This window comes from Streptomyces sp. NPDC029292 (assembly GCF_055569295.1).
In genome coordinates this window covers 1-113,220 of sequence record NZ_JBVHXR010000022.1, presented here as the reverse complement: position 1 = coordinate 113,220, position 113,220 = coordinate 1, and the positions used below count along the sequence as shown (strand labels likewise).

General features: G+C 71.1%; 99 protein-coding genes (1 of these 99 only partly in view). 56 read left to right on the top strand and 43 right to left on the bottom strand.

Annotated features, from left to right (window positions below; translation table 11 throughout):
* The 6 genes in view from ACZ4WS_RS37745 to ACZ4WS_RS37720 are tightly spaced (each overlapping or abutting the next) and all read right to left on the bottom strand, a layout consistent with a single transcriptional unit that may run on beyond the window.
* Nucleotides 1–444, bottom strand: the 5' end (the start) of a protein-coding gene (locus tag ACZ4WS_RS37745; RefSeq protein WP_467987490.1) for a cytochrome P450 family protein. Its footprint begins 786 nt before the window's first position; only the first 444 of its 1,230 coding nucleotides appear in the window; it begins with the start codon at nt 442–444; its stop codon lies beyond the left edge, outside the window.
* On the bottom strand, nt 441–1,664 hold the full coding sequence (locus ACZ4WS_RS37740; protein WP_467987489.1) for a cytochrome P450: 1,224 nt from the start codon (nt 1,662–1,664) through the stop codon (nt 441–443). The genes ACZ4WS_RS37745 and ACZ4WS_RS37740 overlap by 4 nt, the downstream gene beginning before the upstream one ends.
* Nucleotides 1,661–2,299 (bottom strand): GTP-binding protein, encoded by a 639-nt coding sequence (locus tag ACZ4WS_RS37735; RefSeq protein ID WP_467987488.1) that lies wholly within the window; start codon nt 2,297–2,299, stop codon nt 1,661–1,663. The genes ACZ4WS_RS37740 and ACZ4WS_RS37735 overlap by 4 nt, the downstream gene beginning before the upstream one ends.
* The gene (locus ACZ4WS_RS37730) at nt 2,280–2,627 is read right to left on the bottom strand and encodes a DUF742 domain-containing protein (protein WP_467987487.1); all 348 of its coding nucleotides are present in this window, start codon (nt 2,625–2,627) and stop codon (nt 2,280–2,282) included. The genes ACZ4WS_RS37735 and ACZ4WS_RS37730 overlap by 20 nt, the downstream gene beginning before the upstream one ends.
* Nucleotides 2,624–3,031 carry a roadblock/LC7 domain-containing protein gene (locus ACZ4WS_RS37725; RefSeq protein ID WP_467987486.1) on the bottom strand — a complete coding sequence of 136 codons (408 nt, stop codon included), beginning with the start codon at nt 3,029–3,031 and terminating at the stop codon, nt 2,624–2,626. The genes ACZ4WS_RS37730 and ACZ4WS_RS37725 overlap by 4 nt, the downstream gene beginning before the upstream one ends.
* Nucleotides 3,028–4,800: a sensor histidine kinase gene (locus tag ACZ4WS_RS37720; protein WP_467987485.1), complete on the bottom strand. Its 1,773-nt coding sequence runs from the start codon at nt 4,798–4,800 to the stop codon at nt 3,028–3,030. The genes ACZ4WS_RS37725 and ACZ4WS_RS37720 overlap by 4 nt, the downstream gene beginning before the upstream one ends.
* Nucleotides 4,801–5,035: 235 nt before the next feature.
* On the opposite strand from ACZ4WS_RS37720, the gene ACZ4WS_RS37715 reads away from it, so the two are divergent.
* The 4 genes from ACZ4WS_RS37715 (at nt 5,036) to ACZ4WS_RS37700 (ending at nt 11,473) form a co-directional block, all read left to right on the top strand.
* The gene (locus ACZ4WS_RS37715; RefSeq protein WP_467987484.1) at nt 5,036–8,266 is read left to right on the top strand and encodes an FAD-binding and (Fe-S)-binding domain-containing protein; all 3,231 of its coding nucleotides are present in this window, start codon (nt 5,036–5,038) and stop codon (nt 8,264–8,266) included.
* A gap of 168 nt (nt 8,267–8,434) precedes the next feature.
* Nucleotides 8,435–9,199, top strand: coding sequence for a metallophosphoesterase family protein (locus tag ACZ4WS_RS37710; RefSeq protein WP_467987583.1), 765 nt, complete (start codon nt 8,435–8,437; stop codon nt 9,197–9,199).
* A 38-nt stretch (nt 9,200–9,237) separates the two neighbouring features.
* The gene (locus ACZ4WS_RS37705) at nt 9,238–10,392 is read left to right on the top strand and encodes a lipid II:glycine glycyltransferase FemX (protein ID WP_467987482.1); all 1,155 of its coding nucleotides are present in this window, start codon (nt 9,238–9,240) and stop codon (nt 10,390–10,392) included.
* A gap of 127 nt (nt 10,393–10,519) precedes the next feature.
* The gene (locus tag ACZ4WS_RS37700; protein WP_467987481.1) at nt 10,520–11,473 is read left to right on the top strand and encodes an EamA family transporter; all 954 of its coding nucleotides are present in this window, start codon (nt 10,520–10,522) and stop codon (nt 11,471–11,473) included.
* Between the two features lie 85 nt (nt 11,474–11,558).
* Here ACZ4WS_RS37700 and ACZ4WS_RS37695 read toward each other — a convergent pair whose 3' ends face one another.
* A complete protein-coding gene (locus ACZ4WS_RS37695) occupies nt 11,559–12,191 on the bottom strand; it encodes a hypothetical protein (RefSeq protein ID WP_467987480.1) in 633 nt (210 codons plus the stop codon).
* 193 nt (nt 12,192–12,384) lie between these two features.
* The gene (locus ACZ4WS_RS37690; RefSeq protein WP_467987478.1) at nt 12,385–13,152 is read right to left on the bottom strand and encodes a class I SAM-dependent DNA methyltransferase; all 768 of its coding nucleotides are present in this window, start codon (nt 13,150–13,152) and stop codon (nt 12,385–12,387) included.
* 156 nt (nt 13,153–13,308) lie between these two features.
* On the opposite strand from ACZ4WS_RS37690, the gene ACZ4WS_RS37685 reads away from it, so the two are divergent.
* The 8 genes from ACZ4WS_RS37685 to ACZ4WS_RS37650 all read left to right on the top strand — a co-directional run bounded on the left by ACZ4WS_RS37685 (nt 13,309) and on the right by ACZ4WS_RS37650 (nt 23,537).
* Nucleotides 13,309–14,103 carry a TIGR03084 family metal-binding protein gene (locus ACZ4WS_RS37685; protein WP_467987476.1) on the top strand — a complete coding sequence of 265 codons (795 nt, stop codon included), beginning with the start codon at nt 13,309–13,311 and terminating at the stop codon, nt 14,101–14,103.
* A 2-nt stretch (nt 14,104–14,105) separates the two neighbouring features.
* Nucleotides 14,106–15,809: an acyclic terpene utilization AtuA family protein gene (locus ACZ4WS_RS37680; protein WP_467987581.1), complete on the top strand. Its 1,704-nt coding sequence runs from the start codon at nt 14,106–14,108 to the stop codon at nt 15,807–15,809.
* Nucleotides 15,806–17,404 carry an acyl-CoA carboxylase subunit beta gene (locus ACZ4WS_RS37675; RefSeq protein WP_467987475.1) on the top strand — a complete coding sequence of 533 codons (1,599 nt, stop codon included), beginning with the start codon at nt 15,806–15,808 and terminating at the stop codon, nt 17,402–17,404. The genes ACZ4WS_RS37680 and ACZ4WS_RS37675 overlap by 4 nt, the downstream gene beginning before the upstream one ends.
* Before the next feature lie 5 nt (nt 17,405–17,409).
* Entirely contained in the window at nt 17,410–19,278 is a 1,869-nt protein-coding gene (locus tag ACZ4WS_RS37670) for an acetyl/propionyl/methylcrotonyl-CoA carboxylase subunit alpha (protein WP_467987473.1), read from the top strand.
* Nucleotides 19,279–19,361: 83 nt separating this feature from the next.
* Nucleotides 19,362–20,558 carry an acyl-CoA dehydrogenase family protein gene (locus ACZ4WS_RS37665; protein WP_467987472.1) on the top strand — a complete coding sequence of 399 codons (1,197 nt, stop codon included), beginning with the start codon at nt 19,362–19,364 and terminating at the stop codon, nt 20,556–20,558.
* Between the two features lie 38 nt (nt 20,559–20,596).
* A complete protein-coding gene (locus ACZ4WS_RS37660; RefSeq protein ID WP_467987470.1) occupies nt 20,597–22,162 on the top strand; it encodes a 4-coumarate--CoA ligase family protein in 1,566 nt (521 codons plus the stop codon).
* The gene (locus ACZ4WS_RS37655) at nt 22,159–22,932 is read left to right on the top strand and encodes an enoyl-CoA hydratase family protein (protein ID WP_467987469.1); all 774 of its coding nucleotides are present in this window, start codon (nt 22,159–22,161) and stop codon (nt 22,930–22,932) included. Before ACZ4WS_RS37660 ends, ACZ4WS_RS37655 begins: the two co-directional genes overlap by 4 nt.
* Nucleotides 22,920–23,537, top strand: a complete 618-nt coding sequence (locus ACZ4WS_RS37650) for a TetR/AcrR family transcriptional regulator (protein WP_467987468.1) — start codon at nt 22,920–22,922, stop codon at nt 23,535–23,537. The genes ACZ4WS_RS37655 and ACZ4WS_RS37650 overlap by 13 nt, the downstream gene beginning before the upstream one ends.
* A 61-nt stretch (nt 23,538–23,598) precedes the next feature.
* On the opposite strand, the gene pdxH is transcribed toward ACZ4WS_RS37650, so the two are convergent.
* A complete protein-coding gene (pdxH, locus tag ACZ4WS_RS37645; RefSeq protein ID WP_467987580.1) occupies nt 23,599–24,237 on the bottom strand; it encodes a pyridoxamine 5'-phosphate oxidase in 639 nt (212 codons plus the stop codon).
* Nucleotides 24,238–24,701: 464 nt separating this feature from the next.
* Between pdxH and ACZ4WS_RS37640 the strand changes: the two genes are divergently transcribed.
* The 3 genes from ACZ4WS_RS37640 (at nt 24,702) to ACZ4WS_RS37630 (ending at nt 29,645) form a co-directional block, all read left to right on the top strand.
* A complete protein-coding gene (locus ACZ4WS_RS37640) occupies nt 24,702–25,802 on the top strand; it encodes a citrate synthase 2 (protein ID WP_467987467.1) in 1,101 nt (366 codons plus the stop codon).
* Nucleotides 25,803–26,043: 241 nt separating this feature from the next.
* The gene (locus ACZ4WS_RS37635) at nt 26,044–27,678 is read left to right on the top strand and encodes an IS200/IS605 family accessory protein TnpB-related protein (RefSeq protein WP_467987579.1); all 1,635 of its coding nucleotides are present in this window, start codon (nt 26,044–26,046) and stop codon (nt 27,676–27,678) included.
* A 533-nt stretch (nt 27,679–28,211) separates the two neighbouring features.
* A complete protein-coding gene (locus ACZ4WS_RS37630) occupies nt 28,212–29,645 on the top strand; it encodes a PAS domain-containing protein (protein ID WP_467987466.1) in 1,434 nt (477 codons plus the stop codon).
* 123 nt (nt 29,646–29,768) lie between these two features.
* On the opposite strand, the gene ACZ4WS_RS37625 is transcribed toward ACZ4WS_RS37630, so the two are convergent.
* Entirely contained in the window at nt 29,769–30,524 is a 756-nt protein-coding gene (locus ACZ4WS_RS37625) for an SIS domain-containing protein (protein WP_467987465.1), read from the bottom strand.
* A gap of 306 nt (nt 30,525–30,830) precedes the next feature.
* Between ACZ4WS_RS37625 and ACZ4WS_RS37620 the strand changes: the two genes are divergently transcribed.
* Nucleotides 30,831–31,523, top strand: a complete 693-nt coding sequence (locus ACZ4WS_RS37620) for a metal-dependent transcriptional regulator (RefSeq protein WP_467987463.1) — start codon at nt 30,831–30,833, stop codon at nt 31,521–31,523.
* Between the two features lie 891 nt (nt 31,524–32,414).
* A complete protein-coding gene (locus tag ACZ4WS_RS37615; RefSeq protein WP_467987462.1) occupies nt 32,415–33,335 on the top strand; it encodes an alpha/beta fold hydrolase in 921 nt (306 codons plus the stop codon).
* 7 nt (nt 33,336–33,342) lie between these two features.
* Here the strand turns inward: ACZ4WS_RS37615 and ACZ4WS_RS37610 are convergent, their stop codons facing one another.
* The 3 genes from ACZ4WS_RS37610 to ACZ4WS_RS37600 all read right to left on the bottom strand — a co-directional run bounded on the left by ACZ4WS_RS37610 (nt 33,343) and on the right by ACZ4WS_RS37600 (nt 36,511).
* Nucleotides 33,343–34,956: a transporter gene (locus ACZ4WS_RS37610; protein ID WP_467987461.1), complete on the bottom strand. Its 1,614-nt coding sequence runs from the start codon at nt 34,954–34,956 to the stop codon at nt 33,343–33,345.
* Nucleotides 34,953–35,744 carry an ABC transporter ATP-binding protein gene (locus tag ACZ4WS_RS37605; protein ID WP_467987460.1) on the bottom strand — a complete coding sequence of 264 codons (792 nt, stop codon included), beginning with the start codon at nt 35,742–35,744 and terminating at the stop codon, nt 34,953–34,955. Before ACZ4WS_RS37605 ends, ACZ4WS_RS37610 begins: the two co-directional genes overlap by 4 nt.
* Nucleotides 35,745–35,857: 113 nt before the next feature.
* Nucleotides 35,858–36,511 (bottom strand): bifunctional DNA primase/polymerase, encoded by a 654-nt coding sequence (locus ACZ4WS_RS37600; RefSeq protein ID WP_467987459.1) that lies wholly within the window; start codon nt 36,509–36,511, stop codon nt 35,858–35,860.
* 307 nt (nt 36,512–36,818) lie between these two features.
* Here ACZ4WS_RS37600 and ACZ4WS_RS37595 point away from each other — a divergent pair, with 307 nt between their 5' ends.
* Together ACZ4WS_RS37595 and ACZ4WS_RS37590 are read left to right on the top strand one after the other, a co-directional pair.
* Nucleotides 36,819–38,204, top strand: coding sequence for a transcriptional regulator (locus tag ACZ4WS_RS37595; protein ID WP_467987457.1), 1,386 nt, complete (start codon nt 36,819–36,821; stop codon nt 38,202–38,204).
* Between the two features lie 321 nt (nt 38,205–38,525).
* Nucleotides 38,526–40,361, top strand: a complete 1,836-nt coding sequence (locus tag ACZ4WS_RS37590; protein ID WP_467987456.1) for a hypothetical protein — start codon at nt 38,526–38,528, stop codon at nt 40,359–40,361.
* 49 nt (nt 40,362–40,410) lie between these two features.
* Here ACZ4WS_RS37590 and ACZ4WS_RS37585 read toward each other — a convergent pair whose 3' ends face one another.
* On the bottom strand, nt 40,411–41,709 hold the full coding sequence (locus ACZ4WS_RS37585) for an ABC transporter substrate-binding protein (RefSeq protein ID WP_467987454.1): 1,299 nt from the start codon (nt 41,707–41,709) through the stop codon (nt 40,411–40,413).
* 117 nt (nt 41,710–41,826) lie between these two features.
* On the opposite strand from ACZ4WS_RS37585, the gene ACZ4WS_RS37580 reads away from it, so the two are divergent.
* Nucleotides 41,827–42,327: an SCO4402 family protein gene (locus tag ACZ4WS_RS37580; protein WP_467987453.1), complete on the top strand. Its 501-nt coding sequence runs from the start codon at nt 41,827–41,829 to the stop codon at nt 42,325–42,327.
* 190 nt (nt 42,328–42,517) lie between these two features.
* Nucleotides 42,518–43,402, top strand: a complete 885-nt coding sequence (purU, locus tag ACZ4WS_RS37575; RefSeq protein ID WP_467987451.1) for a formyltetrahydrofolate deformylase — start codon at nt 42,518–42,520, stop codon at nt 43,400–43,402.
* Between the two features lie 131 nt (nt 43,403–43,533).
* Here purU and ACZ4WS_RS37570 read toward each other — a convergent pair whose 3' ends face one another.
* The gene (locus ACZ4WS_RS37570) at nt 43,534–44,931 is read right to left on the bottom strand and encodes a maleylpyruvate isomerase N-terminal domain-containing protein (RefSeq protein WP_467987578.1); all 1,398 of its coding nucleotides are present in this window, start codon (nt 44,929–44,931) and stop codon (nt 43,534–43,536) included.
* Between the two features lie 134 nt (nt 44,932–45,065).
* Complete coding sequence (locus ACZ4WS_RS37565; protein WP_467987450.1) at nt 45,066–45,647, bottom strand: sigma-70 family RNA polymerase sigma factor; 582 nt, start codon at nt 45,645–45,647, stop codon at nt 45,066–45,068.
* A gap of 366 nt (nt 45,648–46,013) precedes the next feature.
* On the opposite strand from ACZ4WS_RS37565, the gene ACZ4WS_RS37560 reads away from it, so the two are divergent.
* Together ACZ4WS_RS37560 and ACZ4WS_RS37555 are read left to right on the top strand one after the other, a co-directional pair.
* Complete coding sequence (locus ACZ4WS_RS37560) at nt 46,014–46,394, top strand: STAS domain-containing protein (RefSeq protein ID WP_467987449.1); 381 nt, start codon at nt 46,014–46,016, stop codon at nt 46,392–46,394.
* 313 nt (nt 46,395–46,707) lie between these two features.
* Nucleotides 46,708–47,220, top strand: a complete 513-nt coding sequence (locus ACZ4WS_RS37555) for an EF-hand domain-containing protein (protein WP_467987448.1) — start codon at nt 46,708–46,710, stop codon at nt 47,218–47,220.
* Between the two features lie 39 nt (nt 47,221–47,259).
* Here the strand turns inward: ACZ4WS_RS37555 and ACZ4WS_RS37550 are convergent, their stop codons facing one another.
* Nucleotides 47,260–48,777, bottom strand: coding sequence for a class I adenylate-forming enzyme family protein (locus tag ACZ4WS_RS37550; RefSeq protein WP_467987446.1), 1,518 nt, complete (start codon nt 48,775–48,777; stop codon nt 47,260–47,262).
* A 144-nt stretch (nt 48,778–48,921) separates the two neighbouring features.
* On the opposite strand from ACZ4WS_RS37550, the gene ACZ4WS_RS37545 reads away from it, so the two are divergent.
* From ACZ4WS_RS37545 to ACZ4WS_RS37530, 4 genes are all read left to right on the top strand, one after another.
* On the top strand, nt 48,922–50,109 hold the full coding sequence (locus tag ACZ4WS_RS37545; RefSeq protein ID WP_467987445.1) for an amidohydrolase family protein: 1,188 nt from the start codon (nt 48,922–48,924) through the stop codon (nt 50,107–50,109).
* Nucleotides 50,109–51,263 (top strand): acyl-CoA dehydrogenase family protein, encoded by a 1,155-nt coding sequence (locus ACZ4WS_RS37540; protein WP_467987443.1) that lies wholly within the window; start codon nt 50,109–50,111, stop codon nt 51,261–51,263. Before ACZ4WS_RS37545 ends, ACZ4WS_RS37540 begins: the two co-directional genes overlap by 1 nt.
* 10 nt (nt 51,264–51,273) lie before the next feature.
* The gene (locus ACZ4WS_RS37535) at nt 51,274–52,203 is read left to right on the top strand and encodes an acyl-CoA dehydrogenase family protein (RefSeq protein WP_467987442.1); all 930 of its coding nucleotides are present in this window, start codon (nt 51,274–51,276) and stop codon (nt 52,201–52,203) included.
* A 478-nt stretch (nt 52,204–52,681) separates the two neighbouring features.
* Nucleotides 52,682–53,143, top strand: a complete 462-nt coding sequence (locus ACZ4WS_RS37530; RefSeq protein ID WP_467987441.1) for an ATP-binding protein — start codon at nt 52,682–52,684, stop codon at nt 53,141–53,143.
* 454 nt (nt 53,144–53,597) lie between these two features.
* Here the strand turns inward: ACZ4WS_RS37530 and ACZ4WS_RS37525 are convergent, their stop codons facing one another.
* A complete protein-coding gene (locus ACZ4WS_RS37525; protein WP_467987439.1) occupies nt 53,598–54,524 on the bottom strand; it encodes a cyclase family protein in 927 nt (308 codons plus the stop codon).
* A gap of 96 nt (nt 54,525–54,620) precedes the next feature.
* On the opposite strand from ACZ4WS_RS37525, the gene ACZ4WS_RS37520 reads away from it, so the two are divergent.
* From ACZ4WS_RS37520 to ACZ4WS_RS37510, 3 genes are all read left to right on the top strand, one after another.
* Nucleotides 54,621–55,532 carry an SDR family oxidoreductase gene (locus ACZ4WS_RS37520; protein ID WP_467987438.1) on the top strand — a complete coding sequence of 304 codons (912 nt, stop codon included), beginning with the start codon at nt 54,621–54,623 and terminating at the stop codon, nt 55,530–55,532.
* A 181-nt stretch (nt 55,533–55,713) separates the two neighbouring features.
* Nucleotides 55,714–56,856, top strand: coding sequence for an acyl-CoA dehydrogenase family protein (locus ACZ4WS_RS37515; protein WP_467987437.1), 1,143 nt, complete (start codon nt 55,714–55,716; stop codon nt 56,854–56,856).
* A 26-nt stretch (nt 56,857–56,882) separates the two neighbouring features.
* On the top strand, nt 56,883–57,932 hold the full coding sequence (locus ACZ4WS_RS37510; RefSeq protein WP_467987436.1) for a Zn-dependent alcohol dehydrogenase: 1,050 nt from the start codon (nt 56,883–56,885) through the stop codon (nt 57,930–57,932).
* 165 nt (nt 57,933–58,097) lie between these two features.
* On the opposite strand, the gene ACZ4WS_RS37505 is transcribed toward ACZ4WS_RS37510, so the two are convergent.
* Complete coding sequence (locus ACZ4WS_RS37505; RefSeq protein ID WP_467987434.1) at nt 58,098–59,123, bottom strand: GlxA family transcriptional regulator; 1,026 nt, start codon at nt 59,121–59,123, stop codon at nt 58,098–58,100.
* 71 nt (nt 59,124–59,194) lie between these two features.
* On the opposite strand from ACZ4WS_RS37505, the gene ACZ4WS_RS37500 reads away from it, so the two are divergent.
* Nucleotides 59,195–60,502 (top strand): MFS transporter, encoded by a 1,308-nt coding sequence (locus tag ACZ4WS_RS37500; protein ID WP_467987433.1) that lies wholly within the window; start codon nt 59,195–59,197, stop codon nt 60,500–60,502.
* A gap of 22 nt (nt 60,503–60,524) precedes the next feature.
* On the opposite strand, the gene ACZ4WS_RS37495 is transcribed toward ACZ4WS_RS37500, so the two are convergent.
* A complete protein-coding gene (locus ACZ4WS_RS37495) occupies nt 60,525–61,160 on the bottom strand; it encodes a flavin reductase family protein (protein WP_467987432.1) in 636 nt (211 codons plus the stop codon).
* A gap of 151 nt (nt 61,161–61,311) precedes the next feature.
* Between ACZ4WS_RS37495 and ACZ4WS_RS37490 the strand changes: the two genes are divergently transcribed.
* Complete coding sequence (locus tag ACZ4WS_RS37490; RefSeq protein ID WP_467987431.1) at nt 61,312–62,274, top strand: hypothetical protein; 963 nt, start codon at nt 61,312–61,314, stop codon at nt 62,272–62,274.
* A gap of 113 nt (nt 62,275–62,387) precedes the next feature.
* On the opposite strand, the gene ACZ4WS_RS37485 is transcribed toward ACZ4WS_RS37490, so the two are convergent.
* From ACZ4WS_RS37485 to ACZ4WS_RS37475, 3 genes are all read right to left on the bottom strand, one after another.
* The gene (locus ACZ4WS_RS37485) at nt 62,388–63,230 is read right to left on the bottom strand and encodes an enoyl-CoA hydratase/isomerase family protein (RefSeq protein WP_467987430.1); all 843 of its coding nucleotides are present in this window, start codon (nt 63,228–63,230) and stop codon (nt 62,388–62,390) included.
* Nucleotides 63,231–63,309: 79 nt separating this feature from the next.
* Nucleotides 63,310–65,535: an acetate--CoA ligase family protein gene (locus ACZ4WS_RS37480; protein WP_467987429.1), complete on the bottom strand. Its 2,226-nt coding sequence runs from the start codon at nt 65,533–65,535 to the stop codon at nt 63,310–63,312.
* A gap of 171 nt (nt 65,536–65,706) precedes the next feature.
* Entirely contained in the window at nt 65,707–66,909 is a 1,203-nt protein-coding gene (locus ACZ4WS_RS37475; protein WP_467987428.1) for a flavin-containing monooxygenase, read from the bottom strand.
* Nucleotides 66,910–67,305: 396 nt separating this feature from the next.
* Between ACZ4WS_RS37475 and ACZ4WS_RS37470 the strand changes: the two genes are divergently transcribed.
* Nucleotides 67,306–67,713 (top strand): Zn-ribbon domain-containing OB-fold protein, encoded by a 408-nt coding sequence (locus tag ACZ4WS_RS37470; protein ID WP_467987427.1) that lies wholly within the window; start codon nt 67,306–67,308, stop codon nt 67,711–67,713.
* Nucleotides 67,714–67,744: 31 nt separating this feature from the next.
* Nucleotides 67,745–68,353, top strand: coding sequence for a GNAT family N-acetyltransferase (locus ACZ4WS_RS37465; protein ID WP_467987426.1), 609 nt, complete (start codon nt 67,745–67,747; stop codon nt 68,351–68,353).
* A 119-nt stretch (nt 68,354–68,472) separates the two neighbouring features.
* On the opposite strand, the gene ACZ4WS_RS37460 is transcribed toward ACZ4WS_RS37465, so the two are convergent.
* Together ACZ4WS_RS37460 and ACZ4WS_RS37455 are read right to left on the bottom strand one after the other, a co-directional pair.
* Nucleotides 68,473–69,132, bottom strand: a complete 660-nt coding sequence (locus ACZ4WS_RS37460) for a pyridoxine/pyridoxamine 5'-phosphate oxidase (protein WP_467987425.1) — start codon at nt 69,130–69,132, stop codon at nt 68,473–68,475.
* A 40-nt stretch (nt 69,133–69,172) separates the two neighbouring features.
* Nucleotides 69,173–70,186 (bottom strand): zinc-dependent alcohol dehydrogenase family protein, encoded by a 1,014-nt coding sequence (locus ACZ4WS_RS37455; protein ID WP_467987424.1) that lies wholly within the window; start codon nt 70,184–70,186, stop codon nt 69,173–69,175.
* A gap of 132 nt (nt 70,187–70,318) precedes the next feature.
* Between ACZ4WS_RS37455 and ACZ4WS_RS37450 the strand changes: the two genes are divergently transcribed.
* The gene (locus tag ACZ4WS_RS37450; protein ID WP_467987422.1) at nt 70,319–70,669 is read left to right on the top strand and encodes an ArsR/SmtB family transcription factor; all 351 of its coding nucleotides are present in this window, start codon (nt 70,319–70,321) and stop codon (nt 70,667–70,669) included.
* Here ACZ4WS_RS37450 and ACZ4WS_RS37445 read toward each other — a convergent pair.
* Nucleotides 70,640–71,818, bottom strand: coding sequence for a thiolase C-terminal domain-containing protein (locus ACZ4WS_RS37445; RefSeq protein WP_467987421.1), 1,179 nt, complete (start codon nt 71,816–71,818; stop codon nt 70,640–70,642). The genes ACZ4WS_RS37450 and ACZ4WS_RS37445 overlap by 30 nt on opposite strands.
* A gap of 133 nt (nt 71,819–71,951) precedes the next feature.
* Here ACZ4WS_RS37445 and ACZ4WS_RS37440 point away from each other — a divergent pair, with 133 nt between their 5' ends.
* Nucleotides 71,952–73,151: an acyl-CoA dehydrogenase family protein gene (locus ACZ4WS_RS37440; protein WP_467987419.1), complete on the top strand. Its 1,200-nt coding sequence runs from the start codon at nt 71,952–71,954 to the stop codon at nt 73,149–73,151.
* Nucleotides 73,151–73,657, top strand: coding sequence for a nitroreductase family deazaflavin-dependent oxidoreductase (locus ACZ4WS_RS37435; protein ID WP_467987418.1), 507 nt, complete (start codon nt 73,151–73,153; stop codon nt 73,655–73,657). Before ACZ4WS_RS37440 ends, ACZ4WS_RS37435 begins: the two co-directional genes overlap by 1 nt.
* Nucleotides 73,658–73,748: 91 nt before the next feature.
* Here ACZ4WS_RS37435 and ACZ4WS_RS37430 read toward each other — a convergent pair whose 3' ends face one another.
* Nucleotides 73,749–74,369 (bottom strand): LysE family translocator, encoded by a 621-nt coding sequence (locus ACZ4WS_RS37430; RefSeq protein ID WP_467987417.1) that lies wholly within the window; start codon nt 74,367–74,369, stop codon nt 73,749–73,751.
* Between the two features lie 82 nt (nt 74,370–74,451).
* On the opposite strand from ACZ4WS_RS37430, the gene ACZ4WS_RS37425 reads away from it, so the two are divergent.
* Nucleotides 74,452–74,904 carry an Lrp/AsnC family transcriptional regulator gene (locus ACZ4WS_RS37425; protein ID WP_467987416.1) on the top strand — a complete coding sequence of 151 codons (453 nt, stop codon included), beginning with the start codon at nt 74,452–74,454 and terminating at the stop codon, nt 74,902–74,904.
* 105 nt (nt 74,905–75,009) lie between these two features.
* On the opposite strand, the gene ACZ4WS_RS37420 is transcribed toward ACZ4WS_RS37425, so the two are convergent.
* Nucleotides 75,010–75,645, bottom strand: a complete 636-nt coding sequence (locus ACZ4WS_RS37420) for a TetR family transcriptional regulator (protein WP_467987577.1) — start codon at nt 75,643–75,645, stop codon at nt 75,010–75,012.
* 180 nt (nt 75,646–75,825) lie between these two features.
* Here ACZ4WS_RS37420 and kbpA point away from each other — a divergent pair, with 180 nt between their 5' ends.
* Both kbpA and ACZ4WS_RS37410 read left to right on the top strand, forming a co-directional pair.
* Nucleotides 75,826–76,545 (top strand): AfsK-binding protein KbpA, encoded by a 720-nt coding sequence (gene kbpA, locus ACZ4WS_RS37415; protein ID WP_467987414.1) that lies wholly within the window; start codon nt 75,826–75,828, stop codon nt 76,543–76,545.
* A gap of 170 nt (nt 76,546–76,715) precedes the next feature.
* Nucleotides 76,716–79,040 (top strand): outer membrane protein assembly factor BamB family protein, encoded by a 2,325-nt coding sequence (locus tag ACZ4WS_RS37410; protein WP_467987412.1) that lies wholly within the window; start codon nt 76,716–76,718, stop codon nt 79,038–79,040.
* Between the two features lie 359 nt (nt 79,041–79,399).
* On the opposite strand, the gene ACZ4WS_RS37405 is transcribed toward ACZ4WS_RS37410, so the two are convergent.
* Genes ACZ4WS_RS37405 through ACZ4WS_RS37395 form a run of 3 tightly spaced genes read right to left on the bottom strand, consistent with a single transcriptional unit; the run spans nt 79,400 to nt 81,791 of the window.
* Nucleotides 79,400–80,176 (bottom strand): enoyl-CoA hydratase/isomerase family protein, encoded by a 777-nt coding sequence (locus ACZ4WS_RS37405; RefSeq protein WP_467987410.1) that lies wholly within the window; start codon nt 80,174–80,176, stop codon nt 79,400–79,402.
* A complete protein-coding gene (locus ACZ4WS_RS37400) occupies nt 80,173–80,604 on the bottom strand; it encodes a Zn-ribbon domain-containing OB-fold protein (protein ID WP_467987575.1) in 432 nt (143 codons plus the stop codon). Before ACZ4WS_RS37400 ends, ACZ4WS_RS37405 begins: the two co-directional genes overlap by 4 nt.
* 29 nt (nt 80,605–80,633) lie before the next feature.
* Nucleotides 80,634–81,791, bottom strand: a complete 1,158-nt coding sequence (locus tag ACZ4WS_RS37395; RefSeq protein ID WP_467987409.1) for a lipid-transfer protein — start codon at nt 81,789–81,791, stop codon at nt 80,634–80,636.
* A gap of 168 nt (nt 81,792–81,959) precedes the next feature.
* Here ACZ4WS_RS37395 and ACZ4WS_RS37390 point away from each other — a divergent pair, with 168 nt between their 5' ends.
* Nucleotides 81,960–83,564: a FadD3 family acyl-CoA ligase gene (locus tag ACZ4WS_RS37390; protein WP_467987407.1), complete on the top strand. Its 1,605-nt coding sequence runs from the start codon at nt 81,960–81,962 to the stop codon at nt 83,562–83,564.
* A gap of 8 nt (nt 83,565–83,572) precedes the next feature.
* Here the strand turns inward: ACZ4WS_RS37390 and ACZ4WS_RS37385 are convergent, their stop codons facing one another.
* From ACZ4WS_RS37385 to ACZ4WS_RS37375, 3 genes are all read right to left on the bottom strand, one after another.
* Nucleotides 83,573–84,409 (bottom strand): hypothetical protein, encoded by an 837-nt coding sequence (locus ACZ4WS_RS37385; RefSeq protein ID WP_467987406.1) that lies wholly within the window; start codon nt 84,407–84,409, stop codon nt 83,573–83,575.
* A 230-nt stretch (nt 84,410–84,639) separates the two neighbouring features.
* On the bottom strand, nt 84,640–84,870 hold the full coding sequence (locus ACZ4WS_RS37380) for a DUF397 domain-containing protein (RefSeq protein WP_467987405.1): 231 nt from the start codon (nt 84,868–84,870) through the stop codon (nt 84,640–84,642).
* Nucleotides 84,836–85,702, bottom strand: coding sequence for a helix-turn-helix domain-containing protein (locus tag ACZ4WS_RS37375; RefSeq protein ID WP_467987404.1), 867 nt, complete (start codon nt 85,700–85,702; stop codon nt 84,836–84,838). The genes ACZ4WS_RS37380 and ACZ4WS_RS37375 overlap by 35 nt, the downstream gene beginning before the upstream one ends.
* A 151-nt stretch (nt 85,703–85,853) precedes the next feature.
* Here ACZ4WS_RS37375 and ACZ4WS_RS37370 point away from each other — a divergent pair, with 151 nt between their 5' ends.
* Entirely contained in the window at nt 85,854–86,081 is a 228-nt protein-coding gene (locus ACZ4WS_RS37370; RefSeq protein WP_467987403.1) for a hypothetical protein, read from the top strand.
* Entirely contained in the window at nt 86,078–86,452 is a 375-nt protein-coding gene (locus tag ACZ4WS_RS37365) for an ATP-binding protein (protein ID WP_467987402.1), read from the top strand. Before ACZ4WS_RS37370 ends, ACZ4WS_RS37365 begins: the two co-directional genes overlap by 4 nt.
* Before the next feature lie 494 nt (nt 86,453–86,946).
* Here ACZ4WS_RS37365 and ACZ4WS_RS37360 read toward each other — a convergent pair whose 3' ends face one another.
* Both ACZ4WS_RS37360 and afsR read right to left on the bottom strand, forming a co-directional pair.
* Nucleotides 86,947–87,120, bottom strand: coding sequence for a hypothetical protein (locus tag ACZ4WS_RS37360; RefSeq protein WP_467987400.1), 174 nt, complete (start codon nt 87,118–87,120; stop codon nt 86,947–86,949).
* Nucleotides 87,121–87,328: 208 nt separating this feature from the next.
* Nucleotides 87,329–90,280, bottom strand: a complete 2,952-nt coding sequence (gene afsR, locus ACZ4WS_RS37355; RefSeq protein ID WP_467987398.1) for an SARP-family global regulator AfsR — start codon at nt 90,278–90,280, stop codon at nt 87,329–87,331.
* 222 nt (nt 90,281–90,502) lie between these two features.
* Here afsR and ACZ4WS_RS37350 point away from each other — a divergent pair, with 222 nt between their 5' ends.
* The 6 genes from ACZ4WS_RS37350 to ACZ4WS_RS37325 all read left to right on the top strand — a co-directional run bounded on the left by ACZ4WS_RS37350 (nt 90,503) and on the right by ACZ4WS_RS37325 (nt 98,110).
* Nucleotides 90,503–91,768 (top strand): amidohydrolase family protein, encoded by a 1,266-nt coding sequence (locus ACZ4WS_RS37350; RefSeq protein WP_467987574.1) that lies wholly within the window; start codon nt 90,503–90,505, stop codon nt 91,766–91,768.
* Nucleotides 91,769–91,851: 83 nt separating this feature from the next.
* Nucleotides 91,852–92,793 (top strand): LLM class F420-dependent oxidoreductase, encoded by a 942-nt coding sequence (locus tag ACZ4WS_RS37345; RefSeq protein WP_467987397.1) that lies wholly within the window; start codon nt 91,852–91,854, stop codon nt 92,791–92,793.
* A gap of 8 nt (nt 92,794–92,801) precedes the next feature.
* Entirely contained in the window at nt 92,802–93,578 is a 777-nt protein-coding gene (locus ACZ4WS_RS37340; protein WP_467987396.1) for an SDR family NAD(P)-dependent oxidoreductase, read from the top strand.
* 98 nt (nt 93,579–93,676) lie between these two features.
* The gene (locus tag ACZ4WS_RS37335; protein ID WP_467987394.1) at nt 93,677–94,795 is read left to right on the top strand and encodes an LLM class flavin-dependent oxidoreductase; all 1,119 of its coding nucleotides are present in this window, start codon (nt 93,677–93,679) and stop codon (nt 94,793–94,795) included.
* 118 nt (nt 94,796–94,913) lie between these two features.
* On the top strand, nt 94,914–96,644 hold the full coding sequence (locus ACZ4WS_RS37330) for an N-acyl-D-amino-acid deacylase family protein (RefSeq protein ID WP_467987393.1): 1,731 nt from the start codon (nt 94,914–94,916) through the stop codon (nt 96,642–96,644).
* On the top strand, nt 96,641–98,110 hold the full coding sequence (locus ACZ4WS_RS37325; RefSeq protein WP_467987392.1) for an aldehyde dehydrogenase family protein: 1,470 nt from the start codon (nt 96,641–96,643) through the stop codon (nt 98,108–98,110). The genes ACZ4WS_RS37330 and ACZ4WS_RS37325 overlap by 4 nt, the downstream gene beginning before the upstream one ends.
* A gap of 90 nt (nt 98,111–98,200) precedes the next feature.
* On the opposite strand, the gene ACZ4WS_RS37320 is transcribed toward ACZ4WS_RS37325, so the two are convergent.
* Nucleotides 98,201–98,596, bottom strand: a complete 396-nt coding sequence (locus ACZ4WS_RS37320; RefSeq protein ID WP_467987390.1) for a nitroreductase/quinone reductase family protein — start codon at nt 98,594–98,596, stop codon at nt 98,201–98,203.
* Between the two features lie 167 nt (nt 98,597–98,763).
* Here ACZ4WS_RS37320 and ACZ4WS_RS37315 point away from each other — a divergent pair, with 167 nt between their 5' ends.
* Genes ACZ4WS_RS37315 through ACZ4WS_RS37305 form a run of 3 tightly spaced genes read left to right on the top strand, consistent with a single transcriptional unit; the run spans nt 98,764 to nt 101,246 of the window.
* Nucleotides 98,764–99,531, top strand: a complete 768-nt coding sequence (locus tag ACZ4WS_RS37315; RefSeq protein ID WP_467987389.1) for an SDR family oxidoreductase — start codon at nt 98,764–98,766, stop codon at nt 99,529–99,531.
* 33 nt (nt 99,532–99,564) lie between these two features.
* Nucleotides 99,565–100,473, top strand: coding sequence for an SDR family NAD(P)-dependent oxidoreductase (locus ACZ4WS_RS37310; RefSeq protein ID WP_467987387.1), 909 nt, complete (start codon nt 99,565–99,567; stop codon nt 100,471–100,473).
* A gap of 56 nt (nt 100,474–100,529) precedes the next feature.
* Nucleotides 100,530–101,246, top strand: coding sequence for a TetR/AcrR family transcriptional regulator (locus ACZ4WS_RS37305; protein ID WP_467987386.1), 717 nt, complete (start codon nt 100,530–100,532; stop codon nt 101,244–101,246).
* A 63-nt stretch (nt 101,247–101,309) separates the two neighbouring features.
* On the opposite strand, the gene ACZ4WS_RS37300 is transcribed toward ACZ4WS_RS37305, so the two are convergent.
* Entirely contained in the window at nt 101,310–102,443 is a 1,134-nt protein-coding gene (locus ACZ4WS_RS37300; protein WP_467987385.1) for a glutathione-independent formaldehyde dehydrogenase, read from the bottom strand.
* A 176-nt stretch (nt 102,444–102,619) separates the two neighbouring features.
* Between ACZ4WS_RS37300 and ACZ4WS_RS37295 the strand changes: the two genes are divergently transcribed.
* The gene (locus tag ACZ4WS_RS37295) at nt 102,620–102,811 is read left to right on the top strand and encodes a hypothetical protein (RefSeq protein ID WP_369247313.1); all 192 of its coding nucleotides are present in this window, start codon (nt 102,620–102,622) and stop codon (nt 102,809–102,811) included.
* Between the two features lie 184 nt (nt 102,812–102,995).
* Here the strand turns inward: ACZ4WS_RS37295 and ACZ4WS_RS37290 are convergent, their stop codons facing one another.
* Nucleotides 102,996–104,540, bottom strand: coding sequence for a CehA/McbA family metallohydrolase (locus ACZ4WS_RS37290; RefSeq protein WP_467987384.1), 1,545 nt, complete (start codon nt 104,538–104,540; stop codon nt 102,996–102,998).
* Nucleotides 104,541–104,837: 297 nt separating this feature from the next.
* Here ACZ4WS_RS37290 and ACZ4WS_RS37285 point away from each other — a divergent pair, with 297 nt between their 5' ends.
* Nucleotides 104,838–107,429 (top strand): bifunctional FO biosynthesis protein CofGH, encoded by a 2,592-nt coding sequence (locus tag ACZ4WS_RS37285; protein ID WP_467987383.1) that lies wholly within the window; start codon nt 104,838–104,840, stop codon nt 107,427–107,429.
* Nucleotides 107,430–107,632: 203 nt separating this feature from the next.
* Here the strand turns inward: ACZ4WS_RS37285 and ACZ4WS_RS37280 are convergent, their stop codons facing one another.
* Nucleotides 107,633–107,986, bottom strand: a complete 354-nt coding sequence (locus tag ACZ4WS_RS37280; RefSeq protein WP_467987382.1) for a hypothetical protein — start codon at nt 107,984–107,986, stop codon at nt 107,633–107,635.
* Nucleotides 107,983–108,444, bottom strand: a complete 462-nt coding sequence (locus tag ACZ4WS_RS37275; RefSeq protein ID WP_467987380.1) for a prevent-host-death family protein — start codon at nt 108,442–108,444, stop codon at nt 107,983–107,985. The genes ACZ4WS_RS37280 and ACZ4WS_RS37275 overlap by 4 nt, the downstream gene beginning before the upstream one ends.
* 108 nt (nt 108,445–108,552) lie before the next feature.
* On the opposite strand from ACZ4WS_RS37275, the gene ACZ4WS_RS37270 reads away from it, so the two are divergent.
* The gene (locus tag ACZ4WS_RS37270; protein WP_467987379.1) at nt 108,553–111,855 is read left to right on the top strand and encodes a tetratricopeptide repeat protein; all 3,303 of its coding nucleotides are present in this window, start codon (nt 108,553–108,555) and stop codon (nt 111,853–111,855) included.
* Here the strand turns inward: ACZ4WS_RS37270 and ACZ4WS_RS37265 are convergent.
* Together ACZ4WS_RS37265 and tnpA are read right to left on the bottom strand one after the other, a co-directional pair.
* Entirely contained in the window at nt 111,843–112,025 is a 183-nt protein-coding gene (locus tag ACZ4WS_RS37265) for a DUF397 domain-containing protein (RefSeq protein WP_467987377.1), read from the bottom strand. The genes ACZ4WS_RS37270 and ACZ4WS_RS37265 overlap by 13 nt on opposite strands.
* Before the next feature lie 129 nt (nt 112,026–112,154).
* A complete protein-coding gene (gene tnpA / locus ACZ4WS_RS37260) occupies nt 112,155–112,583 on the bottom strand; it encodes an IS200/IS605 family transposase (protein WP_467987376.1) in 429 nt (142 codons plus the stop codon).
* A gap of 50 nt (nt 112,584–112,633) precedes the next feature.
* On the opposite strand from tnpA, the gene ACZ4WS_RS37255 reads away from it, so the two are divergent.
* On the top strand, nt 112,634–113,220 hold a 587-nt coding region (locus tag ACZ4WS_RS37255; protein WP_467987374.1), incomplete at its 3' end, for an RNA-guided endonuclease InsQ/TnpB family protein.

The window sequence follows — 113,220 nt, the reverse complement described above, 5'->3', positions numbered from 1 at the left end:
GGCGAAGTCGGCCTTGAGGTCGACGACGTCGGCGTCCGTCGGCAGACCGTCGAGGAGCCCCTCCGTCAGCTTCGTGATCCGCTCCCGCATCTGCTCCACCCGCCGCGGAGTCAGCGCCTGCGCCACCAGCGTGCGCATCCGCCGGTGGTCCGCGCCGTCCACCGTGAGCATGGAACGGCCGGGGTTGGCGAGCCCGATCAGCGGCCAGTCCGGGGCTATCTCGCCGCGCTGCCAGGCACCCCAGACGTTGATGTCCTTCACCAGCCGGGGGTCGTTGAGCAGCGCACGCGCCTCGGCGTGGTGGGTGACCGCCCAGACCGGGACGCCGCCGGGCAGTTCCACGGCGGCGAGGGGGCCCGCCTCGCGCAGCCTGGCGCTCTCGCCCTCCAGATCGGTGACGAAGGGGTCCAGGGCGATACGGGTCTCTTCGGTGCCGGTCGTCATACGGTCGAGCCTCCAAGGGCCGGGGTGGGAGTGAAGCGCACGGGCAGTTCGGTCAGTCCCCGCAGCCAGGGGGACGGCCGCCGTGTCAGTGACTCGGCGGGTACGGCGAGGTCGATGTCCGGCAGCCGGTCCAGGACGACCTCGATGCCCGTCCGCGCGATGACCTCCGCGACCTCCTGGGCCGGGAACGGGCAGCGGTGCTCGCCGTGGCCGAAGGAGAAGTGGGCGTTGTTGCCGCCGGTGAGGGCGGAGCCGTCGGTGCGGACCTGGGGGTCGGAGTTGGCGCCCTGGAGGCCGAGCACCAGCAGGTCGCCGGTGCGGATGCGGCGGCCGCCGAGCTGGGTGTCGCGGGAGGCCCAGCGGCCGGCGATGTTCTGGGAGGGCGTGTCCTCCCACAGGACCTCGTTCATGGCCTCGGCGACGCTGTGCCGGCCGCCGAAGAGAGAGGCGGCGAAACGTTCGTCCGTGAGCATCAGGCGCAGCGAGTTGCCGATCCAGTCGGCGGTCGGCTGGTGGCCCGCGGCCATCATGACCATCAGGTCCTGGGAGATCTCCTCGTCCGTGAAGCCCGAGGTGTCGGCGAGCATCCGGCTGACCACGTCGTTCGCGGGCGCCGCCTTCCGGTCGGCGAGGAGCTGCGCCATGGACGTGGCGAGGTGCTGCTGGCCCGCCAGCGCCCCCTCCCGCCCGTTGATCATGTCGTTGAGGGCGGTGACCAGGCCCGGCCCCTGCTCCTCCGCGAAGCCGTAGAGCGTCGCGAGGACGCGGACGGGCAGCAGGGCCGCGTAGTCCGTGACGATGTCCGTCTCGCCCTTCGCGCACACCGCGTCGATCAGTTCGTCGGCGAACTTCTCGGCCTGGGTGCGCAGTTCGAAGGGGTCGACGGCTTCCAGCGCGTCGCTGATCATCGCGGCGCGCTCGCGGTGGCGTTCGCCGACGGTGTAGAGGATGGAGGGCTGCTTGCGGCCGATCATCGGCAGCAGCGGCCAGTCGTCGGGGATGCGGTCCCACTGGTTCCACAGGTCGGAGTCCCGGCTGAACAGCACGGGATCGCCGGTGACTTGGTGCAGTTCGCGGTAGCCGACCACCAGCCACGCCGGTATGTCGCCGTCGAGCACGATCGGCACCACGGCGCCGTGGTCGCGCCGCATCTCCCGGTACAGCTCGGCGGGTTCGGTCTGGAACCGGGGCCCGCTCAGGGGCACGGGGGCGGGGCTCACAGGGCCAACTCCTGGACAGAGGCGGGGGCTTGGGCGGCGTACCGGGTCTTGAGGTGCTCGACGAGCGTGATCAGCACCCGCTTGCTGGACTCCCTTGAGCGGGCGTCGCAGTCGAGCAGCGGGATGTTCGGGTCGAGGTCGAGGGCCTCGCGGATCTGGGCGGGGGTGTGGGTGGGCCCGCCGAAGTCGTTGCAGGCGACGATGAACGGCGTGCCGTGGTGCTCCAGCCGGTCGATGGCGTACCAGGAGTCGTCGATGCGGCGGGTGTCGACGAGGACGACCGCGCCGAGCGTGCCGGAGAAGAGGCGGTCCCACAGGAACCAGAAGCGTTCCTGGCCGGGTGCGCCGAACAGATACAGCACGTTGCGGGCGTCGAGCGTGATGCGGCCGAAGTCGAAGGCGACCGTGGTCGCGGACTTGCCGCGCACCTCGCTGATGTCGTCGATCGCCTCGCCGGCCCGGGTCATCGTCTCCTCGGTGTTGAGGGGACGGATCTCGCTCACGGAGCGGACCAGGGTCGTCTTGCCGACGCCGAATCCGCCCACGACGACGATCTTCAGGCCGTTGTCGGCGGTGGCCCCGAGGGGCGTACGGGCGCCTGCGTCGGCCCGGTCTTCAGAGGTTGCGGAGTCCAACGAGCACCTGCTCCAGGATGTCGGGATCGGGGAGAGCGGCGGCGTGCGGATGACGGGCGCTGACGCGGCCCGCGGCGAGCAGGTCGGAGAGCAGGATGCGGGTGATGGACACCGGCAGCTTCAGCTCGGCGGCGATCTCCACGACCGCCGTCGGCCGCTCGCACAGCCGCAGGATCGCGGCGTGCTCCGACTGCATGCCCACCACCGGATCGCACTCGGCGACCACGAGCGTCACCAGGTCGAAGGGGGTGTCGGGCCCGGACCGGCTTCGCCCTCCGGTGAGGGTGTACAGCCGGTCGGGCGCGTCGTCCCTGCCCGGACGGCTCATGACGTACGGGGCGGCGCGCTCAGGTGTTCGCCGAGTTGCTCCACGAGCTCGCTCATGTTGTGCCCGACCAGACCGGCGTCCGCGTCCTCGGAGGTGACCACGGCGAGGTGGGCGCCGTCGCCCGCCTCCACGATGAACAGGACCCCGCCGTAGAACTCGGCCATGGCGGACCGCACACCCCCGCTGCCGTCGCCGAACTCGACGGACGCCCCGTGGGACAGCGACTGGATGCCGGCGGCGATCGCGGCGAGCTGGTCGGCCTGGTCGACCGAGAGCTCCGGTGTACGGCACAGCTTCAGGCCGTCGCGGGAGAGCACGAGCGCGTGCCGGGCGCCCGGGGTGCGCTCAAGGAGGCCCTCGATGAGCCAGGAGAGCTTCTCGTCGGCGGTGGTGGTGCCGGTCATGGGGTGGTGTCGCCTTCCGGGTGCGCATGAGAGGTCGAGGGGGTGGCGGGGGCTGTGTCCCGTACGGCTTCTTCGTCTTCGTCTCGTACGGAGTCTTCGGGGGCGTACGACGTGCCGCGTACCGGGGATTCGGGCGTATACGACGTGCCGCGTACGGAGTCTTCGGGGCCCGGCGTCGTGCGGCGTACGGCGTCTTCCGGGCCCGGCGTAGTGCGGCGTACGGCGTCTTCGGAGCCCGGCGTCGTGCCGCGTACCGCCTGGCGGAAGCTGCCGAAGCGGGCGGCCCTGGCTTTGGAGTCCTCCGCGGTCCCGGTGGTACGGGGTTCCGGGTCGGCCGGGTTCGTGGCGTGCGTGCGGCTGCGCTCGGCGTGCGCGAGGGTGCGGCCGCGGCGGCGCTTGGGGAGGCCGCCGGTCGACGGGGAGTCGGGCTCGTGCCGGGGCGAGTCGTGGGTGGGGACCGGGTCCGGGTCGAGGTCGTCGGCGGCGCGGGCGGCGGCGTACGACACCTGGGGGCGCGGCGGTTCGACGTGCTCCTCGATGGCTGCCGGGGCGGGCTCGGGCTCGGCGGGCGCCGGGACCGAGGGGAGGCTGAGCAGGTCCTGCGGGATGAGGATCAGGACGCCCGTGCCGCCGCGCGCGGAGGGCCGGAACGACACCTTCAGGCCGTGCTTGCGGGCCAGCCGGCCGACCACCGCGAGACCGAGCCGGGTGCCGGTGAGGCCGCCCAGTTCGGCGATGTCCCCGGAGACCGCGCGCTCGGCGCGGCGCAGCTGGACGTCGCCCATGACCAGGCCGCTGTCCTCGACGGAGACGATGACGCCGGCCGGGACCTCCTCGACGTACACGTGGACCTCGGCGGTCGGCGGCGAGAAGTTCGCGGCGTTGTCGAGGAGTTCGGCGAGCGCGTGCATCACGCCCTCGGCGGCGTGTCCGGCGACGGCGGCCTCGCTGGCGGAGTGGACGCGGACGCGCTGGTAGCCGCCGATGCGCCCCATCGCGCCGCGCAGGATCGACTCCATGACGATGGGCCGGGCCCAGCGGCGCCCGGAGCGCGCGCCGGTGAGGACGGCCACGGAGTCGGCGAGGCGGCCCGCCTGTGCGGTGCGGTGGTCGAGGTGCAGCAGGTCGGCGAGGACCTCCTCGTCGGAGTGTCGTTCCTCCATGGCGCGCAGGTCGGCGAGCATGCCGGTGGCCAGCGCCTGCATGCGGCCCGCCGCGTTGGCGGTCGCGGAGATCGCGGCGGCCCGGTCACTGGAGGCCTGCCGGGCGCGCTCGGTCAGCCGGGCGTTCTCCTGGGTGAGACGGGCCCGCTCGTCGGTGAGGTGCTGCCGCTTGGCCGTGAACTCCTCGGTGAGGCGCGCGTGTTCCCGTTCCGCGGCCTCGGTGAGGCGTGCGCGCTCCTGCGCCGAGGCCTCGGCGAGCCGCGCCCGCTCGCGGGAGGCGTCGTCGGTCAGCCGGGTCCGCTCCTGGTTGAACTCCTCGGCCAGCCGGGCCCGTTCCTGAAGGAGCCGTCCGGCGTCCTGGGTCACGGAGTCGAGGCGGCGGCGTACCAGCTTCGACGCCTGTACGGCGCGGGCGGCCACCGCGACGGCCGCGCACAGCAGCACGGCGGCCGCGCTCCCGCCCCAGGCGAGGGGTGCGCGCACCGAGTCGGGTGCCAGCGCGACGGCGACGACGACCGCGAGCGTGGCCGGGACGGCGGTGATCAGGGGCGCGGGCGCGACGGCGCGGAGGGTGGGTCGTTCGCCGGAGGGGGTGGGGGCGGTCATGAATCGTGTCCTCGGTCGTGTCCGGGGCGAGGTTCTTGGGCGAGATTCCTGGGCGAGAAGCGACACCTGGTGCTTAACTCGGCGTCACTATATGAGAGTTCGTGATCGAATTGGGAAGGTTCTGGTTGCGGGCTTCACCCTCCGGCCCGATTCGCCCGCATCGGCGGTAGAAGGCGACTGATTTCCGTGCGGTGGCTGAGCCGTCACTGTCAGTGCTCGGGGGCATCCTGGGGGCATGACGGATCTGGGGCGGCAGGGCACGACCGATCAGGGGCGGCAGGGCGCGACTGATCTCGCGGGACTGCGCGCCGGACTGCGCGAGGCCGTGCGCGGCGAGGTCGCCTTCGACGCGACCGCGCGGGCGCTGACCACCATGGACGCCTCCAACTACCGGCGCGTCCCGCTCGGTGTGGTGGCCCCGCGCGACGCCGAGGACGTGGCGGCGGCCCTCGCCGTGTGCCGCGCGCACGGCGTGCCGGTCGTGGCACGCGGCGGCGGCACATCGATCGCCGGACAGGCGACGGGCAAGGGCATCGTCCTGGACTTCACCCGCCATATGAACCGGATCGTGTCGCTCGACGCGGACGCCCGTACGGCCGTGGTCCAGCCCGGTGTCGTACTGGACAGCCTCCAGGACGCGGCCGCCCCGCACGGCCTGCGCTTCGGCCCCGACCCCTCGACCCACAGCCGCTGCACCCTCGGCGGAATGATCGGCAACAACTCGTGCGGGTCGCACTCGGTGGCCTGGGGCACGACGGCGGACAGTGTGCGGGAGCTGTCGGTGGTCACCGGTCACGGGGTCGCCGCGCGGCTGGGGCAGGACTGGCAGGGCGCCCCCGACGGCCTCCGGGCCCTGGTCGAGGGCGAGCTGGCGCGCCTGCGGACCGGCTTCCCACAGCTCCCCCGCCGCATCTCCGGGTACGCGCTGGACGCCCTCCTGCCCGAGAAGGGCGCGGACGTCGCCCGGTCCTTCTGCGGTTCCGAGGGCACCTGGGGGGTGCTGACCGAGGCGGTCGTACGACTCGTCGAGGCGCCCCAAGCGCGGGCGCTGGCCGTGCTGGCGTACCCGGACGAGAGCGCGGCGGCGGAGGCGGCGGCGGGGCTGTTGCCGCACGGGCCGCTGACGGTGGAGGGGATGGCCGCGGATCTCGTACCGGCGGATGCGGGGCTGCCCCGGGGTGGCGCCTGGCTGTTCGTCGAGACGGGCGGCTCGGACGCGCGGGAGGCACGCGCGCGTGCCGAGGCGATCGTGCGGGCCGCCGACGTCCTGGACGCCCTCGTGGTCACCGACCCGGCCGGGCAGCGCGCCCTGTGGCGGCTGCGCGAGGACGCGAGCGGTAGGGCGAGTCGGATGCCGGACGATGGGGGCCCCTCCCGCTCGAGCGGAGCCGAGAGTGGGGGAGAGGCCTGGCCCGGCTGGGAGGACTGCGCGGTGCCGCCCGCCCGGCTCGGGGCGTATCTCCGCGACTTCCGGGGCCTGTTGACGTCCCACGGCCTGCGCGGCACGCCGTACGGGCACTTCGGCGACGGCTGCATCCACGTCCGCATCGACTTCGACCTGCTGACGACGGCGGGCGTGGGCCGCTTCAGGCGCTTCTCCGAGGAACTCGCGGAACTGGTCGTGTCCCACGGCGGCTCCCTCTCCGGCGAGCACGGGGACGGGCAGGCGCGGGCGGAGCTGCTGCCCAAGATGTACGGCCCCGAGATGGTGGGGCTCTTCGAGCGGGCCAAGGACATCTGGGACTCGGACGGCCTGCTCAACCCCGGGATGCTGGTGCGGCCCGACCGGCTCGACGAGAACCTGCGGTTCGCGGTGCTGCCCCGCGAGCCCGTGGACGTGGTGTTCGGGTATCCGTCGGACGGCGGGGACTTCTCGGCGGCAGTGCGCAGATGTGTGGGGGTCGCCAAGTGCCGTACGCCGGTGGCCGCCGACGCGGGTGTCATGTGCCCGTCGTTCCGGGCGACCGGCGAGGAGGAGCACTCCACGCGGGGCCGGGCGCGGCTGCTCCACGAGATGCTCGCGGGCGAGATCGTGACCGACGGCTGGCGGTCGACGGAGGTCCGGGACGCGCTGGACCTGTGCCTGTCCTGCAAGGGGTGCAAGTCCGACTGCCCGGTCGGCGTCGACATGGCCACGTACAAGGCGGAGTTCCTCCACCACCACTACGAGGGGCGGCGACGCCCGGCCGCGCACTACGCGATGGGATGGCTGCCGGTGTGGCTGGAGGCGGTGGCACGGACACGCGCGGCCCCGCTGGTCAACTCCCTCGCCTCCGTACGTCCGTTGGCGGCCCTGGCCAAGCGGCTGGGCGGGATCGCGCCCGAGCGGGAGATTCCGCGGGTGGCGACCGAGACGTTCAGCCGGTGGTGGTCACGGAGATTCCGGGACATGGCACGAGCGTTCGTACGGGACCTGAAGCGGGGCGGCGAGCCGGGTCCCTTCCCCGGCTTCGGCCCGGGCCAGGAGGTCGTCGTCCTGTGGCCGGACACCTTCACCGAGCACCTGTCGCCGTCCGTGGGGCGGGCTGCCGTGCGTGTCCTGGAGGCGGCGGGGGTGACGGTGCTGCTGCCGCCGAACAAGCGGATGAGGTTCTGGCCGAGGGGGGAGGAGCTCGCGGGGGCGATGGGGGAGGGGCTCGCGGAGGGGATGGGGGATGGGCCGTTTGAGGGGCGGGTCGGGGATGAGGGGTATGAGGGACGGGCCGGAAGTGACGGGCGGGTCGGGGATGAGGGGTCTGAAGGGCGGGTTGCCGAGGGGCTGCCGGAGAGGGCGATCGGGGACGGGGTCACGAAGGGGCCGGTCGGTCTCCGGATGTTGCTGCCGCGCCGCCGGCACCGTGTCTGCTGCGGTCTGACGTATGTCTCCACGGGCCAACTCGACCGCGCCCGCGCCGTGCTGCGCCGCACGCTGGACCTGATGGAGCCGTACCTGGAGATGGGCACCCCGGTCGTCGTCCTCGAACCGAGCTGCGCCGCCGCCCTCCGCTCGGACCTCCCGGAGCTGCTGCACGACGACCCCCGCGCCGCCCGTCTCGCCGCCGCGGTGGTCACCTTCGCGGAGGCCCTGGAGCGCCACGCCCCGCACTGGACCCCGCCCCGCGTCGACCGCCCGGCCGTCGGCCAGACCCACTGCCACCAGCACGCGGTCCTCGGCGACGCGGCCGACCGCCGGCTGCGCGAGGCCGCGGGTCTGACCGGCACCCTCGCGGGCGGCTGCTGCGGCCTCGCGGGCAACTTCGGCTTCGAGAAGGGGCACTACGAGGTGTCGACGGCCTGCGCGGAGGAGCAGCTGCTCCCGGCGGTACGCGCGGCGTCGGCCGACACGGTGATCCTGGCGGACGGCTTCTCGTGTCGTACGCAGCTGGAGCAGCTGGCGGGGCGGAGGGGGCGGCACTTGGCGGAGGTGCTGGAGGAGGCGCTGGAGGAGGTGCGGGAGGACGGGTTGAGCGGGCGCCGCGAGAAGTGACGTACGCGCCGGGCGACGAGACGTGGCGTACGCGCCGGGCGACGAGAAATGACGTACGTGCCGGGCGACGAGAAGTGACGTACGTGCCGGGCGACGAGAAGTGACGTCCGCGTCGGGCGAACACCCGGCCGCCCAGGCCGGGGATTCCCGAGAGTGAGGACCATGACGATGGTGAAGCGAGTCGCAGTCCTCTCCGACATCCACGGTGTCCTCCCGGCCCTCGAAGCGGTGCTCGCCGAGCCGGACGTGGCCGCCGCGGACCGCATCGTGCTCACCGGTGACACCGCGGCGGGCCCGCAGCCCGTCGAGGTGCTCGACCTGCTGGCGAAACAGGGCGACCGGGTGGTGTGGATCAGCGGCAACGCGGACCGTGAGCTTGTCGAGTACCGCCGGGGACAGCGCACCTCGATCCCGGACCCGATCGCTCCCTGGGCCGCGGACCGGCTGCGCGACGACCAGGTCGACTTCCTGGCCGGGCTCCCGAAGACCCGGACCCTCTCCGTCCAGGGGCTGGGCGAGGTGCTGTTCTGCCACGCGACCCCGCGGGACGACGAGGAGTTCGTGCTGGTCGACTCCCGCCTCGCGCGCTGGGCGGAGGTCTTCGCCGACCTCGACGACGCCGTCCGGACGGTGGTCTGCGGCCACACCCACATGCCGTTCGTCCGCCTCGCCCACGGGCGCGCGGTCGTCAACCCGGGCAGCGTCGGCATGCCGTACGGCCGTCCCGGCGCCCACTGGTCCCTCCTCGGGCCGGGCGTCACCCTGCGCACCACGCCCTTCGACATCCCGGCCGCGACGACCCGCCTCGTCCAGGAGTGCGGCTACCCGGACATCGCCGAGTGGGCGGACTACTACCTCAACGCCAGGGCCACGGACGCGGACGCGCTCGGCGCGTTCGGACCGCGGGACGGGCGGTCCGCGGGACTGCCGTAAGTACGCTGGCCGCACCACCGACCCGAGGAGCACCGCGCATGAGTCTCCGCCTCCAGGCGATCACCCGTGAAGAACATCTGGCGTTCATCAGGACGCGGCCGTCCGCCAGCCATATGCAGGTGCCGTCGTGGGGCGATGTGAAGCCGGACTGGCGGGCGGAGAGCGTGGGGTGGTTCGAAAAGGACGGGGACGGGGACAGGGACGGAGGCGGGGGCGGGCGGCTCGTCGGGGTGGGGCTGGTCCTGATGCGGCCGCTGCCGAAGGTGAAGCGGTATCTCGCGTATCTGCCCGAGGGGCCGGTCATCGACTGGCACGCGGCGGAGCTCGCCGAGCGCTGGCTGGAACCGATGCTGGCGTACCTCAAGGCGCGGGGCGCGTTCTCGGTGAAGATGGGGCCGCCCGTGGTCGTACGCCGGTGGAGCGCGGACGCGGTCAAGGCGGCGATCGCCGATCCGGCGGCGCGGCACCTGCGGGACGTGCCGGCGACCTCGTGCGAGCCGGGGGCCGTCGACATCGCCGAGCGGCTGCGGCGCATGGGCTGGCAGCAGACCGAGCCGGGCGGCGAGGACGGCTTCGCGGCCGGGCAGCCGCGGTACGTCTTCCAGGTCCCGTTCGCCGGGCGGTCGCTGGAGGAGGTCCAACGGGGCCTCAACCAGCAGTGGCGGCGCAACATCAAGAAGGCCGAGAAGGCGGGCGTGACGGTGGTGCGCGGCGGTTACGACGACCTGCCCGCCTTCTACGAGCTGTACGCGGAGACGGCCGGACGCGACCGTTTCATTCCGCGCCCCCTGCCCTATTTCCAGCGCATGTGGACGGCGCTGACGGCGGAGGACCCGGACCGCATGCGCCTCTACCTCGCCCACCACGACGGAGACGTCCTCGCCGCGGCCACGATGCTGACCGTCGGCTCCCACGTCTGGTACTCCTACGGCGCGTCCACCAGCCGCAAGCGCGAGGTCCAGCCCAACAACGCCATCCAGTGGCGCATGATGTCCGACGCGCACGCACTCGGCGCCACGGTCTACGACTTCCGCGGCATCACCGACACCCTGGACGAGACCAACCACCTCCTCGGCCTCCTCCGCTTCAAGGCCGGAGCGGGCGGCGAGGCGGCCGAGTACCTCGGCGAATGGGACTTCCCCCTCAACCGTCTGCTGCACAAGGCGCTGGACCTGTACATGTCGCGCCGCTGAATCGAGCGCCGCGAAGAAGCCCCGTAAGCTGCAAAGGAGGTTTACATGCCTGACCTGGTCCATTACGCTGCACTGAAAAGTGCATTACGATGAACAAACCCTGACTTGAGCTCTCTGGACGGCCCCCGTGAACCACTCCAGCGTTGACCGGTCTCCGTCGGTTGCCGCGGCCGCCACGGTGACGGCCCCCGAAGCGGCACCCGCAGCCGGCACCCGCGGATGGGGCGCGCTCGGGCCGGTGGGCCTGGTCCTCGCCGGTGGCATCTCCGTGCAGTTCGGCGGCGCGCTGGCGGTGACCCTCATGCCGCGCGCCGGTGCGCTCGGCGTAGTCACCCTGCGGCTCGTCGTGGCCGCGATCGTGCTGCTCGTCGTCTGCCGGCCCAAGCTGCGCGGGCACTCGCGCGCCGACTGGGGCACCGTCGTCGTCTTCGGCATCACGATGGCCGCGATGAACGGGCTCTTCTACCAGTCGGTCGCCCGCATCCCGCTGGGCCCCGCCGTCACCCTCGAGGTGCTCGGCCCGCTCGTGCTCTCCGTCCTCGCCTCCCGCCGCGCCGTGAACCTTCTCTGGGCGGGCCTCGCCCTCGGCGGCGTCTTCCTGCTCGGCGGCGGAGGCTTCAGCACCCTGGACCCGGTCGGTGTCGCCTTCGCGCTCTCGGCCGGCGCGATGTGGGCCGCGTACATCGTCTTCAGCGCCCGTACGGGGCGACGCTTCCCGCAGGCCGACGGGCTCGCGCTCGCCATGGTGGTCGCGGCGGTGCTGTTCCTGCCGCTGGGGATCGTGGAATCGGGGACGAAGCTGCTGAACCCCACGACGGTCGCGCTCGGCGCCGCCGTGGCCTGCCTCTCCTCCGTCCTCCCGTACACCCTCGAACTCCTCGCGCTGCGCCGCCTGCCCGCCTCCACCTTCGCGATCCTGATGAGCCTGGAACCGGCCGTCGCCGCGACCGCCGGTTTCCTCGTCCTGGACCAGGCCCTCTCCGCCACCGAGGCCGCCGCGATCGCCCTGGTCATCGCGGCGAGCATGGGCGCGGTACGGACGCAGGTGGGGCGGGGGCGGGCCAAGCGGCTGGACGGGTAGAGCGGGTAGGGCGGAGAGGGGTGGCTGTCCCCGCGGACGGGGCGCCGTGGCGCGCGGGCACGGGGTGGCGGCGCGTCGCGACCGCTCAGCTCGTGCGCTGCAACGCGCCCATATAGCCGTACGGCCGCTCGTGCTCGCCGAACCACAGGTGCGGCGCGCGGTCGTACGCGGCCGCGGCGAGTTCGCGCCCCCAGCGGCGGCTGGCGTACATCGGGATGCCGATGCGGTAGCGGTGGTCGGGCAGGCCGGGGCGCAGCGGCTGGTCCTGCGCCACGAGCCGCTTGAGCAGGGGATCGGCGGTGTCGACGTCGCCGTACGGGCACAGCTCAAGGCTCATGATCTTCTGGCCCGCCTTGGCGTTGCCCTTGTGGGCCCAGTACAGGCCGACCCCGGCCAGCGACTGCCACGGCACCACCGCGTGCCGCTCTCGGCTGTGTCGCCACCACACCCCGTACGCGTCGAAGGCGAGCAGCGTCCCGCGCCCCGCCCACAGGGCGTACGTCATCAGCAGCCCGAGCCCGCCCCAGAGCAGCAGCCACACCCCGGCGAACACCCACTGCCCGACGCCCGCCCCGCCCTTGCCCGCCGTGACGACCAGCGGGAGCGGCGCGAGGCAGAGCGCGATCAGGGTGCCCGGCAGGCCGGTCCGGAGCCGCCGCATGCCGAAGCGGAAGACGGCGGCGTCGGGTGCGGGGTGGGGCGGTGGAGAGGGGAACATGGCCGGAGAGCTTACTGAGGTGACCTGTGCATGGCGATGTTGTGTATGTGGGGGGGCGGCTCTTGGACGGCAAACGGAGTTGAGTCCGGGACGGAGTTGAGTCTGGGACGGAGATGAGCCTGGGACGGAGATGAGCCTGGGACGCAATTGAGCCTGGGACGCAATTGAGGCCGAGACCGAGTCGGGACCGTCGTCAGCCCACCGGCTTCTCCCACACCGAGACGTGCCGCTCGCTCTCACTCGTGAACGGCTCCCGAGTCCACCCGTCCCACCGCTCGCGCAGCCGCAGCCCGGCCAGCCGCGCCATCAGATCGAGCTCGGCGGGCCACACGTACCGGAACGGGACGGACCAGTAGGAGCCGCGGCCGTCGACGACCTCGACGTAGTTCGAACTCATCGCCTGGGTCGCCACGTCGTACACGTCGAACGACCACCGCGTCGGACTGGTGTGGAACGGCACGACGTTCTGCCCCGGCGGCAGCCTGCGCAGTCCGGGGACCCCGACCTCGACGACGAACGTCCCGCCGGGCTCCAGATGGTCGGCGACGTTGCGGAAGCAGGCCACCTGGGCGTCCTGCGTCGTCAGGTTGTTGATCGTGTTGAAGACCAGATACGCGACGGAGAAGGTGCCGTCCACCTTCGTCGTGGCGAAGTCGCCGATCGTCACGCCGATCGCGTCGCCGCCCGGCTTGGCCCGCAGCCGCTCCACCATCGCCCGCGACATGTCGATGCCGTGCACCGCGACCCCGCGCCGCGACAGCGGCAACGCGATACGGCCCGTCCCGATGCCCAGCTCAAGCGCCCGGCCGCCACCGGCCGGCCCGGCCAGCCCGGCCAGGACATCGACGGCCGGGTCCACGACACGGGACGCGAACATCCCCGCCGAAGACTCGTCATACCTCGCCGCGACGGTCTCTCCGAAGTAGCCGTCTTCGTCGTCGTAGCCGTCTTCATCGTCCACGAGGGAGACCGTACGGCGGAGGTCAGTCGCGGCGCGCGCCAATTTCCGATGCGCGCGCCCGACGGCGAGAATCAATCATGCAAGCATGCTTGCTTGTTTCTTTGGGCGCTGACATGCTCCGGGGCACACACCGTCGTGCCCCGAGGGGAGCGCATCGTGTCCGACCCGTCGTTCGTGATCGACGATCTGTACCGGGAGAGTGAGGAACTCGACCGGCTTGTCGGAGAGTTGGGGGAGGCTGCGTGGGTCCTTCCGACGCCCGCCGAGGGGTGGAGCATCGCCCACCAGATCGCGCATCTCGCCTGGACGGACCGGGCGGCGCTGCTGGCCGTCACGGACGCGGAGGCGTTCGCGCGGGAGGCCGAGAAGGCGCTGGCGGCGCCCGACTCGTTCGTGGACGAAGGGGCGGAGGAGGGGGCGCGCACGGCGCCCGCACGGTTGTTCGCGGAGTGGCGCGCGCGGCGCGCGGAGCTTGAGCGCGCGTTGCGCACGGCGCCCGCAGGGGCGCGCTTCCCCTGGTACGGGCCGCCCATGTCGGTCGCCTCCATGGCCACCGCGCGCCTCATGGAGACCTGGGCCCACGGCCAGGACGTGGCAGACGCGTTGGGTGTGATGCGAGCACCCACTGACCGGCTCCGGCATGTGGTGTGGATCGGGGTAAGGACGCGGGACTTCGCCTTCGGGGTGCGGGGGCTCACCGCACCGGGCGAGGAATTCCGCGTGGAACTGGTCAGTCCGTCGGGTGAGTTGTGGGCGTACGGCCCTGAAGGCGCCGCCCAGCGCGTCACCGGGCCCGCTCTCGACTTCTGCCTCCTTGTCACCCAGCGGGCACACCGCGCCGATCTGGCCCTCCAAGCGCACGGCCCCGACGCCGACCGCTGGCTGGACATCGCGCAGGCCTTCGCGGGGCCCCCGGGACCGGGGCGTGAGCCCAAGGGGGACGCCAAGTGACCGTGGCGCCCCTGCGCATAGGCAACGCCTCAGGCTTCTACGGCGACCGCTTCGACGCGATGCGCGAGATGCTCACCGGCGGCCCCCTGGACGTCCTCACTGGCGACTATCTCGCCGAGCTGACCATGCTCATCCTGGGCCGGGACCGGCTGAAGAACCCCGCCGGCGGATACGCGCGCACCTTCCTGCGGCAACTGGAGGAGTGTCTCGGCCTCGCGCACGACCGGGGTGTACGCATCGTCGCGAACGCCGGTGGTCTCCATCCCGCCGGACTCGCCGACGCCGTACGGGAGTTGGCTAACCGGCTCGGCATTCCGGCGCGCGTCGCCCATGTCGAGGGGGACGACCTCACACCTCGTCACCCGAAGAGCCTCGCCGCGCACGCCTACCTCGGAGGTGCCGGAATCGCCGCGTGTCTGAGCGCGGGCGCGGACATCGTCGTCACCGGGCGGGTCACGGACGCGGCGCTGGTCACCGGGCCCGCCGTCGCCCACTTCGGCTGGGCCCCGGACGCCTACGACCGGCTCGCGGGCGCCGTGGTCGCCGGGCACGTCCTGGAGTGCGGCACCCAGGCCACCGGCGGCAACTACGCCTTCTTCAGCGAACTCACCGAGCACGCCCCACACACGCTCCGCCACCCCGGCTTCCCGCTAGCCGAACTCCACGAGGACGGCACGAGCGTCATCACCAAACACGACGGCACCGGCGGCGTCGTCGACGTCGGCACGATCACCGCGCAACTTCTGTACGAGACACAGGGCGCCCGGTACGCCGGCCCCGACGTCACCGCCCGCCTCGACACGATCGGGCTCACCCAGGAGGGCCCCGACCGCGTACGCATCGACGGCGTGCGAGGCGAGGCCCCGCCCCCCACCCTCAAGGTCGGCCTCAACCGGCTCGGCGGCTTCCGCAACGAAGTCGTCTTCGTGCTGACCGGGCTTGAGATCGAGGCGAAGGCCGCGCTCGTACGGGACCAGATGGAAGCCGCGCTCGACGCGGCCAAGTCCCGCCCCGCCGAGGTCCGGTGGGACCTCTCCCGCACCGACCGCCCCGACGCCCCCACCGAGGAGACCGCGAGCGCGCTGCTCCGGCTCGTCGTACGCGACCCGGACCAGGACGCGGTGGGCCGGGCGCTCAGCGGAGCCGCCATCGAGCTGGCGCTGGCGAGCTACCCCGGATTCCATGTGATGGCACCACCTGGGACGGGCTCGCCCTATGGGGTCTTCGAGGATGTGTACGTCCCCCATGGAGCCGTGGACCATGTGGCGGTCCTCCACGACGGACGCCGTATCCCTGTGGCTCCGGCAGACGACACCCTCGTACTGGAGACCTTGGCCCCACCGTCTCTGCCCGAGCCCCTGCCAATCGGAATCCGGACCCGCCGGGCTCCCCTCGGCCTCATCGCCGGGGCCCGCAGCGGTGACAAGGGCGGCAACGCGAACGTCGGGGTGTGGGTGCGGACGGACGAGGCGTGGCGGTGGTTGGTTCATGAACTGACAGCTGACAGATTTCAGAGTCTGATAACTGAAAGTTGTCATCTGAAAGTTGTCCGTCACATTCTGCCCAACCTCCGCGCCCTCAACTTCGTCGTCGAAGGCATCCTCGGCGAAGGCGTCGCCTCCCAGGCCCGTTTCGACCCCCAGGCCAAGGCCCTCGGCGAATGGCTCCGCTCCCGCCACCTCGACATCCCGGAGGTACTCCTGTGACGGTCCTGGCGTCCGCTCTGGACACCGCCGCCCCCGACTACACCGCCCACCGCGAAGCCATGTTCGCCAAGCTCACCGAGCTGAACGCCGAACACGCCAAGGCGCTCGCGGGCGGCGGCGAGAAGTACGTCGCCCGGCACCGGAAGCGCGGCAAGCTGCTGGCCCGGGAACGCATCGAGCTGCTGCTGGACCCGGACACGCCGTTCCTGGAGCTGTCGCCGCTCGCCGCCTGGGGGAGCGACTACGCGGTCGGCGCCTCGCTCGTCACCGGGATCGGGGTCGTCGAGGGCGTGGAGTGCCTGATCACCGCGAACGACCCGACCGTGCGCGGCGGCGCCAGCAATCCCTGGAGCCTGAAGAAGGCCCTGCGGGCCAATGACATCGCCCTCGCCAACCGGCTGCCCTGCATCAGCCTCGTCGAGTCGGGCGGGGCCGATCTGCCGTCCCAGAAGGAGATCTTCATCCCCGGGGGTGCGATCTTCCGTGACATCACACGGCTGTCGGCGGCCGGAATCCCCACCGTGGCCGTCGTCTTCGGGAACTCCACCGCCGGAGGCGCGTACATCCCCGGTATGTCCGACCACGTGATCATGGTCAAGGAGCGGGCCAAGGTCTTCCTCGGCGGGCCGCCGCTGGTGAAGATGGCCACCGGCGAGGAGAGCGACGACGAGTCCCTGGGCGGCGCCGAGATGCACGCGCGCGTGTCGGGCCTCGCGGACTACTTCGCCGTCGACGAGCAGGACGCGATCCGGCAGGCGCGGCGCGTGGTCGCCCGCCTCAACCACCGCAAGGCGTACGGCGATCCGGGCCCGGCGGCCCCTCCCAAGTACGACGAGGACGAGCTCCTGGGGATCGTCCCCGGCGACCTGAAACACCCCTTCGACCCCCGCGAGGTCATCGCGCGCTTGGTCGACGGCTCCGACTTCGACGAGTTCAAGCCGCTCTACGGGACGAGCCTGACGACCGGCTGGGCGACGCTCCACGGCTACCCGGTCGGCATCCTCGCCAACGCACAGGGCGTGCTCTTCAGCGCGGAGTCCCAGAAGGCGGCCCAGTTCATCCAGCTGGCGAACCAGCGGGACATCCCCCTGCTCTTCCTGCACAACACCACCGGCTACATGGTCGGCAAGGAGTACGAGCAGGGCGGCATCATCAAGCACGGCGCGATGATGATCAACGCGGTGAGCAATTCGCGGGTCCCGCACCTCTCCGTGCTCATGGGGGCCTCGTACGGAGCCGGTCACTACGGCATGTGCGGGCGCGCGTACGACCCGCGCTTCCTCTTCGCCTGGCCCAGCGCCAAGTCCGCCGTCATGGGCCCCCAGCAGCTCGCGGGCGTCCTGTCGATCGTCGCCCGGCAGTCGGCGGCCGCGAAGGGGCAGCCGTACGACGAGGACGCCGACGCCGCACTGCGCGCCATGGTCGAGCAGCAGATCGAGTCCGAGTCCCTGCCGATGTTCCTGTCCGGGCGGCTGTACGACGACGGGGTCATCGACCCGCGCGACACCCGCACCGTCCTCGGCCTGTGCCTGTCCGCGATCCATACGGCTCCCTACGAGGGCGCGCGCGGCGGCTTCGGCGTCTTCCGGATGTGATGGCCATGACGGATATGAGGTCCTCCGAAGTGATTGCTTCCGTCCTCGTCGCCAACCGCGGCGAGATCGCCTGCCGGGTCTTCCGCACCTGCCGTGAGTTGGGAATCCGAACCGTCGCCGTGCACTCGGACGCCGACGAAAACGCCCTCCACGCGCGCGTGGCCGACGCGGCGGTACGGCTGCCGGGCGCGGCGCCCTCGGAGACGTATCTGCGCGGTGATCTGATCGTGAAGGCGGCCCTGAGCGCCGGCGCGAGCGCCGTGCACCCCGGGTACGGATTCCTCTCCGAGAACGCCGACTTCGCGCGTGCCGTCATCGACGCGGGCCTCACCTGGATCGGTCCGTCCCCCGAGGCGATCGAGGCGATGGCCTCCAAGACGCGCGCCAAGAAGCTGATGGGGCTCGAGCCCCTGTCGACCGTGACGGCTGACGACCTCCCCGTGCTGGTGAAGGCAGCCGCGGGCGGTGGCGGGCGCGGTATGCGCGTCGTGCGGGAACGCGGCGAGCTGGACGCCGAGTTGGCAGCCGCCCGCGCCGAAGCCCTCAGTGCCTTCGGTGACGGGGAGGTCTTCGTCGAGCCCTACGTGGAGGGCGGCCGGCACATCGAGGTGCAGATTCTCGCCGACGCGCACGGCACGGTGTGGGCGCTCGGCACGCGCGACTGCTCCCTCCAGCGACGCCACCAGAAGGTGATCGAGGAGGCACCGGCGCCCGGGCTCGCACCCCGGCTCGCGGAAGAGCTCCATGCGCTGGCCGTACGCGCCGCCCGCGCCGTCGACTACGTGGGCGCCGGGACGGTCGAGTTCCTGGTCGCGGACGGCAAGGCGCACTTCCTGGAGATGAACACCCGCCTCCAGGTCGAACACCCGGTGACGGAGGCGGTCTTCGGCATCGACCTCGTGGCGCTCCAGATCCGGGTCGCCGAGGGCGCGCCCCTCGAAACCGACCCTCCACGCGCGCGTGGCCACGCGATCGAGGCCCGCCTGTACGCGGAGGACCCGGCCAGTGCGTGGGCCCCCCAGACCGGCACCCTGCACCGCCTCGTCGTCCCGGACGGCATCCGCCTGGACACCGGCTACACCGACGGCGACCCCATCGGCATCCACTACGACCCGATGCTCGCCAAGGCCGTCGCCCACGCCCCCACCCGCGCGGAGGCCCTCCGCAAACTGTCGGGCGCCCTGGAGAGCGCGACGATCCACGGCCCGGCCACCAACAGGGACCTTCTCGTACGGTCGCTGCGGCACGAGGAGTTCACCACGGCCCGGATGGACACGGGCTTCTACGAGCGCCACCTCGCCGATCTCACGACACTCGCCCCGGACCCGTACGCCCCCTTGGCCGCCGCCCTCGCGGACGCGCACGGCCGCTCCCGGTTCGGCGGCTGGCGGAACCTGCCCTCGCAGCCGCAACTCAAGCGCTACCTCATGGCAGGGGAGGAACACGAGGTCCACTACCGGCACACCCGCGACGGCCTGACCGCCGACGGGGTGCGCGTGGTGCACGCCGACGCCCGTCTCGTCGTACTCGAAGTGGACGGCGTACGGAGGAAGTTCGAGGTGGCGCGGTACGGCGGCCAGGTGTTCGTGAACGCCGTGGCCCTCACGGCCCTGCCGCGCTTCCCCGACCCGGCCGCAGACCGCGCCCCCGGCTCACTGCTCGCACCGATGCCCGGCACGGTCGTCCGAGTGGCTGAAGGGCTGGCCGTAGGGGCCGCCGTACGGGCCGGAGAGCCCCTGCTGTGGCTGGAGGCGATGAAGATGGAGCACAAGGTCTCCGCGCCGGCCACGGGGACGCTCAGCGCCCTTCACGCCGCCCCCGGACAGCAGGTGGAGGTCGGCACGCTGCTCGCTGTCGTAGAAGCAACCTCGTGAGGAACGCGCCCCGACAGGGGCGCGCGGAACTGCGCGATCAGTCACGAACAAGCCGCACTGTCGAGACGCCCTCAGGAGCACCCATGAGCCCCGCCGCAGAGACCGAAGAACACAAAGCCCTCCGCTCCGCCGTGGCCGCCCTCGGAAGGCGCTACGGCCGCGAGTACCTCACCAAGATCGTCGCCGACGGGGGCCACCCCGACGAACTCTGGTCCGAGGCGGCCAAGCTCGGTTACCTCGGCGTCAACCTGCCGGAGGCATACGGCGGCGGGGGCGGCGGCATAGCCGAACTCTCCATCGTCCTGGAGGAGTTGGGTGCCGCGGGCTGCCCCCTGCTGATGATGGTCGTGTCGCCCGCGATCTGCGGAACGGTCATCGCCCGCTTCGGCACCGGCCAACAGAAACAGCAATGGCTGCCCGGCCTCGCCGACGGCACCCGCACCATGGCCTTCGGCATCACCGAACCCGACGCGGGTTCCAACTCGCACCGGATCACCACCACGGCCCGCCGGGACGATGGGGGCACCTCCCGCTCGAGCGGAGCCGAGAGTGGGGGAGGCTGGGTGCTCACCGGCCGCAAGGTGTTCATCTCCGGCGTCGACATCGCCGACGCGACGCTCGTCGTGGGACGCACGGAGGACGCGAGGACCGGCCGCCTCAAGCCCTGCCTGTTCATCGTCCCGCGCGACGCCGACGGCTTCGAGCGGCGGCAGATCGACATGGAACTGCACGGCGCGGAGAAGCAGTTCGAGCTGACCCTCGACGACGTACGGCTGCCCGCCGACGCGCTCGTCGGCGACGAGGACGCCGGGCTGCTCCAGCTCTTCGCCGGGCTCAACCCCGAGCGGGTGATGACGGCCGCGTTCGCGATCGGCATGGGCCGCTACGCGCTTTCCAGGGCCGTCGAGTACGCGCGCGAACGCACCGTCTGGAAGGAACCCATCGGCGCCCACCAGGCGATCGCGCACCCCCTGGCGCAGTCCCACATCGAGCTCGAACTGGCCCGTCTGATGATGCAGAAGGCGGCGTTCCTGTACGACTCCGGGGACGACGTCGCGGCCGGAGAGGCCGCCAACATGGCCAAATACGCGGCCGCCGAAGCCTGCGTGAAGGCCGTCGACCAGGCCGTGCACACCCTCGGCGGCAACGGCCTGACCCGCGAGTTCGGCCTCGCCTCCCTGATTACGGCGTCGCGCGTGTCTCGTATCGCACCGGTCAGCAGGGAGATGATTCTCAACTACGTCTCCCACCAGACCCTGGGCCTGCCCAAGTCGTACTAGGCAGTTCAAGGTTGTACAAGGCCGTACTAGGAGGAACCGTGTTCCGCAGCGAGTACGCAGATGTCCCGGCCGTCGAGGAACCCATCCACGAGGCCGTCCTCGGCAGCGCCGCCGAGCGCGGCGAGACACCCGCGCTCATCGACGGAGTCGACGGCACCACGCTCACCTACGGCCAACTCGACTTCTTCCACCGCCGGCTGGCCGCCGCGTTCGCCGACGCGGGCGTCCGCAAGGGTGACGTACTGGCCCTGCACAGCCCGAACACCATCGCCTTCCCGATGGCGTTCTACGCGGCCACGCGCGCGGGGGCATCGGTCACGACCGTGCACCCGCTCGCCACGCCCGAGGAGTTCGCCAAGCAGCTGCGCGACTGCGCCGCGAGCTGGATCGTGACCGTCTCGCCCCTCCTGGAGACGGCACGGCAGGCCGCCGAACTCGCCGGCGGCGTACGGGAGATCTTCGTCTGCGACCAGGCGTCCGGGCACCGCTCGCTGATCGACCTGCTCGGCTCCACCGCACCCGAACCGCACATCGACTTCGACCCCGTGGAGGACGTCGCCGCCCTCCCGTACTCCTCGGGCACCACCGGCATCCCCAAGGGTGTGATGCTCACCCACCGGTCCATCGCCACCAACCTCGCGCAGCTCGCGCCGTCCATGCCGACGGGCCCCGGCGACCGCATCCTCGCCGTGCTGCCCTTCTTCCACATCTACGGGCTCACGGCCCTCATGAACGCGCCCCTGAGGCAGGGCGCCACCGTCGTCGTCCTGCCCCGCTTCGACCTCGACACCTTCCTCGCGGCCATCCAGAAGCACCACATCACCTCCCTGTACGTGGCCCCGCCGATCGTCCTCGCCCTCGCCAAACACCCGGCCGTCACGCAGTACGACCTGTCGTCCCTGAAGCACATCATCTGCTCGGCCGCCCCCCTGGACGCCGCCTTGGCGGCCGCCTGTTCACGGCGACTCGGACTGCCGCCCGTCGGCCAGGCGTACGGCATGACGGAACTGTCGCCCGGCACGCACGTCGTCCCCCAGGGCGCCGAAAACCCGCCCCCGGGGACCGTCGGCAAGCTCATCGCCGGCACGGAGATGCGCATCGTGTCGCTGGACGACCCCACCAAGGACCTGGGCATCGGTGAAGCGGGCGAGATAGCCATCCGCGGCCCCCAGGTCATGAAGGGCTACCTGGGCCGCCCCGACGCCACCGCCGCGATGATCGACCAGGACGGCTGGCTGCACACCGGAGACGTCGGCCACGTGGACGCCGACGGCTGGCTGTTCGTCGTCGACCGCGTCAAGGAACTCATCAAGTACAAGGGCTTCCAGGTGGCCCCCGCCGAACTCGAAGCCCTGCTGCTCACCCACCCCGGCATCGCCGACGCCGCCGTGATCGGGGTCTACAACGACGACAACAACGAAGTCCCCCACGCGTACGTGGTGCGCCAGCCGTCCGCGACGGACCTCTCCGAAGGAGAGGTCATGATGTACGTCGCCGAACGCGTCGCCCCCTACAAGAGGGTCCGCGAGGTCACCTTCATCGAAGGCGTCCCCCGGGCGGCCTCCGGGAAGATCCTCCGCCGTCAACTGCGGGAGCTGTCGTGACGCCCCTCGTCCACACCGCCCACGACCGGGCCGTCACCACCCTCACCCTCGACTCGCCGGACAACCGCAACGCCCTGTCCGCCGCGCTCGTGGGCGAACTGACGGACGGGCTCACCCGGTGCGGCAAGGACGGCGACGTCCGCGCGATCGTCCTCACCCACACCGGGAACACGTTCTGCGCGGGCGCCGACCTGCGCGACCCTCCCCCACTCTCGGCTTCGCTCGAGCGGGGGGACCCCCATCCCCCGGACGCCCTCGTCGGGCTGCTGCGGCAGATCGTCGAACTGCGCAAACCCGTACTCGCCCGGGTGACCGGACATGTGCGGGCGGGCGGCCTCGGCCTGCTCGGCGCCTGCGACATCGCGGTGGCCGGCCGGGATGCGAGTTTCGCCTTCACGGAGGTACGCATCGGCGTCGCCCCCGCCGTCATCTCCCTGCCCCTGCTGCCCCGTACGGACCCCCGCGCCCTCGCCCGCTACTACCTCACCGGCGAACGCTTCGACGCGGCCGAGGCGGTGCGCACCGGGCTCCTCACGGCGGCGGGCGACGACGTCGACGCCGTACTGGCCCCTGTCCTCGACGGCCTGCGCCGCGCCTCCCCCCAGGGCCTCGCCGAGACGAAGGCGCTGCTCACGGCTAAGGTGCTGGAGGCCTTCGACCGGGACGCGGCCGACCTGACCGCGCTCTCGGCCCGGCTGTTCTCCTCCGTGCAGGCCCGCGAGGGAATGACGGCCTTCCTCGAACGACGGGACCCCGCATGGGTGGTGTGACCACGCCGCAGCACGCTCCGCGCCTTCCGCATGTCCCCAAGCAGGACCGCAGCCGGGCCACCCGGCAGCGGCTCCTCGCGGCCGCCGTGGCCTGCCTCGCCGAACACGGCTGGGCGGGCTCCACCGTGTCCGTCGTCGCCGAACGCGCCGGCGTCTCCAGGGGCGCCGCCCAGCACCACTTCCCCACCCGCGAGGACCTCTTCACCGCGGCGGTGGAGTACGTCGCCGAGGAACGCTCCACAGCCCTGCGCGCCCTCTTCCCGGAGGGCCCCGCCGACCGCCGCGCGGTAGTCGCCGCCCTCGTCGATCTCTACACCGGCCCCCTCTTCCGCGCCGCCCTCCACCTCTGGGTCGCCGCCTCCAGCGAAGAACAACTCCGCCCCCGCGTCACCGAACTCGAGGCCCACGTCGGCCGCGAGACCCACCGCATCGCGGTCGACCTCCTGGCCGCGGACGAGTCCCGACCGGGCGTACGCGAGACGGTCCAGGGCCTCCTGGACATGGCACGGGGCCTGGGCCTCGCCAACCTGCTCACGGACGACGGGGGGCGACGGGAGAGGGTGGTGGCGCAGTGGGGGGTGCTGCTGGAGGAGGCGTTGGGCTGAGTCCCGCCCGAGGCCAGGGAGTGAACCCCGCCCGAGGCCAGGGAGTGAACCCCGCCCGAGGTCAGGGACTGAGCCGCTCCACCCTCCAGCTGCCGTCCGGCTCCGCCACGTACCGCAGGCGGTCGTGGAGTCGGTTCTCGCGGCCCTGCCAGAACTCGACCGTCTGGGGGGCGATGCGGAAACCGCCCCAGTTCGGGGGCACCGGGACCTGCTCGCCCTCCGGGTAGCGGGCGCTCAACTCCGCGTACGAGGCGTCCAGTTCGGCGCGGGAGAAGATGACCGAGGACTGTGCGCTGGCCCAGGCGCCGAGCTGGGAGCCGTGCGGGCGGGTGCGGAAGTACGCGGCCGTCTCGTCCCGGCCGGTGCGCCGCGCCGTGCCCGTGACGATGACCTGGCGGGCCATCGGATGCCAGGGGAAGAGCAGCGAGATGTACGGGTTCTCGGCCAGCTCGCGGGCCTTGCGGGAGTCGTAGTTGGTGTAGAAGACGAAGCCCTGCTCGTCGTACTGCTTCAGCAGCACCGTGCGCGAGCTGGGCCGGCCCTCGGCGTCCGCGGTGGAGACGACCATCGCGTTCGGCTCGTGCACGAAGCCGTGCATCGCGGCCTGCGCGGCCTGCTTGAACCAGCGCGAGAACTGCTCCATGGGATGCGTGGCGAGGTCGTTCTCGTCGAGACCCTCGGCGCGATAGTGCGCGCGCATCGCGGCGGGATCGTCGGCGATTTCTTCGGCAGCGGCCTCGGCGGCGGCGGCCGCGCGCTGGATGAGGGGCTCGGCAGCGGATTCGTCCGGGAAACGGTCGTTCACGCGGTCATCTTGCCGTATCCGCGCCCGCACCTGGCGGGGTGCGCTTCATCACTGCGTGGCACTGAGTGCCGTGCGCTCTCCCCAAAGGTGGCACTCGGGGATATCGTGCTGCTGCCGTTCCGGTTGGGTGACCGCCAGCCGCACGGGGCATCACCGGGGTGACCGCTTCGGACCGCGAGCCGTAACAGGACGTGGCCGTGGAACCGGACCGGACACGATCACCCCCGTACGACCACGGTCGTCAGCACCTTCGCAGCAGTAGTCGTCAACACCCCCGCAAGAGTCGTCAACAACCCCGCACCACTCGGCAACCCCCACAAACCCATCTGTCTGTCGTACACATCATGAGGAGCCGCCTGATGTCCGACTTCGTACCCGGACTCGAGGGAGTCATCGCGTTCGAGACGGAGATCGCCGAACCGGATAAGGAGGGCGGCGCACTCCGGTACCGAGGCGTCGACATCGAGGATCTGGTCGGCCACGTCTCCTTCGGAAACGTCTGGGGACTCCTCGTCGACGGCGCCTTCAACCCCGGCCTGCCGCCCGCCGAGCCGTTCCCGATCCCCGTCCACTCCGGCGACATCCGCGTCGACGTCCAGTCCGCACTCGCCATGCTCGCCCCCGTCTGGGGCCTCAAACCCCTCCTCGACATCGACGAGCGTCGGGCCCGCGAGGACCTCGCCCGCGCCGCCGTCATGGCCCTCTCGTACGTCGCCCAGTCCGCCCGCGGCCAGGGGCTGCCCATGGTCCCGCAGAGCGAGATCGACAAGGCCCAGTCCGTCGTCGAACGGTTCATGATCCGCTGGCGCGGCGAGCCGGACCCCAAGCATGTCGCGGCGGTGGACGCGTACTGGACCTCCGCGGCCGAACACGGCATGAACGCGTCCACCTTCACGGCCCGCGTCATCGCCTCCACGGGCGCGGACGTGGCGGCGGCCCTCTCCGGAGCCGTCGGCGCCATGTCCGGCCCGCTGCACGGCGGCGCCCCCTCCCGCGTCCTCGGCATGATCGAGGAGATCGAGCGCACCGGAGACGCCGAGGCGTATGTGAAGCAGGCGCTGGACAAGGGCGAACGCCTCATGGGCTTCGGCCACCGGGTGTACCGCGCCGAGGACCCGCGCGCGCGAGTCCTGCGCCGCACGGCCCGCGACCTCGGCGCCCCCCGCTTCGAGATCGCCGAGGCCCTGGAGAAGGCCGCCCTGGCCGAACTCCACGCCCGCCGCCCCGACCGCGTCCTGGCCACCAACGTCGAGTTCTGGGCCGCCATCGTCCTCGACTTCGCCGAGGTCCCGGCGCACATGTTCACCTCGATGTTCACCTGCGCCCGCACCGCGGGCTGGTCCGCGCACATCCTGGAACAGAAGCGCACCGGACGGCTCGTACGGCCGTCCGCGCGCTACGTGGGCCCCGGTTCACGCAGCCCCCAGGAAATCGTCGGCTACGCGGACATCGCGCACTGAGATCCCGCGCGTACCGTCGATGCGCGGACCACCTGTGTGGCGGCACCCCATAGGCGTCGCCACACGTGCGCCACGCCGATACGAATTGCTTGTCTTGTTCGATAGGGGTCGCTTCCCCCGCTCACCGTGTGGGTCCCGGATCCTTTCCGAAAAGGGAACGGAAGTACTTGCGTCGAACGAGTGACTCTTGTGGTTGGTGCTCGTTGGGTTCGGTGTGGGGATCTTCGGGCCGAAGGGGGCGGTGGGCGGGGTGCGGAAGTTGGCGGCATCGTTCGTGGTGCCAGGCTCTGCGGGGGTTGCGATCCGCGACCGGCTAAGGGTGTCGGAGACGGACGCGGCCGTACTGACCGAGGTCGGCGCGTTTCTCGGCTCATTGGCATCCGGTGATCTCGCAGCCCGCTCCCGGCAAGGCCTGGAGCATGATGCTGCCTCCTGGGCGTTACGGAAGCGGGAGCTGACCGGTAAGTCGTCGGCACGCTGGGCCGGGAGCATCACCAAGGCCACGAATGATCAGTGGGCTCTGGCGAGGCGCAGCCAGGCCTCGCATCTGGCCTGGCTGCGGACGCAGGTCGCACAAATCGAGTCACGGATGGCGCGGCCGCTGGGAGCCAAAGCCAACAAATGCGAGGGCCTGGTTCGTGGCTATGCCTCGCGGGCCGAGTGGCATGCCAAGTCCCGTCGCCTGAATGTCCTGAAGGACCGGCTGACAGCAGCGGAGGCGGACTGGGCATCGGGGCGGGTGCACGTGGTGCGCGGCGGCCGCGCTCTCGCGCACATGCGTCACCACCTTGATGAGGCCGAGGTGAGCGAGCAGGCGTGGCGTGCGCGGTGGGAGGCGGCGCGGATGTTCCTGGCCGCCGACGGGGAGTCCGGTGTGCGGCATGGCAATCTGACCATCCGTGTCACCGACACCGGGCAGATCTCGATCAAACTCCCGGCCGCACTGGCCCATTTGGTCAATTCGCCGCATGGCCGATACGTCCTGGATGCGAGGGTGGCGTTCCGGCACCGGGACGAGGAGTGGCGGGACCGGATCGCGGGCAAGCGGGCTGTGGCCTACCGAATCCACCACGACGTGCTGCGGGGCCGCTGGTATGTGACGGCGTCCTGGCAGCGGGCCACCGTTCCCGTCCTGCCGCTGGAGGGGGCTCTCACCCAAGGTGTCGTCGGCGTGGACATGAACGACGATCACCTTGCCGTCTGGCGGCTTGATCAACACGGCAATCCAGTTGGGGACCCAGAGCGCTTCTTCTACGACCTCTCCGGTACCGCCGCGCACAGGGATGCTCAGATTCGTCACGCGTTGACCCGGCTGCTGCACTTCGCCCGCCGCTGCGGCGCGAAGGCGATCGCGATCGAGGATCTCGACTTCGCCGATGGCAGGAGCCGTGAGAAGCACGGCCGCAACAAGCGGTTCCGCCGGTTGCTCTCCCGTTTCCCCACTGCGAAGCTCCGAGCCCGGCTGGTGTCGATGGCCGCAGAACAGGGCGTGGCGGTCGTTACGGTCGACCCGGCCTACACCAGCAGGTGGGGCGCCCAGTACTGGCAGAAACCGCTGACCACCCCACGACGTAAGACGTCCCGACACGATGCAGCGAGCATCGCAATCGGGCGACGCGCCCTCGGGCATCCGATCCGGCGACGGACGGCACCGCCCCACCCTGACCAGAGTGATCATGGTGGGCATCGGACCGTCCAGGCCCGACCGGAAACCCGAATGCGCGAGGAAACCCGCCCTCACCAGCCCGGACCGCGCACCAGATGCGAGTCGCCGGTGGTGGAGCGAAAGCGGGGGACCAGCCTGCCCAACACCGTTCGGGGCAGCGCCACCGGGCAACGGCCCTGGCAACAGGACCCGCTCCCGCTCGGTGCATAGGAACGGTTGTAGAAGAAGGGTACGGAACGCCTCAGTCGATGAACGCCTCGGCGGTGGCGGTACACCGGAGAAGCTCGGGGTGCTTCCGTGCGGTGTGAATTTGGCTCCGGGAGGCGGCCCTCGGAACGCAGACGACCCGCGAGCTCTGGTCCCCTCCGCCTCACGGCGGGGGAGCCGGCCGGACGTACCGGCGAGCCCGCGGGTTGGGTGACTGCTGGAGATTGGGCCGGGTGCGCGCACATGTCACACGCTGGTCCGGCACCGCACTGGATGTGGTGACGGGCCGCTAGCCCGCAGCCACCTCGCGAGTCCGGGTTTCATACATGTACCCGATCACCTCCTTTCGGCGTGCGTCACACACTAGGAACCGATCGCGCACGGCTCAACCAGTTTTTTCGAAAGGTTCGCGAGGGTGCTGGAACCGGCCCGCGCTGGGTGGGGCGGACGGGGCGGGATTCCGGCGTACAACGATTTCGTCCAATCTTCCGGGAACATGGTGTGGGCTGGGTCACGTTCGAGTTGAATGAAGGTGCATGAGCGAACTGTCGCGCCGTACGTGCGGACGCAGCCTGCAGGGGGTCCAGGTGAGTGCTTCCCGGCGTAGTGGGACCACCGATGAGCTGGGGCCGGACGAGCCCGAGCGGGATGGTTCGGATCTGCTTGCCGCGCTGCTGGATGGGATGGACGCGGCGTTGTGCGCCTTTGACGCCGATGGGGTCGTCACCCATTGGAATCGTGAGGCCGAGCGGATTCTCGGGTGGACCGCGGCCGAGGCCGTGGGGCGGCACGGGTTCGCCGGGTGGGCCGTGCGGACCGCGGACGCCGAGGAGGTCGAGGAGCGGCTGTTGTCCGCCATGCAGGCCCCCGGGCGGCAGGTGCACGAGTTCGCCCTCGTGACCAAGGACGGCGGGCGAGTGCTCGTACGGACTCAGTCCGCCGCCGTGCGCGGGCCCGACGGGAAGCCCGCCGGGGTGTACTGCGCCTTCAGCGAGGTGCACGCGCAGATTGACCTCGAGCGGTCCATCGCGCTCAGCGAGGCGTTGTTCGAGGACGCCAGCTGGGGTGTGGTCCTGGTGGACGCGGATCTGCGGCCCGCCGTCGTCAACGCTCATGCGGCTCGGGCGCTGGGAATCGGGCGTACGGCTGTTCTTGGGCGGCCCCTCGGGGAGCTGCTCTCCCAGGGGGTCGAGGAGCTGGAAGGTGCTCTCACCCATGTGCTGGCCGAGGGCGCGCCGCCCGCGCCGGCCGAGATGTGGGTGAGCGTGCGGACGCCGGAGGGCGAGAAGCGGCGGTGCTGGAGGAGCGGGTTCCTGCGGCTCGCCTCGCCGCTCGCGGAGGAGCCCGTTCCGCTGGGCGTGGGCTGGCTCTTCCAGGACGTGACCGAGGCCAAGCACACTGAGCAGGAGGCGGCGCTGCTGCGCTTCCGGGCCAACCAGCTGCACCGGGCGGCACGGGCCGCGGCCGAGTGCGAGGACCCGGGCGAGGCCGCCACCGTCCACCTCGACTTCTCGCTCGCCGGATTCGCCGACCACGCGCTGATAGACCGCATGGCGGGTGGTTCGGTGGCCGACGGGGAAGGGCCGGTACGGCTCGTACGGGCCGCCGCCACGCCCTCCGGGGCCCCGGGCCCGAGCGTGCTCGCGGGGAAGGCGGGGCTGCCGGTGCGGTACGGCGACGGGCATCCGGCGTTGCAGTGCGTGGAGCGGGCCGGGTCCGTACGGGCCAGCGCGGGGGAGTCCACCCCCGAGCGGACCCGCGAGTGGGCCGTGGCGCGCCAGTGGCCGCCGGACTCGGTGCACGCGCTGTGCGCGGTGCTGCGCAGCCGGGGGCGGACGCTGGGTGTCGTGACGTTTCTTCGGGGGGCGGGGCGCAGTCAGTTCGAGCGCACGGACGCGACGTACGCGGAGGACGTGGCCGTACGGATTGCCATGGCGCTGGATTTGGAGGGGCTGGTGGGGGGTCCTTAGTCCCGTGGGTCCCGTGGGTCCCGTGGGTCTCTGGGGCTGCTGGGGGCCCTTCTGCCCCCTGGGCACTTGCCCCCTTGCCTCCTCCTAAGAGCGTCTCGCCCCAAGAGCGTCTCGGTGGCCGTTTCAGCGCCGGTAGAAGATCCGGTCTCCGTACTCCGTCATCACGCGGCCGTTCCACTCGTGGCCGCCGTCCACGTTGCCCGAGCGGAGGAGCGGGGGCTCGATGCCGCGGTCGGCGAGTGCGCCTGCCGCCGTGGCCATGACGGCCTGGAGGAGGGCCGTCGTGACGACCGTGGAGGCGGGGGCGAAGGGGGCCTCGATCGAGTCCACGGTGAGTTCCGCGTCGCCGACCGCGATCCTCGAGTCGAGGACGATGTCGCAGTGGTCCTTCAGGTACGTCCCCGAGACGTGCCGGGACTTCGTCTCCGACGCGTACGCGACCGAGGTCACGCCGATGACCTTGAGGCCGAGGGCGCGGGCGTTCATGGCCATCTCGACGGGGAGCGCGTTGCGGCCGGAGAGCGAGATGATCACGAGTACGTCGCCCGCGCGGACCGGGCTGCAATCCAGGACGGCGCTCGCGAGGCCGTCGACGCGTTCCAGGGCGGAGCCGAGCGTCGCGGGCATGACGTCGACACCGACGACGCCCGGGACGGCGAGCAGGTTCATCAGGGCGAGGCCGCCCGCGCGGTAGACGATGTCCTGTGCGGCGAGCGAGGAGTGGCCGGCGCCGAAGGCGAAGAGCCGTCCGCCGTCGGCGACGGTGTCGGCGATCAGGGTTCCGGCTGCCTCGATGTCCCCGGCGTCCTCGTCCCGCACCCGCTGCAGCAGGCCGATCGCGGCGTCGAAGAACTGCCCGGCCAGCTTGCTGTCGCTCATCGGCGAAGCCCCTTCGAAGTATCGTCAGCGTCGACGCGTCGCGGATCACGTTGCGGTCTGGACCAGTGCGCTGTCAATACGGCGCAGGCTCCTTGCTCCGCGAGCCCTGGGGATCCCGCTCCCTGAGCCGGCGTGAGTTTCCAGTCCGTCCGGACCCCAGGCCCGTACAGCCGCAGAGGCAGTTGTAACCGCGTGGTTTCAACGGCGAGGCACGCTTGTCAGTGGTATGCGTCAGAATTGAGTTCAGGGCCAGCGCACACGCCGGTGAGCCATCGAGTCTCCGGCAGAGCTAATCGAGGGGCACGTATGTCCGGACTGATCGACACCACGGAGATGTATCTCCGCACCATCCTCGAGCTGGAGGAGGAAGGCGTGGTCCCCATGCGCGCCCGGATCGCGGAGCGGCTCGACCAGAGCGGGCCGACGGTCAGCCAGACGGTGGCGCGGATGGAGCGCGACGGCCTGGTGGCGGTCGCCAGCGACCGGCATCTGGAGCTCACCGAGGAGGGGCGCCGTCTCGCCACCCGCGTGATGCGCAAGCACCGCCTCGCGGAGTGCCTGCTCGTCGACGTCATCGGTCTGGAGTGGGAGCAGGTGCACGCCGAGGCGTGTCGCTGGGAGCACGTGATGAGCGAGGCCGTGGAGCGGCGCGTGCTCGAGCTGCTCCGGCACCCGACGGAGTCGCCCTACGGCAACCCGATCCCGGGCCTGGAGGAGCTGGGCGAGAAGGACGGCGCCAACCCGTTCCTCGACGAGGGCATGGTATCGCTGGCCGAGCTCGACCCGGGGCTGGACGGCAAGACGGTGGTCGTACGGCGCATCGGCGAGCCGATCCAGACGGACGCGCAGCTGATGTACACGCTGCGGCGGGCGGGCGTGCAGCCCGGCTCCGTGGTGAGCGTGACGGAGTCCGCGGGCGGGGTGCTCGTGGGCAGCGGCGGCGAGGCCGCGGAGCTGGAGGCGGACGTCGCCTCCCACGTGTTCGTAGCCAAGCGCTGACGTACGCCCGGCGGGGTGCCGTCCGTCGGCATGCACCCGGTGTGCGCCGTCAGACACCGCACGGGATCGTGACGGCAGGTTCCGCACGGGATCGTGACGTCAGACACCGCCACAGGACCGTGACAGCAGGCTCCGCCACCGGAGCGTGTTGGCACGCGCCGGCGCGGGATTGTGACGGCCGGCTCCGCCACGGGATCGTGACCGCCGCCAGGGGTAACTCCCAGGTGCCGACCGCCGGTCCGGCAGTCGCGGACCCCGCGTCGGCCCCTGCGCTCGCCACGCCCCCCTCACGCGCGCGCCACCCCCTCACGTGCTCCCCTCCTCAAGCGTGTCAACTGCCGCGACCCCAGAGGTAGTTGTGATGTTTCCGCGACCTCACTGAAACCAAGATTCAGTGTGCGGAATCGCAGCGCCGGGACCATTTGCGTGCGAGGCTGTCGCGTGAGGCATATGACCTGAGGGCTCTTGACCGTGTCCGAGAGGGATGTCGCGCGGTCGGGGAGGGGGCGGGAGGATGTGCCGCAGTTGTGGAGAGGGCCCCGGCGCCGTGTGGCGCCGGGGCCTGTCCTCCCCTGTGCTGACCCGGAGCCCCGAGCTCTCAGGGTCATTCCCCTCGGACCGATTTCCCCGAGCGGTCCGCCTCCCGCTGAAGATCTCCCCTCGGCGACGGCGGTCAATCCTTGGGCGTGGTCACTCGAATGAGGGGTGTTGCAGCCAGGAAGGCCATTTTCGAATCCCCATTCGATAACGTGGCGGCGTAGCAGGGGGTACACGTAGAGCAGCACACCAGCAGGAGCAGCGGTACGGCAGCGGTAGGAAGCGGTACGAGTGGACCGGTTGGCTCGAGCGGGAGCGAGGCGGTCCGAGCGAGCTAGGGGGGTGCCATTACCGATGGTGCGGCGCATCGACGTGACGGGAGCGGGCGGCGTACGCCTCGCTGCCTGGGAGTTCGCCGATCCTCCCAAGACGGACCCCTCCAAGACGGACCCCTCCGGGGCGGATGCCTCCAAGGCGGATCTCTCCAGGACGGGTGAGAACTCTCAGCCCCCGGGCGTGCTGTTACTGCACGGCCTCATGGGCCGCGCCTCCCACTGGGCGTCCACCGCCCGCTGGCTCTCCGAGCGGCACCGCGCCGTCGCACTGGACCAGCGCGGCCACGGCCAGAGCGACAAGGCGCCGGAGGCCGAGTACACCCGCGAAGCATACGTCGAGGACGCCGAGGCCGCCCTGGAGCAGCTCGGCCTCGGCCCGGCCGTCCTCATCGGCCATGCCATGGGCGCCCTGACCGCCTGGCAGCTCGCCGCCAAGCGCCCCGATCTGGTCCGCGGCCTGATCATCTGCGACATGCGGGCCTCGGCGTTAGGGGCCGCGTCGCAGCGCGAGTGGGAGGACTGGTTCAAGGCCTGGCCCGTCCCCTTCGCCACGCTCGCCGACGTACGCAAGTGGTTCGGCGAGGACGACCCCTGGGTGGAGCGCCCCAATCCGTCCCGCGGCGAGTTCTACGCCGAGGTGATGCACGAGTCCGGCGACGGCTGGCGCCCCGTCTTCGAGCCCGAGCAGATGCTCAAGTCCCGCCAGACCTGGGTGTACGACGCCCACTGGGAGGAGCTCGCGCAGGTCCGCTGCCCCGCTCTGGTCGTACGCGGCCTCGACGGCGAGCTGGGCCGGGCCGAGTCCCAGGAGATGGTCCGCGTCCTGCCGCACGGCCAGTACGCGGAGGTGGCCGACGCCGGTCACCTCGTGCACTACGACCAGCCGGAGGCCTGGCGCACGGCCATCGAGCCGTTTCTCGACGGGGTGCTCACCAGCTGACCGGGGTTCACCCCTTGCTCACCGCCGCCAGAATCTCCGGCAGCCGCCGTGCGGTCCGCGGAGCGGCGAGACGCAGCCCGCCCACCGTGATCAGCGCGCCGTACGCGGCGCCCAGCGGCAGCAGCAGCCAGGTCCACTCGTCGCCGTCCGCCGTGACGTTCAGCCAGATCGTGAGGGCGATGACAGGGGCGGCGAGCAGGGCCGCCGAGACCATGCCGCCGAAGACCGCGATCCAGGCGAGCCCTGCCTGCCCGGGGGCCACGTTCTTGTAACCCTCCTGGGGGATCGAGTACGGGAAACGTGCCGACGACCACGCGCCGGTGGCGAGCATCGCGCCGAGCAGCGCGAAGGAGAGGCCGAGCACCTCGGGCAGCTTGGGCCAGTCGCCGAGCAGCGCGGTCGTCAGGACGGTCACGAGGGTCGCGTACGGCAGGGTGATCACCAGCAGCGCCAGCGCCCGCCCGCGCAGTTCGACGTACGCGTCGCGCGTGGACGAGATCGTCATCGCGACCATCCAGAACGCGGACGTGTCCTGCCCGAACTGGTTGTACATCTGGATGCCGAGCATCCCGGCCGCGAAGCACGCGAAGTAGATCGTGCCGGTGCCCTGCAGGGCGTTGAACACCGGCACGATCAGCCCGATGGCGAGCGACGTCACCCACGCGGCCTTGGTCTTCGGGTCGCGCCACACGTACCGCAGGCTGCGCTCCATGACCGTCCCGGTGCGGCCGGCCGGCAGCAGACGGCCGAGCCCCGACGAAGCCCGCTCCCGGGCCGCGGGCTCGGCAGCCTGCAACGTCGACCCGTCCGGCGAGGTCATCAGCCGGGTCAGGTGCCGGGACCACAGCGCCAGCAGCCCCACCAACGCGGCCGCGCTCAGCACCAGTTGGGCGACCCCGGTCCCGTACGACCCCGCACTCACCGAGTCCACCGCGCCGATCGCCGACGCGGGCGGCACCCACCGCAGTACGTCCGCCACCGGGTCGAGCTCCGAGAGGCCGCCCGCCGCACCGAGCCGCTGCGCCCCGAAGTTGACGAGCTGCGCGCCGACCGCGATCACCAGCCCGCTGAGCACTGCCAGATCGCGGCCCTTGCGGCTGGACAGCAGCCGGATGTTGGCGGCCGCGACGGCCCGTGCGAGGGCCACACAGACGAGCAGCCCCAGGGCCACGCCGACGACGGCGGTGACGTACGCCGCCGTGCCGTGCGCCACGGAGACGACGGATCCGATGAGCAGGCACAGGGTGAACACCGGCCCGATGCCCACCAGCGAGGCCGCGAGCAGCGCCCGGACGAGCGGACGCGGGCGCAGCGGCAGCATCACCAGGCGGGTCGGGTCGAGCGTCTCGTCGCCGCTGGGGAAGAACAGCGGCATCACGGCCCAGCCGAGCGCCAGGATCGCCACGAGCAGCACGGCGACGGCGGTGGCGTGCGCGTTGCCGCGCAGCGCGATCAGGCCGAGCAGCTGGAGGGCGGCGACGAGGAGCACGAGGACGACGGAGGTGACGTACGCGGCCCGCCGCCCGGCCGACTGACGCAGCCCGTTGCGCAGGAGCGCCAGCTTCAGTCGTACGACGACGGGGGTGATGGAGGCGGCGGAGGCACCGGCGTCGGTGCTCATCGCGCCCCGCCGCCCAGCCAGTCCAGGCTGGTCCCGGCGGCGCGCTCGTTCGCGCCGACCAGTTCGAGGAAGGCCTGCTGGAGCGAGGGCGCGCTGCCGCGTACGTCCGCGAGCGGGCCGTGAGCGCGGATGCGCCCCGCGGCCATCACGGCCACCCAGTCGCACAGCGACTCGACCAGCTCCATGACGTGGGAGGAGAAGACGACCGTGGCGCCCGATCCCGTGTACCGCTCCAGGACGCCGCGGATGGTCTGCGCGGAGACGGGGTCGACGCCCTCGAACGGCTCGTCGAGGAAGAGGACTTCGGGGTTGTGGAGGAGAGCGCAGGCCAGGCCGATCTTCTTGCGCATGCCCGTGGAGTAGTCGACGACGAGTTTGTGCTGGGCGCCCGCGAGGTCGAGGACGTCGAGGAGCTGGGTGGCCCGCTTGTCGACCTCGGCACCGGGCAGGCCGCGCAACCGGCCGGTGTACGCCAGGAGTTCGCGCCCGGAGAGCCGCTCGAAGAGCCTGAGCCCCTCGGGCAGGACGCCGATGCGGGCCTTCACGTCCACGGGGTCGCGCCACACGTCGTGGCCGACGACCTCGACGCTCCCGTGATCGGGCCTGAGCAGCCCGGTCACCATCGAGAGGGTGGTGGTCTTCCCGGCTCCGTTCGGCCCGACGAGCCCGATGAACTGGCCCGCGGGCACCTCCAGATCGATCCCGGCGACGGCGACCTGCTCCCCGAACCGCTTCCAGAGCCCTCGCACACGTACGGCGGGCACGTCGGCCCCTGCTCCCTCGGTCATGTGAGCACCCTACGGGGCAGCAGCGCCCCTATAGGGGTGCGGGGAACTGCGCGAGCAACCACCGCCGACCCGCAGCCGCCGAAGAACCGGACCAGGCAGGACGGAGGGGGCGGCTACCGCTCCCGCCCGCACGCATACGCCAGCGGCGAGATCAGCTCCTCCGCGTCCGGCAGCCACCGATTCGCGGGGGTGGGCCGGCAGGCCCACTGCACGGCACCCCGGGAACCGAACCGGGTCGGCGGGGCAGGGACGTACGCCCCCTCCCCGAGGGCGACCAAGTCAAGGGAGGCAGGCGGCCACCCCAGCTTCCGTACCAGGTCAGGGACCTTCATCGCGGCACCGGGCAGCACGAAGAAGTGCATGCGCCGGTTCGGTGTGCAGGTGACGGGCCCGAGGGTCAGCTCCATCCGCTCCATACGGGCGAGCGCGAGGAACCCGGCCGTCTCGGGCACATCGATCGCGTCGAACGTACGCCCCGTGGGCAGCAGGATCGACGCCGACGGCTGCTTCGACCACATGCGGCGCGCGACGGTCGCACTGCCCGTCGTCAGCGTCGCCCAGTCCTCGCGCGCCGGGTGCGCGCCGGGTAGGGCGCACGCGGGCTCGCCGCAGGAGCAGCGCTGCACCCCGTCGACGGCTTCCAGCCAGGTGCCGGGGAACACGTCCCAGTGGCGCTCCTCGGCATAGCGCACGGCGGTTTCCTGCAGCGATTCGCCGCGCTGCTTGGGGATCTGTGCGGTCACGGTGCCTGCGATGGTCTCTTCCACGCTGAACTCAACTCCCGGGCCCACCTCGGGTTACGGGGGGCACGCGCGCGGGGGGAGAGGCATCGATTCCTCATGTGGGGCGCATGGATGCACGTGTGGGGGCGCGCATGGGCAACGACAGCGGGGTGTGGGTAACCAGGGGTGGGGTTGGGCGACCGCCTTTACCCCGGCAATCCTCACATGTCTCGCATCTTCGGCATCTCCGCGGGGCATTGATCTTCATGGCCGACTTCTCTCGGTGCGGTCGGCCGTTGGAGACACGTCAACTCGGTGCGTGGGCAGGCACCGCAGCCACAGGGGGTACGCCATGGCCGCAAGGCCGCTCGTCGCCAGGCAGCCGAACGAACGGTTGCAGGCGCTCATTCAGGAAGCGGGCTGTTCCAACGCCGGGCTGGCCCGCCGGGTCAACATGTGCGGCGCGGAGCACGGTCTCGATCTGCGCTACGACAAGACGTCCGTGGCGCGCTGGCTGCGCGGACAGCAGCCACGCGGACGGGCACCTGCCATCATCGCCGAGGCACTCGGCCGCAAGCTGGGCCGTACGGTCACGATCGACGAGATCGGCATGGCCAACGGCAAGAACCTCGCGTCCGGCGTCGGTCTCCAGTTCTCGCCGACTGTACTGGGGGCCATCGAGCAGGTCTGCGAGCTGTGGCGCAGCGACGTGGGGCGCCGGGACTTCCTGGCCGGCTCGTCCGTCGCCTCCTCCGCGCTCGTCGAGCCGAGCCGCGACTGGCTGATCTCCGCGCCGGACTCGCAGGTGGCCCGTGCGGCGGGGCCGCGTGTCGGTCTGTCGGACGTGGCGGCGGTCCGCGCGATGACCCAGGCGCTCACCGACCTGGACCACCAGTACGGCAGCGGGCATGTCCGCCCGGTCGTCGTGCACTACCTCAACAGCGTGGTCTCCGGGCTGCTCGCGGGCTCCTACCGGGAGGCGGTCGGGCGCGAACTGTTCGCCGCCGTGTCCCGGTTGACGGAACTCGCCGGCTATATGGCCATCGACACCGGTCAACCAGGGCTCGCCCAGCGGTACTACATCCAGGCGCTGCGGCTCGCGCAGGCAGCCGGGGACCGCGGGTACGGCGGGTATGTACTCGCCGCGTCCATGAGTCACCTGGCGGCGCAGCTCGGCAACCCGCGCGAGATTGCGCAGCTGGCGCGCGCGGCGCAGGAGGGGGCGCGCGGGCGGGTGACACCGCGCGCGGAGGCGATGTTCTACGCCGCGGAGGCGCGCGGGCACGCGCTGATGGGCGACGCGCGCGCCGCCCAGACCGCGTCCGGGCGGGCGGTCACCGCCCTGGAGGGGGCCGACGCCGCCTCCGGGGACGACCCGGCGTGGATCGCGCACTTCGACGAGGCCTATCTGGCCGACGAGCTGGCGCACTGCCACCGGGACCTGGGGCAGGCGGAGGCCGCCGCGCGGTGCGCGGAGGAGTCCCTCGCCGGGCTCCCCGAGTCGCGGGCCCGCCGCCGGGCGATCGGCTATGTGCTGCTCGCCACCGCGCAGGTCCAGCAGCGCGAGGTGGAACAGGCCTGCCATACGGGCCTGCGCGCGGTGGAGCTGCTGGGCACCCTCCGTTCCAACCGCGGCGCCGAGTATCTCGACGACTTCCAGCAGCGGCTCGAGCCGTACCAGGACGAGCCGGTGGTACGGGAGTTCGGGGCGCGACTGGAGTTGCAGGCGGCGGCGTGAGCGTACGGACGTGAGCGCGGGCGTGAGTGTACGGACGCGAGAGCGCGTGTGAACGTACGGGCGCGGGCGTGAGCGCAAGGCGGGCGCGCCCCCCTGTAGCGCAGCGTGCGCGCTCGTGAACGTACGGCGTGCGCGGGCGTGAACACGAGGGAAACGTGGGCGCCGGGAGGGTGAGGAGGCATATACAGCGCGCCGAGGGGCGGTTTCGTTACCCCGGTCACACGGGGTGGACGTCACGTCCTGTGCTGCGTGGCACCGGGTTGCGGGGACCCGGTAGCGTGAGCCGACGATTCCGAAGGTCCCCCATTCGTAGGAGTCCCGGTGACGCAGAGTGGACAGGGCGAGGAGCCCTCGGCGCAGCCCGCGCGCGAAGGCATCGTGCTGCCCTCCGACGGTGGCGAACCGCTGCTGCCGGGTATGACGGGAGACCGTACCGCCCCGGCGGGCGGCCAGGCCTGGGGCCAGCCGTGGGGCCCCGACCAGCCGGCCGCCCCCGCCGCGCAGCCCGGACAGGGCTGGGGAGCGCCGGTGGACGGCACACAGACCTGGGGGGCCGCCGAGCCGCCCCAGTCCACCGCCCCCGCTCCGGACTGGGGCACCCCCGACGCGCAGCCCGGACAGGGCTGGGGCACCTCCCACCCGGGACCGGGCTGGGAACAGCCGGCGCAGAACGGGGGCTACCAGCTGCCGAGCCCGCACGGGGTCCCGCAGCCGCAGGGCTTCGCGCCGCAGCAGGCGCCCGGCGCTCCCGGCCTCGCGCCCTCCCTGCCGCCCGCCGACGGTGGATACCCGGCGCTGGGCCAGCAGCTTCCGCAGCAGCCTCCGCATGCCGGGAACGCCGTCCCGCAGGGAGCGGACGGGTACGGCGCCGCCGGATCCTCGCCCTCTCTGCCGCCCGCCGCGCGGCCCGCGCCGCTGCCGCCCGCCGCCGCCGACGGCGCGACGCAGTACATACCGCCGGTTCCGGCCGCACCGGCCGCCGACGAGGGTGCGACGCAGTACATCCCGTACATTCCGCCCGCCGCGGCCTCCGCGCCCGACGAGGGTGCGACCCAGTACATCCCCCCGGTGGGCCCGGGTGCGCTGCCGCCGGAGGTGGCGCCGGATGCGACGCAGTTCCTGGGGCGGGCGCCGCAGGGCGGTGCCGGGCCCATGCCCGGGGCCGCCGGACCGCTGCCGCCTGCCGCGAACTCCGACGCCGAGGCGACGCAGTACATCGCTCCGGTGCCCGCGCAGCCGACCAAGGCGCCGTACGGGATACGTCCCGGCGCGCCGGAGGACCGGCAGCCCCCGGCGGAGTTCGACAACCTGTTCCGCAGTGAACCGGAGGGGCCCGCGTCGACGCAGCAGATGCCGCGGTTCGACCCGTCGGCTCCGTACGGCGCGCAAGCCCCGCAAGGGGCGCACAACGGTTACGGCGCGCAGGGCGCGCCCGGGGCCCCCGGCGGCCGGGCCGCCGCACGGCGCGGCGGCGCGTTCGACGGCGACGGTGACGGAGGCGGTGGCGGGCGCGGTGGCCGCAACCGCTCGCGCGTCCCGCTGATCGCCGCCGTCGGCATCGGCATCGCCGTGCTCGGCATCGGCGCCGGCGCCCTGCTCAGCGGCGGTGGAGAGGACAACGACAGCGGCAGCGACGGCGACAGCAAGACCGTCTCGGCGACGGCCCCCGCCACGAACAACTCGGCGTCGCCGTCAGCCGACCCGGTCAAGGCGCAGGCTGTGGAGCTGGACAAGCTCCTGGCGGACAGCACCAGCAGCCGCGACTCGGTGATCAATGCCGTGGCGAACGTGAAGGCGTGCAACAACCTGGGCCAGGCGGCCAGTGACCTGCGCGACGCGGCCAAGCAGCGCGGCGAGCTCGTCACCCGGCTCGCCGGGCTCTCCGTCGACAAGCTCCCGAACCACGCCGCGCTGACCGCATCGCTCACCAGTGCCTGGAAGGCGTCCGCGTCGGCCGACAACCACTACGCGGCCTGGGCCGACCAGGCCGCCGGTAAGAAGGGCTGCAGGAAGGGCCAGGCCCGCACCACGGGCCAGAGACAGGCGGGCGACCGGGCAAGCGGCACCGCGTCCGTTCAGAAGGAGAAAGCCGCGAAGCTGTGGAACTCCATCGCGTCGACGTACGGACTGACGCAGCGCTCGCGCACCCAGCTGTAAGCCCCCCGGGGACCGCGGGGACCGGAGGGTCCCCCGGTCCACCCGGGCCTCAGTCCGCGTTCTCCAGCGTCTTGGACTCATCGACGAACCCGCGCCGCGCGGACACCAGTTGACCCTGGCGTACGACCTGGAAGGTGACGTCGGAGTTGATGAGGCGGGGGAAGTCGCGGGCCGCGATCAGGTCCTCGAAACGCCAGCGGAGCGTCGGGGTGAGCCCGCCCGTGTTCACCTTGAGACCGTTGTCGAGGGCCCGCCGGATCGTGCGCGCGGTCACCTCGCCGTCGCCGATCGACTCGACGACCGCCTTCAGCACGGTGTAGGCGATCCACGTGGTCTGCACCCCGGGGTCCGCGGGGTCGATCCGGTTGTCGTCGAAGGCCTCCTCCTTGATCACCTTGCGCATCGCGTTCCAGCGCGCGTCGTTCGAGTTCGGGTACCAGCCGGTGACGTACGAGCCCTCGTACGGACTCGACTTGCCGCCGGTGGCGTCGATCAGCGACTGGTCGACGCTGCCGAGCACGGTGCCCATGCTCACGTTCGGGTAGTCGTCCTTGGCGCGCCGGAAGGAGTCCATGAAGGTGTCCGTACGGTCGCCGAGCGCGGGCACCACGCAGCCCTGCGTCAGCGTGTCGGAGGTCACGCGCTCAAGGGCCTGCTGCGTCTGCCGCGAGTACTCGGTCGCGTCCTCGGCGGCCCGCTGGTCCGCGGCGGCCGCGTGGCCCGCCGACTTCAGGCCGGAGTCGAGAAGCACCGGGAGCTCGTCGCCGGCGATGGAGTCGGGACGTATGAGCGCGACCGGGCCGCAGGCCTTGCCGAGCTGCTGGCCGAGACCGGCCAGCAGGGCGGGCTCGCCGCCGTTGACGGGGTACGAGAGGGGACTGGTGAACTCGTCGTCGGTGACGCCGTAGCCGCCGATGTACGGGATGTCCGCGTTCTCCAGTGGCGCGAGGAAGGAGCGGCCGTGCTGGCTGTAGGAGCCGACGACCGCGACGACGTTCTCTTCGGCCGCGCGCCGGGCGCACCGCGCGGCCTGCACCGAGTCGTTGTCGTCGTTGCAGGTGAGGACCTTGAGCGGGTGGCCGTTGATGCCGCCGTGGGCGTTGACCCAGCGCGCGTAGGCCTTCGCCATGGCGGGCATGCCGGGCTTGTTGGTCGCGGCGGTCTTCTCCGGCGCCCAGGTCATGACGGTGATGGGGTCGTCCCCGGAGCCCCCCGTGACTCCGGGCACGACCCCACATCCGATGGCGATCGACGCACACGCGGCCAGCGCGCCCGCGGACAGCAGCGTGGCCCTGACGGGCCGGGGGAGGACGGGTGAGCTGGTGCGCGTGCGTCGCCTGCCGGTCATGGACACGCACGATTCCGTCACATCACTAACCCTGGTGTGACCCGTGGTCAACGAAGGGTGACGCAGAGGTGAATTGCGGGGGCCGATGATCTGTTTTTCGGCGGGAACGTACGATCGGTGACCGTGCAAGGTTCGGAGAACTCTTCCCGTCGCGGCCGTCGCTCATCCACCATGGGCGGCATGCCACTGAACGACATGCCGTGGTGGCGCTGGCGCAGCAATGTGCGCTCCGCGCTGCACATGCTTTCCGACCCCGCTTTCCAACGTGACGTCTGGCTCGCCGGCGTCGACGGGTACGGAGACGTCACCGACGCCGTGTACCGCCTGGTCGAGGACACCTGGCTGGACAACTGGTCCGCCGAGAAATACGTCGGCACGATCTTCCGGGACTCCCAGGAGGCCGCGCTCGTCGACTCCGCGGTGCTCCGTGTCCTGCGGATCATGCACCAGGTCGGGCCCGACGCGCCCGTCTCCGCCTACCTCGACCACCAGGCGTGGCCGGAGGCCGTCCGGGCCGCCCGTGACGCGCATGTGCGCCTCGCGGCGAGCGACGGGGAGGATCCCGACACCCCGCCACGGACGCTCGATGTGCTGCGGATCCTGACGCGGTCCGCGTAGACCGGGCCCCGCGTCACGGCGGGGTCGTCCGGGCATCGTGGCGGGGGCCGGCCGGGCATCACGCTGGACCGGGCCGCGCGTCATGGCGGGGTCCGTCCCGGCATCACGGCGGGATCCATCCGGTCATCGCGGGGGTCCGTCTGGCGGACGGGCATTCGTCGGGGGCGGGTGGTATGGGACCCTGTCCTGCATGAATGAGCAGTCCGTCCGCGGGGCCGCGCCCGCCGCCGAGCAGTACGTCCTGACCCTCGCCTGCCCGGACAAGCAGGGAATCGTGCACGCCGTGTCGAGCTACCTCTTCATGACCGGCTGCAACATCGAGGACAGTCAGCAGTTCGGCGACCGCGACACCGGACTCTTCTTCATGCGGGTCCACTTCTCGGCGGAGGCGCCGGTGACCGTGGACAAGCTGCGCGCGAGCTTCGCGGCGATCGGTGACTCCTTCCACATGGACTGGCAGCTCCACCGGGCCGAGGACAAGATGCGGGTCGTCCTCATGGTCAGCAAGTTCGGCCACTGCCTGAACGACCTGCTCTTCCGCGCACGGATCGGCGCGCTGCCCGTCGAGATCGCCGCTGTGGTCTCCAATCACACCGACTTCGCCGAGCTCGTGGGCTCGTACGACATCCCCTTCCGGCACATTCCGGTGACGAGGGACACGAAGGCGGAGGCCGAGGCGGAGCTGCTCGAGCTGGTCCGCGAGGAGAACGTCGAACTCGTCGTCCTCGCCCGCTACATGCAGGTGTTGTCGGACGATCTCTGCAAGCAGCTCAGCGGCCGGATCATCAACATCCACCACTCCTTCCTGCCGAGCTTCAAGGGCGCGAAGCCGTACCACCAGGCGCATGCCCGGGGCGTGAAGCTCATCGGCGCCACGGCGCACTACGTCACCGCCGACCTCGACGAGGGGCCGATCATCGAGCAGGAGGTCGAGCGGGTCGGCCACGATGTGACCCCCGACCAGCTGGTCGCCATCGGGCGCGATGTGGAGTGCCAGGCGCTGGCGCGCGCGGTGAAGTGGCATGCGGAGCGGCGCATTTTGCTGAACGGGCGGCGGACGGTGGTGTTCGCGTAGAGGTGCGTGGGGGTGCGGGCGTGAGGGGTTTTCGCCCCCTCCGCCCCTGCCCTTCCCGTACCTGGGGCTCCGCCCCCAGACCCCTGTATCGCGCTGCGCGCTCGTCCTCGAACGCCGGACGGGCTGAAGATCTACATCCGGCTCAGTGACGCCGCGGCGAACAGCACATCCCGGATCGCCTCCCGGTCCCCGTCCTGCCCGGCAGCCGCCTCCTCGGGGGACACGTGTCCCGCCGCCAGACGGCAGAACTCGACGCCGTCCAGGGCGACATGCGCCACCTCACGCTCGGCGGAGCCGACCGCGCCGGGTGAGTCGAGCGGGATCAGCCACTCGCCGCCCCCGGAGCCCTCGATCTCCAGGCGCAGACTGCGCCCGGACGCACCCGCCTGGACGAGATGGCGCGGCGGCGCGGCGGAGAGTCCCGCCCGGCGCCGCTCGGCGAGGGAGCCGGGCAGCATCCGGGCCGCGAGGTCGATCATGCGGTGCAGATGGCGCGGTGCGGGCGGCTCGTACGGGTAGTCCACGGCATCCGCGATGTCCCCCGCGTGGACCCAGCACTCGAAGGCCCGGTCCAGCATGGAGTCGCGCAGCGGCAGCTCGAAGCCGCCGTAGGGCACGGGCAGGCGCCCGGAGCCGCCGCCGGCGAACGACACGGTACGGACGAGGTTGTGGCTCTGTTCCCGCCAGGGCTCGCGTACGGACCGGGTGGGCGGGAAGTGGGAGGCACGCCAGTACGCCTCTGTGCGGGCCTGCGGAGTCGGGCCGTCCGAGGGTGAGTCGAGCGGGTCCTCCAGGCCGAGGGCGACGGCGACCAGGCCGTCGACGCTCAGCAGATGGGCGATGACCCCGGCGACGGTCGTACGACGGCTCACCGGCCCGTCGCCCTCGAACCAGCGCAGCCGCACGGGCGCGTGCCACTCGGCGCCGCCTATGTCCTGGAGCAGCGCGTCGAGCCGCGCCGTCTCCGCGTCGTACGGAGCTGCCCACTCGGGCACCGGGATGCGCGGCGGGCGCCGGTCGAGGCAGCCCGCCAGGACCCTGGTGCGCAGCGTCGGGTCGAGGTCGAGGCTCTCCGGGCGGTGCAGCAGCCCGACCGCCTCGCGCAGCCGCAGCGCCTCGTCCGCGCAGGAGCCACAGTCCCCGAGGTGTTCCTCGACGGCCGCCGTCTCCTCCGCCGAGCAGGCGGCCAGTGCCCACGCGCCGAGCAGCGCCTTCAGTACCCGGTGCTCAAGGACGAGCGGCACCGGTTCGGGAGCCGCGACGGGTTCGGGAGCCGCGACGGGCTCGGAAGGCGCGACGGGTTCGGCAGACGCCACCGGCTCGAGAGGCGCGACCGGCTCGGGCAGCGGCAGCCCGGTGTCCTCGACGGAGGAACGCGGCAGAGGTATGCGCGGGGGTTTCTCCGGCCCCGGCTCAGCACCGTCGCCGTTCTCGGGCCCGCCGGGTCCCCGGGGCGGCCCCGCGGACCCGGCGTCCGGCCCGCGATCGGCGTCCGCTCCGGGACCGACGCCCGCACCCTGGGGGCCCATACGATCGTCGACGCCCGCCTGCTCCTCGTACGGCTTCTGCTGCTCCTCGCCGTCCTTGCCCTCGTGCCCCTCGTGCCCCTCGCGCCCCTCCTGGTTCCGCTCGTCGTACTCCTTGAACCGGTCCGCGCCTCCGTTCACCGCGCACCCCCGTATTCGGGCGGTACCCCGGAGGAGCCGGTGTCGTGGGCGGTGGACAGGAGCTGGAGGCCGAGGCGGAGGCGGCGGCGGGCCTCGTCGTCGGTGACGCCGAGGTCGGCGGCGGCCTGGCGGTAGTCGCGGCGCTGGAAGTAGGCGAGCTCCAGGGCGGCGCGCAGTGGGGCGGGCATCGACGTGACGATGTAGTCCGCGCGGGCGGCAACGGACGCGCTGCGCACCTTCCGCTCCAGCTCCTCGGTGGAGCCCTGGCCGCCCCGGGCGAGCGCGGCGGTCTCGGTCGTGCGCAGCCGCTGCACGGCGAGGCGGTGGGTCAGTGCGGCGACCCAGGAACGCATCGGGCCCTGCTTGGGGTCGTACGCGTCGGGGTTCTCCCAGACGTGGGCGAACACTTCGCGCGTGATGCCGTCGGCAGCTCGCTCGTCTCCGAGCACACGATGGGCGAGGCCGTGCACGAGCGAAGCGAACCGGTCGTAGAACTCACCGAGCGCCGCCGCCTCCCCGCGTGAGAGCCGCTGCTGCATCTTGCGGTCCCAGCGGGGCGGTGCGTCCTTCTTCGCCATGCGGCCCCCTCACCCCTGGTCGTGCCCGGCGCCTGTCCCTGTGTCCAGCGTGTGCGCTGCTGCGGTCCAGCGTGTGTGCACAGCTGTCTCGAATGTAGTCGGCACGTCCGACAGCGCACGCCCCTTTGCGCCAATGTGCGCTCCTGGACGGGCCATGGATGGTAGAAGCGCATCACATACCCGACCAGAACCGATCGATGCCAGATGATATGCGACCGAAATAGCTCGCTAATCAAGCACTTTCGACCGTAGACCGGCGTTTCTTCTTTCGCGGACCGGTGTTTCATGGAACGACGGCGGGGCAGCCGCGCTGATAGGAAGCGTAGGAACTGCTTCCGTTTCCGGTGGGCGAGGCGAGCGAGAGGCGTGGCGGTGACGCTCAGGGTGACCGACGGCGAACAGGGCGACTGGTCCGTGCTGCGGGTGTCGGGCGAGATGGACCTCGTGACGTCGCCGGTGCTGCGCCAGCGGGTGCACGACGCGGTGGCGGACGGCCGCCACAGTCTCGTCCTGGACCTCTCCGAGGTCTTCTTCTGCGACTCCAGCGGCGTCGGCGTCCTCATCGCCACCCGCCGCCTCATCCGCTCCTGCCAGGGCAGACTGCGCCTGATCCTGCCCTCCCAGGGCGCCGTCGACGGTTCCCACGTCAACCGTGTCCTCGCGGCCCTCGGTGTCCGCCGCCTCTTCGACGTCTATCCGGACGTCACCACGGCCGTCGACGAGGAGTCGCGCCCCCTGTCGGCGTGACGCCCGACGAGGAGTCGCGCCCCCTGTCGGCGTGACGCCCGACGAGGAGTCGCGCCCCCTGTCGGCGTGACGCCCGACGAGGAGGCGCGCCCGTTCCGGCGCGGCGCGGGCACGACCTCGGCGCGACCTCGGCGTGACGCCCCTCACCCGGTCCGCGACGCAACGCCACACACTTGTCCCAGAATTCCCGCAGTCTTGGTACAACCGTCGTTTTCCCGCTCCCGGGGTGGCACCGGCGTCGTACGCTCCGTCCCAGATGAACCCCCAGTCCGGCGGAGAGTCCGGCTGAGATGTAAGGCGGTCCGAACACACCATGGTCAGCACCGAGTACGAGCGCAGGATTGCCGCCCGGTTCGCCGGCTTCGACCAGGACGGCAACGGCTATATCGACCGGGAGGACTTCAGCGCCGCTGCCAAGGCGGTCCTCGCCGAGTTCGGTACGACGGCCCGGTCGGACAAGGGCCAGGACCTGTACGTCGGCGCCGAGGCGTTCTGGCAGGGCATGGCAGGGATAGCGGACCGGGACGGCGACCAGCGGATCACGCGCGAGGAGTTCGTGAGCGGCGCGGTGAAGCGGCTGCGTGACAACCCCGAGCGGTTCGCCGAGATCGCCCGCCCCTTCCTGCACGCCGCCCTCGCCGTCGCGGACACCGACGGGGACGGCTCGGCCACGGTCGACGAGACCGCGCGCGTCCTCAAGGCCCTCGGCGTGAGCGAGGACATCGCCGCCGTCGCTGCCGCGACCCTCGACACGGACACCGACGGCCGGATCGGCGAGGCGGAGGTCGTGAGCGCGTTCGCCCGTTACTTCACGGTGCCTGAGTGAATTCACGTGCCCAAGCGAATGCACGGTGCCTGATGAACATCACGGTGCCTGAGTGAACCTCTGTGAGTAGCGCTCCCTCAGCTTGTACTTGAGCACCTTCCGCAGCGTCTCGTTGCGCGGAAGGCCGTCCACCACCTCCACCTGCTCCGGCAGTTTGTGCACGGACAGCCCTTCCGCGCGCAGATACGAGGTCACGGCCGCCAGCGTCAGCTCCTCGGCCCCCGGCGGCTGTTCGAGCACCGCGCAGACCCGTTCCCCGCGCTCGGCGTCCGGCAGCCCGATCACCGCCGCGTCGGCCACCCCCGGGTGCTGATGCAGCAGATCCTCGATCTCCTTCGCCGATATGTTCTCGCCCTTGCGGATGATGACGTCCTTCAGACGGCCGGTGAGCACCAGATGCCCGCTGTCGGTCAGGTGCCCGACGTCCCCGGTGATCAGGAATCCGTCCGCGTCGAAGGCCTCGGCGGTCTGCTCCGGGTTCAGATACCCCTGGCAGACGGCTTCCCCCCGTAGCCGTACCTCGCCGTCCACGATCCGTATCTCCATCCCCTCCGGCGGCCGCCCCTCCGTCGTCGCCAGGTTCTCCACCGTGTCGTCCGGCGACCCCATCGTGATCATCGGGACCTCGGTCATCCCGTACCCGTGGGTGAGCTGCACGCCCATCTCCCGTACGACGGAGTGGTACACCTCGGGCGGCTTGGGCGCCCCGCCTCCCGCGAGGAGCCGCAGCGTCGGAATCACGGGGCGACCGGGTTGCTTGCGCTGCTCGGTGAGGAACATCGAGTAGAAGGCCGTGGAGCCGCCGGCCACCGTCACCCCGTGTGTGCGGTAGCCCTCCAGGGCGGCGGGCAGCGCGAACTGCTCGAACATGACGGCGGGGAAGCCGTACAGCAGCAGCATCACCGTGTAGTCGGGCCCGGCGATGTGCGCGTAGGGGAAGGCCATCGAGCCCACGTCGGCGGCGGACAGGTGCAGCGCGTGGGCGAGACACGAGCCGCCCGCGATGAGCGAACGGTCGGTGTGCAGGACTCCCTTGGGATCCGAGGTCGTGCCCGAGGTCCAGTAGATCCAGCGGACCGAGGTGCCGTTGGAGGGCGGGGAGGGGAGCACGGAGGGATCGCCGTCCGGCAGCATGTCGTACGCCTCGAAGACGCCCTTCGCGCCGAGCCGCCGCGCCATCGCCGTGTGGTCGAAGCCGCGCCACTCGCCCGGTACGGCGAAGTACTCGGCCTTGGACTCCCGTAGCGCGAAACCGACTTCGCGGTCGCGGTAGAACGGGATGACCGGTGACTGTACGGCGCCGAGGCGGGCCAGCGCGAAGGACAGCAGCGCGGTCTCGATGCGGGTGGGCAGCTGCCAGGCGACCACGGTGCCGGGGCGTACGCCCATGTCGTACAGGCCCGCCGCCACCCGCTCGGCGCGGTCGCGCAGCTCGCCGAAGCTCAGGGAGCGGTCGTCCTGGAGGAGGACGGGCCGGTCGGGGGTGAGGTCGGCGCGACGGACGACCAGTTCCCAGAGCGTGCGCGCGGCACCAAGGGCGTGTGCGGAGTCGGTCACTTCATGCCCCCTGTAGCTGACGGATAGTCAGATCGTGGGCAGAGCGTAGGGCTCACCGCCTTGTCGGTCCATAGGCGCGGGGCTAGCCTGCTTGTGGACATGAATCTGACGGGTCATCAGATATGTACCAGGCGGAGGGGAACCATGACCGAACTGCCCCGCATCATCAGCGTCGACGACCACGTGATCGAGCCCGCGCACCTCTTCGAGACCTGGCTGCCGCGGAAGTACCGGGAGCGCGGGCCGCAACCCCTCACCGCCGGAATCGGTGAACTCGCCTACATCGCAGGCAAGTACCGGATCACCATGGACCCGGAAGGGCCGCCCACCGACTGGTGGATCTACGAGGGCCTCAAGTTCCCGTACAAGCGCAACATCGCCGCCGTCGGCTTCGACCGCGACGAGATGACGCTGGAGGGCATCACGCGCGCGGAGATGCGACCCGGCTGCTGGGACCCCGTCGAGCGCCTCAAGGACATGGACCTCAACCACGTCGAGGCCAGCCTCTGCTTCCCCACCTTCCCCCGCTTCTGCGGCCAGACCTTCGCCGAGGCGCACGACAAGGAAGTGGCCCTGGCCTGCGTGCGGGCGTACAACGACTGGATGGTCGAGGAGTGGTGCGGCGGCAGCGGAGGCCGGCTGATCCCGCTGTGCCTGATCCCGCTGTGGGACATCGACCTGGCGGTCGCCGAGATCCGGCGCAACGCGGCCCGGGGCGTGAAGGCCGTGACCTTCTCGGAGATCCCCACCTACCTGGGGCTGCCGTCGATCCACTCCGGCTACTGGGACCCGTTCTTCGCCGTCTGCCAGGAGACCGGCACGGTCGTGAACATGCACATCGGCAGCAGCAGCCAGATGCCCGCCGCCTCACCCGACGCGCCGCCCGCCGTCCAGGCCTCGCTCAGCTTCAACAACGCGATGGCCTCGATGATGGACTTCCTGTTCAGCGGCGTGCTGGTGAAGTTCCCGGCGCTCAAACTCGCCTACTCCGAAGGGCAGATGGGCTGGATCCCGTACGCCCTGGAGCGCGCCGACGACGTCTGGCAGGAGCACCGCGCCTGGGGCGGGGTCCGCGACCTCATTCCCGAGCCCCCGTCGACGTACTACTACCGGCAGATCTTCTGCTGCTTCTTCCGCGACAAGCACGGCGTGGCGTCCCTGGACGTGGTCGGCCGCGACAACGCCACCTTCGAGACCGACTACCCCCACGTCGACTCGACCTTCCCGCACACCAAGGAGGTCGCCCTCGACCATGTGAAGGGCCTCGACGACGAGACCATCCACAAGCTGATGCGCGGCAACGCGATCCGCATGCTGGATCTGGACCTCTAGTGGATCTGGCGTACAGCCCTGAAGAGGACGACTTCAGGGCGCGACTGCGCGAGTGGCTCGCCAAGGTGCTCCCGTCGCTGCCCCCGAAGCCGTCGCCCGACGACTGGCCGGGCAGACGGGCGTACGACCTCGGCTGGCAGCGGATGCTGTACGACGCCGGGTACGCGGGGCTGCACTGGCCCGTCGACGCGGGCGGCCGGGGCGCCACCCCCACCCAGCACCTCATCTACCTGGAGGAGACCGAAAAGGCGGGCGCCCCCTACGTGGGGGCCAATTTTGTCGGGCTGCTGCACGCCGGGCCGACGATCGCCGCCGAAGGGACCGCCGCACAGCGGGCGCGCTGGCTGCCGCCCGTGCTGCGCGGCGAGGAGGTCTGGTGCCAGGGCTTCAGCGAGCCGGACGCGGGCTCGGACCTCGCGGCACTGCGCACGCGCGCGTGGCGGGACGGCGACGACTACGTAGTGAGTGGGTCCAAAATCTGGACCTCCCACGCGGAGGTCGCGGACTGGTGCGAGCTGCTGGTCCGGACCGACGCCACCGCTCCCAAGCACCGGGGCATCTCATGGCTCGCGATGCCCATGGACGCGCCGGGGATCACCGTCCGGCCGCTGCGCACGCTCGCGGGCTCCACCGAGTTCGCGGAGGTCTTCCTCGACGAGGTGCGCATACCGGTCGCCAACCGCGTCGGCGCCGAGAACGACGGCTGGCGCGTGACCATGGTGACCCTGTCGTACGAGCGCGGCACCGCCTTCGTCGGAGAGGTCGTCGCCTGCCGCCGGGTGCTCGGCGAACTCGCCCGCGAGGCCCGCGAGAACGGCCGCTGGGACGATCCGGTGCTCCGGCGGCGGCTGGGCAGGCTCAACGCCGAGTTCCGCGCGCTGTGGCGGCTCACGCAGTGGAACGTCAGCGAGTCGCAGAGGACCGGGGGAGTGCCCGGCGTCGGCGGGTCCGTCTTCAAGCTGCGGTACTCCCACGCGCGCCAGGAGCTGTACGACGCCGCCGCCGAGGTGCTCGGTCCCGACGCCCTCGACCTGGAGCGGGAGTGGACCCTCGACCGGCTCTCGTCCCTGTCGTACACCATCGCGGCCGGCACCTCGCAGATCCAGCAGAACATCGTGGCCGAGCGGATCCTGGGCCTTCCGAAGGGACGGTGACGTCTTCCCCGTGGACTTCCAACTGAGCGACGACCAGCGGGCGTTGAAGGCAGGCGTGCGGGAACTGCTGACCGCCCGCTTCGGTCGCGACCGGCTGCGGGCCGCCGTGGACGACGAGCCGCCGGGTCTCGACCGGGCGCTGTGGCGCGAGCTGGGCGAGGCCGGGTTCTTCGCGCTGCGGCTGCCGGAGGCGGACGGAGGGGTCGGACTCGGGCTCCCCGAGGCGGTGTTGGCCTTCGAGGAGGCGGGGCGGGTGCTGCTCCCCGGACCACTGATCGCGACGCATCTCGCGGCGGGCGTGGTGGACGGGGCGGCCACCGGGGAGGTGGTGGTGGCCGCCGTCGACGGGGGGCTGGTGGAGTGGCTGGCGGAGGCGGATGTCGTACGGGGGGACGCGGCGGGCGCCGAGCCGCTGCGGTCGGTGGATCCGCTGACGCCGGTGCACCGGGTGCCCGCTTCCGTTTCTCCGGCGGGCGACCCCCTGGCCACGCGGGCCGCCGCCGGGGACGTACTCCTCACCGCACTGCTCACCGCGCTCCTCACCTCCGCCGAACAGCTCGGCACCGCCGCCCGTACCTGCGAGCTGGCCGTGCAACACGCCCGGACGCGTGAGCAGTTCGGGCAGCCGATCGGGGCGTTCCAGGCGGTGAAGCACCTGTGCGCGCAGATGCTGGTGCGGGTGGAAGTGGCGCGCGCGGCCGTGTACGCGGCCGCCGTGTCCGCCGACCCGCTCGACGTCGCGGCGGCCCGGCTGCTCGCCGACGAGGCCGCCGTGCGCGGCGCCCGCGACTGCCTCCAGGTGCACGGCGGCATGGGCTTCACCTGGGAGTCCGACGTCCATCTGTACCTCAAGAGGGCGTGGCTGCGGACACAACGTACGGGCGGCGCCACACAGAGTGAGCATGTGTTGGCCGACGACCTGCTGACCCAAGGGGCCTAAAGGGGCTCTGTACAGGGAAGGTCCGGGAAGCGCCCGGCGAATGTCGCGGATCGTGGCATACCGGAATTACAGAGCGTTGATATCGGGTTGTGTCCTACGCGTGACTTGTCACGGCCTGGAGTCGGCGCCGTGCTCCGGTACCTTGTGTGGGATGCGAGTGGTTCCGAGACTGAGCCATCCCGGTGTTGCCTCTGAGGCGGCTCCGGACGCGGCGATGCACGCCGCTCGCAAGGCAGGGCGGACCCCCGCGCCTGCCTGTTCGACTCCCCGTGGCGAGCGTCGCACAGTATGCCGCACGCGTACTCCTTCGCGCTGGAATATGCCCGAAGCGCTTGTTGGGGTGACTGTACGTCAACCATGCTGTCTCGCAAGGAAATCACGTTCTGTGATCCTTGTTCTGGCCATGCAGAAAATGGCTACGATCGTGGCCCTTGTGAGGCGCGAGGCGATGTGTCCGCCGGTTCGGATGGTGTGAGCGGTGCAGGTGCTTCAAGTGCAGCTGGAGATCGGGCCCGATCCCGCGGAGGTGGGGCGAGCCCGGAGGTGGGCCCGTTCGCGGCTCGCCGGGTCCGGGATAGGGGCCGATGAACCGCTCGCCGAGACGCTGATCCTGCTCGTCTCCGAACTCGTCACCAACGCCGTGGTGCACACCGGCTGTCCGGCCGTGCTGCGGCTGTGTCTGCAGGGCGGAGCCGAGGCCGCCACCGTCCGCCTGGAGGTGGCCGACTCCAGCGCCCGGCCCCCGACCCCCCGGCACGCCGAGGGCGACGAGACCAACGGCCGCGGCCTGGAACTTGTCGACGGCCTCGCCGACCGCTGGGGTTGGAATCTCGAGGGTGCGGGCAAGCGCATCTGGTGCGAGGTGGACCGCTGTACGCCGGGTGCGACGCCGGCGGTCGCGTATCCGGCGTACGAGGACTTCGCGTACGAGGCCGTCTAGGGCGGCAGGTCCTGTCGGGCCGAGTGCCGGGCTGGGCGCACGAGTTCGCGCATGTATGCACGAACTCCGTTCACGGGGCCTCGGCTGCGGCTGAGTGCGCCGGGACGTGCTTCTGTGCGCGCCGCCGCAAATCGTTCGATAAGTGATAAATCCCCGACCGGGTGTTGACGTGGCGTGTCCGTTTGATCACGCTTGTGTTCAGCGATTCGCCGCGAGGGGACGGCGAGGGTTCCGGTGACGGGAGCCCTCGGCGAGTGCGGGTCGCGATTCGGCGTCGGCTCCTACGGGGTCAGAGGGGCAGGGTGGGTGCGCCGGAGCCGGATGGCGGCGCGCGGTGCCGTGCTCGGGGCGAGGTGGGGGCACCTCCCGCTCGAGCGCAGTCGAGAGTGGGGGAGGCGCGCCGCCAGCCGACCCATGTCCGCAAGGCGCCTGCAGCATCTATGTCCGCAGATGCCTACAGCAGGGCGACCGGTGCCACCGGAGTCCCCGTGCCGCCCACGAACGGTTCGGGCATCGCCGACAGCAGGAAGGTGTAGCGCCGCTCTTGTCCACAGGCTGTGGACAACTCTTCGAGATTCCAGTTCTGGCCCTGCAGCATCCCCATCTCGACCAGGTCGAGCGCGTGCACGGGCAGCCACAGGTCCTCGATCTCCGGCGGAAAGATCTCGAAGGTGAGGGTGTCGTTCGCGACGGCCGCGACATCGCGCGCGTGGAACCACTCCGGGGTGCGCACGGAGAGACCGGGCGACGGATACCCGTACCCCTGCTTGTCGCCCGCGAGATACACCTGGACCTGCCCCGTCCGTACCAGCACGATGTCGCCGGACCGTACGCGCGTGCCCGCCAACTCCTCCGCCGCGTCGAGGTCTTCGGGTGTCACGGCATGCCCGCCATCGAGCCGGTCGGTGCCGCGCGCCCGTGCCACGTCGAGCAGCACACCCCGCGAGACGATGTGCCGCGGCTTGTCGATGCCGCTGAACTCGGCTCCGCCGTGCGGGGTGATCGAGCCGGCCGGGCGGCCGTTGTAGAGCTTCCCGGAGTGGGAGACATGGGTGAGCGCGTCCCAGTGGGTCGCCGCCTGGAGCCCCATGGTCACGGCGTCGTCGCTGCACGCCACGGTGCCAGGGCCGAAGATCTCCTGGTTGATCTGCACCATGACATGGAGCGGATTGACCCGTCCGGGGATCATCCCGGTCTGGACTCCGTCCTGCTGGAGCGGGAGGGCGAGGGGGACGCGGCGGCCGGTGCGCACGGTGGCGGCGGCCTCGCGCACGACCTCGTCGGTGATGAGGTTGAGGGTCCCGATCTCGTCGTCGGACCCCCAACGCCCCCAGTTGTTCACGCGCTTGGCGATGTCGTGGAACTCGTCCGGCAGTGACATGAGTCCTCCCCGGGGGCTTGCCGCCAGGTATCTGACGGGTCGTAGAATCCGAGTTGAATCTAACGGACCGTCAGAAACTGCGGGAAGGGGCCGGGCGTGGGGAACTTCTTGGCAGGCAAGATCATCGCCGTCACGGGGGCGGGACGGGGGATCGGCCGCGCGGTCGCCCTCGCCGCGGCGGCCCAGGGCGCGCGCGTCGTCGTCAACGACTACGGCGTGTCCATCGAGGGCGCCGAGCCGACGAGTTCCGTCGCCGATGCCGTGGTCAAGGAGATCGAGGCGGCGGGCGGGGACGCGGTCGCCGTGGCCGACGACATCTCCACGATGGCGGGCGGGCAGCGGATCGTCGACACCGCGCTGGCGTCGTACGGGCGCCTCGACGGCGTCGTGTGCGTCGCCGGGATCCTCCGCGAGCGGATGCTCTTCAACATGTCCGAGCAGGAGTGGGACCCGGTCGTCGCGACCCATCTGAAGGGCACGTTCACCGTCTTCCGCGCCGCCTCCGCCGTGATGCGCAAACAGGGCTCGGGCACGCTGATCGGCTTCACCAGTGGCAACCACCAAGGGTCCGTCTCCCAGGCCAACTACAGCGCCGCGAAGGGCGGGATCATCTCCCTAGTCCGCAGCGCGGCACTCGGGCTGCACAAGTACGGGGTGACGGCGAACGCGGTCGCGCCCGTCGCCCGTACGCGGATGTCCGCCAACGTCCCCATGGAGCTCAAGGAGATCGGCGAGCCGGAGGACGTGGCCGCGCTGGTGGTCTACCTGCTGTCGGACCGGGCTCGGGAGGAGCGGATCACCGGGCAGGTGTACACCATCGCCGGTCCGAAGATCGCGGTGTGGGCGCAGCCGCGGGAGCTTCGGGCGGGGTACGCGGACGGGGCCTGGACTCCTGAAAAGATCGCGGACTTTCTGCCGGGGACGGTGGGGGTGGATCCGATGCCGCTGCTGGAGCGGGTGGAGGCGATGGCTCGGGCCGCGGCGGAGGGGGCGCGGCCGAATGGGTAGCCGCGGGTGCCAGGTGCTGTCGGAGCTGTCGTAGCTGCGGGCAATCGTGCCGCTGGGGCGGCACCCGTCCCACAGGGAGCGGCACCTCGTCGGCGCCGAGCAGCGCACCCACCCCGAGTTCAGCACCAGCGCCGGGCAACCGGGCGCGAGACGTTCACTGGCCCAACCCAAGGCGGCAACCGTGGAGTTCGGATTCGGCCCGGAGGACGAGGCGTTCCGCAAGGAGGTGCGGGCCTGGCTGCGAGCACGCCTCGCCGGGACCCCGGACCGCCGGGACTGGGAGCGCGAGCTCGGCCGCGGCGGCTGGATCGGCCTCGGCTGGGACGAGGACGGCTACGGCAACCGCACCGCACCGCTCACCCAACAGGTCGTCTGGGCCGAGGAGTACGCCCGTGCGAAGGCCCCCGCCCGCTCGGGCCACATTGGCGAGAACCTCCTCGCCCCCACCCTCCTCGCCCACGGCACACCCGAACAGAAGCACCGCTTCCTGCCCCCGATCGCCCGAGGCGAGGAACTCTGGTGCCAGGGCTACAGCGAGCCCGGCGCGGGCTCGGACCTCGCGGGCATCCGCACGACCGCCGTACGGGACACCGACACGTACCGCGTCACGGGCCAGAAGATCTGGACCTCCCTCGCCCACGAGGCGGACTGGTGCTTCGTACTCGCCCGTACGCAACCGGAATCGACCCGCCACCACGGCCTGTCCTTCCTCCTCGTCCCGATGGACCAGCCGGACCGCATCGAGGTCCGCCCGATCCGCCAGCTGACCGGCACGAGCGAGTTCAACGAGGTCTTCTTCGACGGAGCGCTGGCACACGCCGGGCACCTGGTCGGCGGCGAGGGCAACGGCTGGCGCGTCGCGATGAGTCTCCTCGGCTTCGAGCGGGGCGTCTCGACGCTCGCCCAACAGATCGGCTTCGCCGAGGAGTTGGGGCGGGTCGCGAAGGCGGCCGTGGCGAGCGGCGCGGTCGCCGATCCCGTCGTACGCGACCGGCTGGTACGTCAGTGGGCGGAGCTGCGGACCATGCGCTGGAACGCCCTGCGCACGCTGGGGAGTTCGGCGGACGCGGGGGCGCCGAGCGTGGCGAAGCTGCTGTGGGGGCGCTGGCATCAGCGTCTCGGTGAGCTGGCGGTGCAGGTGCGGGGGGCCGGGGCCGCGGTGGGCCCGGCGGACTGGTCGACTGCCTCGCCGTACGAACTGGACGCGTCCCAGCACCTGTTCCTGTTCAGCCGCGCCGACACGATCTACGGCGGCTCGGACGAGATCCAGCGCACGATCATCGCCGAGCGCGTGCTCGGCCTGCCAAAGGAACCCCGGGGATAGCCCCGGGACAGAGGGGAGTCGGCGCGATGCGAGGCGTGATCTTCGACGGGAAGCAGACCCAGGTCGTGGACGATCTGGAGATACGGGATCCAGGACCCGGCGAGGTGCTGGTCGCGATCTCCGCGGCCGGGCTCTGCCACAGCGACCTCTCTGTGGTGGACGGGACCATACCGTTCCCCGTTCCTGTGGTGCTCGGCCATGAGGGCGCGGGCGTCGTGGAGGCGGTGGGACTGGGCGTCACCCATGTCCAGCCCGGCGACCATGTGTCGCTGTCCACGCTCGCCAACTGCGGGGCCTGCGCCGAGTGCGACCGGGGGCGGCCGACGATGTGCCGCAAGGCGATCGGGATGCCGCAGCAGCCGTTCGCGCGGGGCGGGCAGCCGCTGTACCAGTTCGCGTCCAACTCGGCGTTCGCGGAACGGACGGTGGTGAAGGCGGTCCAGGCGGTCCGGATCCCGAAGGACATCCCGCTGACGTCCGCCGCGCTGATCGGGTGCGGGGTCGTGACGGGCATCGGAGCCGCGCTGAACCGCGCACGCGTGGACCGGGGCGACAACGTCGTGGTCATCGGCACCGGCGGCATCGGGCTCAATGTCATCCAGGGCGCGCGGATCGCGGGCGCCCTGAAGATCGTCGCGGTCGACTCCAACCCGGCGAAGGAGTCCGTGGCCCGCCAGTTCGGCGCGACACACTTCCTGACCTCGGCGGACGGGGTGAAGGACATCCTGCCCACCGGCGCGCACCACGCCTTCGAGTGCGTCGGCCGCGTCGAACTCATCCGCCAGGCCATCGACTTGCTCGACCGGCACGGCCAGGCGGTACTCCTCGGCGTTCCCCCGGCGACCGCCGAGGCGTCCTTCCTCGTCTCGTCCATGTACCTGGACAAGTCGATCCTGGGCTGCCGCTACGGCTCGTCGCGGCCTCAGCGGGACATCGCGCTGTACGCGGAGCTGTACCGCGAGGGGCGTCTGCTGCTGGACGAGCTGGTGACGGCGACGTACCCGGTGGAGGACTTCGACAAGGCGGCGCAGGACGCGCACGAGGGGCGGGTGGCGCGGGCGGTGCTGACCTTCTGAGCTTCTGGCCGTCTGGTTTTCCGGCCCTCCGGCCCTCTGGCCGTCTGGCCCTCTGGCCCTCTGGCCCTCTGGCCCTCTGGCCGTCTGGCCGTCTGGCCGTCTGGCCGTCTGGCCTTCCGGCCGTCTGGCCCTCCGGTCTTCCGGAACTTCTGGGCTTCCGAGGGCTCAATTCCCCGTAGCCGACACGGTGTTCGTGGCGTCCGCGCCCCCGGATCGGAACGTGCGCCGGTACGCGGTGGGCGTGACGCCGAGCGCCGCCTGCAAATGCTGCCGCATCGACTGGGGCGTGCCGAAGCCGACGTCACGCGCCACTTGGTCGATCGACAGGGCGCTGTCCTCCAGCAGGTGCCGGGCCCGTTCGACGCGCTGCTGGGTGAGCCATTGGCCGGGGCTGATGCCGACCTCCTCGCGGAAGCGGCGGGTGAAGGTGCGGACGGACATCGACTCCTGTGCGGCCATGTCGCGCAGCTGGATCGGCTTGTCGAGGCGGCCGAGGGCCCACGCGCGGGCGGCGGTCGTGGTGGCCGCCTGCGGCTCCGGCACCGGGCGCTCGATGTACTGCGCCTGGCCGCCGTCGCGGTGCGGCGGTACGACGGTGCGGCGGGCCACGTCGTTGGCGACGGCGGTGCCGTGGTCGCGGCGTACGAGATGGAGGCACAGGTCGATCCCGGCCGCGACACCGGCGGAGGTGAGGACGTCGCCGTCGTCGATGAAGAGCACGTCGGCGTCGACCTTGATCCTGGGGAAGAGCCGCTGGAAGTGCTCGGCCTCGGCCCAGTGGGTGGTGGCCGGGCGGCCGTCGAGGTATCCGGCGGCGGCGAGGACGTAGCTGCCGGTGCAGATGGAGACGAGGCGGGTGCCGGGGCGGATGTGGGCGAGGGCGGCGGCCAGCTCGGGGGTCAGGACGCCGTCTTCGTAGACCGGGCCGAGCTCGTACGAGGCGGGGACGACGACGGTGTCGGCGGTGGCCAGCGCCTCCGGTCCGTTCTCGACGAGGACGGCGAAGTCGGCGTCGGTCTCGACGGGGCCGGGCGGCCGGGCGGAGCAGGTGACGACCTCGTACAGGTTCCGCCCTTCGGCGTCCCTGGAGCGCCCGAAGATCCGCTGGGGGATGCCGAGTTCGAAGGGCAGCAGCCCGTCGAGGGCGAGGACGACGATGCGGTGCCGGCGGAACCTATCCTGAGGACCCATGGCCCGATCCTAGCGAATGCTGTCCTTCGGGCCACTCGTTCGGGGAGATTCCAGCCGCCAAGCTCTATGCCGTGACCCAGACAATCGAAGGTATCGCCACCACACCGGAGCCCGCTGTCCCGCGGCGACAGCGCATCCACCGTGCGTGGTTCGTCGCCGCCGTCACCTTCGTGACGATCATCGGCGCCGCGGCCTTCCGTTCACTGCCGGGGCTGCTGATCGATCCGCTGCACCAGGAGTTCCACTGGTCGCGCGGCACGATCGGCGCGGCGGTCTCGATCAACCTCGCCCTGTACGGTCTGACGGCGCCCTTCGCGGCCGCGCTGATGGACCGCTTCGGCATCCGGCGCGTGGTCGCGTTCGCCCTGGTCGTGATCGCGCTCGGCTCGGGCCTGACCGTGTGGATGACGGCCGCATGGCAGCTGCTGCTGTGCTGGGGGCTGCTGGTGGGGCTCGGGTCCGGTTCGATGGCCCTGGCCTTCGCGGCGACGGTCACGAACCGCTGGTTCACCCAGCGGAAGGGCCTGGTCACGGGCATCCTGACGGCGGCCTCCGCCTCCGGGCAGCTGATCTTCCTCCCGCTCCTGTCCTGGATCGTCACGGAGCACCACTGGCGTCCGGCCGCGGTGACGGTGTCCCTCGCGGCGCTGGCGGTCGTCCCCTTCGTCTGGCTGCTGCTGCGGGACCACCCGGCGGACGTGGGCCAGAAGCCGTACGGGGCGACGGAGTTCGTGCCGAAGCCCGAGCCGGTTCCGGGCGCGGCCCGCCGCGCGGTCACGGTCCTGGCCTCCGCGGTCCGCACCGGCCCCTTCTGGCTCCTCGCCGGTACCTTCGCGATCTGCGGCGCCTCGACGAACGGCCTGATCCAGACGCACTTCGTGCCCGCGGCCCACGACCACGGCATGCCGATCACGGCGGCGGCCTCGCTCCTCGCGGTCATCGGCGTCTTCGACGTGATCGGAACGATCGCCTCCGGATGGTTCACCGACCGCTTCGAACCGCGCCGCCTGCTGGCGGTGTACTACGCCCTGCGCGGCATCTCGCTGCTCTTCCTCCCCGTACTCCTCTACCCGACCGTGCACCCGCCGATGATCTTCTTCATCGTCTTCTACGGCCTCGACTGGGTCGCCACGGTGCCGCCCACCCTGGCCCTGTGCCGCGAACAGTACGGCGAGGACAGCGCCATCGTCTTCGGTTGGGTCCTCGCCTCCCACCAGGTCGGCGCCGCCCTCGTCGCCTTTCTCGGCGGTGTCGCGCGGGACACCTTCGGCTCCTACGACGTGGTCTGGTACGCCTCGGGCGCGCTGTGCGCGGTGGCGGCGCTGATGGCGCTGGTGATCCGGCGGCGGCCGGTGGCGGTGGTACCGGCCGTGGCCTAGCTAGCCGTCGCCTGGCCGTGGCCTAGAGGAAGCGCCCCTTGTGGAACAACAGGGGCGCTTCGTCGGCGTCGCTCGTCCCGAGGGCATCCACCCGTCCCACCACGATGAGGTGGTCGCCCCCGGTGTGCACCGCGTGGATCGTGCAGTCGATCCAGGCCGCGGCGCCCGCGAGGCGGGGGGAACCGGAGACGGGCGCAGCGTCGTACACGACTCCGGCGAACTTGTCCGCGCCGCTCACCGCGAAACCACGGCAGAGCTCGCCCTGGTGTGCCCCGAGGACGTTCACGCAGAAGACGCCCGCGCGGGCGATGCGCGGCCAGGTCGTCGACGTACGGCCGACCATGAAGCAGACCAGCGGGGGGTCCAAGGAGAGGGAGGAGAAGGACTGGCAGGCGAAACCGGCCGGGCCGGCGCCGTCCTCGGCTCCGGCCGCGGTGCCGCGCCCGCCGTCTGTGGCCGGTGCGGTGACCACGGTCACTCCGGTCGCGAAGTTCCCCAGTACGCGCCGGAATTCGGTCTGATCGAGCGGCGCCCGCTCGTCCTCGCGGACCGCGCGCAGATCCGGGCGCGGCAGCGCCTCGACGGGCCCCGCGACGGTGGGGGCCCCGGCCGACCTGAGATAGCGGACGGCGGCGGCGGCCATCCCTGCGTGTCCCATCACACCAACCATTGAAGCTGACGGTGTGTCAGATGGGAAGGGGTGCGGGGCGTGCAAGGGACCTGTATGGGGCCCTCCCGGCTGCCGGACGAGCCACACCTGGAGCAGCCTCCCCCGCAGCCCCTGCAACCCCCCGCGTATCTTTCGTCCCATGGGGTGGGGAAACACATGGCGGCCCAAGCGCTCCCGGCTGAGCTGGGCGAACACCGAACTGAACGCCGCCGCGGCGGTGTGCGCGGCGCAGCTCGCGGTGGCCGGTGCGATCTGGTGGGTCGGGACGTTCGACGACGACTCCCACGGCGTGGGGTCCGGCGGCGGACTCGCCGCCGTGGGGCTGCTGTGCATGCTGGTCTTCGGCCCACTGCTCCTCGCCGTCCTGGGCCTGCTGCACGCGGCGGCGCACACGATGCCCGCCGCCACGCTCGCCCGCCTCGCGACCCGGCGCGTTCCCGGCCCCGAAGGGGCGTGGCACCTGGCGTTCGCCGTCGTGCTCGGGGCGCTCTGGGCTGCCGTGGCCGTCGTCCTCGGCGGGGTCTCGCCCACCGGCACGACAGCACTGTCGATCGCGGCGTCCGGTGTCCTGCCCGCACTCGGCGTCGGCTACGTCCGCAGGCGAGAGCGGGTCACGGGCCGCGTGCCGCGCAGCCGCCGCATCTGGACCCGCTCGGCGCTCGCGTCCCTCGGCGTGTGCGTGCTGGTCGCCGTCGGGGGCGCGGTGGGCCTGTCCACCGGCCTGATCAAGGAGTACGAGCCCCCGAAGCTCTCCGCCGAGCAGCTCGCCGGGGTCTGGCGGGGCGACGACGGCGCCGTACTGCGGCTGGCCCGCGGCGGACGGGCCGAACTCACCGCGGTGCCGTTCCCCGTCGATACCGCGGGCTTCCCGGACCATGACGACACCCCTTGCGGGGGCAGCGGCAGCTGGTCCCTCGACACCGACGGCCGCGGCGAGGCCTATACCGGCATCGACACCGCCCGGGACATCGTCGTCCTCAGCGTCGCGCGGTGCGGCCGTCAGGTGGCGTGGGCGATCGGCGGCACGGAGAACAGACCTGAGCTGTACGTCCTGTTCGGCGACCCGGACTCGGGGACTTTGCGGATCCTGAAGCGGGACTGACGCAGCGCCTGGGTCTGAGCGTGGGTCTGCGCTTGAGCCTGCGCTTGAGCCACGCCTGCGCCTGCGCCTGAGCCATGCCTGCGCGTGAGCTGCCTCAGGCGTCGGCGCCCGACTCAGCGGCCCCTGTACTGGGGACTCCGCCGCTCCACGAAGCTCGCCACTCCCTCGTTCGCGTCCGCCGTCGTCATGTTGATCTCCTGCGCGGCGGCCTCGGCGGCGAAGGCGGCGGCGCGGTCGGCGTCCAGGGAGGCGTTCACCAGCTGCTTGGTGAGCGCGAGGGCGCGGGTCGGGCCGGTGGCCAGGCGCTCGGCCCACTCGCGCGCGGTCTTCTCCAGGTCGTCCGGCGGTACGACCCTGTTGACGAGGCCGATCCGCTGCGCGTCCACGGCCGTCAGTGCGTCGCCGAAGAACATCAACTCCTTGGCCCGCTGCGGCCCGACGAGGCGGGGGAGCAGATACGCGCCGCCGCCGTCGGGGACGAGACCGCGGCGTACGAACACCTCGATGAACTTGGCCGGTTCGGCCGCCAGCACCAGATCGCACGCGAACGCGAGGTGCGCGCCGATCCCCGCGGCCGTGCCGTTGACCGCCGCGATCACCGGCTTCTCGCAGTCGAGGACGGCGGCGATCAGGCGCTGGGCGCCCAGCCGGATGGTGCGGGCGACGTCGCCGGTCACCCGTTCCCCGGTCCCGGTCGCGGGCGCCCCGCGCAGGTCGGCGCCCGCGCAGAAGCCGCGGCCCGTCGCGGTGAGGACGACGGCCCGCACGCCGGGGTCGGCGGATGCCTGCGCGAGCAGCGCGATCACGCGCTCCCGCTGGTCCCAGGTGAGGGCGTTCATGGCTTCGGGACGGTTGAGGGTGATCCACGAGACGGCATTGTCAGTGGCGTGACGTATCAATGAGTCGAGGGATTTTTCAGGAGAAGTCTCAGGGGACTCACGGGGGGAGTCGGGCATGGAGGTGCTCCGTTTCGTACGAGGAGGGGTGAGCCTCGTGCGGCGCCACAGGCGGGCGCGCAGGAAGCGGCGTGACTGCTCAGCGGCACACCACCAGCGCGTCCAGGGCCACCGCTCCCTGCCCCCGGGGCAGCACCATCAGCGGGTTGATGTCCAACTCCGCGATGTCGTCACCGAGTTCGAGCGCCATACGCTGTACGCGAAGGACGACCTCGACCAGTGCGTCGATGTCGGCGGGCGGCGCCCCGCGCACCCCGTCGAGAAGCGCCCGCCCCCGCAGCTCGCCGAGCATGGCCCGCGCCTGGTCGTCGCCGAAGGGGGGCACGCGGACGGCCGCGTCCCGCAGGACCTCGACGAGGACCCCGCCGAGCCCGACGGTCACGGTCGGCCCGAAGAGATGGTCGTGGGTGACGCCCACGACCATCTCGACGCCCCGCTCGACCATCTGGCAGACGAGCACCCCGTCCAGCGAGATCCCCTCGTAACGCGCGATGTCGGTCAGCTCGCGATAGGCGTCCCGGACCTGGCTGGCGGAGGTCAGCCCGATCTTCACCAGGCCGAGTTCGGTCTTGTGGGCGATCTGCGCGCCGGAGGCCTTCATCACGACGGGGTAGCCGACGAGGCTCGCCGCGCGCACGGCCGCCGCCGCGCTGGTCACCAACTGCTCGCGCGGCACCCGGATTCCGTACGCGCGCAGCAGCTGCTTCGCCGCGTGCTCGCTCAGCTGCTGCCCGGGACGCATCAGCGCCTGCGCCTTGCGGAAGGAGGGCGAGGGGGTGCGCGGCGCCTCGTCGAAGGGAGAGCGGTACGAGGCGGTGAACCGCGCGTGGTCCAGGTAGGCGCGCACGGCGGTGATGCAGTTGGCGAAGGTACGGAAGGTGGCGACCCGGGAGGATCCGAGCAGCGTCTCGCGGTACGCGGCCTCCGTGCCGACCGGCGACCCCCACACCACGCACACCAGCTTGTCCGTCTGCTCCGCCGCGTCCACCAGGTCCTGCGCGAGCTTGTCGCTCATGGGCGGGAAGGGCCCGGTGATGGGGCAGATCAGCACGCCCACCGCCGGGTCGGCGAGGATCGCGTCGATGATTTTGCGCCCGCGCCAGTCGCCGACCGGATGCCCGCCGTTGTCGACGGGATTGGCCACGTTCAGGTACTCGGGTATCCACTGGTGCAGCTCGGCCTGCTTGGCGTCCGAGAGGACCGGCAGGGGCAGTTCCGCCTCGCTCGCCAGGTCCGCGAAGTGCGCGCCCGTGCCGCCCGAGATCGAATAGACGACGACTCCGTCGGCGCGCGGGGCGCCGGCCCGCGCCAACAGGGCAGCGGTGTCCTGGAGTTCGTCGAGTCCGTCGACGCGGATCACGCCGTACTGCCGCATCGCCGCGTCCACCACCGTGTCGGCGCCGGTCAGCTTGCCGGTGTGTGAGGCGGCCGTGCGGGCGCCGGTCTCGGTGCGGCCGACCTTGACCGCGACGACGGGCACCCCACGCCGGGCGGCGCGGTCGGCGGCGAGCAGAAAGGCGCGGCCGTCCTTCAGCCCTTCGACGTAGCAGGCGATGGCGCCCACCTCGGGCTGCTCGGAGAAGTAGGAGATGAAGTCGGCGGTCTCCAGGTCGGCCTCGTTGCCGGTGGGTGCCCAGTGGGAGAGCCGCACCCCCAGCTCCTGCATCGCGAACACCGGCCGTCCCTGGTGCCCGGACTGCGTGATGAGCGCGATCGCGGGACCGTCGAGATCGTCGCGGAACTTCTCGAAGGCGTTCAGGTTGGTGTTCGGCCCGAGCAGCCGCAGCCCGGAGCGGGCGACGGCGGTGGCGAGCCGGGCCTGCGCGACGGCCCCCTCGGCGCCCGTCTCGGCGAACCCGGAGGCGAAGGCGACCGCGAACTTCACCTTGGCCTCGGCCAGTTCCTCGATCACGGGAAGGGGGTCGGCGACAAGGAGCACGGCCAAGTCCACCTGCTCAGGCAGGTCTCCGACGGAAGGGGCGCAGGGTATGCCGAAGACGGACTGACGGGTGGGGTGTACCGGGTGCAGCCGGGCGCCGACCCGCTCGGCCCAGCCGATCAACTGCCGTGTGATGCCGGTGTTCGGCCGTCCCTCGGCGTCCGAGGCGCCGATCACGGCCACGGATTCGGGACGGAAGAAGCGGTCCAGATCGGGGAAGTCGGCGTACAGCGGGCGCCCGCTGACGTCCAGGTCGTCGACTTCGGCCGGCCGGCCGTGCACGACCGGTGAGGGTTGCTCGCCGCAGGCGATGACCCGGGCCCGGCGGGAGTCGGTGGTGAGGGTGCCGTGGGTTGATCCAAGCATCGGTCCGCCCGCTCCTGTGTGACAGCCAATTAACTGACGCAGTGTCAGATTACTTAACTGACGCCGTGTCAGGAACCGTTGTGCAGGCAAAGACGTGTGGCGGGCACCTTGGTGGTACCCGCCACGCGGCGGAGAGGAACCCTTGAGGGTTGGTACGACAGGGGGCCGGGGTCAGCGTGCGGCCGGTGACGGTTTCCGTGTCGTGGAGTGGCGGGCGACCGCCTTGGCGATCTTCTCGGCGTCGAGGGCGAGTTCGCGGAGCATGCCGCTGATGGGATTGACGTAGCCGCTGAAGAAGAGGCCGGGGGCATTGTCAGGGCAGTGGGCCCCGTGCACGACCGGATTGCCGCGGCCGTCGAGTACGCCGAGGTGCCCGACGACGCTCTCCAGCGCCCGCCGGTAGCCGGTCGCGGCGATCACCACGTCCGGGCCGATCCGCTTCCCGTCGGCGAGGGCGACCTTGCCGTCCTCGAAGCCGTCCACCGCGGCCACGATCTCCACCTGCCCCTTGCGGACGGCGTCGATGAGACCGACGTCCTGGACCGGGATGGAGCCCTCGTTCACGCGGGAGTAGAGCCCGGTGTCCGGGCGGGGCAGCCCCTGCGCCGCCAGGTCCGGCACGCTGAGCTTGGCCATCGGCCCGGCGAGGCGGTCGACGAGGCGCACCGGCAGCCGACGTACGAGAATGCCCGTGAACTGGGCGGCCCACCCGGCCGTCGAGCGGCGCACGATGTGCGGGGCGGTGCGAACGGACAGCCGCACCCGTTCGGCGCCGCCCTCGATGAGGTCGACGGCGATCTCGGCGCCGGTGTTGCCGACGCCGACGACGAGAACGTCACGGCCGGTGTAGGGGGTCGGGTTGCGGTAGTCGCCGGCGTGCAGGAGTTCGCCGGTGTAGGTGTCGCGGCCGGGCCAGTCGGGGACGTGGGGGGTGTGGTTGTAGCCGGTGGCGACGACCACCGCGCTGCCCGTCAGCTCCCGCCCGCCGGTGGCGTGCAGCAGCCAGGAGTCACCGGCGCGTTCGATGCGCGAGACCTCGACGCCCGTGATGATTTCCAGCTGGTGGTACTCGGCGTACTTCTCCAGGTAGCGCACCACGTTGTCCCGCGACACCCAGCGCCCGAACGAGCGGGGCATCGACAGCCCCGGCAGCGCGGACAGCCGTCGCGTGGTGTGCAGGTGCAGCCGGTCGTAGTGGCGTCGCCAGGACGCCCCGACCTGGTCGGACTTCTCCAGCACCACGGCCCGTACGCCCTGGGCGCGCAGCGCGTACGCCGCCGCGAGTCCGCCGGGGCCGCCGCCGATCACGTACACGGGGCGGTCTTCGTGGGACGGCACCGTGCGGGGCGTCGGGGTAGCAGTCGAGTCGGCCATGAGCGCGAGCGTAATCACGTCCTCACTTGATAGGTCTCGGTCAAGACCGGAATCGGTTGCGAACTGATCACGGCTGTAGGAGGAGTGGGTGGGGCTGGTGGCGTAGGTCACTTGGTTGTGGCGGAGGCGTGGAGGAGTGGGCGTACGCCCCTTGCGGCGGTGCGGAGTCGGCGGTGTACGCCTCCTGTGGTGGTGGCGAACCGGCGGTGTACGCCTCTTGCGTGAGCGCTCCCCGTGCGTTGAACTGACGTACCGTCAGAAAGTGAAGGGGGCGCGGTTCATGGACACGATCTGGCTCAGCGGGGCGGAACGGCCGGCCGTGCTCCGTGTCGGGCTCGGGCTGTTCGGGATGTCGTGGCAGACGTGGTCGCTGGACAGCGCGATCGGGCTCTTCTCGTGAGCGGCGCGCGCTTCGACCTGCCCGAGGCGGATGCCTTCACACGGCCGTACTGGGACGCGGCGGCCGAGGGGCGGCTGCTGCTCCGCCACTGCGCCGCCTGCGACCGCGCCCACCACTACCCCCGGGAGTTCTGCCCCCACTGCTGGAGCGAGGACGTGCGCTGGCGGCCCGCGAGCGGGCGCGCCGCGCTCTACACCTGGTCCGTCGTCCACCGCAACGACCTCCCGCCGTTCGGCGAGCGCGTGCCGTACGTCGCCGCCGTCGTCGACCTCGCCGAGGGCCCGCGGATGATGACCGAGGTCGTGGGATGCGCGGAGACGGCGCTGCGGATCGGGATGGCGCTGGAGGTGACGTTCCGCGAGGCGGGGGACGCATGCGTGCCCGTGTTCCGGCCCCGGGGGTGATTCGTACGCGCGGACGGGTTTCAATGGCTGGATGGCCGAGGTCCACGAGCGGTACGCCGTCCACCCCTTCCCCGAGCTGCGCGGGCACGGACTGTGGCTGCGCGCCTGGAACGCCGAGTCCGACGTCGATGTCGCGGCGTATCTGCGCGGGCTGTCCGACCCGGAGTTCCAGCGCTGGAACACGCCGCTGAAGATCATCCGGGATATCGACGGCGCCCGTGAGTCGCTGCGCTCGCGCGCCGAGAGCGCGAGGGAGGGGACCGGGGTCTCCTTCTGCGTCACGGACGCGGACACCGGCGCGATCCTCGGCCACATCGGCGTCAACGCGATCGACCACGTCATGAGCCGCGCCATCGTCGGCTACTGGGTCCTGCCGGAGGCCCGCGGCCGCAAGGTCGCCACCCGCGCCCTGGCCCTCGCCTCCCGCTACGCCTTCACCGACCTCGCCCTGCACCGCCTGGAACTGGGCCACGCCCTCGGCCACGACGCGTCCTGCCACATCGCCGAGAGCTGCGGATTCCGGTACGAGGGGACGCTGCGGGGCTCGATGTTCGAGGCGGGCCGGCACGACGCGTTCCGGGATGAGCATCTGCACGGGCGGCTGGCCACGGATCCCGAGCCGACCGTTTCCCTCACGTGAGGCTGCAAGGGGGTCATAAAACGGGGGCGCCGCACGGCGGGCCCACGGGACCATGACGCATGGCGCTCACTTCTCGCAGCTGGCACCTCACCCATGACCTGATTTCGCGACGTACGACTTCACGGCCACAGCAGCTCTTTGACCCAGCCCCCGTCCTCGGTGCGGCGGTAGGTGAGCCGCACGTGCCGCCGCCGGGCGTCCCCCTGGAAGAACTCCACCTCGTCCGGGCGGAGGCGGTAGAGGGTCCAGGTGGGGACGGGGGCGTCCGGTGTGAGCTGCGCCTGCGACCAGGCCGCGTCGGACGCCCGCTCCAACTCCTCGTACGAGGGCAGGACTTCGCTCTGGTGGCCCACCAGGGCGGCGGCCAGCGCACCCGTGGAACGGGCGTGCAGGTCCGCCTGGCCCTCCGCCGGCGGCGCGACGGTGACGGGGCCACGGAGACGGACCTGCCGCCCCTGCACCGGCCAGTAGAAGCCGAGCGACGCGTACGGGCGGGCGGCCAGCTGCCGCCCCTTACGGCTCGTCGCGTGCGACGCGAACGACCAGCCCTGCGCGTCCGCCCCGTGCAGCATCACCGTCCGCACGTCCGGCAGCCCGTCCGCGTCCACCGTCGCCAGCGACACGGTGTGCGGCTCGGTCTGCCCGGCCGCCACCGCCTCCGCGAGCCACCGCCCGAACAGGGGCAGTGGCTCGTCGGGCGCCGCGCCCGGGTCGAACGAGGGCAGCTCCGTGTCCCACACCCGCAGCGACCTCAGCAGCTCATGAAGATCCGGTTCCATGGGCTTGAGTATCGCTCGGGGGTCCGACAGGGCCGCGCCCTCACCGCGCCGTGCGCGGAACGGTGACGACCACCTTGCCGACCTGGCTGCCGGCTTCGAGGTAGCGGTGGGCGTCCGCGATGGCGTCGAGGGGGAAGGTCTTGTCGATGACCGGCGTCAGGTCTCCCTTGGCCAGTCCGTCGAGGACGAAGTCGACGGCCTCGCGGCGGCGCGCGTCGTCCTGGGTGATCTCGTGCAGGGTGTAGCCGCGGAGCGTGAGGTGCTTGAAGAGGACCTTCCCGATGTCGAGGGGGCTGGGATCGGCGACCAGCGTCCCGTAGAGGATGATCGTCGCTTCGTTGGCGGCGGCCGTGACCAGGTCGGCCAGGGCCGGGCCGCCGACCGGGTCGAAGATCACCCGGGCGCCCTTGCCGTCGGTCAGCTCCAGCACCCGGGCGACGACGTCCTCCTCCGCGGTCGCGATGACCGCCTCCGCCCCGGCGTCCAGGAGCTGCCGGCGCTTGGCGCCCGTACGGGTCAGTGCCACCGGCCGGGCACCGAGCATGCGGGCGATCTGGATCGCGGCGAGCCCGACGCTGCTGGACGCGGCCGGGATCAGCACGGTGTCTCCGGCGCGCAGACCGGCCAGGTCGACGAGGCCGCCGTAAGCGGTGATGAACATCATCCAGATCGAGGCGGCGTCCTCGAAGGAGAGGCTCTCGGGGTGGGCGACGACCGCGTGCGCGGGCGCGAGAACGCGTTCGCCGTGCACCGGGTAGTCGGTCATGGAGAAGGACGGCACCACGCTGACCGCCTCGCCGACCGCCAGGCTGGTGACACCGTCCCCGACGGCCTCGATCTCGCCGGACGCCTCGTAGCCGATCCCCGAGGGGAGGACGGGATCGGTGCCGTACTGGCCCAGGCGGAACAGGGACTCGGCCCGGTTCAGCCCCAGAGCCCGGGTACGGATGAGGACTTCGCCCGGCCCCGGCACGGGAACGGGGACGTCCTCCAGGCGCAGGACGTCGGGTCCACCGGTCCGGTGGAAACGCACGGTGCGGTTGTTGGCGCTCATGCCTCCACTAGAACGCTTATTACGAAGGCTGTCAAACTTTGATGTTCATCGACCTTTGATTGCGGTCGATGTATGATGGATTCATAACCTGTCGGATGGGCGATCCAGCAGTCAGGAGTGAGGAGAGGGCCGGTGGCTCGCACCAGCAGTAGTCGGACGGTCGAGCACCCCGTCGCGGGCGAGATCACTCTCCAGGCGGTGCTGGAGGCCCTCGTCGACCCGGTGCGGCGCAGCATCGTGGCCCAGCTGTACCAGGCTCCGGCGGACATCAGCTGCGGGAACTTCGACATCCCGGTGGCCCGCTCCACCGCGACCCACCACTTCATCGTCCTGCGCGAAGCCGGAATCATCCGCCAGTACTACGTCGGCACGTCCCGCATGAACGCCCTGCGCCGCGACGACATCGACGGGCTCTTCCCCGGCCTCCTCGAGACCTGCGCCCGCGACTACCGGTCAGCCTCGCCCCAGCACCACCGTCCCTGACGAGCAGAACCACCCGCCCGTCCCCGAGGCCACCGCCAGCCCCGGCAGCCCCCCGTCGGGCTTCCGCACCTGCCGCCCCTCGCCCGCCTCCCCGCGCAGCTGCCGCACCGCCTCCACCAGCAGGAACAGCCCCCGCATCCCGGGGTGTTGAGCCGACAGCCCGCCCCCGTCCGTGTTCACCGGAAGCTCCCCGCCCACCAGCAGCCGGCCCTTCTCGGCGTCCACGAACGCCCCGCCCTCACCCTTCGCGCAGAACCCCAGGTCCTCCAGCGTCACGAGCGTCATGTACGTGAAGGCGTCGTAGATCTCGGCGAGGTCGATGTCCTGAGGGCGCACCCCCGCCCGCTCGAATGCCAGACGTCCGCTCACCGCCGCCGGGGACACCGTGAAGTCCGCCCACTCGGACATCGTCGTGTGCGAGACGTGCTCCCCGGTGCCCAGGACCCACACCGGCGCCGTACGGCAGTCGCGTACGTACTCCTCGGCCGCCAGCAGGACCGCCGCGCCGCCGTCGGAGCGGATGCAGCAGTGCAGCTTGGTGAAGGGGTCCGCGATCATCGGGCCGGACAGGACGTCGTCGACGGTGATCGGGTCGCGGAACATCGCCTCCGGGTTCGCCGCCGCGTTCGCCCGTGCCTGGACGGCCACCGACGCGAGCTGTTCCAGCGTCGTGCCGTACTGGTGCATGTGGCGGCGCGCGGCCATCGCGTACTTGGCGATGAGCGTGTGGCCGTACGGGACCTCGAACTGGAGCGGTCCCCGGGCGCCGAAGGACAGGTTGCCGGTGCGGCGGCCCGCCTTGATGTCCGCGCGAGCCGTCGACCCGTACACGAGCAGGACGGCGTTCGCGTGGCCCGCCGCGATCGCGTCGGCCGCGTGGGCCGCCATGACCTCCCAGGTGGAGCCGCCGACGGAGGTGGAGTCGGCCCAGGTGGGCCGCAGACCGAGGTACTCGGCGACCTCGACCGGGGCCAGCGTGCCGAGCCCGGCCGACGCGAAGCCGTCGATCAGCGACCGGTCCAGGCCCGCGTCCGCCACCGCCCGCCGGGCCGCCTGCGCGTGCAGCGCGTACGGCGTCGCCTCGTCCACCCGGCCGCAGTCGGAGAGGGCGACACCCACCACGGCCACCTTGCGCTTCCCCGGAGTCATAAATCTGACGGTACATCAGATAAGGGGGAGTGCGGGAGGTCGTCGCGCCTCTGTGCATCTGTCTGGCACGGCCCTAACATGACGCCCCGTCAGATCCAGGAGCTGGGGAACCGGCCCGGGGAGGAGTCCGCCCATGGACGCCCGTTTCACCGCCGAACAGGACGAGATCCGCCGTACGGTCCGGGAGTTGCTGCTCAAGCGTTGCGGCCCGGAGGAGCTGCGGGCCGCCGTGCGGACGCCCGCCGGGTACGACGCGGCGCTGTGGGAGGCGCTCGCGCAGCAGCTCGGGCTGTCCGGGCTCGCCCTTCCCGAGGCGTACGGCGGTGTCGGCTGCTCGGCGACCGAACTCGCCCTCGCCTGCGAGGAGACGGGGCGCGCCCTCGCCCCCTCGCCGCTTCTCTCCACGGCCGTCCTCGCGGCCCCGCTGATCCTCGCCCTCGGCACCGAGACGCAGCGCACCGAGCTGCTGCCGCGCCTCGCCTCCGGTGCGCTGACCGCCGCCCTCGCCGTGCCGGGTGCGGGGCTCGCGACAGCGCTCGGTCTGGTCGGCGACAACCGCGGGGACTGGGCGGGCGGCGGGCGCGCCGGGGGCGTACAGGCGCGGCGCGTCGAGGGTGCCTGGCGCCTCTATGGGCAGGCGGCGCAGGTGCTGGGCGGACAGAGCGCGGGGCTTCTCGTGGTGGCCGCGCACACTGGGGGGTTCGCTCGGTCGCGGACGCTGTTGTTCCTGGTGAGGGAGGGCGCCGAGGGGCTCGTACGGGTGCGGCAGACGTCGTTGGACGAGACGCGGCCCCAGGCCCGGCTGGAACTCCGGGATGTGGACGCCGAGTTGCTCGGCGAGGACGGCTCCGACGTGCCCGGCGCGCTCGCCGCCGTCGGGGATTCGGCCGCCGCCGTGCTCGCCACCGAGGCCGTGGGCGCCGCGGACCGGGCGCTGGAGCGGACGGTCGAGTACGTGCGGCAGCGGGAGCAGTTCGGGCGGGCGATCGGGTCGTTCCAGGCCGTGAAGCACCGGCTGGCGGATGTGTATGTGCAGGTGCAGGCGGCACGGTCGGCGGCGTACTACGCGGCCTGGGCGAGCGGTACGGGTGCCGAGCGCGTGGGCGGGCTCGCGCTCGCCCAGGCCCTGGAGGCGCTGCGCACCGCCGCCTCCGAGGGCATCCAGCTGCACGGCGGCATCGGCTTCACCTGGGAGCACGAGGCCCATCTCTACTTCAAGCGCGCGTCCGGCGACGAGCTGCTCTTCGGGCCGGTGCACCGGCTGCGGGGGTACGCGGCCGACGCCGCGCATCTGTTCGACGCCGACGTCGACGGCGGGGAGGTGGCGGTCTGATGGCCCGGAAGACGGTCCCTGGAGTCCGGCTGGTGCAGAAGGTGTCCTCGACCCGGACCTTCGCGAAGGTCGCCCCGCATCTCATCCCCGCCCTCGACCGCGCGGTGCACCGGCTGACCCGCGGCAAGGTGCTGCTCAGCGCGCAGATGCTGCCGGGGGTCGTCCTCACCGCGCGCGGCGCCAAGAGCGGGCTGGAGCGGCGTACGCCGCTGGCCTGTATGCCGGAGGCCGCCGAAGGCGCCGGTCCGGGCGGTCCCGGCAGCTGGATCCTCATCGGCTCCAACTTCGGGCGCACGGACCACCCCGCCTGGACCGGCAATCTCCTCGCCCATCCGGACGCCCGGATCAGCTGGAAGGGCGAGGACATCCCCGTGACGGCGCATCTTCTGGAAGGGGAGGAGCGGGACGCGGCGTGGAAGGCGGTGCTGGCGTTCTGGCCGCCGTACGCCACGTATCAGGCGCGGATCGATCGCGAGATCAGGTTGTTCCGGATCGTACGGCGCTGAACTGTTGTCCGGATCGTGCGGCGCTGAGCTGTTGTCCGGATCGTGCGGCGCTGAGCTGTTCCGGATCGTACGGCGCTGAGTCGGTGTGCTCTCACAGCGTGGCCAGCCGCTCCACCAGCAGGAACCCGCCGATGCCGAGCATCGCGGCCCCGGAGGTGCGGGCCACCGCACGGGCGGCCGCGGGCCTGGCGCGCAGGACGGCGCGGGCCAGCAGGCCGACCGTGAGGTAGACGGCGGCGCAGTTGGCCATGTGGACCGCGCCGAGCAGGCCGGTCTGCACGGCCACCGGCGCCCCGGCCCCCGGCCTGAGGAACTGCGGCAGTACGGAGAGATAGAGCAGGAGCCCCTTGGGGTTGAGGCCGCTGATCCCGGCGCCGCGCAGAAAGGTGCGTACGGGGGATGCCGTGGGAGCGTCCGCGGCCGCCCCCGGAGTCGCGGGCCTGCGCAGTACCCCCCACCCCAGCCACACCAGATACCCGGCCCCCGCCACGGTCAGCGCCGTGAGCAGTCCCGGTGAGCCCGCCACCAGGACCGCCAGCCCGGCCACCGCGAGCAACGTGTGCCCCGCGTACCCGGCGACCAGGCCCGAGACGGCCGGGATCACCGAGCGGTCGCGCAGCCCCGCCGAGATCGCGTACGCCCAGTCGGCACCCGGAACACACACCAGCAGCAAATCCACGGCGAGAAAAGCCGTGACCAATCCCCAATCCATACTGGGGACATTAGGCGTGATTGCCCCAAAGGTGTTTCCGAAGTTTGCCCATGATCGCGAGATCTGGGGGAAGATCTGCCTCATGGATGCCGTGGACCAGAAAATTCTTGCCGAGCTCCAGCAGGACGGGCGGCTGACCGTGACGGAGCTGGCCGCGCGGGTGCGGCTGAGCGTCTCGCCGTGTCACCGGCGGCTGCGGGAGCTGGAGCGGTCCGGTGCCATCCGGGGTTATCGCGCGATCGTGGACCCGGCCGCCGTCGGTCTGAACTTCGAGGCGCTGGTCTTCGTCTCGATGCGCCAGGAGGACCGGGACACCATCGCCGACTTCGAGCGCGCGCTGGCCGGCATCCCCCACGTCCTGGACGCGCAACGGCTCTTCGGAGAGCCGGACTATCTGCTGCGGGTCGCCACCGCCGACCTCGCGGCCTTCCAGCGGCTCTACGACGACCGGCTGGCGACGCTGCCGGGCGTGCAGCGGCTGACGTCCACGCTGGTGATGAAGCACGTCGTCACCGACCGGCCGCTGCCCGCGTAGCCCTCCCCGCAGCGCAGCAGGCGGCAGCCCGTACCGGTGGAAGGCCGGTGGACTGCCGCCTGCATGACAGGAGTTGAGCCTGGGAAAAGGGAGTGCTGCCCGGTGCTACTTGGTCGGCTTCTTGCCGGTGACTCCAAGGTGCACCAACAGCGCCAGATTCGGCTTGAGTTCAGCCTGCTTGACGCCCCACGTCTGGAAGCCCTTCTGGTGCGAGGCCACCGCCGCGAGCATGGCGACGAGGGAACCGGCCATCGCCGCCGGGGTCACGTCCTTGTCGACCTTGCCCTTGGACTGGAGGTCGGCGACTGTGTCCGTAAGGGAGTTGTTCACGGAGTTCAGGATCTTCATGCGGATCTTGTAGAACCGTTTGTCGCCCTCGGCGGCGCCCAGGTCGACGACCCTGAGGATCGCGTCGTTCTTCCGCCAGAACTCCAGAAAACCGTCGACGAGTTCCTGGGCGGTCTGCCAGCCGGCCTTGCCGACCCAGGAGCGCCCTTCGAGCAACTGGGTCAATCCCGCGCCCTCCGCGGCCATTTGCTCGGCGATCTCCAGGACGGCGCCTTCGACGTCCGGGAAGTACTGGTAGAAGGTCGCGGGTGAAGTGCCCGCCTTCCGGGCGACATCAATGACTTTGACGTCCCGGTAGGGCGAGGAGCTGAGCATCTCGCTGAGGCAGTCGAGCAGCTTCTGCCGGGTCGCCTGCCCTCGCCGTCCGGCCACACGGCCGTCGACGGTACGCACTTGTCCTGTCATGCCGTCAGCTTACCGAGGGGTGATCGGAGCGCGATTCGGCCGACTGCAAATGGGGTGGGGCCGCTCGGAACGGGGGATGCGGGTGGGGTGTGAGCCATTGCGTGCGACGGATCCGGATCGGGTGTGAGCCACCGCGCGCGGCCGATGAATGGCCGTTAGCTTGACCGCATGGCTGTATTCACGGAAGGCGTCCCCTGCTGGGTCGACGCACAGCTCCCCGACGTCGAGGCGGGCAAGCGCTTCTATGGCGAGCTCTTCGGCTGGACCTTCCACGAGGGCGAGGGCGAGGGGTACGGCCACTACACGCGGGCGTACAAGGAGGGGGAGGTCGTCGCGGGGCTCGTGTCCAAGCGCGACGGCCGGATGCCCACCGTATGGACGGTGTACTTCGCGACCCCGGACGCCACCGCGCTCGCCGCCCGGATCAGGGCCGCGGGCGGGCAGGTGATCACCGCGCCGACGCCGGTCGGTTCGCTCGGCACGACGGCCCTCGCGACCGACCAGGAGGGCGCCGTCTTCGGCCTCTGGCAGGCCGGTACCCACCCCGGTTTCGGCGCACGGCACGAGCGGGGCTCCTTCTGCTGGGCCGAGCTGTACGCCCGGGACACCGCGGCCGTCGACCAGTTCTACGGCACCCTCTTCCACGATGCCCTCTTCGGCCCCGACGCCTCACCCGACTTCGGCCGCGTCCCCGTCTCCGATGTCTTCCCGGCCGAAATGCCGCCCCACTTCCTGGTCCACTTCGGCGTCGAGGACTGTGACGCCACACTCGGGACGGTGAACCGGCTCGGCGGACGCGTCCAGGCGACACCCTTCGACACGTCGTACGGACGGGTGGCCGTGGTCACGGACAATCAGGGGGCGTCGTTCGCCGTACTTCAGCGGTGACGCATGGGCTTTTTGTCCCGAGACACCCCGATTCGCCTCCGGGTTCGCAACCTGTGGCCCGGCCAGGAAGAATCGGGGTGCGTGCCGCCAGGGCGGTGCGGTGGTGAGACGCTGCACGGGGCCGCGTTCATACGTGGATGACGTGGCTCGTACGGGGAGGTGGCAGGCAAGTGGTGGATCAGCTGACGCAGCACGATCCGCGTCGGATCGGGCCGTTCGAGGTGCTGGGACGGCTGGGTGCCGGCGGCATGGGGCTGGTCTATCTCGCGCGCTCGGCGTCCGGCCGGCGCGTGGCGATCAAGACGGTCAGGACGGAGCTCGCAGAGGACCAGCTGTTCCGGGTCCGCTTCTCGCGCGAGGTCGAGGCGGCCCGCGCCGTGTCCGGTTTCTACACGGCGGCCGTGGTCGACGCCGACGCGCGCGCCGCCGTGCCGTGGCTGGCCACCGCGTACGTGCCCGCGCCCTCCCTCGAAGAAATAGTGAATGAGTGCGGGCCGCTCCCGGCCCAGGCGGTGCGCTGGCTGGCGGCCGGCGTCGCGGAGGCGCTGCAGTCCATCCATGGCGCGGGGCTCGTCCACCGTGACCTGAAGCCGTCGAACGTCCTGGTGGTCGAGGACGGACCGCGCGTCATCGACTTCGGTATCGCCTCCGGCGTCTCGAACACCCGTCTGACCATGACGAACGTCGCCGTCGGTACGCCCGCGTACATGTCGCCCGAGCAGGCCAAGGACTCGCGCAGCGTGACCGGCGCGAGCGACGTCTTCTCGCTCGGCTCGATGCTCGTCTTCGCCGCGACGGGGCACGCACCCTTCCACGGCGCGAACCCGGTCGAGACGGTCTTCATGCTGCTGCGGGAGGGCCCGGACCTCGAAGGCCTCCCGGACGAGCTGAGGCCGCTGATCGAGTCCTGCATGCAGATGGAGGCGACGGCCCGCCCCAACCCGGCCGACCTCCAGGCGCAACTGGCGCCCCACCTCTTCGGCTCCGGCTCCGACGACAGCGGTACGGCGTCGGCGTGGCTGCCCGAGCGCGCGGTGGGCCTGATCGAGGCGCGCCGCGGGGGTCGTCCGGCCGTGAAGCCGTCGCCCGGCGGCGGGGGGCGCAGTGGAGGGCGTGCGGTCGTGCCCGCGCCGCCCTCGCACGCTCCCGTGCCGGTGGGAGCGCCCGACACGGGCCCCGTGCGGCTCGCCGGCGCCCAGGTGCCCATCGGCCCCGGTCCGCGCGTCGCCGACGCCCGCGCCGCCGCCGTCAAGGCGCCCCCTCCCGAGGCGGGCCTCGCCGCGACCTGGTCCCGGCCGCGCACCGGCGTGAACGGCGCCGACCCCGCGCCCACCGTCGCGCCGCCCGTCACTCCGGACTCCCCGTCCGGCTGGCGGCCCTGGCGCTTCCGCATGTCGAACGACGTCTGGGGTACGCCCGCGGTCGCCGACGACCTCGTCTACGTCACCTCCTTCGAGGTCCACGCGCTGGACGTGGCGACCGGCCGGCGCCGCTTCAAGACGCGGGACGTGGCCTGGTCGATGGCGGTGGCGGACGGCCGCATCCACGCCTCCGACGGCCCGACGCTCTTCGCCCTGGACGCGAGGGAGGGCGCGGACCTCTGGCGCCTGTCGACCGATGCCTGGGTGTACTCCCTCAAGGCCGACCGCGGGACCGTCGTCACCGCCACGCGCGGAGGCGGCGTACAGGCCTGGGAGGCCGTCAACGGGCAGAAACTGTGGGAGATCACCGGCGCCCAGACGGACTTCGAGTCCCCGGAGGCCGGGCCCGCCGTCCACGACGGCACGGTGTACGTCTGGAAGGACGCCCGGCTGCGCGCCCTGGAGGCCCGTACCGGCGAGGAACGCTGGTCGTACCCGATCGGCGACGCGGCCTCCTGCGGCGGCGTCCCGGTCCGCCTGACCCAGGCCCCCGACGGCTATGTCTACGTCTCCGCCGGCACCCGCGTCCTCGCCATCGACGCGGCGAGCGGTCACGTCCGCTGGCACTTCGAGGCCCCGGCGGTCTTCCTCTGCCCGCCCACCTTCGCCCCGGGCCCGGCGGTGACGGGCGGCGGCGTCTACCTGGCCGACTACCTCGGCACGGTCTACGCCCTCGACGCCACCGACGGCCGCGACCGCTGGCGCATCGCGACCGAGTCCCGCGCCTCCATCGAGCCGGTTCTCGTCGCCGCCGGTCACGTCCACGTCGGCAGCGGCAAGGGTCTCTACACCCTCGACGCCGTCACCGGCACACCGAAGTGGCGCTTCCAGGCGGGCGGCGACCTGGTGGGCGCCCCCGCCGTCGCCGAGGGCCGCATCCACTTCGGCTCGACCGACCACCTCCTCTACACCCTCAAGGCCGACGACGGCCGCTTGCGGTGGAAGCTCGCGACGGGTGGCGAGATCACGGGGGCACCGGTCGTCAAGGACGGCGTGGTCTACGCCTGCAGCAAGGACCGCTGCGTGTACGCGCTGGACGCCGAGAAGGGGACGGGGACGGCTCGAACGGCGTGAGCCCACTCCTCAAACGCCGGAGGAGGGCTTTCAACCTGTCCGGCGTTTGAGGACGAGGCCGTTCAGGCCGATAGCGGGGTCTGGGGGCGCAGCCCCCAGGTACGGGACGGGTAGGGGCGGAGGGGGCGAAAAACCACCCCACCCAGGCGTCGTCCAACCCCTCGTGACGGCCGTCGCACCAGGCACGGAAGGGGCTCGAGACGGCGGCCGTCGCTCCGAGGAGCAGCAAGCATCGACCCGAGTACGTCACGCACCACACTCAGGCGTCCTCACCACTCTCGATGCCGACGCTACGCCGGGTCCGACGCGGTCGCCACGCGACGGCACCCCCGCTGAGCTGCGGCAGCCGACAGGCGCCGCTACCGCAGCCGAAACTCCGCCCGCCGCGCACCGAACAGCCCCGCCTGCCGCTCCCCCGGCAGATTCCCCAGCGAAACCAGCTGCGGCGCATGCGCGAGTGCCTGTGCCCGCGCCGCCTCCTTCGCCAGCCACAGCGCTCGCACGGTCCCCTGCACGGCCTCGACCGGATAGGAGGCGATGACGGCGGCGCAGTCCACCGCGGCCGCCAACGCGCCCCCGGGCGCGGTGAGTTCGGAGACCATCCCCACCTCGTACGCCCGTCGCGCCGAGATCCGCTCGGCGGTCCCCATCAACGCCATCCGCGCCACCTCACCGAACGGCATCCGCTGCGCCATGTAGATCGACTCGTACGCGCTGACCATGCCGTACGTGGTGTGCGGGTCGAAGAAGGTCGCCTCTTCGTCCGCCACGACGAACTCCGCCTCCCCCAACAGATAGAAGGCACCCCCGCAGGCGATCCCGTTCACGGCGGCGATCACCGGCTTCCACAGGTCGTTCGCCTTCGGTCCGATGGCGACCAGCGGATCGTCCACCATGTAGGGGGAGTTGGACTGCGGAACGTCGACGCCCCGGTCGATCCCCGTGCAGAAGGCCCGCGTGCCGGCCCCGGTGATGACGAGGGCCCGTACGGAGTCGTCGAACCGGAACTCCCGCCAGGCGGCGGCGAGTTCGGCGGCCGTGTCGAGATCGATGGCGTTGAGCTTCGCGGGCCGGTCGAGGGTGAGGACGGCGACGCCGGTGTCCTTGTCGGCGGTCACACTCAGACCGCCGCTCACGACCGCTCCAGGACCCAGCGGGGGAGCGAGAGCCCGTCCGCATCCGCCCGCGTGAAGACCACCTGCACCCGCGCCCCGATCCGAATCCGCTCCGGAGTAACGGAGTTGAGCGGCGCCTCGGCCCCACTCACCAGATTCCCCACGAGCCGTATCCGCGGCGCTTCCACCAGCTCCACCACGATCGCGTTGTACGGGGCCTGCGCCGCGTAGGCGGCGAGGAGCGGCGGATGGGGAAAGACGTACGACCACACACGCCCTCTCCCGCTCATCTTCCGCCACTCGCTCGCGAAGGAGTGGCAGTGCGGGCAGCAGGGTCGGGGCGGGAAGCGGAGCTCGCCGCAGTCGGCGCACGCCTGGATCCGGAGTTCGCCCTGCGCGGCGTACTGCCAGAAGGGGGCGCCGTCGTCGTCGAGGACGGGGGAGAGCAGAGAGTCGTTCATGGGCATGGGTCAGCTCCTCAGGACCTCAGAAGGAGGGCGGAGGTCGGAACCCCCTCCCCGGCCGTGACCAGGCAGGTGGCGGCCCCCGGCACCTGCGCCGTACTCGTGCCCCGCAACTGCTTCACACCCTCATTGATGAGGTTGAAGCCATGCACGTACGCCTCGCTGAGCCCGCCCCCGCCGGTGTTGAGGGGCAGCCGCCCCCCGATTTCCAGCGCCCCGCCCTCGGTGAACGCGGCGCCTTCCCCCCTCCCGCAGAAGCCGTACCCCTCCAGGGAGAGCGGTATGAGGGGCGTGAACGCGTCGTAGATCTGCGCCACGTCCACGTCCTCCGGCGCGAAGTCGGCGTGTTTCCACAGGTGCCGGGCGGCGGTCCAGGCGGGCCCGGTGAGCGGATCGTCGTTCCAGTAATTGACCATGCCGTGGTGCTGGGCGGGCAGCCCCTGAGCGGCGGAGTGGACGTAGACGGGCTTCTTCGGACAGTCCCGTGCCCGCTCGGCCGACACGATGACACACGCCAACGCCCCGTCCGTCTCAAGGCAGTTGTCGAAGAGGCAGAGGGGTTCGCTGATCCAGCGGGAGGTCATGTACATCTCGCGGGTCAGTGGCCGCTCGTACATGATCGCGGAGGGGTTCTGGTTGGCCCTGTTCCGGCAGGCGAGGGCGACGTTGAAGAGGTGATCCCTGGTCGCGCCGTACTCATGCATGTACCGACGGGCCAGCATGCCGATCTCGTCGGCGGGCCGCAGCAGCCCGAAGGGGCGGGTCCACTGAGCGGGGGTGGGGAGTTGGACGGCGGTGTTCTTCCACGGCCGGGGCCCGCTCCCCCTCTTCCGCGACCGCCAGGCGACACCGACCGTGGCCTGCCCGGTGGCGATGGCGGCGACCAGATGCGCCACCGTCGCGCACGATCCGCCCCCGCCGTATCCCACCTTGCTGAAGAAGGTGAGATCACCGAACCCGACCGCCTTCGCCACCTCCACCTCGTCGGTCTCCTCCATCGTGTAGGAGGCGAGGCCGTCGACCTCGGCGGGCGCGATCCCGGCGTCGTCGAGGGCGGCGAGAATCGCACGACAGGCCAAGGCCTTCTCGGACTGGGGGAGTTGCTTGGCGAAGGGAGTCTGTCCGATCCCCACGATGGCCGTGGCGTCCTTGATCCCCGCCGTTCCCCCCATCGTTCCCCCCACCGTGCTCCCCGCGGCCCTTCCCGCGGCTCTCCCCGCCGTGCTCCTTGCCATGGGCGCACACCTCACTGTGGAGTTGGGCTGCTGACAGGGCGTCAGGCTACAGCTAATCTGACGGGTAGTCAGCTAGTGGACGGTTCGTTCGTGGGGAGGCGTGCGATGCGCGGAGACCTGGAGTGGGGGAGCATCCCCGGGCTGGTCCGGGCGGCGGCCGAACGGTACGCCGACGCCGAGGCGGTCGTCGAGGGCCGTACGCGCATCTCCTACGCCGAGCTCGGCGCCCGCGTGGAACGCGCGGCGGCGGCCTGCGTCGCGAACGGCGTACGGCTCGGCGACCGCGTCGCCATCTGGGCCCCCAACACCCTCGACTGGATCGTCTCCGCCCTCGGCGCGGTGTCCGCGGGCGCGGTCCTCGTCCCGCTGAACACGCGCTTCAAGGGCACGGAGGCGGCGTACGTCCTGTCCCGGAGCCGGGCCCGGCTGCTGTTCGTGACGGGCACGTTCCTGGGGACGTCGTACGTGGCGTCGCTGCGGCGTGCTGCATCGGAGGGGCCGGGCGCGGGCCCCCTGCCGGGCCTCCCGCACCTGGAACAGGTGGTCGTCCTCTCGGACGACGCCCCCGCCGACTTCCGTACGTGGAAGGACTTCCTGGCGAGCGGGGAGGGAGTGGCAGCGGCCGAGGTACGAGCCCGCGCCGCGGCTCTCTCCGGGGCCTCCCCCTCGGACATCATCTTCACGTCGGGGACGACGGGCCGCCCCAAGGGCGCGGTGATCACCCACGAGCAGACGCTGCGCGCATACGCCGTCTGGAGCGAGCTGTCGGGCCTCCGCGAGGGCGACCGCTATCTGATCGTGAACCCCTTCTTCCACACCTTCGGCTACAAGGCGGGCATCGTGGCCTGTCTGATGCGCGGCGCGACGATGATCCCGCAGCCGGTGTTCAACGTGGACACGGTCCTGGCGAACATCGCCGCCGAGCGCATCTCGGTTCTCCCAGGCCCTCCCACCCTCCACCAGTCACTCCTGGACCACCCCTCCCGGGACGCGTACGACCTCTCGGCCCTGCGCCTCGTGGTGACGGGCGCGGCGGTGGTCCCCCTCCGCCTGGTGGAACGCCTGAAGTCGGAACTGAAGATCGACACGGTCCTCACGGCGTACGGCCTCTCCGAGGCGAGCGGCATCGTCACGATGTGCCGCCGCGGGGACGCGCCATCGGTGATCGCGTCGACGTCGGGGCGGGCGATCGCGGATACCGAGGTACGGGTGGTGGACGCGACGGGTGCTGTCGCCGCGCCCGGCACTCCCGGCGAGGTCCTCGTCCGCGGCTTCAACGTCATGCAGGGCTACTTCGAGGACCCGGCGGCCACGGCGACGGTCCTGGACGCGGACGGCTGGCTGCGCACCGGCGACGTCGGCGTCCTCGACTCCTCCGGGAACCTCCGCATCACCGACCGCATCAAGGACATGTTCATCGTCGGGGGCTTCAACGCCTACCCCGCCGAGATAGAGCAACTGCTGGGCCTGCACCCGGACGTCGCGGACGTGGCGGTGATCGGCGTGCCGGACGGACGCCTGGGCGAGGTGGGCAAGGCGTACGTGGTCCGCCGGGCGGGGGCCGTGGTGACCGCGGACGACCTCATCGCGTGGGCGCGACGGGAGATGGCGAATTACAAGGTGCCGCGGGTGGTGGAGTTCGTGGGGGAGCTGCCTCGGAATGCGAGTGGGAAGGTGGTGAAGGGGGAATTGCGGTCGCGCACCTCATGAGTCACGACTCATGACGCGCGGCCGCGGAGCTGCGCGAGGGCGGCCTGGATCTCCCCGAACATCATCGCGGGCCGGCGGAAGACGTCCACGGCGGTGTACCGGAGGAGGAGGCGGACCTCTGGGCACTGGAGGACCTGGTTGAAGCGAGCGATGTCCTGGCGGTGCGCTTCGCGGCTGCCGTGGTAGGCGTACCCCTCGATCTCCACGGCCAGCCCCTCGGCCCGGAAGAGGAAGTCCAGGTAGCGGCGGCGGCCGTCGGGCGTACGGAGTTCGACCTGGGTCTCGGGGCGCAGACCCGCGTCGTACAGGCGCAGACGCGCGATGGTCTCGGCGGGCGAGCCGCAGTTCGGGTCGGCGAGCTTCAGCCGGAGGCACGCTCTTTCGCGCCCGCGCAGGGGGGCTTCGAGGGCGAGAGCGATCAGGGAGGTGTTGGTGAGCGGCGGACGCCGGACACCGCCGATCCGCCGCCAGGTGAGGGCCGACTCGACGGCAACGAGAGCGTCGTCCCGGGACCCACCCCGGAGAAGATCGGCGAGCGTACGCCCGACGCTCGTGACGCGAAGCCCCTCTCGCCACGCCAGGTCCGCGTCGTCGAGGGCCATACGGTGAACGACCACCCCGCTCCCCTCGCGGCGGATCGTGAGCTCGGGGTCGATGAACTCCAGGCTCCCGTCGGCCGCCGACACCGGGTCCAGCGTCTCGATCCCCCAGAGCACGGCCGCCGAACGGTGACTCACGACGAGCCCCGGCTTGAGCAGCTGCACGGCCCGGAGCCGGGCGGCAAGATCCGCGTCCCGCCCCGGCTCGATCCAGGCGCCCGCCTGGATCCGGGTCCATCCCTCCACAGCGAGCTTCCGAAAGAGAGTTGGCCTCGGCCACCCGGCCTCAAGGGCACGCGAAGCGAGCAGAACACCCGCGTCAGCCAACTCCCCCAGCCCCACCCGCTCCATACCCCCACTCTCCCGCACCCCCCAAGCCACCACTTCCCCCTGTGGATAACGCGGGTGGGGGTGCGTCGGCGATGGGGGATTGGCAGATGCGTACCAGCGGCGGGGGTGGGCCACCAGGCATTGCGTCACAACGGGTGGGACGTATCTGCCAATTGGCCGCGCCGCAGGGCTGCTACGAAGGAGTGCCAGGCGGGGGATTGGAAGAGGAGGACGGGGCCGTTCGGGGACTTGGAGTCTCGGACGGGAGTGAGTCCGGGGAGGCCGGTGGCGATCTCGACGCAAAGCCCACCATCGCCGTTGCTGTAACTGCTCTTACGCCAGTCAGCAGCGCTCAAGTCCACTTGGAAGCTTGCCATTTCGGTAGTCCTCGGCCGCCTGCTCGATCATTCTCAGGGATACCTCCGGCGGCAATGCGGCGGCCCTGAGCCGATCGTAGGCTTTCGTGTACTGCCTCACGAGCCCTGGATCATCGATGACCTGACCGCTGTACATGCCCTCGGTGTACATGAGCGGAGGGGCATCTTCAAAGGTCAGGAACCTTGTCGTCCCCATCATGAAGGGGTGTGCTCCGGCATTCCACGGAAGAATCTGTGGAATGAAGCCGCGACGCCCTGCCACTTCGGCGACGTGGGCGAGCTGCTCTGCCATCTCGGCATCCCCGAGGATCGGTTGCCGTAGTACTGCTTCATGGAGAACGATCCAGGACTCGGGGGCTTTCGGGTCTTCGAAGAGCCATGCCCGCTCACGGCGAGCGGCCACTTTCGCGGCGATGGCATCTTCGGCCTCCAGAGGATGCGCCGCGTGGATCACAGCCCGGATGTACGGTTCCAGTTGCAGTGAGCCCGGGATGAGGATGGGGTCCCAGTCCTCGATCTCCTGAGCACGTCCTTCCAGCTCCACAACATCGGCGTAGTACTCCGCGTGTCCGCCCTTTCGAGCCTTCCGCACATCCGCACAGCGTCGCTCGAAGAACCCGTCAGTCTTCAGTACTTGATCGACGTGGCAGGCCAGCCGCTCCGGCATGCGGCGCTCCCCGCGCTCGATCTCGCTGAGGTGGCTCTGACCGTAGAAGCTCCCCTCGACCAGTTGCTGAAGCGTGAGCCCCGCAGCTTCCCGCTTCCACCGCAACTCCTTGCCGTAGAACGTCGGGACGCTCTCCGAGCCGTCGATGTCCTTGCGCCGCACCATGGGCTACCGCCAATTCCACAACCGCCGTGCCGAATTCCACAGTTCGTGCCCGGGAGCCCAAACCCCTTTTACGGTACGCCGCTTCGCGTCAACGTGTGACTGGTTCGTCACGGAACGTACGGACGCAGGCGCGCACAGGAAGGCGTACCCCATGCAGGACCCTCAACCTCCCACCACCGCCAATGACATGGAACGCAGCGTGGACGAACTCCGCGCGGCCCTCGCCGCCCACGGCATCACGTTCCCGTCCCTGCGCGTGGACCTGCCGAGCTTCGCCGGCACGTATCCGCCCCCGGCGGGGCTGGTCGCGCTCGGCAACTGCAACACCGCCACCGCGCGCAAGCTCGCCGCCGTACTCCAGAAGGCGGCCCAACGGTGAACGTGCCGCCGCACCTTGAGCTCGACCTGCTCGCCCTTCCCAAGGCCGTCCCCGACCTGCGTCGTACAGTGCGCCAGTACCTGGACGCGCCTTGTGCCGATGTCCAGCTGTGTGTCACGGAGCTGGTCGGCAACGTCATCCGGCATCTGGGGGAGGGCACGCCCGTTCGCGTACGGGTGGTGCGGGTGGACGGGCGGACCCGGGTCGAGGTGGCCGACCCCGACCCCCGTGCCCTCCCCGTTCTCCTGCACGCCACGGGCGACGCGGAGTCCGGGCGTGGCCTGGCCTTGCTCGACGCGGTGGCGCTGCGGTGGGGCGTGGAGCAGGGAGTGGCGGGCAAGACGGTGTGGTGCGAGCTGGGGGAGGCGTAATGCTGGTGCTCTGGGTGTCACGTCTGGCCGCGCTGCTGCTCCCTGGCACCGGTCGGCGACGGTCCGGTCGGCGGCGGCTCGGGCCCGTGGGGGAGCCGCCGGTCCAACCGTGTTCTCGGCGGTGGGTGAGTGAGGTGTTACCCCCTCCTCGCCCGTCGCTCCCACGCAGTCCGTACGCCCGCGAAGCCGCCACGGATCACCGCGTCGACGTCACTGGCATTCCGCTCACCCGTCCCTACTACCGTGCGGCGGAGAAGCGCCGACTCCAGGGAGAACGCCGCCTTGCGTTGGTCCTGGCCCTGGAAGGTATCGATTGCGGTTCCTCGTTGAAGAGCTGGGCGGTCTGAGGCGCTGGACGCAACTGGGGCCGAGCTTGAGCTCGGCCCCACGGTGCGGCTTGAGGTGTTGGGCTTGATCCGCGAACCGGACACACATCGGCCGCGACGGCTCCCCCTCCGCGCCGCCGCGGCCGATCCCCGTGTGGTGTGGTCTGCTCAGGCAGGCTCGTCCGTGGCGTGGATGTTGTCCGTGGACGCGTCGCCGGACTCCTCGCTCGGAGCGATCGGGTTCTTGGTGGTGAGCGGCTCGCTCGTGGCGTGGATGTTGTCCGTGGTCGCCGTCGGCTCGTCCGTGGCGTGGATGTTGTCGGTGCTGGTCTCGTCGCTCATGACTGGCTCCCCTGGCAGTTTTCGATGCAATGGTTCGGAAAGGCCCGCCCGGCAACTCCCCCGAGGGCCGCCGGACGGGCACTTCTGGGCCGGTTCACCTTAGAGGTGCGGCCACTCGCCGTCCCGTCTGCCCCCCGACGCGACGGATCGACATGCATGAGAGTGCCGGGTGGCGATAAACGAACGATGAACGCCCAGACGTCAGGCCTCAGGCAACTGCCAGTGGATTGAGCAGGGCTCTCACCGTGTCGGCCTCAGAGGCGTCCAACGCCTGGAAGATATCCAGGGATTCGCGCCAGCAGACCTGGGCTCGACCGGATTGCCCGATGCCGCTCAACGCCCGGCCGAGGACGATGAGGACGTTGCCCTTGCGCCAGTCGCCACCGATGCCGCGCAGGACCGTCAGGGCCATTTCGGCGTTCGCGGCCGCCTGCGCCGGGCGCTGGGCGGCAAGGTCGGCCTCGGCGAGACGGAAGAGGGACATGCCCTCCCACAGGCGTTGGCGGCTGCTCCGGAACACCGTCAGCGCCTCGCCCAGGCGTGCTGCGGCCTCGGACAGCCGACCGCTCTGCGTGAGCGCGAGGCCCAGCGCGTACCGGCCGTTGGCGCCCTTGAGTTCGTGGCCCATGGCGTCGTACATGTCGGTGCCTTGCTGGGCCAGGGAAACCGCGCTGCCGGTCCGCCCGGTCGCCAGGTGGATGCGGGAGAGGTTGCAGAGTGCGCTCGCCTCGCCGGGCTCGTCGGCACAGGCACGGAAGCGTTCGATCGCCCGGGTGAGGTGTGCCTCGCCGTCCTCGTATTGGTTCTGGTAGAGGGCGATAACGCCGAGGGTGTTGAAGGCCCAGCAGCTCGTCAAGTGGTCGGTGTCATCCGCGAGTTCGGCCGCCCTCGCGGCCTCTTGGCCGGCGGGGTCGAAGCGGCCGGTGATGTGGTGGACGTAGGCCAGTGTGATCAGAGCGCGTGCCTCCGCGCGCGGGTCCGCAGCGTCTTGTGCGGCTTTACGCAAAGCGGTTGCAACGCCTTCGTAGGTCTTGGAGTTGGTTCCGGACTCCGCCAGATCGACCGCCGCCCACAGGAGGTCGACGGCACGCCTCACCGTCCCGGGCTCCGTGGACTGGCGAGCGCACGCGAGCATGCAGATCGCTTCGGAATACAGCCAGTCCTGAGCCCGGTGCCGGTCGTCGAACGTCAGCCCCGGGTACTCCGCGACCTCCAGATGATCCACCAGCCGATCCCCCGGCCGCTCGATCGCATAAACCCCGGCCGCCGTCGCCAAGTAGAAGTCCAGCAACCGCGACATGGCCGCATCCCGCTCACTCGACGGCTGCTCATCCCGTTCCGCGCAGGCACGCGCGTAGAGCCGTACCAGGTCGTGGTAGCGGTACCGGCCGGGAGCCGCCGACTCGAGCAATGACGTGTCGACCAGGGACTCCAGCAGGTCCTCGGTGGCCTCGACCGGCAGGTCGAGCACCGCGGCCGCGGCGGCCAGCGAGATGTCCGGGCCGTCGGCCAGGCCCAGCAGCCGGAAGGCGCGTGCCTGGGCCGACTCCAGCTGGCCGTAGCCCAGCTCGAAGGTGGCCTTCACCGCCAGGTCGCCCGCCTGGAGTTCGTCCAGACGACGGCGCTCGTCGGCGAGCTTCGCCGCCAGGACCGACACCGTCCACGTACGCCGCGCGGCCAGTCGTGACGCCGCGATACGGATCGCGAGCGGCAGGAAGCCGCAGGCCGCGACCACGTCGAGGGCGGCCTCGCGCTCGGAGGCGACCCGCTCCTCGCCGACGATCTTGGTGAAGAGCTGGAGGGCCTCCTCCGGGCTCATCACATCCAGGTCCACCAGATGCGCCCCCGCCAGGTCCACCATCCGCACCCGGGAGGTGACGAGGGCCGCGCAGCCCTCCATCCCCGGAAGCAGCGGACGCACCTGCGCGGCATCCCGCGCGTTGTCCAGCAGCACCAGCACCCGACGGCCGTCCAGAACCGAGCGGTACAGGGCCGAGCGCTCCTCCAGGGAGTCGGGGATCGCGGAGTCGGCCGTGCCGAGGGCCCGCAGGAAGGCGCCCAGGACCGTCTCCGGTTCCGCCGCTCTCGAGCCCGCGCCCTGCAGGTCGACGTACAGCTGTCCGTCGGGGAAGGCGCCGCGCGCCTGGTGTGCGACGTGCACGGCCAGCGTCGTCTTGCCGACGCCCCCGATGCCCGCCAGCGCGGACACCGCCATCACGCTGCCCTCGGCGGTGGAGGCGGAGGCGAGGACGCGGCTGAGTTCCTGGACGAAGGCGTTGCGGCCGGTGAAGTCGGTGACCGTGGCCGGGAGTTGGGCGGGGCGGACCGGTGCGGCGGTGGGCTCGGCCGCCGGGGCGGACGGTCCCGCGAGGCCCGGGTCCGCCTGCAGGATCCGCTGCTGGAGTTCCTTCAGGCCCGCCCTCGGGTCCACGCCCAGCTCGTCGGCGAGCAGGCGCCGCGTGTCCGCGTACACCGCGAGGGCCTCCGCCTGGCGGCCGCTGCGGTACAGCGCCAGCATCAGCAGTTCGCGCAGGCGTTCGCGGAGAGGGTGGGCCGCCGTGAGGGCGGTCAGTTCGGAGACCGCCTCGGCGTGGCAGCCCTGTTCCAGGTCCATGTCGAGCAGCGTCTCGAGGAGCTGGAGCCGCCACTCCTCCAGGCGCGCCCGCTGTGTCTCCGCGTACGGGCCCGGCACGTTCGCCAGCGGTTCGCCGTCCCACAGGCTCAGCGTCTGCCGCAGCACCTCGCGGGCGTGGCAGAGGCCCCCGGCACTGCGGGCCTTCTCCGCGTCCGCCGCCAGTTCCTGGGCCTGGGCGAGGTCCAGCGTCCCGCCGCCGGCGGACAGGCGGATCGCGTAGCCGCCCGCCTCGCTGATCAGGACGCCGGGGTCCAGCGTCTTCCTGAGCCGGGACGCGTACGTACGGACGGCGGCCAGCGCCTGGGAGGGGGGTTCGTCGCCCCACAGGGCGTCGATCAGTTCGGAGGCCGTGGCCGTGCGGCCCTCGCGGAGCAGCAGCGCGGCCAGCAGGGCGCGTTGCTGCGGGGACCCCGCGGGCAGGAGATCCTCCCCGCGCCAGGCGCGCACCGGGCCGAGCACGCTGAAGCGCAACGCCGCCGATTCCTCGGGACGCCACTGCTCCGGCACTCGCGGCACATCGTCCATCGCTGTCCCCCTGCTGAACCGTCAGTACAACGAGGCCAGTTTGCCTTGTTCATGGCGGATGCGTCAGCCGTGCGAGACAGGATCGCAGGCAGGCTCACGGGACACCACAAGGTCCTCACACTGCCTCCCCACACATCCGCACAGACTCGCTCAATCCGGAGCCGCCGAACCAGGTAGCTGACGGACCGTCAGATCAGCGCTACCGTGGCCCGTATGGAGACCATGCAGACCACGGAGACCGCGGAGAGCCTCTCGACTCCCTCACCCCCCTCAATTCCCTTCCCGCAGATCATCTCGGTCGACGACCACACGGTGGAGCCCCCCGACGTCTGGCAGGACCGGCTCCCGAAGAAGTACCTGGACACCGGACCCCGCATCGTCCGCGCCCCGCTGAAGGAAATGAGCTTCCTGGGCGGGAAGTTCGCACCCGTCATGGGCAACCCCGGCGACGACGGTCCCATCGGCGACTGGTGGATCTACGAGGACCTGCACCGGCCCCTCACCCGCCTCGACACCGCCGTGGGATACGACCGGGACGAGATACGGCTCGAAGTCATCACGTACGAGCAGATGCGACCGGGTTCGTACGACGTGCCCCAGCGTCTGGCCGACATGGACGTCAATCACGTCCAGTCCGCCCTCTGCTTCCCCACCTTCCCCCGCTTCTGCGGCCAGACGTTCACCGAGGCCAAGGACCGTGAGCTGGGGCTTCTGGGCGTCAAGGCCTACAACGACTGGATGGTGGAGGAGTGGTGCGGGCCCGCGGCCCAGGGCCGTCTCATACCGCTCACGCTCATCCCCCTCTGGGACCCCCGGCTTGCGGCGGAAGAAGTACGCCGTAATGCCGCCCGTGGCGTACGCGCGGTGGCCTTCTCCGAGATCCCGCCCCATCTGGGGCTCCCCTCCATCCACACCGACGACTGGGACCCCTTCCTCGCCGCCTGTGACGAGACCGGCACCGTCATCGCCATGCACATCGGCTCCAGCAGCAAGATGCCGTCGACCTCCGCGGACGCCCCGCCCGCCGTCGGCTCCACCATCACCTTCGCCAACTGCTGTTTCTCGATGGTGGACTGGCTGATGAGCGGCAAGTTCGAGCGCTTCCCGAACCTGAAGGTGATGTACGCGGAAGGGCAGATCGGCTGGATCCCCTACATCCTTGAGCGCGCGGATGTGGTGTGGGAAGAGAACCGCGGCTGGGGCGGCGTCGCCGACAAGGTCCACCGGCCGCCGTCCGAGCTCTTCGCCGACCACGTCTACGGCTGCTTCTTCGACGACGCCTTCGGCCTCAGGAACCTCGACGCGATCGGCGTCGGCAACGTGCTGTACGAGACCGACTACCCCCACTCCGACTCCACCTGGCCGGAGTCCAGGCAGGTAGGCGAGGCCCAGATGGGGCACCTCGACGCGGACGTGGTCGACCGGATCGTACGGCGCAACGCGATTGAGCTGCTGGGGCTCACCAAGGACGGTCTCTGGGCGCCCTGAATCCCGGCCGACCCCTTGTCTGACGGTTCGTCAGCTACGACCATGAGTCCATGTGACGAACCGTCAGACGAAGGGTGCCGCCCATGCAGGTGCTGCCGGAGAGTGACCGGCTGGCGTACGGAATGCAGCTCCCGATCCAGTCCCAGAGCACCATCTACGCGGAAGGCTGGGAGGCCACCGCCACCCCCGCCGACCTCGTCGAGATCGCCCGCAGCGCCGACCGCTCCGGCTTCGCGTACCTCGCGAGCTGCGACCACGTCGCCATACCGCGGCGCCTCGCGGGCGCGATGAGCACCATCTGGTACGACCCGGTCGCCACGCTCGCCCATCTGGCGGGCGTGACCGAGCGCGTACGGCTGCTCAGTCATGTCGCGATCGTCGGGCTGCGGCATCCGCTCGTCACGGCCAAGCAGTACGCGACGCTCGACCATCTGTCGGGCGGCCGTCTGATCCTCGGGGTCGGCGCCGGACACGTACAGGAGGAGTTCGAGGCACTGGGGGTGGACTTCGAGCGGCGGGGGGCTGTCCTCGACGAGTCCATCGACGCGCTGCGGGCCGCGCTCGGGCCCGATGAATTCCCTGTCCATCACGGGAAGTTGTACGACTTCGAGGGGCTCGGGCAGCGCCCCCGGCCCGCGCAGGAGCACATCCCCGTGTGGGTCGGCGGCTCCTCGCCCGCCGCCGTGCGCCGGGCCGCGCTGCGGGGCGACGGGTGGCTGCCGCAGGGGGATCCGCGCGACCGGCTGCCGGGGCAGATCGCCCGTCTGGGGCGGCTCCGGGCGGAGGCGGGCATCGAAGCCCCCCTCACCGTCGGCGCCATCACCGAGCCGCTGTACGTCGGTGAACCGGGCTGGGATGTCGGGCGGCGCACGGTCAGCGGGCCGCCCGAGGCGCTCGCCGAGTCGCTGCGGGCGTACCGCGCGATGGGGGTGCACCAGATCCAGGTGCGGTTCCGCAGCAGGAGCCGCGCCGAACTCACCGACCAGATCACGGCGTTCGGCGCGGACGTCGCGCCTCACCTCTAAGGAGAGCCATGGGCAAGCTGGACGGACGTGTCGTCCTCATCACCGGCGCGGCGCGCGGACAGGGCGAGCAGGAGGCGCGGCTCTTCGCGGCGGAGGGCGCCCAGGTCGTCATCGGGGACGTACTCGATGATCAAGGGGCCGCGCTGGCCAAGGAGGTGGGGGCGCACTACGTCCACCTCGACGTGGGCCGGGAGGGCGACTGGCGTGCGGCCGTGACGGCGGCCAAGGAGGCGTACGGGCGGATCGACGGGCTCGTCAACAACGCCGGCATCCTGCGCTTCAACGAACTGGTCAGCACGCCGCTCGACGAGTTCCAGCAGATCGTGCAGGTCAACCAGGTGGGTGTGTTCCTCGGGATCAAGACCGTCGCGCCCGAGATAGAGGCCGCGGGCGGCGGCACGATCGTGAACACGGCCTCGTACGCGGGGCTGACCGGCATGGCGTTCGTGGGCGCGTACACGGCGACCAAGCACGCCATCGTCGGCCTCACCCGTGTCGCGGCCCTCGAACTGGCCGCCAAGAAGATCCGGGTCAACGCCGTCTGCCCGGGGGCCGTCGACACCGCGATGAGCAACCCGGCCCAGCTCGACCCGGAAGCGAACGCCGAGGAGATGGGCGAGGCGCTCGACGAGCTGTACAGCAAGCTGGTGCCGCTCGGGCGGATCGGGAAGCCGGAGGAGGTCGCCCGGCTCGCCCTCTTCCTGTCCAGCGAGGACTCCTCGTACATCACCGGGCAGCCGTTCGTGATCGACGGGGGATGGCTGGCGGGCGTGAGCGTTCTCTGACGCCGTATCAGGTATTGACGGTGCATGCGCACGGTGGAACAGTCGGCTCAATGAATCTGACGGTACGTCAGATAACTGGATGGGGACGGTGAACCTCCTTGGAATTCGGGCTCTTTGTACAGGGATATGTGGGCAAGCGGGCCGAGACCGATCCGCTCGCGGAGCACAAGGCGCTGATGGAGGAGACCGAGTACGTCATCCAAGCGGACAAGTCCGGCTTCAAGTACGCCTGGGCGTCCGAGCACCACTTCCTGGAGGAGTACTCGCACCTCTCGGCGAACGACGTCTACCTCGGCTATCTGGCGCACGCGACCGACCGCATCCATCTCGGCTCCGGGATCTTCAACCCGCTCGCCCAGGTCAACCATCCGGTGAAGGTCGCCGAGAAGGTCGCCATGCTCGACCATCTCTCCGAGAACCGCTTCGAGTTCGGCAGCGGCCGGGGCGCCGGCAGCCACGAGATCCTCGGCTTCCTTCCCGGCATCACCGACATGAACTACACCAAGGAGATCTGGGAAGAGACCATCGCCGAGTTCCCGAAGATGTGGCTCCAGGACGAGTACGTCGGGTTCAAGGGCAAGCACTGGCAGCTGCCGCCCCGCAAGGTGCTCCCCAAGCCGTACGGGAAGTCGCACCCCGCGATGTGGTACGCCGCCGGGTCGCCGCCCTCGTACGCCATGGCCGCCCGCAAGGGGCTCGGGGTGCTCGGCTTCAGCGTGCAGAAGGTCTCCGACATGGAGTGGGTCCTTGAGCAGTACAAGACGGCGGTCGTCAACGCCGAGCCCATCGGGGACTTCGTCAACGACAACGTGATGGTGACGACCACCGCGATCTGCGCGCCGACGCACGACGAGGCGATACGGATCGCGGTCGGCGGCGGACTGCACTACCTGCCGTCCCTCGTCTTCCGCTACCACGACACCTTCCCGCGCCCCGAGGGCTTCCCCGTCTGGCCCGAGACGCTCCCCGAGTACAACGCGGAGTTCGTCGAACTCCTCATCGAGGAGGAGCTGTTGATCTGCGGCGACCCGGACGAGGTGCTCACCCAGTGCAAGCGCTGGGAGCAGGCGGGCGCCGACCAGCTCAGCTTCGGACTGCCGGTCGGAGTCCCGCCCGAGTACACGCTCCAGACGATCAAGCTGATCGGCGAGCACGTGATTCCGAAGATCGACACGGATCCGGTGCACCGCACGACCCGGTTCCGCCAGGCCGCCTGAAGCTCCGCCGGGGAAGCCGGGTTGCCGCCGTTGGACTGCGGGCCGTCCGTGGCCGGTCGCGCAGTTCCCCGCCCCCCTTGAGGGCGCGGATCGCACGGTACTTGAGGAGGCAAAGGACATGCTCGACCACCTGATCAGGGGTGCGACCGTCGTCGACGGAACGGGCGGCCCTGCGTTCACCGCCGACGTCGGCATACAGAACGGCCGGATCGCAGCCGTCGGCACGCACATCGGGGAGGCCCGGACGACCGAGGACGCGACCGGGCTCGTCCTCGCCCCCGGCTTCGTCGACCCGCACACGCACTACGACGCCCAGCTGTTCTGGGACCCGTACGCGACCCCGTCCCTGAACCACGGGGTGACGACGGTCGCGGGCGGCAACTGCGGTTTCACGCTGGCCCCGTTGAACCCCTTGAGGCCTGAGGACGCCGACTACACGCGCCGCATGATGTCCAAGGTCGAGGGCATGTCCCTGGTCGCCCTGGAGGAGGGCGCGCCCTGGAACTGGCACACCTTCGGGGACTACCTGGACGCCTTGGAGGGGCGGATCGCCGTCAACGCGGGCTTCATGGTGGGGCACTGCGCGCTGCGGCGGTACGTCATGGGGGCGGAGGCGGTGGGCGGGCAGCCGTCCGAGGTGCAGCTCCAGCAGATGCTGCGGCTCTTCCACGAGGCGATGGACGCCGGGGCCTGGGGCCTGTCCACCACCCAGTCCTCCACCCACTCCGACGGCGACGGGAAGCCGGTCGCCTCCCGGCACGCGGAGCCGGCGGAGCTGCTGGCGCTCAGCAGGGCCATCGCCGACCACGAAGGTACCCAGATCGAGGCCATCGTCGCGGGCTGCCTCGACCAGTTCAGCGACGACGAGATCGATCTGTTCGTGGAAATGAGCGCGGCGGCGGGCCGCCCGCTGAACTGGAACGTGCTGACGATCGACGCCGCCGTCCCCGAACGCGTCCCCCGCCAGCTGGAGGCGAGTGAGCGCGCCCGCAAGGCGGGTGGCCGCATCGTCGCCCTCACCATGCCGATCCTCACGCCGATGAACATGTCGCTGGGCACCTTCTGCGCGCTGAACCTGATCCCGGGATGGGGTGAGGTGCTCGGGCTCCCCGTGCCGGAGCGGATCGCCCGGCTGCGCGACCCGGAGGTCCGTGCGGAGATGCTGCGGCGGGCCGCTTCCAAGGAAGCCGGTGTCTTCCGGCGGCTCGCCAACTTCGGGCGGTACGTCATCGGGGACACCTACAGCGCGGCGAACGAGGGCCTGACCGGGCGGGTGGTGAAGGACATCGCCGCCGAGCGCGGCCAGGAAGCCTTCGAGTGCCTCGTGGAGATCTGCGCCGACGACGACCTGCGTACGGTGCTGTGGCCGATGCCCACCGACAACGACCCCGACTCCTGGGCCCTCCGTCAGGAGACGTGGCGGCACGAGGACGTCATGCTCGGCGGCTCCGACGCGGGCGCCCATCTGGACCGCATGTGCGGAGCGCCGTACACCACCCGGTTCATCGGGGACTGTCTGCGCGGGCGGAAGCTGGTGACGCTGGAGCAGGCCGTGAAGATGCTGACGGACGACCCGGCACGGCTCTTCGGCCTGCGGGAGCGCGGACGCGTCGAGGTGGGATTCCATGCCGACCTGGTGCTCTTCGACCCGGAACGGATCGACGCCGGCAAGGCCACTCTGGTGCACGACCTGCCGGGCGACAGTCCGCGTCTCGACTCCAAGGCGATCGGGATAACGGCCGTGTGGGTCAACGGAGTCGAGGCGATCCGGGGCGATGAGGTGACGGGAGCCGTGCCCGGCAAGGTGCTCCGCTCCGGGCGGGACACGGCGACGGTGAGCACCAGGTGACCGACGACAGGGGGAGGGCCGATGAGCAGAGGCTGTTCATCGGCGGGTCATGGGTGGTGCCCGACAACGGGTTCTACGAGGTGATCGACCCGGCGACCGAGGGCGTCGTCGGGCGGGCGCCCGAGGCCTCGCGGGAACAGGTGCACGCGGCCGCCGCCGCGGCCCGCGAGGCCTTCGGGGCGTGGTCGCGCACGCCCGCCGAGGAGCGGGCCGCCGTCCTCGACCGGGCGGCGGGGATCATCGAGCGCAACTTCGTCCCGTACGCCGAACTCGCCCAGGCCGAGAGCGGCGCCACGACGGCGACGGCGCGCGGAATGCAGGTCGGCGTCGGGGTCGCCCGCTTCCGCCGGTACGCGAAGGCCGAGCCCGTCGAGCAGCCGCTGCCGCCGCAGATCAACGAGGCCGGACCCTTCGGCAAGGCGGCCGTCATGGGCGCACTGGCCGTACGCCAGCCCGTCGGCGTGGTCACCTGCATCACCTCGTACAACAACCCGTGGGCGAATCCGGCGGGCAAGATCGCCCCGGCGCTGGCGATGGGCAACACGGTGGTCGTGAAGCCGGCCCCGCAGGACCCCCTCTCCGTGTACCGGATGGCGGAGGCGCTGGAGGCGGCGGGCGCCCCGCCGGGGGTGGTCAATGTCGTGAGCGGCTCACGCCCGGAGGTGGGCGAGGCCGCGGTGGATTGTGCCGATGTGGACATGGTGAGCTTCACCGGGTCCACGGCCGTCGGGCAGCGGATCGCCGAGGTGTGCGGGCGGGGGATGAAGCGGCAGCTGATGGAGCTGGGCGGGAAGGGGGCGGCGGTCGTCTTCGACGACGCGGATGTCGAGTCGGCCGTGAGGGGTATCGGTACGACCTTCTCGTTCTACAGCGGGCAGATCTGTACGGCGCCGACGCGGGTGCTGGCACAGCGGGGCGTGCACGACCGGCTGGTGGAGCAACTGGCGGCGTACGCCGGGTACTTGAAGGTGGGTGATCCGCGGGAGCAGGGTACGGTGGTCGGCCCCGTCATCTCTGGCGCCCACCGGGACCGCGTCGAGTCGTACGTCGAGCTGGGCCGGAAGGAGGGGGCGCGGGTCGTCACGGGCGGCCAACGCCCCGCTCTCGAACGCGGCTTCTACGTCGCCCCCACCCTCCTCGCCGACTGCACCCCCGACATGCGGGTGGTCCGCGAGGAGATCTTCGGCCCGGTCGTCGTGGTCGTCCCCTTCGAGGACGAGGAGGAGGCCGTAGCCCTCGCGAACGACAGCGACTACGGCCTGATCGACTACGTCTGGTCCGGCGACGTCGCCCGCGCCTTCCGCGTCGCCCGTCGCCTCCGGGCCGGCGGGGTGGGCGTGAACACCGTAGGCCGCAACATGGAGGCCCCCTTCGGCGGCTTCAAGAAGAGCGGCGTGGGGAGGGACGTGGGGTCGTACGCGTTGCACGCGTACAGCGAGGTGCAGGCGATCGTCTGGCCGGGGTGAGGGGACGTGTCCGTCCCTGGGCTCCGCCCCAGATCCCGTTCGCGCAGGTCCCCGCGCCCCTTTTCAGGGGCGCGGGGACCTGCGCAAAACTCAGTCCTCCAAGTCCACCCGCACCGTCAGCAACCGACCCCCCACCGCCCGGACAGCAGCACTGTTCAGCCGGGGCAGCGTCTTCAGACGGGCCCGGGGGTCGTCGTCCGGGAGAAGGTGGGCCGTGCCGCTGTGCCAGCGGCCCCTGATGCGGACGCGAACCCGCGCGTCGGCGCGGATGTTGCGCACGTACTGGGACCTCTCCCCGTATTCGGAGACCAGCCAGAAGGAGTCGCCGACACGACGGCCGCCCACCGGGGTACGGCGGGGCAGGCCGGACTTCCGGCCCGTGGTCTCCAGCACGGTCTGAATCGGCAGACGGCGCAGCACCGGGTTGCCGACGTGCCGCTGGAACGGCGTGACGATCCGGTACTTGAGCTCGGCGTAGCGCGTCATGTGGGGGCCGCCTCTCCTGTTCGTCGCCACTGAAATTACACCGGGCCCGATGGGGGCGGGCGTAGCGATGTTACGGCCGAGGGTAGCGTCGCTAACACATCGGCGTTAGCGTTGCTCCTGTCGGGGGGCGAATCACCGCTACCCCAGCAGTGACAAGGAGCAACGCCATGAGTGAGCGGTACGAGCAGTACGAGCCGTCGAGCACCTCCCCGCGCGTGGCCGTCGTCACCGGCGGATCCCGCGGCATCGGCCGGGAGACCGCCGAGCGACTCGCCGCCGACGGTTACGCCGTCGTCGTGAACTACGCGGGCAACGAGGCCGAGGCCGACAAGGCCGTCGCCGCGATCACCGAGGCCGGCGGCCGGGCGATCGCCGTCCGCGCCGATGTGGCCGAGGAGACCGAGGTGGCCGCCCTCTTCGACGCGGCCGAGTCCGCGTACGGCGGGGTCGACGTCGTTGTGCACGCGGCGGGCGTCATGACCCTCGCCCCGCTCGTCGACCTCGACCTCGACGCCCTCGACCGGATGCACCGCACCAACATCCGCGGCACGTTCGTCGTCGACCAGCAGGCCGCGCGCCGGCTGCGCGCGGGCGGCGCGATCATCAACTTCTCCAGCTCCGTACTGGCGCTCGCGATCCCCGGATACAGCGCGTACGCCGCCACGAAGGGCGCCGTCGAGGCCATGACCCTGATCCTGGCCCGCGAGATGCGCGGCCGGGACATCACCGTCAACGCGGTGGCACCCGGCCCGACCGCCACCGCCCTGTTCCTGGACGGCAAGGACGAGGAGACCGTCGCGCGGATGGCCGCCCAGCCGCCGCTGGAGCGCCTCGGCACCCCCGAGGACATCGCCGGGGTCGTCGCCTTCCTGGCGGGACCGGCCGGGCGCTGGGTCAACGGCCAGGTGGTCCGGGCCAACGGCGGCATCGCGTAAATCCCCCCGATCCTTCACCCCTGGAGTTCCACCATGTCCGTCACAGCCAAGACGATCCTCATCACCGGCGCCGGTTCCGGCTTCGGCGCCCTGTCCGCCCGCGCGCTCGCCCGCGCCGGGCACACGGTCTACGCGGCGATGCGTGACACGGCGGGCCGCAACGCGAGCCGTGTCGCGGAGGCGGCGGCGTACGCCGCCGAGCACCAAGTGGATCTGCGTACGGTCGAACTGGACGTCCTGTCCCAGGAGTCGGCGTACGCCGCCGTCGACACCGTGCTGGCGCAGACCGGCTCGCTGGATGTCGTCGTCCACAACGCGGGCCACATGGTGACCGGCCCGACCGAGGCCTTCACCCCCGAGGAACTGGCCGCGGTTTACGACACCAACGTGCTCGGCACCCAGCGCGTCAACCGGGCCGCGCTGCCGCACCTGCGCGCACAGGGGCACGGGCTGGTGCTGTGGGTCGGCTCCACGTCCAGCAGGGGCGGCACCCCGCCGTATCTCGCGCCGTACTTCGCCGCCAAGGCCGCGATGGACGCGCTCGCCGTCTCGTACGCCGCCGAGCTGGCCCGCTTCGGCATCGAAACGACCATCGTGGTGCCGGGCGCCTTCACCTCCGGCACGAACCACTTCGCCACGGGCGGTCACCCCTCCGAGCAGACCGTGATCCCGGCGTACGAGGAGCGCTACGCGGGCCTGATGGACCAGGTCGGCCAGCGCCTGGCCGCCCTCGCGCCCGCCGACGCGGACGTGTCCCAGGTGGCCGACGCGATCGTCGAGGTCGTCGGCACTCCGCACGGAAAGCGGCCCTTCCGGGTCCACGTCGACCCGTCGAACGACGGTTCCGAGGAGGTCAGCCGGGTCGCGGACCGCATCCGGGCGGAGTTCCTGACGAGGATCGGCCTCGAGGACCTCCTCGCCCCGCACGAGACGGCCGTATGACCAGCCGTGTGACCAGGCACATGACCAGCCGTACGGCCTCGGATAGCGTCGCTCCCGTGAGTACGAAAGCGCGCATTCTCGAAGTGGCGGCCGCCCTGGTCGCGGAGTCCCCGAACGGGGACGTCTCGACCCGGGCGGTCTGCGAGGCCGCCGGGGTCGGTGCCCCGGCGCTCTACCGCCACTTCGGGGACAAGGAGGGCCTGCTGTCGGCGGTCGTCGACCGCGGCTGGGAGAAGTACCTGGCGGCCAAGCGTGAACGTCGACCCGGTACGGACCCGGTGCAGGACCTGCGCGACGGCTGGGACTCGCACACCGAGTTCGCACTCCAGAACCCGAACCTCTACCGCCTCATGAACTCCCCGGCCATGCGTACGCCGCCGGCCGCGGCCCTGGAGTCCCACGAGATCCTCACCGCGGACCTTCGGCGAGCCGCCGAACAGGGCAAGTTGCGCCTCGCCCCGGAGCTGGCCGCCCAGATCATCTTGTCCGCCAATGTCGGCGTCGCCCTGATGCTGGTCTCCCGCCCGTCGACCTTCACCGACCGGACGGTCTCCCGCCGGGTACGGGACGCGGTACATGCGGTGGTCTTCACCCCGGACGTGACGCAATCCCGTACGCCGTCCACGAGCGCCCCGGCCGAAACCGGCGTCCCCGCCACCGCGACCCGCCTGGGCGCCCTCCTGCGCCAGACCCCGAGCCCGGCCTTCACCCCGGCCGAGGGCGCCCTGCTCTCCGAGTGGCTGGACCGCCTCTCGAACACGCCGCCCGAGTAGGGCCGGGGGTGAGGGACACCCCCGGGTGGGCCTGTCGCACCCGGGGGTGTGTACGTGCCGGATCTACGGGTGCAGCACCACCTTTGTGTAGCCCTCGATCCGCTTGTCGAACTTGTCGTAGGCCGACGAGGCCTGGTGCAGCGGCAGTTCGTGGGAGACGACGAAGCTGGGCTTCGCCCGGCCTTCGATGATCATGTCTCGCAGGTACCGGTTGTAGCGCTTCACGTTGCACTGCCCGGTACCCATCCGCAGGCCCTTCTCGAAGAGCTTGCCGATCGAGACGGAGAGCATGCCGTGTTTGGCCTGATCGTCCGGGCCTCCGGGGTCGGACGGGACGTAGAGGCCTGGCACGCCGAGCGCTCCGGTGGCTCGGACCGTGCCGACGAGCGAGTTCAGGACGGTCGCCGGTTCCTCTTGGTCTGTGCCGCGCGCCATCGCCTGGTAGCCGACGGCGTCAACGCCCTTGTCCGTGCCGATGCCCTCGGTCTGGTCCTTGATCTGCTCGATCGGGTCGCCCTCGGCGAAGTTGATCGGAACCGCGCCTATCTCCTCGGCCTTCTGCAGCCGCTCGGGGACCCGGTCCACGACGAACACCTTCTTCGCGCCGCGGAGCAGCGCCGAGTAGGCGGCCATGAGACCAACGGGCCCACCGCCGTACACCGCGACGCTCTCGCCAGGGCGGACCTGGGCGAGTTCGCAGCCGTGGTAGCCGGTGGGGAAGATGTCGGCGAGCAATATGAAATCGCTCTCGTGCTCGTTTCCCTGCGGCAGTTTCAGGCAGTTGAAGTCGGCGTAGGGAACGCGCAGGTATTCGGCCTGGCCGCCCGTCCAGGGCCCCATGGCGACATAGCCGTAAGCTCCGCCCGCGAAACCGGGATTGACGGTCTGACAGAATCCGGTGAATCCCTCGACACAGTTGGTGCAGAACCCGCAGGCGACATTGAAGGGCACGACCACGCGGTCGCCTTCCTTGAGCGCGGTGACGCCCTGGCCGAGTTCCTCGATGATTCCCATGTTCTCGTGCCCGAAGACAATTCCGGGCTCGGCGGCGGTGCGGCCCTCGTACATGTGCAGATCGGAGCCGCATATCGCGGTTGAGGTGATCCGTATGATCACATCGTTCGGATGCTGAATGCTCGGCTTTTCAACGTCTTCGACCGCAACGGTGAACGGTCCTTTGTAAACGACGGCTTTCATGACTGCCACCTCCGCTCGGTGACGCACGTGTCTATGTGCCACGCGCCCGCCCCGTTTTTGCCGCGTGACCTATCTCTCATGATTCTCCGGCCTGCTCGATAGGACAACCCGGTAATATCTGAATGAATAATCAACTGCCGCCGTACCGAGAAATCGATGGAGAGCGAGGGCAAGACGTGCCAGCACAGAGACTGGGAACCCTGCTTGTCCCCGTACCGGGGCTCTCCGGCACCACCTACCCGCCAGGGACGACCGTGACTGTCCGCGGTCGAGGCGCGACTGTCGACGCCTTCGTCAACGGCGACTGGCTTCCTTTGTCGTGGTGGGAATTCTCCGACGGCCTCCGCGAGGACATCGCCGACCGCTGACACCTCCCGCGCCACCCATGGCTCCGCACCGGACGCCGTGCGATGGCACTCCTGTCCGGGCCTGTGGACGCTGGAAGCCTGAGCTGCCGCCCACCCTCCGCAGCCGCTCGGCCGGCCCGGGGACCCCTCACCCGCGGCCCCCGTGGCCACTTCCGGACCGCTCAACCGCGGCTGCTCCTGAGTGTTACTCCTGCTCCCCGGGCGCCCCCAGGAAAATCGGATTCGTGAACGCCGCCAACGGCCCCGGCAGCGGGCCCACCGCCACCTCGTGCCGCAGTTCCGCTCGTACGTACGCCGCGTACGCCGCCGTCGTCTGCCATTCGGCCGTGCCGGAGCCGGAGACCGGCAGGGGCGCGCTGGTGAAGAGGACGCCCTGGTCGGTGACGAAACGGATCGTGCAGCGGGGGGCGCCGGTGGCCGCCAGCCGGATGGTGACCGGGGTGTCCTTGTCCACGCGGAGGCGTTCGCCGATGCCCGCGTGTTCGCCCTTGGGGCCGGATGCCGTGAAGGTGAGGGAGACCAGCTTCGACTCGGCCACGTAGGAGCGGCCGGCGCGGATGCCGGCCTGGATGGCCTCGCGGGTCAGGTCATCGGCGAGGACGACCGTCTGGGGGGTGCCGATCGGGTCGGGGTCCCGGTGGGCGTCGCTGTTGCCCATCGCCGGGATCCAGTCGCGGCCGGAGCGCACGGCGGCGACCAGCGTGTTGTCCCACTCGGCGAGGGACACCTCGTCGTCGGGGGTGAACGGGCCGTTCCACACCTCGACCGCGTCCGCCTCCCCGAAGCCGAACTTCCAGCCGCAGCCGATGCAGGTGGCGTGCGGATGGGCGGGCACGACGAGGCCCCCGGCGTGGCGGATCTGGCGGGCGTACTTGCCGAAGCGGTTGTCGCGGGCCCGGTAGCGCCAGTCGACGAAGGTGCCCGGGTCCGTGCCGAGCGCCAGGACGTGGCCGTTCCTCGTCGTCACCTCCTCGCCGAGCATGATCAGGAGGTCGTCGCCCGCCTGGTCCGCCCAATGCGGGTGCGAGGAGTGCGTGTTGTGCTCGGAGGTGTTGATGAAGTCCAGCCCTGCCGCGCGGGCCAGCGCCGCGATCTCCGCGGGGGTGCGGCGGCCGTCCGAGTACCAGGAGTGCAGATGGCAGTCGCCGCGGTACCAGTCACGGCCGCGGCCCTTCGCCCGCGACGGGGGGTACACCGGGGCCGGGGTCGCGTCCTGCTCCCCGTACGTCAGCGTGATCGTGACCTCGTACGGCAGGCCCTGCGGCGCCACCGTGTACGGGCCGAGCGCGATGTGCCAGGTGCCGGGCTTGATGAGACCCGGGAGGTAGCCCGGGGTCGCGTCGTCCGCCCGGACGAAGAACTCGGTGCGCGCCCCGCCCGACCAGCCGCGGAAGCCCCGGCCTCCCAGCTCCGTGCCGCGCTCGTCGAAGAGGCCGATGTCGAGGGCGTTGCCCGCGGTGCCGGCCGGGACGGACGGCTTCTCGTAGGTGTAGGCGACGTGGATCTCCCGCACCCCGTGCGGGACTTCGACCGGGAGGTACACGAAGTCCGGCGAACCGGTGGGCAGGGTGCCGCGCACCGTCCGGGTCTCCGAACCGCTCGTCCGGCTCCCGGATCCGTCGTCGGCCGCGGCTCCGCTCGCGAAGGTCACGCTTCCCAACGTAAGGGCGGCGACCGCTCCCGTCACGAACAGGGACCGTCTGTCGATGCCGTGGTCGTCCTCGCGCATGCTGCTGCTCCCAGGGTGTCGTGAGTGACAAGGTTGACGCAGGGGTGGTGCACGGGTGGTGCAGGCGTTGCACAGGGGTTGGCGCGGGGGGTGGCGCAGGGTGTGACCCGTACAACCCTGGTATTCAGCGGTGAACTGTGGTGCAAGGGAAGGGAATCGTCGGCTTTCGGGGAAGCGGCGCCGCACCGGGACCCGACCGCTCCCGCGCCACCAGTGGCAATCTGTAACGATCTGCCCGCCCGGAGGAATACGCCCGCGCCCTGTAATGCCTGATCACCGCGATCGTATGCTCGAAGGATGACGACTAGCGCGACTCCCGGAACCGGGCCGACGGCGAACTCCATGCGGCGCGCGCTGAGGCGTGCGCGGGACGGCGTCGCGCTCGACGTCACCGAGGCGGCGGTGCTGCTCCAGGCGCGCGGCGAGGACCTCGAGGACCTCACCGCCTCCGCCGCGCGGGTGCGTGACGCGGGCCTGGAGGCGGCGGGCCGCGCCGGCGTCATCACATACTCGAAGAGCGTCTTCATCCCGCTCACCCGGCTGTGCCGGGACAAATGCCACTACTGCACCTTCGTCACCGTGCCGGGCAAGCTGCGCCGGGCGGGCCACGGGATGTTCATGTCCCCGGACGAGGTCCTCGACATCGCCCGCCGGGGTGCCGAACTGGGCTGCAAGGAAGCCCTGATCACCCTCGGCGACAAGCCGGAGGACCGCTGGCCGGAGGCGCGCGAGTGGCTGGACGCGCACGGGTACGACGACACGATCGCGTACGTACGCGCCATCTCCATCCGCATCCTGGAGGAGACGGGGCTGCTGCCGCACCTCAACCCGGGCGTCATGTCCTGGACCGACTTCCAGCGGCTCAAGCCGGTGGCCCCGTCGATGGGCATGATGCTGGAGACGACCGCGACCCGGCTGTGGAGCGAGCCGGGCGGCCCGCACTACGGATCGCCCGACAAGGAACCGGCGGTCCGGCTGCGGGTCCTGGAGGACGCGGGCCGCTCCTCCGTCCCCTTCACCAGCGGCCTGCTGATCGGCATCGGCGAGACGTACGAGGAGCGCGCCGACTCCCTCTTCGCGCTGCGCCGGGTGTCGCGGTCGTACCACGGCATCCAGGAACTGATCATCCAGAACTTCCGGGCCAAGCCGGACACCGCGATGCGCGGGATGCCGGACGCGGAGCTGGACGAACTGGTCGCCACGGTCGCGGTGGCCCGGCACATCATGGGCCCGGCGGCCTGCCTCCAGGCGCCGCCGAACCTGGTGGACTCCGAGTACGGGCGGCTGATCGGCGCGGGCATCGACGACTGGGGCGGGGTCTCGCCGCTGACGATCGACCACGTGAACCCCGAGCGCCCGTGGCCGCAGATCGAGCAGCTCGCCGAGCAGTCCAGGGCCGCGGGCTTCGCACTGCGTGAACGCCTCTGCGTCTACCCGGAGTTCGTGCAGCGCGGTGAGCCCTGGCTGGACCCGCGGCTGCTGCCGCACGTGCGGGCGCTGGCCGACCCGGAGACCGGTCTCGCCCGCGAGGACGCCGTCGTGGAGGGGCACCCCTGGCAGGAGCCGGAGGAGGCGTTCACCGCGTCGGGCCGTACGGATCTGCACGTGTCGATCGACACCGAGGGCCGGACGTCCGACCGCCGCGACGACTACGAAGAGGTGTACGGCGACTGGGAGGCGCTGCGGGAGGCGGCCGCGCCCGGGATGGTGCCGTCCCGTATCGACACGGACGTACGCGCGGCGCTGGCGACGGCGGCCGACGACCCCACGAAGCTCACCGACGACGAGGCCCTCGCCCTGCTGCACGCGGACGGCCCGGCCCTGGACGCCCTCACCCGCATCGCGGACGACGTCCGCAAGTCGGCGGTCGGCGACGACGTCACGTACATCGTCACGCGGAACATCAACTTCACGAACGTCTGCTACACCGGCTGCCGCTTCTGCGCCTTCGCCCAGCGCCGCACGGACGCCGACGCGTACACCCTGTCGCTGGACCAGGTCGCGGACCGGGCCCAGCAGGCCTGGGACGTCGGGGCGGTCGAGGTCTGCATGCAGGGCGGCATCCACCCGGACCTGCCCGGCACGGCGTACTTCGACATCGCGCGCGCGGTGAAGTCCCGCGTCCCCGGCATGCACGTGCACGCCTTCTCCCCGATGGAGGTGGTGAACGGCGCGACCCGCACCGGGCTGTCGATCCGCGAATGGCTGACGGCGGCGAAGGAAGCGGGCCTGGACTCGATCCCGGGCACGGCGGCGGAGATCCTCGACGACGAGGTGCGGTGGGTCCTGACCAAGGGCAAGCTGCCCACGGCCACCTGGATCGAAGTGATCACCACCGCGCACGAGCTCGGCATCCGCTCCTCCTCGACCATGATGTACGGCCATGTGGACCAGCCCCGCCACTGGCTCGGCCACTTCCGCACCCTCTCCCGCATCCAGCAACAGACCGGCGGCTTCACGGAGTTCGTGACCCTCCCCTTCATCCACACCAACGCCCCGGTCTACCTGGCCGGCATCGCCCGCCCCGGCCCGACGACCCGCGACAACCGCGCGGTCATGGCGATGGCCCGCCTCCTCCTCCACCCGCACATCCCCAACATCCAGACCAGCTGGGTCAAGCTCGGCACGGACGGCGCGGCCGAAATGCTCCGCTCCGGCGCCAACGACCTCGGCGGCACGCTCATGGAGGAGACCATCTCCCGGATGGCGGGCTCGTCCTACGGCTCCTACAAGTCGGTCAAGGACCTGATCGCGGTCGCGGAGGCGGCTGGGCGTCCGGCCAAGCCGCGGACGACGTTGTACGGGGAGGTGGCGGGGGAGCGGCAGCGGGCAGCTGCGGCTTCGGACGGCCATCTGCCGGAACTGCTGCCGGTGTTGGAATCCCCGTGAGTACGGGATCAGTGCGATCGCCCGGGCCGAGGAGCTGTGCCTCTCACGGGTGAGGTGGGCGCAAGAGCGGTTCTGATTTCCCGTGCGGCCAGGGCGGTCACGGGGTACGTCGACGAGAGGCGCGGGCCATCAGGGTGCCCAGGCTGCCGGGGTCGGAATGACGTTCCTGGTGCGGAAGTTGGAGCATCTCGCCCGGTGGCAAGCTACTCGGTGTCCTTGGGGTGGCGGGTCGACGCGTGCACGAGGTGGACGGTGCGGCGTGCTTCGTCGACGAGATAGCGCACGCGACCGCCTGCCGTGACCTCGTACTCCCACTGGGGATACTCCTGGCCGCCAAGGTTGCCCGTGGCCAACCGGCCGCGCAGCCGGTGCTGACGGTCGGGATCCGCTCGGGACAGCGGGTCGCCGCGCAGCGCCTCGAAGCAGCGCCGAGTGTTGCCCGGCGCCTCCGCTCCCAGCTCGCCCCATCCCTTCGCCGCCTCGTTCGTCGCGAATCGCAGGCGCCATTCCTCGCCCACCGGCGGCGGCGCGACGTCGTCGCCTCGCTTCGGGCTCACGGCGCGGTCACCTCGCCGTGGTCCTCGTCCGGCCGCCGACGGGTGAGCTGCGCGGTGAGCTCGGGGTCGGCGAGGACACGTGCCGTCGCGCGCCATTCCACGACGACTCGGTGGAGATTGCCATGGACGTCCAACTGGGCCGCGTCGTACGTGGCCTCGATGAGCTCGGCGACGAACTCCTTCAGCTCGTCCGCCGACAGATGGCGAACCCACGGAAAGACTGAGGGAAGCGCCCGCAGTATGGCCCGCTCACCGGCATCGCTGCGCACGAGGGCGGCGAGAAGGCGGGCCGTGATGTCCGCTGTCTCCTCGCGCTGCTGGTCATGGCGTGCCGTCGTCAGGTAGAGATCCTCGCCGTCCCGGCGCGTGATGTGTACACGCTGAGCCTGGTCGAGCGTGTCCGCGACACGCTTCGAGTTCTTCGAGAGCTCGGAGAAGGCGACCGTGGGAGTGGACATGACCCGAGGGTACTTCGGAACGTATTCCGAAGTCAATCGTCGAGTGTCTGTCCGGGCGCTCGAGCCCTCTGCCAGAATTCAGTCGGACCGGCTACGGGGGTGGGGCGGATGGGGACGACGCGGCCGTCGATGCAGGAGCTGATCAAGGGTCGCAGGCGGCGCGGCTTTGTCGGCCGGGGCGCCGAACGGGCCGCGTTCCGGGAGAACTTCGAGCTGCCGCCGGAGGATGAGCGGCACCGGTTCCTGTTCCATGTGCACGGCAACGCCGGGGTCGGAAAGACCTTCCTGGTAAGGGAGTTGGAGCAGCTCGCGCAGGAGCGCGGGGCGCTCACCGCGTACGTCGACGAGAGCGTGGGCAGCGTGCCCGAGGCGATGGCGGCGATCAGCGACCGGTTCGCGCGGCAGGGGCACCGGTTCAAGGAGCTCGACCGGCTGCTGGCCACCCATCGGGAGCGGCGCCACGAGGCGGATGCGGTGGTCGCGCTCGAACCGGAGATGGATGGGCCCTCGGCGGGCAGCATGGCGGTGGCGCGGGCCGGGCTGGTCGGGCTGGGCATGGTGCCGGGGGTGGGCGCCTTCGCCGGAGCTTTCGACACGTCCCAACTCGCCCAGGGCGCCGACCGGGTGAGGGCAAGCCTCAGCGCGCGTTTCCGCAATCAGGAGGACGTGCAGCTGGTCCTGTCCCCGGAGCGCGTGCTCACGCCCGTGCTGTTGAGCGAGCTGTCCGACGCGGCGTCCGGGGCACCGTGGATCGTCCTGTTCTTCGACACGTACGAGCGGACGGGACCGTTCCTCGACGGATGGCTGCATGAGGTGATGACGAGTGACCGGCACGGCACCCTGCCGGCCACCGTCGTGATGGTGACGGCCGGCCAACGTCCCTTCGACACCGCCCGCTGGGGCGCCTTCGCCGATTTCATGACGGATGTACCTCTAGGGCCGTTCACAGAGGCGGAGGCCCGTGGGCTGCTGGCGGACAAAGGCGTCGTGGCCGAGCCTGTGGTGGAGGAGGTGCTACGCCTCACGGGTGGACTGCCCCTGCTGGTCTCGACCCTGGCCGAGCAGCGTCCCACCGACCCGGGCGACGTGGGCGACCCCAGCGCCACGGCCGTCGAACGCTACCTGAAGTGGGAGCAGGATCCCGTACGCCAGTCGGTGGCACTCGCGTGTGCCCTGCCCCGGCGCTTGGACATGGACGTGTTCCGGGCGGCCGTGGACTGCCCGGACGAGGAGGCCGACGCGCTCTTCGGTTGGCTGCGCGGGCTGGCGTTCGTGGACGATCGCAGTGACCGGCTGCGGTATCACGACCTGGTACGTGAGCCGATGCTCCGGTTGCAGAGACACCGTTCTCCGCGGGGGTGGGTCGAGCGGCACGAGAGGCTCGCGGGTGTGTTGGGCCGTTGGCGCGAGGAGGCGGCGCGCGGCCTGCGGCCTTATGCGGAATGGGCGCACGGGCAGTGGTGTGAGCTGCGGCTGGAGGAGATGTATCACTCGTTGTGTGCCCGCCCGTTCTCGGCGCTCCCCGGAGTGCTGCGGGACCTGATCGGAGTCTGCGGGACGGATCACGGGACCGGTCGGCACTGGGCGCGCATGCTGGAGGAGGCGGGGGCCGCCGCCGACGCGCCGGACCTGAAGGACTTCGGTCGTCGCCTGGGCGAGGCCCTCGCGGACGACGAGGCCGGGGTGACCAAGGCGATGGATCTGTTTCTGGCCCACTCCGGGACGACCGTGCGGGACCGGGCGCTGGCGCACACGCTGCGGGGGAGCGAGCTGCACTACGCCGGGGAGGACCGGCAGGCTCTGAGCGAGTGCGATCGGGCGGTCGAATTCGATCCGGATCTGGATCTGGCCCACGTCAACCGTGGTGTCGCCCAACGGTCTCTGGGCGACTTCCCGGCGGCTCTGGCCGCCTTCGACCGTGCCGGAGAACTGGCTCCTCATGACGGGCGGGTCATTGCGGCCCGCGGCGAGACGTATCGGCTGGCAGGCCGGTTCGAGGAGGCTGTCGCCGACTTCGACCGGGCCGTCACACTCGATCCGACCGATTCCGGTGCCCTGGCCTCCAGGGGCGTCTGCCGGCACGCGCTCGGGCTGCCGGACGAGGCGCTCGCCGACTTCGACCGCGCTCTGCGCATCGACGAGGACTACCTCTGGCCGCTGGTGCGCAGGGCTCGCCTGCACGCCGACATGGAGGAGTGGGACAAGGCGTTCGCCGACCTGGACCGGGCGGCCCGTCTCTCGCCCGACTCGGCCTGGGTCGCGTCGGAACGGGGAGAGGCCTATCGGCTTGCAGGCCGCTTCGAGGAGACCGTCACCGAACTCGACCGAGCCGTCTCCCTCATGCCCGACTACCCTTCGGCCCTCGCGGGCCGTGGGGCCGCCCACCACGAACTGGGCCGTGACGAGGAGGCTCTGGCCGACCTGAACCGCGCTGTCGGGTTGGAGCCGGACTACTCCTGGGCCCTGCTGAGGCGGGCGCGGGTCAAGCGCCGACTGCACGACCGGGACGGCATGTTCGAGGATCTCCGGCGTGCGGTCGCGGCGAGCCCCGGAGCCAACTGGATCGAGACCGAGCTGGGTGACGCCTACCGGATCGCGGGCAGACACCAGGAGGCGATCGATGTCTTCCATCGCGTGGTGGAACGCGATCCCGGCAACGCCTCGGCGTTGGCCAGTCTTGGCGCATCGCACCGTGCCCTGAGGAACCACATCGAGGCACTGGCATTTCTGGACCGCGCCCTGGCGGCGAGTCCGGACTACGCGTGGGCGTACGACCAGCGGGCGCGTGTCTTCCTGGCGACCGGGCGGACCGACCAGGCCGTGGCCGACTGGGACCGGTGCCTCACCCTGGACGGGGCCCTGGACACGGCCCGCAGCAACGCCATCGAGGCGCTGATCCACAGCGGCCGATGGGACGAGGCGCTGGCCCGGCTGGCCGATGCGGAGCGGGCGGCCGACCCGGACGACGACCTCGACTACCTACGCGTCGTGACCTTCCGGCACACCGGGCAGTGGGCACAGGCCCGACGCCTCGCCGAACGGATCCGCGCGGAGGACGTGGTGCCGGGCACGTTCCAGCTGGCGATGATCGACAGCAGGTCCCGGGGACTGGAGGCCGCGGAACCCCTGTGGCGTGAACTGGCACAGGTCCTGGACACGGGCGAAGCGGACGAGGCGACGCGCCTTACGGGTCGGTGCATCGTCGGCTGCGCCCTCGCCGACTGGGACGCGGCCGACCGGGGACTGGCCGAAGTCCTGGCCTTGGAGCCCGCCTGGGACGACCTCGCGGACCTCGTCGACACCTTCACCGACCTGCTGCACAGCCCCGGCGCCGTCTCCTCCGGACTCTCCCTCTGCCTTGCGGCGGTCACATCGGCCCGCGACGCCATCCGGGCGCGTTACGCGGAATGACCCGCGAACTCCACGAACTCGACCCAGGCGCCGTCCGTGAAGGCGAGCTGTGCGCTCAGCCTGTCCTTGGAGTCGCGCACATGGACGGTGGCATCGGCGGTGGCTATCGCGACCTCGACGCAATCGGGCGGGCTGCGCGAGTTCGACCTCTTGGGAGGCCGAGGCTTCATCAGCTTCCTCGCCGTGCCGCGCCATCCCTTGTTCTTCGCAGGGAATCCCGGCCTTTAGGCCGGGCGGGAATGCGATCCTCGGCCCGGAGGCGCGAAGCGCCGGAGATCTCTGCGCCTGCGTGGTGACGGTCAGGCTGGGCGCTTCTGGTTCTCGATGTAGTCCTTGACGATGCTCAGCGGTGCGCCGCCGCAGGACCCGGCGAAGTAGGACGGGGACCAGAACACCGAGCCCGTGTCGATCCGGTTGATCCGGCCGGTGTACTCCGCTCGCAGGTATCGGGAGCTGACGCCCTTGAGGCTGTTGACGAGCTTGGACAGGGCGACCTTCGGTGGGTAGTGCACGAGCAGGTGGACGTGATCGTGCTCGCCGTTGAACTCGCGCAGTTCCGCGCCGAAGCTCTCGCACACGTCGCGCATGATCTCCTCGCAGCGTGTCAGCATCTCGCCGTTGAAGATTTCACGCCGGTACTTCGTGACGAACACCAAGTGTGCGTGGAGGTGGTAGATGACGTGGTTTCCGCGTCTGATATTGGGATCTGGTTCCCAGCGTGGTGACATACGCCAAGGGTAGTATGATCGAGTAAACTCGACCGGAGGGGGTGGGCTGGATGATCCGTGCGTACAAGTTCCTCATGCGGCCCACCGTCCGGCAGGGCCAGGCACTCGGCGAGATGCTGCGGGATCACTGCTCCCTCTACAACGGGGCGTTGCAGGAACGCCGCGACGCCTACCAGCACGTCTCGAAGACCACCGTCAAGTACGGGATGCAGTCCGCGCAGCTCAAGGAGATCCGGGCGTTCGACCTGGAGCGTCACGGCCGCTGGTCGTTCAGTTCGCAGCAGGCCACCTTGCGCCGTCTCGACAAAGCGTTCGCCGCGTTCTTCCGCCGGGTCACGTCCGGCGACACCCCGGGCTACCCGCGCTTTCGCGGGGTGAACTGGTTCGACACGGTGGACTTCCCGAAGGACGGGGACGGCTGCCGGTGGAACTCCACCCCGCACAACCCCGTCACCCGCGTCCGCTTCCAGGGCGTCGGCCACGTCAAGGTCAACCAGCACCGCGCCGTGGTCGGCAGGATCAAGACCGTGTCGGTGAAGCGCGAGGGCCGTAAGTGGTTCGTCGTGCTCAGCGCCGAGCAGGACCAGCCCGAACCACTGCCCGCGACCGGCTCCGTGGCCGGCATCGACCTGGGCAT

Excerpts from the sequence above, each read along its gene's own strand:
- ACZ4WS_RS37650 (WP_467987468.1), top strand. The coding sequence starts at position 22,920 with ATGGGTGGTGTGACCACGCCGCAGCACGCTCCGCGCCTTCCGCATGTC.
- ACZ4WS_RS37640 (WP_467987467.1), top strand. The coding sequence starts at position 24,702 with ATGTCCGACTTCGTACCCGGACTCGAGGGAGTCATCGCGTTCGAGACG.
- ACZ4WS_RS37440 (WP_467987419.1), top strand. The coding sequence starts at position 71,952 with ATGGACGCCCGTTTCACCGCCGAACAGGACGAGATCCGCCGTACGGTC.
- ACZ4WS_RS37375 (WP_467987404.1), bottom strand. The coding sequence starts at position 85,702 with ATGGTGCGGCGCAAGGACATCGACGGCTCGGAGAGCGTCCCGACGTTC.
- purU (WP_467987451.1), top strand. The coding sequence starts at position 42,518 with ATGAATGAGCAGTCCGTCCGCGGGGCCGCGCCCGCCGCCGAGCAGTAC.
- ACZ4WS_RS37495 (WP_467987432.1), bottom strand. The coding sequence starts at position 61,160 with ATGGGACACGCAGGGATGGCCGCCGCCGCCGTCCGCTATCTCAGGTCG.
- ACZ4WS_RS37285 (WP_467987383.1), top strand. The coding sequence starts at position 104,838 with ATGACGACTAGCGCGACTCCCGGAACCGGGCCGACGGCGAACTCCATG.
- ACZ4WS_RS37490 (WP_467987431.1), top strand. The coding sequence starts at position 61,312 with ATGGGGTGGGGAAACACATGGCGGCCCAAGCGCTCCCGGCTGAGCTGG.
- ACZ4WS_RS37720 (WP_467987485.1), bottom strand. The coding sequence starts at position 4,800 with ATGACCGCCCCCACCCCCTCCGGCGAACGACCCACCCTCCGCGCCGTC.
- ACZ4WS_RS37460 (WP_467987425.1), bottom strand. The coding sequence starts at position 69,132 with ATGGAACCGGATCTTCATGAGCTGCTGAGGTCGCTGCGGGTGTGGGAC.
- ACZ4WS_RS37545 (WP_467987445.1), top strand. The coding sequence starts at position 48,922 with ATGACCGAACTGCCCCGCATCATCAGCGTCGACGACCACGTGATCGAG.
- ACZ4WS_RS37435 (WP_467987418.1), top strand. The coding sequence starts at position 73,151 with ATGGCCCGGAAGACGGTCCCTGGAGTCCGGCTGGTGCAGAAGGTGTCC.
- ACZ4WS_RS37380 (WP_467987405.1), bottom strand. The coding sequence starts at position 84,870 with ATGGCAAGCTTCCAAGTGGACTTGAGCGCTGCTGACTGGCGTAAGAGC.
- ACZ4WS_RS37565 (WP_467987450.1), bottom strand. The coding sequence starts at position 45,647 with ATGGCGAAGAAGGACGCACCGCCCCGCTGGGACCGCAAGATGCAGCAG.
- ACZ4WS_RS37710 (WP_467987583.1), top strand. The coding sequence starts at position 8,435 with ATGGTGAAGCGAGTCGCAGTCCTCTCCGACATCCACGGTGTCCTCCCG.
- ACZ4WS_RS37395 (WP_467987409.1), bottom strand. The coding sequence starts at position 81,791 with ATGGGGGGAACGGCGGGGATCAAGGACGCCACGGCCATCGTGGGGATC.
- ACZ4WS_RS37525 (WP_467987439.1), bottom strand. The coding sequence starts at position 54,524 with ATGTCACTGCCGGACGAGTTCCACGACATCGCCAAGCGCGTGAACAAC.
- ACZ4WS_RS37610 (WP_467987461.1), bottom strand. The coding sequence starts at position 34,956 with ATGAGCACCGACGCCGGTGCCTCCGCCGCCTCCATCACCCCCGTCGTC.
- ACZ4WS_RS37475 (WP_467987428.1), bottom strand. The coding sequence starts at position 66,909 with ATGGCCGACTCGACTGCTACCCCGACGCCCCGCACGGTGCCGTCCCAC.
- kbpA (WP_467987414.1), top strand. The coding sequence starts at position 75,826 with ATGGCTGTATTCACGGAAGGCGTCCCCTGCTGGGTCGACGCACAGCTC.
- ACZ4WS_RS37670 (WP_467987473.1), top strand. The coding sequence starts at position 17,410 with ATGACGGATATGAGGTCCTCCGAAGTGATTGCTTCCGTCCTCGTCGCC.
- ACZ4WS_RS37275 (WP_467987380.1), bottom strand. The coding sequence starts at position 108,444 with ATGTCCACTCCCACGGTCGCCTTCTCCGAGCTCTCGAAGAACTCGAAG.
- ACZ4WS_RS37665 (WP_467987472.1), top strand. The coding sequence starts at position 19,362 with ATGAGCCCCGCCGCAGAGACCGAAGAACACAAAGCCCTCCGCTCCGCC.
- ACZ4WS_RS37425 (WP_467987416.1), top strand. The coding sequence starts at position 74,452 with ATGGATGCCGTGGACCAGAAAATTCTTGCCGAGCTCCAGCAGGACGGG.
- ACZ4WS_RS37615 (WP_467987462.1), top strand. The coding sequence starts at position 32,415 with ATGGTGCGGCGCATCGACGTGACGGGAGCGGGCGGCGTACGCCTCGCT.
- ACZ4WS_RS37330 (WP_467987393.1), top strand. The coding sequence starts at position 94,914 with ATGCTCGACCACCTGATCAGGGGTGCGACCGTCGTCGACGGAACGGGC.
- ACZ4WS_RS37320 (WP_467987390.1), bottom strand. The coding sequence starts at position 98,596 with ATGACGCGCTACGCCGAGCTCAAGTACCGGATCGTCACGCCGTTCCAG.
- ACZ4WS_RS37555 (WP_467987448.1), top strand. The coding sequence starts at position 46,708 with ATGGTCAGCACCGAGTACGAGCGCAGGATTGCCGCCCGGTTCGCCGGC.
- ACZ4WS_RS37715 (WP_467987484.1), top strand. The coding sequence starts at position 5,036 with ATGACGGATCTGGGGCGGCAGGGCACGACCGATCAGGGGCGGCAGGGC.
- pdxH (WP_467987580.1), bottom strand. The coding sequence starts at position 24,237 with ATGCGCGCGCACTATCGCGCCGAGGGTCTCGACGAGAACGACCTCGCC.
- ACZ4WS_RS37270 (WP_467987379.1), top strand. The coding sequence starts at position 108,553 with ATGGGGACGACGCGGCCGTCGATGCAGGAGCTGATCAAGGGTCGCAGG.
- ACZ4WS_RS37430 (WP_467987417.1), bottom strand. The coding sequence starts at position 74,369 with ATGGATTGGGGATTGGTCACGGCTTTTCTCGCCGTGGATTTGCTGCTG.
- ACZ4WS_RS37350 (WP_467987574.1), top strand. The coding sequence starts at position 90,503 with ATGCAGACCACGGAGACCGCGGAGAGCCTCTCGACTCCCTCACCCCCC.
- ACZ4WS_RS37345 (WP_467987397.1), top strand. The coding sequence starts at position 91,852 with ATGCAGGTGCTGCCGGAGAGTGACCGGCTGGCGTACGGAATGCAGCTC.
- ACZ4WS_RS37445 (WP_467987421.1), bottom strand. The coding sequence starts at position 71,818 with ATGACTCCGGGGAAGCGCAAGGTGGCCGTGGTGGGTGTCGCCCTCTCC.
- ACZ4WS_RS37455 (WP_467987424.1), bottom strand. The coding sequence starts at position 70,186 with ATGAGCGCCAACAACCGCACCGTGCGTTTCCACCGGACCGGTGGACCC.
- ACZ4WS_RS37505 (WP_467987434.1), bottom strand. The coding sequence starts at position 59,123 with ATGGGTCCTCAGGATAGGTTCCGCCGGCACCGCATCGTCGTCCTCGCC.
- ACZ4WS_RS37605 (WP_467987460.1), bottom strand. The coding sequence starts at position 35,744 with ATGACCGAGGGAGCAGGGGCCGACGTGCCCGCCGTACGTGTGCGAGGG.
- ACZ4WS_RS37595 (WP_467987457.1), top strand. The coding sequence starts at position 36,819 with ATGGCCGCAAGGCCGCTCGTCGCCAGGCAGCCGAACGAACGGTTGCAG.
- tnpA (WP_467987376.1), bottom strand. The coding sequence starts at position 112,583 with ATGTCACCACGCTGGGAACCAGATCCCAATATCAGACGCGGAAACCAC.
- ACZ4WS_RS37265 (WP_467987377.1), bottom strand. The coding sequence starts at position 112,025 with ATGAAGCCTCGGCCTCCCAAGAGGTCGAACTCGCGCAGCCCGCCCGAT.
- ACZ4WS_RS37620 (WP_467987463.1), top strand. The coding sequence starts at position 30,831 with ATGTCCGGACTGATCGACACCACGGAGATGTATCTCCGCACCATCCTC.
- ACZ4WS_RS37485 (WP_467987430.1), bottom strand. The coding sequence starts at position 63,230 with ATGCCCGACTCCCCCCGTGAGTCCCCTGAGACTTCTCCTGAAAAATCC.
- ACZ4WS_RS37705 (WP_467987482.1), top strand. The coding sequence starts at position 9,238 with ATGAGTCTCCGCCTCCAGGCGATCACCCGTGAAGAACATCTGGCGTTC.
- ACZ4WS_RS37730 (WP_467987487.1), bottom strand. The coding sequence starts at position 2,627 with ATGAGCCGTCCGGGCAGGGACGACGCGCCCGACCGGCTGTACACCCTC.
- ACZ4WS_RS37695 (WP_467987480.1), bottom strand. The coding sequence starts at position 12,191 with ATGTTCCCCTCTCCACCGCCCCACCCCGCACCCGACGCCGCCGTCTTC.
- ACZ4WS_RS37630 (WP_467987466.1), top strand. The coding sequence starts at position 28,212 with ATGAGCGAACTGTCGCGCCGTACGTGCGGACGCAGCCTGCAGGGGGTC.
- ACZ4WS_RS37340 (WP_467987396.1), top strand. The coding sequence starts at position 92,802 with ATGGGCAAGCTGGACGGACGTGTCGTCCTCATCACCGGCGCGGCGCGC.
- afsR (WP_467987398.1), bottom strand. The coding sequence starts at position 90,280 with ATGGACGATGTGCCGCGAGTGCCGGAGCAGTGGCGTCCCGAGGAATCG.
- ACZ4WS_RS37300 (WP_467987385.1), bottom strand. The coding sequence starts at position 102,443 with ATGAAAGCCGTCGTTTACAAAGGACCGTTCACCGTTGCGGTCGAAGAC.
- ACZ4WS_RS37465 (WP_467987426.1), top strand. The coding sequence starts at position 67,745 with ATGGCCGAGGTCCACGAGCGGTACGCCGTCCACCCCTTCCCCGAGCTG.
- ACZ4WS_RS37510 (WP_467987436.1), top strand. The coding sequence starts at position 56,883 with ATGCGAGGCGTGATCTTCGACGGGAAGCAGACCCAGGTCGTGGACGAT.
- ACZ4WS_RS37625 (WP_467987465.1), bottom strand. The coding sequence starts at position 30,524 with ATGAGCGACAGCAAGCTGGCCGGGCAGTTCTTCGACGCCGCGATCGGC.
- ACZ4WS_RS37570 (WP_467987578.1), bottom strand. The coding sequence starts at position 44,931 with ATGGGCCCCCAGGGTGCGGGCGTCGGTCCCGGAGCGGACGCCGATCGC.
- ACZ4WS_RS37390 (WP_467987407.1), top strand. The coding sequence starts at position 81,960 with ATGCGCGGAGACCTGGAGTGGGGGAGCATCCCCGGGCTGGTCCGGGCG.
- ACZ4WS_RS37585 (WP_467987454.1), bottom strand. The coding sequence starts at position 41,709 with ATGACCGGCAGGCGACGCACGCGCACCAGCTCACCCGTCCTCCCCCGG.
- ACZ4WS_RS37480 (WP_467987429.1), bottom strand. The coding sequence starts at position 65,535 with ATGCTTGGATCAACCCACGGCACCCTCACCACCGACTCCCGCCGGGCC.
- ACZ4WS_RS37290 (WP_467987384.1), bottom strand. The coding sequence starts at position 104,540 with ATGCGCGAGGACGACCACGGCATCGACAGACGGTCCCTGTTCGTGACG.
- ACZ4WS_RS37315 (WP_467987389.1), top strand. The coding sequence starts at position 98,764 with ATGAGTGAGCGGTACGAGCAGTACGAGCCGTCGAGCACCTCCCCGCGC.
- ACZ4WS_RS37725 (WP_467987486.1), bottom strand. The coding sequence starts at position 3,031 with ATGACCGGCACCACCACCGCCGACGAGAAGCTCTCCTGGCTCATCGAG.
- ACZ4WS_RS37370 (WP_467987403.1), top strand. The coding sequence starts at position 85,854 with ATGCAGGACCCTCAACCTCCCACCACCGCCAATGACATGGAACGCAGC.
- ACZ4WS_RS37360 (WP_467987400.1), bottom strand. The coding sequence starts at position 87,120 with ATGAGCGACGAGACCAGCACCGACAACATCCACGCCACGGACGAGCCG.
- ACZ4WS_RS37310 (WP_467987387.1), top strand. The coding sequence starts at position 99,565 with ATGTCCGTCACAGCCAAGACGATCCTCATCACCGGCGCCGGTTCCGGC.